Genomic DNA, 113,801 nt, shown 5'->3' with positions numbered 1-113,801 from the left:
GCCGACGGTGACGACCGTGCTTTCCAGCCCTTGCGCCTGCGACAGGCCCACTTCGTCGAGTCCCAGCGAATTGGCCAGCTTGCCCTGCAAGCCGCCGCCGGAGCCGCCGAAGAGGGCGCCTGCGGCCGTCGTCAGCAAGGCCATTTCATCGCCGGCCGCCGTTTCCGCGCCGTGGCCCAGGATCAGCCAGGCCAGCTTGTCGCTGTCCGACACGCTCGGGGTGGACACCAGCTTGGCCGTCGGCGCCTGGGCCGTGCCGCGCACTTCCACGCCCGCTTCCACATTCGTTTCCGACAAGGCTTCGCCTTCGGGACGCTTGCGCACGGCCAGGATGTTCAGCGACGGGTTGTCGTAGGCGCCCGTGAAGGCGATCAAGCCCCGTTCGATCGACAGCTTTTGTCCATAGGCGGCGTATTGACCTGTGACAACCTTGATGCTGCCCGTCACGCGCGGCGCGGCGCGGTTGATGACCCTGGCGCGCACATTGCCCGCCAGGTCCGCATCGATGCCCATGCCGCGCAGGTGGAAGGCATTGCCCAGGTCAAACTCGAGGTCGATATTCAATGGCAAGGATGGTGCTTCCTTGCTGCCCTTGACTTCCTTGCCCAGCACCACCACGTCGCTGCTTTGCGTGGGTGTATCTTGCGGCGCCAGTTCGATCAGCGCGCGGTTGGCCTTGAACTTGCCCTCGAAGCTGAAGCGCTTGTCGTTGCGCACCAGGGTGCTGTTGCCCGACAGGATCAAGGTGCGGTCGGGGCGCGACAGCGCTTGCAGGCGATCGGCCATCAATTTCAGTTCCAGGCTCGCTTCGCCATTCGCAAAGCGTACCCAGCCGTCTGCCTGTACCTTGCCATCGCCGCCGTCAAAGCTCAGGCGCTGCAATTGCAATTGATCGCCGGCCAGCTTGGCTTGCAGCACGCCATTGCGCAATTTCAAGCCCTGGTCGGCCCAGTTCACCAGCAGCTTGCTGCCGTTGATGTCGCCATTCAATTGCGGCGCGCCGATGGTGCCACTACCGGACAGCGCCACTTTCAAGGCGCCGCCCAGTTCCAGGCCCGGCTGGCCCGTCAGCGGCGCCAGCCAGGCCAGCGAATCGATGCTGGTCGTGCCCGTCAGGGAGAGGGCGCTGTCGTTGCTGATGCGCCCGCCCAGCATTTGCACGGTGGCATTGATATCGCTCTGCCCCGCGCGCGCGCCATCGAGTTTCACGGCCAGGCGTAGCTGCTGGTTGGCAACATCCACGCGGGCGTCGAGGGTGCGCAAACCCAGCGCCAGCGGCTGCTCCACGCCTACCGTCACGTCGCCTTTTTCGCGGTAGATGTGCAACATGCCCGCCAGGGAGGGATCTTTCTGCTGCGCCGTCGGCACCTGCATGTCGAGCGACCATTGCGCGCCCAAGGTCAGGTCGCTGCGCGCATTGGCTTGCAGCGAGGGAATCACTTGCGCCAGATACGTCAGCGCCACGCCGGCCGCCTGGCCGGAACTGGTCCAGCGGGGGCCGTTCTTGATCAGGCTTTGCATGGTGATGCTGCCTGCTGGCAATTTGATGGCGGTGTTGCCCACGCTGATCTGTTCCGGCTGGCCCAGGCCCGCCACGCCGCTGCCGGCGGGGCCCGCCACTTTCACGGGCACGGGCGCTTGCAGCACGAGCGCATAGCGGCCCTTGTTTTGCAGGCCGTCGATCGTGCCCGTCCAGCTGGCGCCGCTCTGGCTGCCGCGGATTTGCACGGTGGCGTCGAAATCGTCGTTGCGCGCCGCCAGGCTCACGGTATGGCTGCCGCGCGTGCCCGTCGTGGCCAGGCGGGCGCTGCCCAGCTTGAAGGTGGGCGTGCTGTAGCCCGTGATGTCCAGGCTGCTGACCATGGGGTCGAGCGCGCCCTGGCCGGCGCCCACGCTGGCGCTGCCCTTGATGGATTTCAATTGCTGGTCGCCAAAGAAGGTCAGATCGCGGCCATCGAGCGTCAGCTGCGCGGCCGGCGCGTCCATCTTGCCGCTGACGGAACCGGACGCTTGCAGCACGCCGGCAAAGCGGGGCCCCAGGGTCGACAGTTGCGGCGCATCAAGTTTCCACGTCAGCTTGTCCGTGGCGCCGCCCAGCGCGCCCTTGGCCAGCAGGCTGTTCGGCCCCAGGCGCAGTTCCGTATCCACGCTGTCGATCCGTTTCGCATTGGCCGACAGCTTGGCATAGCCGGCCAGCGGGGCATTTTGCAAGGTCGATTCGCGCAGGGCCAGGTTGAGGGCCACTTGCCAGTCGCCGCTCAGGCGGCCGCTGCCGTTGAAATCCGCGTTGACGTTGCCGTTGGGCAGTGCAGCACCAAACGCGGCCGGGTTGATCTTTTGCAAGGAACCCGTCACTTTCAGTTCCGCTGCCTGCTTCGGCCCCGTCAAGCCCACGTCGCCGCTGGCATGGATGGCGCTGTCCGGCGCGGGACGCTTGCCGCTGGTCAAGCCAAGCCCTTTCGCATCGGCAACAAACGTCGTGCGCGGCTGCTGCATGGTGCCTTGCACCACGCCGCTGGCCAGCACGCTGCCCAGCAAGTCGGACTGCAGGGCGGACAGTTGCCGCGCATCGACATTCCAGTTGAGTTTTTCGCCGGCGCCGCCAAAGTTGCCCTTGGCCGTCACGTTGTTCTTGCCCAGCGCCAATTGCACGTCGATGCCGCTGAAATGGGCCGCATCGGCCGTCAGCTTGCCCTTGCCGGACAGGGGCTGGTCGAGCAGCTTGCTGGGGCGCACGGTGAAGTCCGCATTCGCCAGCCATTGCGGCGCCACGTGGCCGTTGGCGCGCACGTCGAGGTTCAGGTCGGCCACGGGGAAGGCGCCGAAGTCGGCGGGATTGAGACGGCTGGTGCTGGCCACGGCCTTGAACGGTTGCTCATCCTTCAGGCTGATCTGGCCTGTCGCGTTGACGCTGCTTTTGCCCGCTTGCAAGGTCGCCTTGCGCAATTGCACGAGGGAATCGGCCAAAGTGGCTTCCACGTCCAGGCGCAGCTTGGCTTCGCCCAGCTTGGCGCGCAGGGTTTGCGTCTTGCCGTCGCTGTCGAGCACGATATCGCCGACGATCTTGGTGCTGTTGATGCTGCTGTAAATGTGCTGCAAGTCGATCTTGTCTGTGTGCAAGGTCAGCTGCGCATTGCCGATGGGTGCATCGGCCGCGTCGCGGTTCAGCTTGCCGCTGCCCGTGAACTTGCCCGCGTTGCCGAAATCGATGAGGGCCGACTCCAGGGTGGTGGCCGTCAGGGTGCCGCCTAATCTCGCCTCGAACTGGCGCAGCGGCAGCTTTTGCTGGTCGATGGGGCCCGGTGTCGCGTGGTTGAGGATGGCCAGCTTGCCCGACACGGTTTGCGCGCTTGGGCGCGTATCGATGGCGGCGTCGAGTTCCAGGCTCAGGTCCGCCTGCGGCAAGGTCGCGTCAAACTTGCCCGGATTGATGTTGCGGCCTTTGATGCTGGCCGAGCGCAGGATGATGACGGGGTCGAACGGCGCCAGCGCCAATTGGGCGTCGGCCGTGGCCGCGCCCGCGCTGCCCTTGGCCGTGACGTTCAGCACATTCAGGTCGCCGCCCAGTTGCAGGGCCAGGGCGGCCGGTTTTTCGCCGGCGGCGGGGTTGATCTGCGTCAAGCCGGCTTTGCCTGACAGCTTGAACGGTTGTGTGGCGGCAATCGTTGCGCTGGCCGTGGCCTGGCCGAACGGCGTGAGCGCCGAGGCGTCTTCCAGCTGCCATTGGGTCTTGTCGCCCGACAAGGTGAAATGGATCTTTTCAAATACCGTGTTGCCGCCCGGACTCACCAGGGTCACCTTGTCCAGGCGCGCGTCGGCAATGCCGATCTTGAACGGCGAAGCCAGGCTGGCGGGCATCGTCGACGGTTCCTCGGAGGGCGCCGTGCTTTCCACGGACAGGCTGGCCACGTGCAGTTCGCTGATCGCGATGCCTTCCGAGAAGAACTGGAACGGCGACCAGTTGATGTCGATATTCTCGGCCGTAATGTGCTGCGTCTTGCTGCGGTAGCTGACGTGGCCCAGGTGCATGCGGTTGTACAGCGAGCCGGACACGCCCGACACGGCGATTTCGCCGCCGCTGGCGCTGGCCACTTTTTGCACCAGCATCTGCAGGGTCGATTCGCGGCCCAGGTACCAGAAGGCGCCGCCCAGCAGCACGGCCAGGCTGGCGACGGCGATCGCCACATAGCGGGGCCAGCGGCGGGCCTTTTTCGCCGACGGTGGCGGCGCGGCGCCGTTGGGGGACTCGGTAGTAATATCGGACATCAGAAAGTGAATCCCAGAGAGAAGTGCAAACGGTAAGCATGGACGGCGTGACCATACGCCACGTCGACATTGATGGGGCCGACGGGGCTCTTGTAGCGCCCGCCCAGGCCGTAGCCCGATTTCGGCGTCATGGCCGCCTTCACGGTGTCGGCCGCGTTGCCGGCATCATAGAAGGCGGCAATGGCCCACTTCGGCTTGAACCAGTACTGGTATTCGGCGCTGCCGGTGAGCATGTAGCGCCCGCCGATGGTGGCGTCGCCTTCCTTGACGCCCAGTTCCTGGTAGCCATAGCCGCGCACGGACTGGTCACCGCCCGCGCGGAACAGGTAGACGGCCGGCACGCCGCGTTTTTCCTTCGAGCCCAGCGCGCCCATTTCGCCGCGCACGATCAGCTCGCCTTTTTCACCGAGCGGACGGTAATACACGGCCTTGCCGGCCACGCGCACGAAGCGCTCGTCCGTCAGCACGGGCAGCAGGGCGCCGCCCACCTGGGCGTTGATGACATAGCCCTTGGTGGGGAACAGCAGGCTGTCGAGGCTGCGCTTGGTGATGGCATAGGTCAGCGGCAAGCTCTTGCTGCGCGTCTGTTCCAGGCCGACCACCGTCTTGTCCTCGCTGAGGAACTCGAACGTCAGGCTGCGCTCGAGGTTGGTGCCGCCCCAGTTGCGCTTGGCTGAGATGGTCGTGACGGCCGTGATTTCGTTGGAAATGTCGCTGCGCTCGAACGAGGCGCCCGCGCTGTCGTTGTAGCCGCGCTCGGTCGTCGGAAAGTAAAAATTGGCGTGCGCCGCCTGTTTCTTCGTTTCCATGGTGATCGCGCTCTTGAAGCGCGTGCCCCACACGTTCAGGTTGTCATAGTTGAGCTGGGCACGATTGCCCGTGTTCGTACTGAAACCGAGACCGGCGCTGACGTTCTGCTGCTTGTTTTCCGTCACGCGCACCACCAGCGGCAGCAGCGGCGCGGGGCCGCGGTTGACGGGCTTGGCTTCGGCGGCGGCGCTGGCACCTTCGGCCTCGGCTTGCTGGCTTTCCTGGCCGGCCTCGATCTGCTCGCTGAGGATGCTGCTCATGTCGGCGCTCACTTCCACGCTGGCAAAGTAGCCCGTGTCCTGCAGGCGCGCCTGCAACGATTGCAGCGCCGATTCGCTGTAGTACTCGCCCGGACGTATCTTGTCGAGGTTGCGGATGATGCTGGGATCGTAGCGTTTCAAGCCTTCGATGCGCAGCTCGCCGAAGCGCAGCTCGGGACCGCTGTCGAGCACCACCAGCAGCGAGACCTTGTGCGTTTCCGGGTCAACCACGGCTTGCGTGTCGACCAGCTGGGCGCGCGGGTAGCGCGTCTGCACCACTTCGCGCAGCAGGGCGCGCTTGGCCGATTCCCAGTCGGCCTGGCGAAACACGCTGCCCGTCTTCAGCGACCAGCTGCGCTTCAGGGCTTCCGTATCGTAGGGCTCGCTTGCGGCCAGCGGCGGCGTGGGATCGAAGCCGCGCAATTCCAGTTCGACCTTGTCGATGGTGACCGCCTGGCCCGGATCGACGTCGACGATGACGACGGGCTTGGCGCCCGACGTATCGACGCGCACCGTGACGACGGGCGTATAGTAGCCGGCCGTGGCGATAAGGTTCCTGGCTTGCTCCGGCGTATCACGGACGAGGCGCTGCAATTGCTCGCGGTCCATGCGCGGGTTGCCGCGGAAGCGTTCCAGGTCCAGGTTTTTTTCAAGCAACTCATCGAGGTCGCCCGGTGCATTGACCTTGACCTCGTACTGCAGCGGGGCGGGCGCCGCTTCCGTGGCGGCGCTGTCGGCGGGCGCATCTTGCGCGCTCTGTTGCGCCACCTCCTGCGCGGCGGCCTGGGCGATGGGGAACAGCAAGATGACACTGCCGGCGGCCGCCAGTGTCAGTTGACCCATTGCTTTTGTCACTACTTGTGCCAAAATTCGTGGTCGTATCGCCTTGCCGGCAGCCGTATGCCGTATGGGTCGTGCAGAAAACATGGTGCTCCAGATGAGTAAATGCTGACTGCATGTTACCGGAATAGGTAAACTGATGGCGGACGAATAAGTATTTTTTGCATGGGGAATCTCGTTTCCCCGCGCACTATTGGACAGAATAAAACTCAAAGAAAGAAATTATGCTAGCAACGGACTCCGCACTGGTGCTCTTTAGCGGTGGACAAGATTCCACCACCTGCCTGGCCTGGGCCTTGAAACACTATAGCCGCGTGGAAACTATCGGCTTTGACTATGGACAGCGCCATGCGATCGAACTGACCGTGCGTCCCGGCGTGCTGGAACAGATGCGCCGGCAATCGCCCGAGTGGGACAGCCGCCTGGGCCAGGATCACATGATCGACCTGTCCCTGATTTCCGCCATTTCCGATACGGCCATGACGCAGAACGTCGAAATCGTCATGCAGGAAAACGGCTTGCCGAACACATTTGTTCCTGGGCGCAACTTGCTGTTCATGACGGTGGCCGCCACCGTGGCCTACCGCCGCGGCTTGACGGTGCTGGTCGGCGGCATGTGCGAGACGGATTTTTCCGGCTATCCGGATTGCCGCGACGACACGATGAAGGCCCTGCAAGTGGCCCTGAACCTGGGCATGGATACGCGCCTGAAGCTGGAAACGCCGCTGATGTGGCTGGACAAGGCGCAAAGCTGGGACCTGGCGGAAGACCTGGGCGGCCAGCCGCTGGTCGACCTGATCCGCAGCGGCACGCATACGTGCTACCTGGGCGAGCGGGGAGAATTGCACGACTGGGGCTATGGCTGCGGCACCTGCCCCGCCTGCGCCCTGCGCGCGAATGGTTACCAGCAGTACGCGGCGCGCAAGGCTGCGAAACTGGCCGCCAAATAAGCAGTTTGCGCCGTTTCTTCAAGCGGCGGGGCGGGGGACAAGGCCATGCTGTGGTTTTTGCCACAGGAGCGTCTTGCCATGAAATCCCTCTTTGCCGCGCTGTACGGCCCCGTGTTCTGGGCCGGCTTCATCGGCGCCGCCACCGTGCTGGTGGCGCTGTGCCAACTCCCCCTCCGGGTCTTGCCGCCCTTGCTGCTGCTGGCCCTGCTCACATCCTTCCTGGCTGAGCGTTACCTGCCGTATGACGGCGCGTGGAACCACGAGCATGGCGACGGCTGGCGCGACATTGCGCACGCGCTCGTCAATGAAGCGCTGTACCTGCTGGGCCTGGCCATCTTCCCCCTGCTGGCCGGGCACCTGGCGCTGGGGCCGTTCTGGCCCGGCCAGTTGCCGTTCTGGGCGCAGCTGCTGCTGGCCATCCTCATCGCCGACTGCGGTATCACGCTCGTGCATTACCTGAGCCACCGCTATTATTTTCTATGGAAACTACATGCCGTGCACCACAGCGTGACGCGCCTGTACGGTTTCAACGGCTGGATGAAACACCCGCTGCACCTGCTGCTGGAAGCGGCGGGCGGCATGCTGCCCTTGTTGCTGTTGGGCATCCCGGAGAAGGTCATGGCCGTGCTGGCGTTTGCCGTGGCGATCCAGCTGCTGCTGCAGCACGCGAATGTCGACATGCGCATGGGGCCATTGCGCCACGTGTTTGCCTGGGCGCCATTGCACCGTTTTCACCACATGAAATACGGCACGGCGGGCGACGTGAATTTCGGCCTGTTCTTTACCTGCTGGGACCGCTTGCTGGACACGCGTTTCGACGCGCCCGGCTACCGCATGCGGGGCGAGGACCTGGGCATCGGCAGCCGTCCCGATTACCCGGCCGCGTACGGGGCGCAGCTGCTGGAACCGTTTCGCGCGGAAGAGGGCGTGCGCGCGCCCGCATTGCCGGCGGACTTGCGTAAAGCCATCAATCGAGCAGCTTGACGTTGAGCTGGCGCAAGCTGCGGTCGGCGCGCACGCCGAACAGGCTGCGCATGGTGCGCGAAAAATGCGCGGCATCGGCAAAGCCGGCGCCGTGGGCCGCTTCCGTCAGGGTGCTGCCGAGCACAATGAAACGGATGGCCAGGCGCAGGCGACGCCACAGCACCAGCCGCCGCACGGGCAAGCCCAGCTGGGCGCTGAACAGGCGTTCCAGCTGGCTCAGCGACAAATGCGCCGCCTCGGCCACGGCGGCGGCGCTGACCTTGCCTGACAACAACGCGTCGAGCTTCTCCAGCGCGCGCCGCAAGCGGGGATCGGGCAAGTGTTCGCGCGGCTGCGCCTGCAGCGCGGCGGCCAGACTGTCCAGGCTGGGCATGCCTGCGCTGCCGGCCGCTGCCAGCAGGGCCGGGCCGCCCAGGCGCTGCGGCTCCGCATAGATGGTCAGCATGGGCGCCGGGGCGGCCAGGATGGCGTGCGGACGCAGGCTATCGACCAGCAAGTGCCGCGCCGTGTGGACGATGCCGTCGAGCTCGGCCGTGAAAGGCGCCCCGGTGCTCAGCATCAACTGGTGCGCATAATGGGCGTGGCTGGCAGTGGCGCCCGCCGCGCCATGCAAGATGGCGAAGTCCGGCGCCAGCCAGAGTGTTCCCTGCCAGCTATCCTGTTGCAAACGCGACTCCCAGGTGATGGATTGCGGGGCGATCATATCAGCGAGTGGTGGATTGTTTTCACGGCATCGAATTTTCCTGGAGCACACATCATTGCATTGGCGCAATATGTGATTTTTTTAATACAATATTCAGCATTGCAAGGCCGCCCGCTGTAACGTACTATCATTCTCATCGACTACCGATGGTAGTCCTGCAGCCCGCCGCCAGCCACGTCGCTGGCCGTGAAGCGGTTTGATATCCGTTCTGCTTGTCATCCTGTCATGCCTACACGCGCGTCTACGTCGTGGTTTGCTGGGCCAGTGTCGCACTGGATGGGACCGCGCGTGCTGGCCGCCCTGGTGCTGGCGCTGTGCCTGGGGTTGACGTATGGCGCCTGGCGCAATGCCCACGATGCCAGCGAACAGCAGGTGCGGGCCGATTTCGATTTCCGCGTGCACGAGCTGGTCAACAACATCGCCGGCCGCATGCAGACCTATATCCAGGTGCTGCACGGGGTGCAGGGACTGTATGCCAGTTCGCAGGAAGTCACGCGCCGCGAATTCCATGCCTACTTGGCGGTGCAGCAGGTGGACCTCCACTTTCCCGGCATCCATGGCATCGGCTACCTGCCGCTGTTGTCCGGCGCCGCCCTGGCGCGGCATGAAGCGAGCGTGCGCGCGGAAGGCTATCCCGGCTATGCCGTGCGTCCGCACGGCCAGCGCGCCTGGCATGCGCCGATCACCTATCTGGAACCCTTGAGCGAGAGCAACCTGCTGGCCTTCGGCTACGACATCGGCTCCGAACCCGTGCGCCGTGCCGCGCTCGAACAGGCGCGCGACACGGGGCAAGCCGCCATGACGGGCAAGATCCACCTGGTGCAGGATGGCGGCAGCGCCCAGTCGCATGGTTTTCTCATCGTGCTGCCCGTGTATGAGAATAGCTTGCTGCATGGCAGCGTGGAGCAGCGGCGCGCCGCCTTGCGCGCCTGGGTCTTTGCGCCATTTCGCATGGGCGACCTGATGGCTGGCGTGGGCGGCGAGAGCGCGCGCCAGCTGGACCTGGAGATCTATGATGGCGCGCAACTGGCCGAGGCGGCCCTGATGTATGACAGCTTGCCGGGCGCCTTGTCGTCTGCCGCGTCGGACAGCCTGGTGGCGCAGGAAACGATCACCATCGCCGGCCATGCCTGGACCTTGCGCGTGCGCGCCATGCCCGGTTTCGATGGCGAACTGCTGGCGCGGCCCCGCCTTGTGGCCTTGACCGGCTTGCTGGCCAGCATCGTGCTGGCGCTGACCGCCTGGCTGCTGGCGGCGGGCCGCGCCCGCGCCCAGGCGGCGCTGGCGCGTTCGAGCGAACTGACGGGCCAGCTGGAGCAGGGGCAGGCGAGCGTGCTGGCGATGGCCGAGGCGGCGCAGCGCAGCCAGGCCATGCTGCGCAGCATCCTCGATTCGACCATCGACGGTATTCTGGTCGACAACATCGATGGCCGCATCTTCACGTCGAACCGGCGCTTCCGCGACCTGTGGCAAGTGCCCGATGCGCTCGACTGGCAAGCCGACGGCGCGGCGCTGGTGCGCCATGTGGAAAGCCAGCTGGAGCAGGCGGCGCCTTTCCTCGGAGCACGCGTCCATGCGCCGCACGGCCACCGCGAGCGGCGCGACGTGCTGCACCTGCGCGATGGGCGGGTGGTCGAGCAATATGTGCGCAGCATGCAACTGGGCAATGAACAGGCGCGCTTGTGGACGTTCCGCGATATCAGCGAGCGCAGCCAGATGGAGCGGCGCGAGCATACGCGGCGGCAAGTGCTGGAAATGCTGGCCACGGGCGCGCCGCTGGAACGGGTGCTGGAAAGCGTGGTGCTGAGCGTGCAAGCGGACCATCCCGCCATGCTGTGCAGCATCTTGCTGCTCGATGAAAGCCGCCACCGCCTGGTGCTGGGCGCGGCGCCGGGCTTGCCCGCATTCTTCAACCTGGCCAGCCATGGCCATGACCTCGACACCCTGCAGGGCGTGCATGGCATCGCCGCGCAAGCCCTGCGCGACGACTTGCGCGTGATCGTCGGCGACTTGCACGCCGTTGCCGATGCGCAGGAGACGATGGAACTGGCGTGGCGGGCCCAGCTGCAATCGTGCTGGGCCGAACCCGTGCGTGGCGGCTCGGGCAAGCTGCTGGGCGTGCTGATGGCGTATCACCGCCAGCCCACCTTGCCGGGCGCGGCGCACCTGGCGCGGCTGAGCGAGGCGGCGCACCTGGCCGGCATGGCCATTGAGCAGGCGCAAGTGGCGCTGGCCCTGCGCGCCGGCGAAGCGCGTTTCCGCAGCCTGTACGACCATGCGCCCGTGGCCCTCTGGGAACAGGACTGGTCGGCCGTGCGCGCCGCGCTCGATGTTCTTGAGCAAGCGGGCGTGCGCGACCTGGGCGCCCACTTCCAGGCCCATCCGGACGCGCTGCAGCGGCTGGCGGGGCTGGTGCGCATCATCGATGCGAACGGCGCCGCGCTGGCGCAGGTGCGCGCCAACGAGGACGACCAGCGCCGCGGCGCGCTGGGCCTGGCGCAGAATTTCGACGACAGCGCCTTGCCGCGCTTTGGCGATGCGCTGCTGGCGCTGGCTGGCGGCGCCCACCTGTACGAGTGCGAGAGCAGCTTCGTGCGTCTCGATGGTGCGGCGCGGCAAAATGAATTGAGCTTGCTGGTGATGCCGGGCCATGCGGACAGCCTCGATTTCGTCATGGTGTCCTCGCTCGATATCACCGAGCGCAAGCGCATGAACGCGGAACTGCTGCAACTGGCCACCACGGATTTTTTAACCGGTTTGCCGAACCGGCGCCACTTCATGGCGGCGCTGGAAAACGAGCATGCGCGGCTGCAGCGCGAGCTGGCCAGCTGCGCCAGCGTGCTGATGCTCGACATCGATCACTTCAAGCGCGTCAACGACGAGTACGGCCATGCGGTGGGCGATGCCGTGCTGCGCCACCTGGGCGCGCTGATGTGCCAGGCGCTGCGCAAGGTCGACGTGCCGGGCCGCGTGGGCGGCGAAGAATTCGCCATCTTGCTGCCTGGCACGGATCTGAGCGCCGCCGCCGTGTTTGCCGAACGGTTGCGCCGGCGCGTGGCGGAAAGTTCGCTGACCATCGATGGCGGCATTGTGATCACCATCACGGTGAGCATCGGCATGGCCGCCATGGCCGGTACCGATGCCGATTGCGACGCCGTGCTGGCGCGCGCAGACGAGGCGCTGTACCGGGCCAAGCGGGGCGGGCGCAACCGCATCGAACAGAACGACGGTGGCGGCGACGGCGTGCTCAGCAAGTTCATGGCGCAGTGATTACAGGCTGTGCTGACGCGCTTGCGCCTGCTTGCGGTTGCGGCTGACGATCAGCCAGACGATGGCGACGGGAATCAGCAGCGGCAGCAGCACGGGCGTGCTCAAGGCCAGCGCCAGCACCACGCAGAGCGCCACCACCGCGATCAGCACCACGCCCACGCCGGCCAGGACCACTCCCGTGATGACGGCTGCGCACACCACCGCGATGGCGGCGATCAGCAAGCCGCCGCCGGCAAACACCAGGCCGAACAGCCACTCCAGGGGACCGTCGACATCGTCGCCGTTGAACTGCATGTGCATGTCGCTGCCACTGCCGCTGATCTTGTCGAGGAACAGGCAGGCGAGCATGACGATGAGGACGAAGGTGAGCAATTTTTTCATGATAGGCCTCGGTGTGTGGGTGATGGGGTGTTGCATGCTCACACTGTAGGGATGCGCCCGGCTTGCCGCCAGCGGCGTGCGACAGGCTGTCATTTTCACGGTATGGAAGGCGCTGGGGGGCAGAAAAACACTGATCTGGAACAAGATTTCTTTTCTTGTAATGCGCGCAAGCCGTCCTATACTGAATACCTCAGTCTCGCAAGGAGGGCAACATGCTTTTGTTTGCAGATACCGGGGATCAATCGCTATCCCCCCCTGATCATCGCACCATGCGCCAGCGTAGCGCCACGCAGTCCTGCGCCGAGCCCGTCGGCGCGCCATCGGCGATACCGCCGATCATCATCAACCCCTTCAATTACCATGCGCCGCTGCCGGCCATCGACCCGCGCTGGGTACCGCCCGGCCCGCCGTTGACCTGGCCCAACCGGCCTGCCATGTCCATGTGCTGACAGCCGCCGTGGCGGCAGGCTGCCTCGTGTTGTATGACGTGCCGTCGCGCTTGCGGCAAGGCGGCACGGGTGGGCGTTTTCGACTATCATGCTAGCCCCGACCTTCCATCACGAGCACCGCCATGAGTACCGATTTCCCCGATTTTTCCGACGAAGCAGCCGAGCAGGACAACGACGCCCCGATCCAGGAGCCGCGCCTGTGGGTAGGCAATGGCTGGACGGCGCGCGTGATCAAGAACGAGGAAGATGAAGGCTGGGCCGTGGCCATGATCAAGGATGGCGAACCGGAGCCAGCGCTGGTAGGCCCGTGGACCATGGGCCGCGACAAGAAAAACCCGAAGCCGCTCGACGTCAACGCGTTCAACACGTTGGTCAAGACGGCCTCGGAAGTGCTGCGCCGCCACGAGCAGCAGCTGCATGCGCAATTGCACAAGAACCTGTTCGTCGCCACCGACGAGGGGCAGATCAAGGTGATGTTCGACATCGTGCCCGACGAAGACCACCCGTACGCGGAACTGAGCGCCTACGACGCCGACGGCGAACAGATCGCCAAGGTGCGCACCTCGGCCGCCTTCAAGTTCAACGCCACCGCAGCGGCGAACTGGATCGAAGGCGGCTACCGCCGGCCGGGTTAAGCCGATTGCGGTAGCGCTTCCCTCTATTTACTCAGCTGTACCGCCGCGCCTTCGGGCGCGGTGTGCATTTCCACCTCGTCTTCCTTGCGGTACGCCAGCCGGTACAGCAGCGGCAGCACCAGCAGGGTCAAGGCCGTCGACGACAGGATGCCGCCGATCACCACGGTGGCCAGCGGCCGCTGCACTTCGGCCCCCGTGCCCGTGGCAATGGCCATCGGCACGAAGCCCAGCGAGGCCACCAGCGCCGTCATCAAGACGGGCCGCAGGCGCGTGATGGCCCCTACGCGTATCGCCTCCTGCAAGGGCATGCCCTGTTCGCGCAGCTGGCGGATGTAGGCGATCATCACCAGGCCGTTCAGCACGGCCACGCCGGACAGGGCGATGAAGCCCACGGCCGCCGAGATCGACATGGGAATGTCGCGCAGCCACAGGGCGACGATGCCGCCCGTCAAGGCGAACGGGATGCCGCTGAACACGAGCAAGCCATCCTTCACGTTGCCGAACATGGCGAACAGCAAGACGAAGACGAGGGCCAGCGCCACGGGTACCACCAGCTCCAGGCGTTTCGTGGCCGACTGCAATTGCTCGAACTGGCCGCCCCAGCTGGTCCAGTAGCCGGCGGGAATGGCCACCTGCGCTTGCAGCTGCTGCGTGGCGTCGGCCACGAACGAGCCGATGTCGCGGCCGCGCACATTCGCGCTGATGACGATGCGGCGCTTGCCGTCTTCGCGGCTGATCTGGTTCGGCCCCGGCGCCACTTGCAGGCTGGCCACTTCGCCGAGCGGGATGAAGCGCGCGCGGCCTTCCGCCGCCGCGCCCAGGGGCAGGGCGATGGGCAGGCGTTTCAGTTGCTCCAGGTCGCTGCGCAGGCTGTCGGGCAGGCGCACGACGATGTCGAAGCGGCGGTCGCCCTGGAACAGGGTGCCCGCTTCCTGCCCGCCGATGGCCGTGGCAATCGCCGACTGCACGTCGGCAATGTTGAGGCCATAGCGGGCCGTCTGCTCGCGGTCGATCTGCACCGTCAGCATGGGCAGCCCCGTCGTCTGCTCGACCTTCACTTCCGTGGCGCCCGGAATCTTGCCCAGCACACCGGCGATCTTCGCCGCCGTGCCGTCGAGCACGGCCATGTCGTCGCCGAACAGTTTCACGGCCACGTCGCTGCGCACGCCGGAAATCAGTTCATTGAAGCGCAGCTGGATCGGTTGCGAAAACTCGTAATTGTTGCCGGGCAAGCTGCTGGCCGTCGCTTCGATTTCCGCCAGCAATTGCCCGCGCGATTTCTTCGGTTCCGGCCACTGGTCGCGGGGCTTGAGCATGATGTAGCCGTCGGAAATATTCGGCGGCATGGGGTCAGAAGCGATCTCGGCCGTTCCCGTGCGGGCGAACACGCGGGCGATTTCCTTGTGGTTACTCATCAGCTTGTTTTCCAGCTGTTGCTGCATGGCCAGCGATTGCGTCAGGCTGGTGCCGGGGATGCGCAGGGCCTGGATGGCGATGTCGCCCTCGTTCAGGCTGGGCACGAATTCGCTGCCCATGCGCGTAGTCAGCAAGCCCGACAGCACCACGGCCACCGCCGCGCCCGTCAGCACGACGGGCGTGTTGCGCATCACCTTGTCCAGCAGCGGCGCATACCAGCGCTTGGCGGCGCGCATGATGGCGTTTTCCTTCTCCGCCACCTTGTCGCCGATAAACAGCGCCACGGCGGCCGGGATGAAGGTGATCGACAGCAGCATGGCGCCCAGCAGGGCGATGACGACCGTCAGGGCCATCGGCGTAAACATGCGGCCTTCCACGCCCGTCAGCGCGAAGATGGGCAGGTACACGACCATGATGATCAGCTGACCATACAGCAAGGGCCGGCGCGCCTCTTGCGATGCCGCAAACACTTCGTGAAAACGTTCTTGCAAGGTCAACGGCCGTCCCAGTTTTTGCTGCGCATGGGCCAGGCGGCGCACGCAGTTTTCCACGATCACCACGGCGCCATCGATGATGATGCCGAAGTCCAGCGCTCCCAGGCTCATCAGGTTGGCGCTCACGTGGTATTGCACCATGCCCGTAAACGTGAACAGCATGGCCAGCGGAATCACCATGGCTGTGATGACGGCCGCGCGGATATTGCCGAGGAACAGGAACAAAATCGCGATCACCAGCACGGCGCCTTCCAGCAGGTTTTTCTTCACCGTATTGATGGCCTTGTCGACGAGCACCGTGCGGTCATACACGGTGACGGCGTGCACGCCTTTCGGCAGGCTGCGGTTGATCTCCACCATCTTCTTGTCGACGGCTTGCGAGACGGCGCGGCTGTTCTGGCCGATCAGCATGAACACCGTGCCCAGCACCACTTCGCGGCCGTTTTCCGTGGCCGCGCCCGTGCGCAGCTCGCGCCCCAGCACCACGTCGGCCACGTCGCGGATGCGGATGGCCACGCCCTGCACATTGGCGACGACGATGTTGCCGAGGTCGTCCTTGGACGCCACCTGGCCCGGCGCGCGTATCAGCAGTTGCTCGCCCTGCCGTTCGATGTAGCCGGCGCCCACGTTGCTGTTGTTGCGCTCGAGCGCCGTCACCACATCTTGCAGGCTGATGCCGTAGGCGGCCAGTTTTTCCGGGTAGGGCGCCACCTGGTATTGCTTGGCGTAGCCGCCGATGGCATTGATTTCCGTCACGCCCGTGACATTGCGCAACTGCGGCTTGATGATCCAGTCCTGGATTTCGCGCAAGTCCGTCGGCGTGTACGGCGTGCCGTCGGGCTTTTTCGCGCCGTCCTGCGTTTCCACCGTCCACAGGTAGATTTCGCCGAGGCCCGTGGAAACGGGGCCCATCTTCGGTGTGATGCCTGCTGGCAAGCTTTCCTTCGCCTCCTGTAAGCGCTCGTTGATCATCTGGCGCGCAAAATAGATGTCCGTGCCATCCTTGAAGATCACGGTCACTTGCGACAGGCCGTAGCGCGACAGCGAGCGCGTCTGCTCCAGGTTGGGCAAGCCGGCCATGGCCGTCTCGATGGGGAAGGTGACGCGCTGCTCGGTTTCCAGCGGCGAATAGCCGGCGGACTGGGTATTGATTTGCACCTGCACATTGGTGATGTCGGGCACGGCGTCGATGGGCAGCTTTTGATAGCTGTAGATGCCCAGGCCGGCCATGGCGGCCACGGCCAGCATCACCAGCCAGCGCTGGTCGATGGCAAAGCGGATCAAGCGTTCAAACATGATGGTTTCCTTAGCCTTGACGTGATCAGTGTTCGTGACCGGCGGAGTCCTTGCCCAGCTCGGACTTCAGGACAAAACTGCCTTGCGCCGCGTACGGCGTGCCGGCGGCCAGGCCCTGCTTGATGTGCGTCAAGCTGCCATCGCTGCGCCCCAACACCACGGGCGTGGCCTGGTAGCCATCTTTCACCTGCACGAAGACGACGGGCTTGTCTTCCACCGTCTGGATGGCCGTGCTCTGTACGGTGACGGGCGCGTCCGCTTCGCCGGACACGACTTCCACCGTGACGAAGAGGCCCGGGCGCCACGCCATGTCCGGGTTCAGCAAGCTGATGCGTGCCTTGGCCGTGCGCGTCTGCTCGCCCAGCAGCGCGCCCACGTAGGTGATCGTGCCTTGCGCACTGGCATCAAACGCGGACGCTTTCACCTCCGCCTTGCCTCCCATGCGCACGGTGGCCAGGTCTTTTGCCGGCACGGCGATTTCCGCCCACACGGTCGACAGGTCGGAAATGACGAAGATGTTCGCATCTTCCTTGACGGCTTCGCCCAGGGTGATGTGTTTTTCCAGCACCATGCCGTCGAACGGCGCGCGGATGTCGTAGCGGTTCAGCGGGCCCTTGCTGGTGGAGTTGGCACCCAGCGCGCTGAGCTTTTGCTGGGCGTTCTGCACGGCGATTTCCGCTTCGCGCCACGCTTGCTGCGCCTGCAGATAATCCTGTTCGGCCGAAATCTTCTCGCGCCACAGTTTTTCTTCGCGCTCATACGTGGAGCGGGCCAGCGACAGCCGCCGCTGCGCCGACAGCAGTGCGCTGCGCTGTTCCGACAGTTCTGTGCTGGCGATGACGGCCAGTACTTGCCCCTTCTTGACCAGCTGGCCCAGGTCGGCGTGCACGGCTTCCACCACGCCAGCCAGACGCGGCACGACGTGGGCCGTGCGGTCTTCATTGAAGCGGATTTCACCGGGCAGGGCCACCGTCGTCTTGATGCGGCCGGGCGCGGCCGTGGCGATGACGACGCCGGCTGCGCGGCTTTGCGCAGCCGTCAATTCCAGCTTGCCTTCCACTTCTTCGTGGCCGTGTTCGTCTTTCTTTTCCGCATGTGCCTCCGCCTTGGCGGCGGCGGGCGGCGGGGTCTTGGAATTTCCCGTGCCAAGGATGAGAACGGCCAGCACGATGCCGGCGGCGGCGATGGAAGCGATGGCGATCGTCTGCTTTTTGTTGCGTGTGATGTTCATGGAGGGTGTTCCTTACAGGGGAGCTGGTGTGCCCAGCAGGCGCTCGATGTCGGCGGCGGCGTGCTGCGCTTCCGTCAGCGCGCGCAGGTATTGGTTTTTGGCTTGCAGCAAGGTGCGTTGGGCGTCGAGCACGTCGAGGAAGGCGAACTTGCCGAACTCGAATCCCTTGCTGGCCGCGTCGTAGGCGCTTTGCGCGCCAGGCAAGATATCCTGGCGCAAGCTTTCCACGTCGAGCCGGGCCGTGGCCAGGCGTTCGCTGGCGGCGGCCACGGCCGTTTGCACGGCGATGCGGGCGGCAGCCAGCTCGTCGCTGGCCTTGTCGCTGCGGCGCAAGGCGTCGAGCTTGTTGCCCGCATTGCGGTCGAACAGGGGCAGCGGCAGAGCCAGGCCGATGATGGCCTGGTTGCGGCCCAGTTCTTCCGAGCGCTTCATGCCGATGCTGAGCGTGACGTCGGGCGTGGCACGCCGCTGTTCCACGTCCAGCATGGCTTGCCGCTGGGCCAGTGCGCTTTGCGCGTGGCGCACGGCAGGGGCCTGGGCCATTCTCTCCGCCAGTTCGCTGGCGGGGGGCAGCTCCGGCAAGGTTTCCAGGCGTCCCTCTGCCAGGGTGAAACGGGGCGTGGCGTTGCCCCACAGGGCGGCCAGGCGCTGACGGGCGCTGGCCAGGGTGCTGCGCGCCAGGTTCAGTTCCAGTCGCACGCTCGCTTCGGCGACCCTGGCGCGGGTTTCCTCGACAGGAGACGCCTTGCCGGCCGTCACCCTGCGCGCCGTGATGTCGCTGGCGCGCGCGGCCAGCGCCTGCGCGCTGTCGGCCAGGCGCAAGCCTTCCTGCGCGGCCAGCACGTCGACAAAGGCGGACGTGACGGCGGCGCGCGTGTCCGCCTGTTGCAGGGACAGGCCCGCCTGCGCCAGGTCTGCGCCGCGCTGGGCGACGGCGGCGCGGGCACCCCGCTTGCCGCCCAGCTCAATGAGCTGGTTGAGCTGTACGGTGGTGCTGCGCGTGGCGCGCCGCGTGTCTTCCAGCACGGTTTGCAATTCCGGATTGGGCAAGGCGCGCGCCTGTTGCAGGGCGCCCCCTTGCGCCGCCAGTTCGTGGCGGGCGGCCGACAGGGTGGCGTTGCCGCCCTCTGCCAGGGCCAGCGCGGCGGGCAGGGTCAGGGGTGCGGCGGGTTCCACGCCAGATTGTGCGTGGGCAAAGTTGCCGGCCAGCAGGCCAGCAGAGAGTAGCAATAGATACATGGATCGGTGCATCGAATTCTCCAAGGTATGGAAAAAGAATTCGACGGGACGCGCAGGCCTGCGCCCGGATTATCTCAGGGCGCGTATTGCGTTATGACAAAAGGGGACGTCCCGTCGGCCTAGATGGCCGACGACCAGTCGGGGCGCTTGGGAGCGTCCGGGATGTGGGAAGCGTAAAAGAAGGGGGAGGTGTCCGCGTTGACGGAGGCCATGTCGCCGACGGGCAGGCTGGAGCCGGCCGGCAGCCACGCGTGGCCGATGCCATGGCAGACGTTGCAATCGCTGTGCGGCTGGCCCTTGGACTGCTTGTCAGTCTTGTCGGCCACGGGTTTCTTGTCCGCATCCGCCTTGTGCTGGTGGCTGTGGTGGCCCAGGTGCTGCGCCGCCTTGCCTTCCTCGTGCAGGCAATACGCGCTCGCCGCAGCCCAGGACATCTGGAGCGGAAGCACGAACAGCAGCAAAATGAGGAAGAATTTACGCATGGTGACGGCTATTGTACAGAAAGGCGGGCGGGCGTGCCCATGTCAGCGCGGCTGGGCGCGCCACGCTTTCAATTGCGCGGCGATGGCCTTGCCCTGGAACAGTTGCGGCTCGGAATGCTCTTCCGCTTCCATGCCGCCTTCGCTGAAATCGGCCGCCTCGCGCGCCTGCACCAGCACTTTGGCCTTGTCGAAGGCTTCCGTGAAGCTGCTGCTTTTCGGCAAGGCTTCCTTGAAATACGCTTCGCTGAAATACGTAAAATCGTTCTGGTCGTCGCAGCCGAACGAGGTGCGGTCGCTGCGCGCGGCCGTGATGATGAGGGTGTTGTCATCTTTCAAGGGGGCAATGAAGCCGCCCGCATAGCAGGCCGAGATCACGATGACTTTCCAGCGGATGCCACTGTGCTTGAGCATGGACGCCAGCTCTTGCGCGGGCAGGCTGTGCAGGTCCATGCCGTTTTGCGCCAGCGCCAGTTCGTGCTCGGGCGAGCCGTGGCTGGTGAGGAACAGGAACAGGATGTCGTTGGCCTTGTCCATCTTCGCGCCCAGCGCGTCGAGGCTGGCGGCGATGCTGGTGCGCGTGGCCATCGGCTGCTGCGCCACCGTGTTGCGGCTGTTGACGAGCATCAGGGAGCGGCCCACGGTGCCGTAATCGCGGTCGAACTGGTGCTGCACGAAGGCCGTTTCGCGGTGAAACACTTCCTGTGCGCCATCGCCGGCCACGCCCAGCAGGTACAGATTGATCTTTTTCGCCGCATCGCGCGGCGCGATGCGCGCCAGGGCGCCGTCGAGCAAGGTGCGCTGGTTGTACAGGGCCAGCTCGAGATTGTCGCGCGTGAGCTTGTCGGCGGCCGGGTCGTCCAACTGGCCTTCCGTCCAGTTGCCGCTGTCTTCGCGCCGGCCGTCCGCCTGCGCCACGGCATAGCGCAGCACGCCCTTGCCGTCGAACTGGCCATTCTTGAAGCCGCCCCGGTATTCGTCGCCCTCGGCCGTGCGCAGCACGCCCTGGCCCTCGAATTTCCAGTCCTTCAGCTCGCCTTCGTAGTGGATGCCGTCGCTGGTGGTGACGGTGGCCTTGCCCTGCACCTGGCCCTGGACGAATTCGCCTTCGAAGACGGTGCCGTCCGTGTCGGTCAGCTTGCCGGCGCCGTGCGGGCGCCAGTGCTTGAAATGGCCTTCGAAGGTGGCGCCGTCGGCGCCCTGGAAGCGGCCCACGCCCTCGAAGCTGCCCTTGACGAAGTTGCCCGTGTAAATTTCGCCCTTGGGCGAGGTGTAGCGGCCGAGGCCATCGAAGGCGCCCTGACTGAACGCGCCCGTGTATTCGACGCCGGACGCCTGGCGCAGCTTGCCCTGGCCGGAAAACACGCCGCGCGCGAAGCCCCCTTCGTAAAACGCGCCGCTCGCATATTCGAGCCGGCCCTGGCCATGCATCTTGCCCGCGACGAGGGGGCCGAAATAGCGTCCGCCATCGGCCGTTTCCGCCGCCGGCGCCTTGGCTGGCGCGGCGCACAGGGGCGGCATGCCCAGCGCGGCAAAGGCCAGCAGGCCGGCGAGGGTGTAGGGGCGAAGCGAGGCGCGTAGCGTGGCAGTCATGAGGACGGTCTGGTCTGTAGGAAGGGGCCTAGTCTGCCACTGTATTGCCAGCGTGGCAAATGCGCGCGTGGCGTGTGTTGCTCTGCCTCAAGGCAAGATTCTCCGTTTTATGCCGTGCCAAGGCTGGGCTGAACTGATAATATTGATTTTCAGAACATATACTTGCACAAGGTACATAGTCACCCATGGAAAGCCGTCTCAGCCGCCTGGAAGCCGTTCAAACCGTGTTGCTGGAAATCGGGCAGCGCTCGAGCACCTGCAGCGATATCAGTGAATTCCTGCAGGCGGTGCATGCGGCGCTGGGACGCATCATGTATGCGGCGAACTTCTATGTCGCGCTCAGCGACCGCGACGACGGCCTCGTGCGCTTTCCCTATTTTGTCGACGAATTCGACGCCGCGCCCGACCCGGACGAGGGCGTGCGCCTGGCCAGCGCCGCGCAGTCGCCCACGGCGTGGGTCATCGTCAACCGCAAGCAGTTGGTGATGACGGCCGACGACGACGCCATGCGCGCCATCGGCGGCGGCGCCTGGGGCGGCGGCACGGCGGCCGAGCACTGGATCGGCTGTCCGCTGCTGGACCAGCAGCACCAGGTGCTGGGCGCCATCGTCATCCAGAGCTACGACGCTCAGCACCGCTTCAGCCTGGAAGACCAGGCCCTGTTCGCGCTGATCGCCACGCACGTGTCGAGCGCGCTGCAAGGCATGCAAAGCATGGACCGGCTGGAAAAGGCGGTGCAGGAGCGCACGGCCCTGCTGGCGCACGAGGTGGCCGAGCGGCGTCGCGCGGAAAACCTGCAGCATGCGCTGTATGAAATCGCCAACCTGTCGGCGCAGGCATCCGATGCGACGACCCTGTACGCGCGCCTGCACGCCATCATCAGCGAGCTGGTGACGGCGAAGAATTTCCTCATCGCCCTGTATCACCCGGACAACAAGGACATCACGATCCCGTATTTCGTCGACGAAAAGGATGCGCAGGCGCCCGTGAAACGCTTTCATTACGGCATCGGCATGAGTTCCTATGTGCTGGCGCGGCGCCAGGCTTGCCTGCTCGATGCGGACAGCTATGCGGCGCTGGTGGCCAGCGGCGAAATGGAAGAGCCGCTGGGCAATACCAGCATCGCCAGCTGGATGGGCGCGCCCATGCTGCTGGGCGACCGGAAATATGGCGTGATCATCGTGCAAAGCTATGACACGTCCGTCGTGTATGGCCAGGCGGAACTGGACGTGCTGGCCTTCATGGCCAGCCATGTGGCCGTGGCGATGGCCCGCATCCAGGCCGACAGCGCCATGCGCCGCGCCAAGGAAGCGCTGGAAGAGCAGAACGCGGCCCTGAATAGCGCCCTGAGCGCCTTGCAGGAAGCGCAGTCGGAACTGGTGCGCCAGGAAAAACTGGCTTCGCTGGGACGCCTGGTGGCGGGCGTGGCGCATGAAATCAATACGCCGCTGGGCATTTGCGTGACGGCCACGAGCCACCTGGTGCAGGAATTGAAGCTCACGCGCGAAGACCTGGAAGGCGGCCAGCTCGATGAAGATGGCTTGCGGCAATTTTTCGACATCATCGACCAGACCTTGCGCATCATGACGACGAACACGCAACGCGCCGCGGCGCTGGTGCGCAGCTTCAAGCAGGTGGCTGTGGACCAGTCGTCGGACGAATTGCGCAGCTTTAACTTGCGCAAATACCTCGATGAAATCCTGCTGTCCTTGCAGCCCAAGCTGAAGGGCAAGCCCGTCAAGGTGGAAATCGATTGCGCGCCCGAGGTGCAGCTGCGCAGCTATCCGGGCGCCGTCTCGCAGATCGTCACGAACATGGTGGTCAATTCACTCGTGCATGGCTTTGTCGAAGGCGAGCCGGGCAAGATCAGGATCAGTGTGCGCACGGCCGGCGAGATGCTGGAACTCGACTACAGCGACGACGGCATGGGCATGGACAGCGCCACCCTGGGCCAGTTGTTTGACCCTTTCTTCACGACCAAGCGGGGTTCCGGCGGCAGCGGCCTGGGCGCGCATATTCTGTATAACCTGGTGACGGGACCGCTGGGCGGCACGGTGAAGGTGGTCAGCGCGCCGGGGATGGGATTGCACTATAAAATCCGTTTCCCGCTCGGGTTCAATGATGTGTCCTTGAAAACCTAAAAGCGGTGGGCCGGAGACGCGGGCCTGAGAAAATGCCGATGGCGGCGTTGCAGCTCCTTGCCGTACATGCGTACTGTCTGCGTCGCTGCGCCTTGCCCTCGATATTTTTCAGGTCCGCTTGGCCCGGAATGCCCGTCTTGGAGACCTGGGCCGAAGCGTGTTTTGCCGGCGTGCGTATTGCTCAGGGGGCACTTGGTTCTTGGACGAACCGCGTAATCCGGTCTGCTAGTCTGGAAAACGTTGATTCAGCGCAAGCGCCTCATCCAGATTCGCAATCAGCAATTCCACATATTGCGGATCGAGGTGGCTGCCGCTGACTTCGCGCAGGTAGCTGACCACGCGCTCCAGGGGCCAGGCGTCCTTGTAGCAGCGCTTGTGCATGAGGGCGTCGAAGACGTCGGCGACGGCGGCGATGCGCGCGTATTTGTGGATGTGCTCGCCGACCAGGCCTTGCGGGTAGCCGCTGCCGTCGTATTTTTCGTGGTGCTGGTGGGCGATCACGGCGGCCGCCTTCAACAGCGGGCGCTGCGAGCCGTCGAGGATGGACATGCCCACCGTCGGATGCTGCTTCATGATTTCCCATTCGGCCGCGTCGAGCTTGCCAGGTTTGAGCAGCACGGCGTCGGGCGTGGAAATCTTGCCGATGTCATGCATGGGCGCCGCATGGCGCAGCACCATGGTTTCTTCTTCCGACATGCCGGACGCCTGCGCCAGCAGCTGGCACACTTCGGCCATGCGGCGCACGTGGTTGCCCCCTTCGTGCGAGCGCGATTCGACCACGTCGCCCAGGCGCAGGATCAGCTCGGCCTGGGTATCGGTGATTTCCTGCGTCAGCAGGATGTTGTCGAAGGCGATCGCCACGCCCGAGCAGAAGACTTCCAGCAATTGCGCATCGAGGTCGGAGATTTCTTCCACGCCCTTGAGTACCAGCAAGGAGGCCTTGCCGCTGCTGTTCGGGAAATAGCCGACATAGGTGTCGCCATGCAGGCGCGAGATCTTGTTGCTCTTGGCATCGTCCAGCTGCGACAGCAGGGAAGGGCTGAGGATGCCGTCATCCGTGTCGCCGATCTGCGCGAGGATTTCATAATCCTGTTCGCCCGAAATGGCGCTGGCGCCGCGCAGGCGCAGCAGCATGCTCGTTTCCAGGCGCAGCAGGGCGACGACTTGCTGCAGCAGGCCGCTGGCGAAGTCGCGCAGGTTGCGCTGCTTGAAGATGTGCGCCGAGGCGGCGATGACGCGCTCGAGTCCCTCGCGGTAATGGAGCTGGGCCTGGCGAGCCTCTTCCACCTTCATGATGTCGCGGTAGGCGCGCAGGGCGGCAAAGGTGGTGGTGAACAGCTTGGTGCGGTCCAGTTCCGTCTTTTCCTTGTAGTCGTTGATGTCGTAGTTGACGATCACCCGTTCTTCCGGCGCCTGTCCCGGCTGTCCCGTGCGCAGCACGATGCGCGTAAACTGGTTGCCCAGGTCTTCGCGCATCCAGCGCGCCACTTCCAGGCCGCTGTCTTCGCGCTCCATCACCACGTCGAGAAACACCAGCGCGATGCCTGCTTCGCGCGCCAGCACCTGCTTGGCTTCGGCGCCGCTGTACGCATGCACGAAGCTCAGCGCGCGGCCTTCCAGCCGGAAACGGCTCAGCGTCAGTTCCGTGATGTCGTGGATGTCGGGTTCATCGTCGACGAGCAGGACTTTCCAGGGGGGTAACTTGGGCGAGGCTGAAGACAAAAATGACATAAGGACGAGTTCCGCTAAAAGGCATAACTGACGCAATGCTGAGACGCCTGCGCCAGACTAAGCTGTGCGCCACCACTGGCGTTGCGCGTTTTTCGGGCGCATTTTGTCGATTGTAGACTGACAGCTAAGTATTAACAATAAGCAAGAACAATTGACTAAAATCATGCAACATCCATGCCAAAAAGGCACTTTAAATCCATGCTGCTGACACTATCTATACTTTATCGCTTAGGCAACTATATTTTCAAGACAATACTTTGTTTTAGTTAATATTGCCAATGAATCTGTAAAAAAATACGGCGTCTTGCTGTTCTGGCGGAAAAGCGGAAAAGTAACAAGGTATGAATTACGCGCCAGAATGGAAGGTAGCGCGTTATATTAAACAAGCATAAGAAAGTGGCGCCATGCCACGTACATTTCCTGAAAGGGTACATCATGCAAAAGCAAACGACGCGCGCCCTGATCGCCGGTCTGGCCTTGCTGGCCAGCAGCGCGGCCTGGGCAGGAACGGAAGTGCATTTCAGCAAGCCGGATCAATTCACGGATGTACCGTTCGACCCGCACGAGCGGGAAGAGGTGTTGAAAGAACTGAGCCGGCATTTCGAAAAGCTGGGCGCATTGCTGCCACCCGGGCAGACCTTGAAAATCGACGTGACGGACGTGGACCTGGCGGGACGTGAGAATCCCAACCTGCGTGCCGGCCAGGATATCCGCGTCATGAATGGCGGGGTCGACTGGCCGCGCATGCGCCTGCACTATGTGCTGGAACAGAATGGCAAGGTCATCAGCAGCGCCGATGCCGCGCTGTCCGACATGTCTTACCTGAGCCGTATCAATCCTTACTTCAGCAATGAAAAGTTGCGTTATGAAAAGCTGATGATCGACGAATGGTATGCCGATACCTTTGGCATCAAGGTCAAGCGCAAGGCCCGCAAGTAGGCTGCGCGGCTGGGCGCCGGGCCTGCGCTGCACGAAACGTATTGCGCTCCGGAAATTTTCACTTCAGGCTATAGTCAAACGGGAAACAGGCAGATGCCGGCATTGCGGCAGCTGCCTGCCCGTGAACTTTCTGAAAGGAATGCATATGCGTATTTCCAGCATGACGAAGGCATGGATAGCCGCCTTGGCGCTGGCTGCTGGCAGCAGCGCCTGGGCAGGCGTCCAGGTGACGTTCGACAAGCCCGACGACTATTCCGATGTACCGTTCAGTTCGCGAGACCGGGAGCAGGTCCTGGAGGGCCTGGCCAATCACTTTAGCTGGCTGGGCAAGGGCTTGCCGCATGGCCAGGAGCTCCGGATCGAGATCACCGATGTCGACCTGGCGGGGCGCGAAGACCCGGCGCGCCGCGGCGCCTTCGATGTGCGCGTGATGACGGGCCGCGCGGACTGGCCGCGGCTGCGCTTGCGCTATACGCTCGAGCAGCAGGGCAAGGTCATCGCCAGCGGCAATGCCTACCTGTCGGACATGTCCTATTTGCAGCATATCAATCGTTATCCCAGCAACGATGCCTTGCGCTATGAAAAGCGCATGATCGACGATTGGTTCAAGAATACCTTCGGCGTCCAGCCCCAGGGCCGCAGCCATCCCGTCATGACCTTGCAGCCGCGCGACGTTCAGCGCAAATAAGCGTGTTCGATGCGCGCCAGCTGGCCGCTATGCCGCAGGGCCAGCAGGGCGGCATTCATCTGCGCGACGAAGTCGGCCTTGTAGGCAGGGGTGTTGCGCGCGCTGTAGGCGATGTACGTGGCTTCGGACGACAATTCCAGCACTTCGTGCAAGGCAAAGCCGTAACGGGCCAGTTCGCCGCCCAGCCGGCGCGCCGTGTGGCGTGCCGCGCCACGGTCGCTGGCGTAGCAATCGATGCGCCGCAAGGCCAGTTTTTTCAGATTGGCTTCATTGCCCTTGGCCGCTTCCAGGCGCAGCAGTCCCTCGCGGGCCGGCGCCATCAATTTTTCCGAGAGTAAAAACCCCGTATTGACGCCGATGGTCAGGCCGGCAAAGTCGGCGGGAAACCGCGTGCGCGGCGTGCGCATGACGGCGTCATGGCAAAACAGCACCACCGATTCGCGGTACAGCATGGCCGAATACGGCTGCACGTAGGGCCGTTCCGTCTTGCGTCCGGGCGGAAACAGGCCGAACACCTGGCCCTTTTCCAGCGCGTCGAGGCCCCGCTTCCAGGGACGCGGCTGCAGTTCCAGCCGGTAGCCGGGCATCGTGCTGGCCGCCTGGCGCAGGATATCGACATACATGCCCTTGAAGACGCCGTTTTCCACATAGCTGTACGGCGCATAGTCGTCGTCGCCGTACAGGATGACGGTTTGCGGCGCGGCATGGCCGATGCCGGGTGCGGCCATCGCGCAGACGGCGGCCAGCAGGCAGGCGCCGGCGCGGCGCAGGTCAATTTTACATATCATCCTGACAAGCATACAGGATGATGGCCGGAATGTACCGCGCCTCAATCGATCCAGTTCACCTGCGGGAACTTGCTGCCGAAATCTTCCGGCATGGGCACGACCTGGCTGAGCTTATAGTTGAAAAACACAAAGCCGGACTTGGCCATCGCGATCAGGGTGCTGTCGCGCGGGCGCGTGATGCGGAAGGTGATGTCGCCGCCATACTTGTTGAAATCCATGACGCCCACTTCGAACAGCAACTGGTCGCGCGCATGGGCTTCGGCGCGGTAGGTGGTGGCCAGGTCGGTGACGATGATGCCGGTACCGTCCGCTTCGATGTCGCGCACGCCATATTCGAACAGGAAGCGGGCGCGGGCCTCGGAAATCATGGAAATCATGGAATCGTTGCCGAGATGGTTGCCGGCGTTGATGTCCGTCGTGCGTACCGTCAGTTGCGAGGAATAGCAGTACTGGTCTTCGGGAAATTCAAGTTTCAAACGGGCCATGGTGTTCTCTTGGGCTGGTGCGCAGGGCGCGGCGAAAATGCCAATTCTAGCCGGTTCCCCGCACCCCGTCGAAAAATGCCGCCCCAGGCGTGCGCCTCCATGACTGCTTGCGCGCGCTATTTACGGACGCTTATTTGCGTACGATCCGGTACACCTTGCCCGTGCCGCTCAGCATGTACAGCTCGTTTTGGCCATCCTGGCCGAACGACACGATGTTGCCCACGTTCGCGATACCCCAGTCCGTCACGGCGGAGGCCGTGCCATTGCCGTAGCTGAAACTTTTCAGCCAGCCGCTGCAGTAGTCGGAATACAGGTATTGCCCCGCCAGTTCCGGCAGGGCTGCGCCCCGGTACACATAGCCGCCCGTGATCGAACAGCCGCCGGCCGTATCGTGGCCGTAGGTGATGACGGGCAAGACCAGCCCCGTCTGGTTGCAGCTGGGGCTGTTGTAGCACTGCGCGCCTTCCATGATGTTCCAGCCGTAGTTGTTGCCCGCCTGGCTCACGGGCCGCACGTCGACCTCTTCCCAGCTGGCCTGGCCCACATCGGCGACATACAGCAGCTGGGCCGGCGCGTCGAAGGCGTAGCGCCACGGATTGCGCAAGCCGTAGGCCCAGATTTCAGGGCGTCCGCCCGCCGTGGCAAAGGGATTATCGGGTGGAATGGTGTACGGCTGGGCGACGCTGCTGGCGTTGACGTCCAGGCGCAGCAGTTTACCGAGCAGCACATTCGTGTTTTGCGCGTTGCCGGGCGGGTCGCCCCCGCTGCCGCCGTCGCCCGTGCCCGCATACAGATAGCCGTCCGGGCCAAAGCTGAGCAAGCCGCCATTGTGGTTGCTGAACGTGGGGTGGGCAATCGTGAGGATGCCCAGCGCCGACAGGGGATCGGCCACGTTGGCGTTGCCCGCTGACACTTGCCGCCGCTCGATGACGATGTCGCCGGCCAGGTTGGTGTAATAGATGAAGAAATAGCCATTGCTGGCGTATTGCGGATGAAAGGCCAGCGACAGCAAGCCCCGTTCGCCGCTGGTGGTGGTGAGCGTACTGATGTCGAGGAAGGGCGTGGCCAGCAGGCTGCCGTTCTGCATCACGCGGATGCGGCCGGCCCGTTCGACAATGAACAAACGGCTGTCGCCGGGCGGCGCCGTGAGGAAGAGGGGAGCATCCAGTCCGCTGGCCACTTCCTGCAGGCGCAGGGTCAGCGGCGTGGCTGCCGCATACGTGACGCTGGCGCTGGCCGTCGCCCCCGCAGTGACTTGCAGCTGCTGCGTGACGGGCGTGGGCGACAGCGTCCCCGTGCCTTGCGTCACGCTGGCGGCGCTCACCGCATAGGCGCCGGGCGCCAGGCCGGTGAGCGTGGTGCTGGCCGTCAGCGTCTTGCTGTACGACGCAGGCCCCGTGACCGTGACGGCGCCTGCCACGCCGGCCGGCAAGCCGCCGATGGTGACTGCCAGGTTCCCCGTGGTGGCGCCCGGCGCAGGGTGGTGATGGCCGCCGCCACAGGCAGCCAGCAGCGCCAGGCAGCATGCCAGCAGCAGGGCCAGCCAGGGCAGCGGCAAGCGGGAAAGGAAATGGCGCATGTCAGTCTCCTGCGGGAACGACGCAATGGCTGCTCAAGAGGGGATGGGCTTGTGCCAAGAATGCGCGTCTTTGCGGCGGGAAGTTTGAGCTGGCGCAAACGTACGGTGGCATCGGACAAATGCGCCGCGTTTTCAGACAAGCGCGCCGGCACTTGCGCCACCGCGCCCGCCGGCGCCCGATAATGGCGCATCTGAAACCGAGCAGGAATGACACACATGAAAACCAAAGCCGCGATTGCCTGGAAAGCGGGCGCCCCGCTGACCATCGAAGAAGTCGACCTGGCCGGCCCGCGCGCCGGCGAAGTGCTGGTCGAGCTGAAAGCCACGGGCATCTGCCATACCGATTACTACACCCTGTCCGGCGCCGACCCGGAAGGCATCTTCCCCGCCATTCTCGGCCATGAAGGCGCCGGCGTCGTCGTCGACGTGGGCCCGGGCGTGACGACCCTGAAAAAGGATGACCACGTCATTCCCCTGTACACGCCGGAATGCCGCCAGTGCAAATTCTGCCTGTCGCAAAAGACCAATCTGTGCCAAGCCATCCGCTCCACGCAGGGCCGCGGCCTGATGCCGGACGCCACCAGCCGCTTTTCGCTGAATGGCCAGCCGCTGTTCCATTACATGGGCACGTCCACCTTTTCCAATTACATCGTCGTGCCGGAAATCGCGCTGGCGAAAATCCGCTCCGACGCGCCGTTCGACAAGGTTTGCTACATCGGCTGCGGCGTGACGACGGGCGTGGGCGCCGTGCTGTTCTCGGCCAAGGTCGAGGCGGGCGCCAACGTGGCCGTGTTCGGCCTGGGCGGCATCGGCCTGAACGTGATCCAGGCGGCGAAGATGGTGGGCGCCGATAAAATCATCGGCATCGACATCAATCCGGCGCGCCAGGCCATCGCGCGCAAGTTCGGCATGACGCATTTTATCAATCCCAACGAAGTGGAAAACGTCGTCGATGCCATCGTGCAACTGACGGATGGCGGCGCCGATTATTCGTTTGAGTGCGTCGGCAACACGACCCTGATGCGCCAGGCGCTCGAGTGCACGCACAAGGGCTGGGGCAAGTCCTTCATCATCGGCGTGGCGGCGGCAGGCCAGGAAATTTCCACGCGTCCATTCCAGCTGGTGACGGGACGCGAATGGCGCGGTTCGGCCTTCGGCGGCGCGCGGGGCCGCACGGACGTGCCGAAGATCGTCGACTGGTATATGGAAGGCAAGCTCATCATTGACGACCTGATCACGCACCGCTTGCCGCTCGAACGCATCAACGAAGGTTTCGACCTGATGAAGAGCGGCGAATCGATCCGTTCCGTCGTGTTGTATTAATTTTATCTGACTGTACTCATTGCGCAACACTTGACGGACGGGGCAGGGCGGCGCGCTGTACTTCGTTGCTTGCCCCTGCTAGTGTGAAGACATCACCGCCTTGCTTCGGGAGCCGTCCATGTTTGCCACTGCCTACCTCGCGACCTTGCGCCGCATGCTGCCCGTCTTCCTCGGCGCGGCCCTGTCTTCCCTGCTGGCCTTGTGGTGGAGCAATGCCGCCAGCCTCGCCACGCCCGCCATCTGGCTGGCGCTGCTGGCCACGTATCTGCTGTGCGCACTCCTGTTTACGCCGCTGGCCCGGCAGAGCCGCCAACTGGCCACGCGCCACGTGCGTCACGGCAAGCCGCGCTGATTCCCGCTGCGCCTAGCGCGCCGTGCTGGAAAAGCGCTCGCGGTAATCGCGCGGCGTGATGGCGAGTTTCTTTTGAAACAGGCGGCGCAGCCTGTCCTCGCTGTGCAAGCCCGCCTGTACGGCCACCTGTTTTAAGGAAGACACATTGTCTTCCAGCAAGCGGCGCGCCACTTCAAAGCGGGCCGTGTCGATGAATTCCGTGGGGCTGGTGCCTGTTTCGCGCTGGAACACGCGCGTAAAATTGCGCTCGCTCATGGCCAGCCTGGCCGCCAGCAGCGGCACGGTAAGCTCTTCGGCAAGATGTTCCATGATCCAGCCCTGCAACTGGCGGATGGTCGGGTGCGTCGTCATCTGGCTCGACAGGTGCACGGAAAACTGCGACTGGCCGCCGGGCCGCTTCAGATACACGACCAGGTCGCGCGCCACTTCCAGCGCGATATCGCGGCTGAAATCGTCTTCCACCAGGGCCAGCGCCAGGTCGATGCCGGCCGTCACGCCGGCCGACGTCCAGAATTTCCCTTCCCGCACGAAAATCGCATCGGCATTGACCTGTATCAATGGATAGCGCTGGCGCAGGCTGTCCACGGCGCTCCAGTGCGTGGCGGCGCTCTTGCCGTCGAGCGCGCCGGCCTCGGCCAGGAAGAAGCAGCCCGTGCATAGGGCCGCCAGGGTATCGATGCGCGGCGCCGCCTCGGCCACCCAGGCGGCGAGGGCGGGAATGTCCTGCAAGACTTGCTCGACGTGGTGGCAGCCGACGATGACGGCCAGGTCGGGCAGGCGGTTCACATCGAGCGCCTTGCTGGCGTGCAGCGACATCAGGGTGTCCGACTCGACCGGGCCGATGGCTGTCGAGGCGATGCGCACGTCGTAGCCGCCGGGCAGATTGCGCAGGCGCAAATGGGTGTTGGCGTAATCAAACACTTTCATGGCGCCGATGGCTTCGAGCGCCTTGAAGCCGGGATAGACGATGATGTCGACCGTGCGCAGGGGGAATTCTTTGGGGCTTTGCTTGATCATGCGATATGCGCGAGGGGGATAAATACTGCCATAATGCAACAACAGCGATGGCGTAGGTTAGCATGAAATAATCCGCGCGCCCGCTGGCTCCCCACCCACCGGATTCCTCGATATCGTGCGCTTACTCCACATTTTTGCCGCCCTGACATTGCTGCTGGGCTCAACCCTTGCCCACGCGGCCACGCTCAACTTCAATGGCGGCGCCGTCAGCGGCTGCAACCTGCCGGCGTCCAGCACCCAATATACTTGCGCCTCGCTGGCGCTGAGCTCTACCGACGTCATCGTCATCGGCAGCGCGTATGCCGTGACGGTCAACAGTTCCCTGGCGATGAGTTATAACCAGGGCTTGACGATGAGCGGCGACGCTACGCTGACGGTCAAGGGCAACCTGGATATCAAGGATATCAATCCACCGAACCTGAAAGTAACGGGGGGCAACCTGACAGCCGAAGGCGGCACTTTCCTCATGGGCGCGCAGGAACAGACCGTCACGGCCAATATTTCGGCCACGACCATCAAGATGGGCTCGAACAACGTCAAGGTGACGGGCAAGATCAGCGCCAAGGGCCCGGTGGAAATTGCCTCGGGTTCCGTCATCAACGGGGCCATCAGCGGCACCGTCGTCAACATCCTGCCCGCCAGTACCCGCATCCAGGGCGATATCACGGCGACCACGTCGCTGACCATCGGTTCCGGCAGCCAGGTGACGGGCAACCTGAAATCGCCGACCATCGACTTGAAGGCCTCGGGCCTGCTCGTCACGGGCGACGTGGACGCGAGCAATTCTTTGACGATCGCCTCCGGCAATGGCATCAAGGGCAATGTGGACGCTGGCGAGGTGACCCTCGACTCGTCCAACGCCTATATCACGGGCAACGCCAAGGTCGACCACATCACTCTGGGCTGGCAGGGCCGGGTGCAGCAAACCATCACTTGCAAGGCGTATACGCCATCGAACCCGTGCAGTTGCGTGACGAACAACAGCGGCTGGGCCTTCAATGAACCGATGGGGCCGAAGTGCGGGCCCGGCACGCCGACCGGACTGCACCATTTCCAGATCGAGCACCCGCTGACGGCGCTCACTTGCCAGGTACCCACGGTGACGGTGACTGCCTGTGCCGATGCCAACTGCAGCGCGGTGTACAAGGGTAGTCCCAGCCCCAGCGTCACCGTCAGCCCGGGCGGCGTGCCGACGCAGATCGATACCAGCGGCGTCAATCCCAATGTCACGGTGCGCCAGACCACGGTGGGCATCGCCACCCTGAGCCTGGTCAGCACGCCCGCCACGACTGGCGCGCTGGTGTGCAAGAGCGGCGGCAACACGAGCAATTGCCAGATCAGCTTTCTTTCCAGCGGCTTCCAGGTAAGCGGCGTTCCGCGCTACGCGGAGGACGTGGCCGTACTGGAAATCAGCGCCTTGCAGACCTCGTCCGGCAACAGGGACGTGTGCGTGCCCATGTTCGCCAGCCAGACCAAGCAATTGAACCTGACTTGCGGGTACAGCAATCCGGACAAGGGAACATTGCCTGCGCGCATCTTTGACAGCGTCCAAAATAGCTATGTCGCCCTGGCTGGCAGCGACCAGAGCAGCTGCGCCGTGGCGAGCACCAAGGTGAATGTGACGTTTGGCGCCGACGGCGTGGCCAAGCCGAACATGCTGTATGCCGATGCGGGAGCGCTGATCCTGACGGCTGCCTACAAGCCGGACAGCGGCAGCGACAAAGGTTTGGACATGAAAGGCAACGGCACGGTCGTCGTGGCGCCGAAGAAATTTCTGTTCACGAAGCTGGCGCCGATTCAGCGCGCGGGCCTGGCGGCAGCGCCCCTCGTGGCGGGGACGACCATCACGTTATCGGCCGTCAACGCGCTCGATGCCGTGACGAAGAATTTCGGCAACGAAAGCGGTGTCGCCGTGCAAACAGTCGTGCTCGACCGTAATCTGCAGGCGCCGCTCTACACAGGCGTAGTCAATCCGCAGGTCAGCGGCGATCTCGATTTCGTGACGAAAGGGGGCATCATCACGGCGCCGCCGCTGGTCTGGCCCGAAGTGGGCAAGATCAATTTCACGGCCGCGCTGCAAAACGGTTATCTGGGCAGCAGCCTGACGTCACCGGGGACGAGCGATACCGTGCTCTTCTACCCGCACCACTTTGTGACGGAACTGGTCGTCAAGCAAGTGGACCTCCCGGGGGGGACGAAGACGGAGTTTCCTTTCCCGTGCAGCGCGCCGCTCGTGTGCGCCGGCAACCGCGCCGTGTATTCGCGCCAGCCCTTCGACCTGACCATCCGCGCCCAGACGGCCGCCGGCAACGAGACGAAGAACTTCGACGCCAGGAATGCCGACATCAACAAAACGCAGGTGCCGCTGGTCCCGTATGACGCGGCCACGGGGAACAACAAATATCCGCCCACGGCGCCATCGGGCAGCACGCTGACGGATGGGGCAACAGTACCTGCGGCCGTGACGGGCCTACCCGTCACCAGTTTTACCAATGGCGTTGCCACGCGCGCCATCGCCTACAGCTTCCCCGCCGCCTATGCCGTGCCCAAGGAGCCGACAGCGCTGGCATCGCCGACGGGGCTGCTGCTGCGCGCGACGTATGCCTATCCGGCAGCTGGCAATGTGAGCTCGGCGCCGGCCGATGGCAAGGAAGCGCAGCTGACCGTGTTCACGGGCCGCCTGATGGTGCCGCATGACTACGGTTCCGAGCGCTATCCCGTGCGCCTGGCCGTGCAGGCGCAGTACTGGGACGGCAAGACCTGGGTCACCAGTCTGCTGGACAGCATCAGCGCCTTCGGCAGCGCGCAGGTGGTGTTTGCCAATTGTAAGAAAACATTGGCGTGCAAGGACTTTGCATTCCCCGCTGGCACGACTGTTACTTATACGTTCGACAAGGGCATCTTGCCGTCGAATAGACGCCTGATTGTGGCGGCGCCCGGCGCCGGCAAGACCGGCAGCGTCGATGTGTCCGTGCCCGGCATCGCGTACTTGCCCAGCACCGTGGGCACAGTCGTCTTTGGCGTCTTCAAGTCGGGCCCGGTGATTTACCTGCGCGAGATGTATTGAGCCAGGACAAAGGGTGGGCGCAGAAAGAGGGAAAAACCAGTAACATGCCTGGCTGTGGCATTCCCCCCCAACCTCAGACTGGAGTTTCTATGAGCACAACATCGCAGTGGATCGATATCGCCGGCCCGGACGGCAGCTTCCAGGCTTACCTGGCCGTGCCGCACGTGGGCAAGGGCCCCGCCATCATCCTGTTGCAGGAAATTTTCGGCGTCAACGAGCACATCCGCGCCGTGGCCGACCAGTATGCGGCCGATGGCTATGTGGTGCTGGTGCCCGACCTGTTCTGGCGCGCCGGTGCGCACATCGAACTGGGCTATGACGCGGACGGCTGGAAGCGCGCCGTCGAACTGATGCAAGCTACCGACAATGCCCACGCCGACGCCGATATCAAGGCCACCATCGCCGTCCTGCGCGCACGTCCGGAAGTGACGGGCAAGCTGGCCTCCGTCGGCTACTGCTTCGGCGGCCGCTTGTCGTTCCAGACGGCCGCGGCTGGCCTGGTCGACGCGGCCATCGCCTATTACGGCGGCGGCATCCAGAACAAGCTGGACCTGGCCGACCGCATGCAGGTGCCGCTGCTCATGCATTTCGGCGGCCAGGACAGCCACATTCCGCCGGAAGCCGTGCAAAAGATCGCCGAACGCTTCGAAGACCGGCAAGACGTGGAAATCCATATCTACCCAGGCGCCGAGCACGGTTTCAACTGCACCCACCGCGACAGCTACCAGCAGCGCGCCGCCGCCCACGCGCACGGCAATTCCTTGATTTTCTTGGCGGAAAATCTGTAAGACGGGGACCGAAATCAGGATGGCCGAGGATGCCCGCTCAGCAGCAAAGCCGCGTGGGCGCTAAAATAGCGGCTGTGCCGGGCAACTCCGGCCGGCTGGGCGCGGCGCCCGGCAAACCTGGATGAGGAACCGAATTAAAGATGGCCCAAGTAATTGTTTCTGTAACATTGGCGGCAAGCGCCGAACGCGTGTGGGATTTTATCGGCGGCTTCCAGTCGCTGGCTGAATGGTCGAGCTCGATCAAGACCAGCCTGTCCGAGCACGGCGGCCGGGTGCGCCGCCTGAAAACCACGGACGGCGCCGTCATCGCCGAACGCCTGCAAAGCTACAGCGAGGCGGACAAGAGCTACAGCTACACCATCGTCTCGGGGCCGATCCCCGTCAAGAACTACCGCTCCACCCTGCGCGTCACGGGCGAGCCGGGCGGCGCTTCCTGCGTGGCGGAATGGGCCAGCGAGTTCGACGCGGCCGAAGGCGTGGAAGAAGTCATGATCGGCGCGTTCCAGCACCTGTATGAAACGGCCTTCGTCGACCTGAAACGCATCATGGCAATTTAGAGCGCCTGACAAAAAGTCCATGGCGTTGTTGCGTTGCCTCGCCGTACATTCGTACTGTCTTCGGCAACACGCCTAGCCCTGAACATTTTGTCCAGCACTCTTAAAAAACACCGGCACAGGCCGGTGTTTTTCATGGCGTCTAGCGTTTGACCTTGCCAAACGCTTCGCCTTTGTTCCATGTAGGCAAATTCTTGTCGTTCGCCACTTCATAGCCGAGGTTCAAGGTGAATTGCGCCTGCTGCACCATGCCCGATAAATCCCACGACGGGTGGTATTCATCCGTTACCTGGTGATAATCCTTCTTGAACGCCACCAGGCGCTCGCCGGACGCTTTCGGCTCCTTGACGAAGTCGAACGAGCCGTCGCCGGAAAACACGGCCGAGCCCACGTTGAAGGCGGGCACGCCAGCTTTGGCAAACGCAAAATGGTCGGCCCGGTAAAACGCGCCGGACAGGTCGGGAATGGTGGGCGCCAAACGCAAGCCCATGCGCTTGGCCACCTTGGCGGCGCTCGCGTACAGGCTGCTGCGCTCGGCGCCGGCCACGCCGATGTCGTGCGTCTTGCCGACGAAATTCATGCTGTCGAGGTTCAGGTCGGCGGCCGTTTTCGCCAGCGGCCACAGGGGCTTGCGCGTGTAGGCCGTGCTGCCCAGCATGCCCGTTTCCTCGCCGGCCGGCCACAGGAAGATCTGCGTGCGCCGTGCAGGTTGTTTTACCGCAACCTGCGCCATGGCCAGCAGGGCCGCCGCGCCCGAGGCATTGTCGATGGCGCCGTTGTAGATGTGGTCGCTTTGCCCTGAGCGGGCGCTGCCTTCGTCATCCTTGCCCAGGTGGTCCCAGTGCGCAGAGTAAATCACGGCTTCGTCCTTGAGTTTCGGATCCGTGCCCGGCACGATGCCGGCCACGTTGAATTGCTCGATGCTGCGGATCTGGCTGTTCAAGAGCACCTTGACAGTCGCGTTCAAGGCCACGGGACGGAATTCGCGCGTTTCCGCCTGCGCGCGCAAGGCATCGAGGTCTTGCCCGCCGGCCTGGAACAGGGCGCGCGCCATGTCTTCCTGCAGCCAGCCTTCCATCGCATTGCCCGCGCCGGCCAGGTTGAAGCGTTCATGGCCGAAACCGTTGGCCGGCACCGACCACGGATACGACGCGGACGCCGTCGTGTGGATCAGCAGCACGCCGGCGGCGCCCTGGCGCAGCGCTTCCTCGTACTTGTAGACCCAGCGGCCGTACCAGGTCAGCGACTTGCCGGCAAAGCGGTTCGGTTCGGCAACGGTCGGCTGCGGGTCGTTGACCATCAGGATGACCATTTTTCCTTTTAAATCAGCACCCTTGAAGTCGTCCCACTGCTCTTCGGGGGCGCGGATGCCGTAGCCGGCGAATACGATGGGCGCGTCGAACGCCACTTTCTGCTGGCCATTCGCCGCGCCAAAGACGATGTCCTGGCCGAAGGCGGGGGACAAGGTCTTGCCGCCCGCGCTGAAGGTCACTGTGCTCGATGGCAAGGCCTTGCTGCCGACGATGGTCAGCGCCTGACGATACGTGCCGTCCGGCAAGGGTTGCAAGCCGGCCACGGCCGCCTGCGTTTCCAGGTAGCGCACGGCCAGGTCGCCGCCGCGCTGGCCCGTGCCGCGTCCTTCCAGCAAGTCGTCGGCCAGGAAGGACAGGTGGGCGCGCAGGGGCGCCTCGGCAACGAGCGGTTGGGCGAGGGTAGCCGTGCTGAACAGGCTGGCGGCGAGGACGAAGGGAAAACGCATGACAACTCCAAAAGTGAATACGGGAAAGCAAAGCAGCGGTAATCTTACTCTACCGCAATGCTCTGGCGTAGCGCGCGGCGCGCGCCAGCCGATTGGGGCCACAATGGCTGCTGGTCCACCGACAAGGAGCGTTCCATGACTAGCCCTGACTTGCAATCGAGCAATACCCTGCGTACCGCCGACGGCACCTTGATCTACTACAAGGACTGGGGCAGCGGCCCGCCCGTCGTCTTCAGCCACGGCTGGCCCCTGTCGTCCGACGCCTGGGAAGACCAGATGTTCTATCTGGCCTCGCGCGGCTACCGCGTCATCGCGCACGACCGGCGCGGCCACGGCCGTTCCAGCCAGCCGTTCGGCGGCAACGACATGGATACCTATGCCGACGACCTGGCCGCCCTGATCGCCGCGCTGGACTTGACGGGCGCCACCCTCGTCGGCCATTCGACGGGCGGCGGCGAAGTGGCGCGCTACATCGGCCGCCATGGCACGCAGCGCCTGGCCGGCGCCGTGCTCGTGGGCGCCGTGCCGCCGCTGATGCTGCAAACGGCCGACAATCCGCTGGGTTTGCCGCTGTCCGCGTTCGACGCCATCCGCGCGGGCGTGCAGGCCGACCGCAGCCAGTTTTTCCGCGACTTGAGCGAGCCCTTCTATGGCTACAACCGGCCCGGTGCGGAGCCGTCGCAAGGCGTGCGAGACAGTTTCTGGCGACAAGGCATGCAGGCGGGCATGCCGGCCGCCTACCTGTGCATCAAGCAGTTTTCGGAAACGGATTTCACGGGCGACCTGGCCAGATTCGACGTGCCGACCCTGGTGATCCATGGCGACGACGACCAGATCGTGCCGATCGCCGCCTCGGCGCGCCGCACTGCCGAGCTCATCATCGATAGCACATTGCTCGTGTATGCGGGCGCGCCGCACGGCCTGGCGACGACGCACAAGGATAGGCTGAACGAGGACTTGCTGGAGTTCTTGCGCACCTGAAGCGGGGGCGGGCGCCGTGGCGGCGCGGCGCCCGCCGTAGCTGTTGCCACGCAGAACAGGCGCAGCCGGCATATTGTTGTGTATCGTTTAATGTTGGCAAAATCACGCGCCAAATGCGTGCGGATCGCCGATTTTTCTGGCTTTTTTACGTAGATATGGCGCAAAAAACGGCGTTCTGCGGCATGCAGCCACCCGGTAAGGTCCAGTAAAGAGTAAACTAGCAGATACACTCTTTCGCATTGGGCGATTCGAGCGAACTTGTGAGTGATTTCATGTCTGATACACCAATTTCCTTATTTTCCGACCTTAACCTGAGCGAGCCGCTGATTCGCGCGCTCAAGGATGTCGGTTACGAAACACCGTCGCCTATCCAGGCGGCGACGATTCCATTATTGCTCGCGAACCGCGACGTGCTGGGCCAGGCGCAAACAGGCACGGGTAAGACCGCCGCCTTCGCCTTGCCGATCCTGTCGCGCATCGATCTGAAACAAAGCTCACCCCAAGCCCTGGTCCTGGCACCGACGCGCGAACTGGCCATCCAGGTCGCCGAAGCGTTCCAGGTGTACGCCGCCCACATCCCCGGCTTCCACGTGCTGCCGATCTACGGCGGCCAAAGTTACGGCCCGCAACTGTCGGCCCTGCGCCGCGGCGTGCACGTCGTCGTCGGTACCCCTGGCCGCGTCATCGATCACCTGGACAAGGGTTCGCTCGACCTGTCCAAGCTGAAAACCCTGGTACTCGACGAAGCCGATGAAATGCTGCGCATGGGCTTTATCGACGACGTCGAACGCATCTTGCAAGAAACGCCGGAAGGCCATCAAACGGCCCTGTTCTCGGCCACCATGCCTTCCGTCATCAAGCGCATCGCCACCACCTACCTGGTGAACCCGGCCGAAGTGACGGTCGCCGCCAAGACGGGCACGGCCGACAACATCCGCCAGCGCTACTGGCTGGTGTCGGGCATGCACAAGCTCGACGCGCTGACCCGCATCCTGGAAGCGGAAGCGTTTGACGGCATGATCATCTTCGCCCGCACCAAGCTGGGCACGGAAGAGCTGGCCGGCAAGTTGCAAGCCCGCGGCTTCTCGGCTGCCGCCATCAATGGCGACATCCAGCAAGCCCAGCGCGAGCGCACGATCCAGCAGTTGAAAGACGGCAAGATCGACATTTTGGTCGCCACCGACGTGGCCGCCCGCGGCCTGGACGTCGAGCGCATCAGCCACGTCGTCAACTACGACGTGCCGCACGATCCGGAAAGCTACACCCACCGCATCGGCCGCACGGGCCGCGCCGGCCGCAGCGGCGAAGCGATCCTGTTCATCACCCCGCGTGAAAAGAACTTGCTCAAAGCCATCGAACGCTCGACCCGCCAGCCGATCGGCATGCTGGAACTGCCGACGATCCAGGCCGTCAATGACGTGCGTATCGCAAAGTTCAAGGAACAGATCAGCGAAACCCTGGCCCTGGGCGAACTGGAACAGTTCCAGTCGCTGATCGAAGATTTCGAACGTGAACAGAACATTCCCGCCATCGAAATCGCCGCCGCCCTGGCGAAGATGGCGCGTGGCAATGTGCCTTTGTTGCTGGACAAGAACAAGGCGCGCGAGCAAGCCACGTGGCAAGACGACCGTCCTGCGCGTCAAGACCGCTTTGACCGCCCTGAACGCAATGACCGTTTCGAACGCAATGACCGCTTCGACCGCAACGAGCGCAGCGAGCGCCCGGCCTTCCCGAAAAAGGAACGCATCCAGCGTCCAGCCGACGCCGGCATGCAAACCTTCCGCATTGAGGTAGGTCATCAGCATGGCGTGAAACCGGGCAATATCGTGGGCGCCATCGCCAACGAAGCGGGCATCGATTCGAAAAACATCGGCCGCATCGAAATCTATGACGACTACAGCGTCCTGGACTTGCCGGACAGCATGCCGAAAGAATTGCTGGACCAGCTGAAAACCGTGTGGGTGGCGGGCCAACAGCTGCGCATCAGCCGCGACGGCGACGCACCGGACCTGGCGCCACCAGCCGCGCCGCGCAAGCCGTTCGCCGCCAAGTCCGCGCCAGCGTTCAAGGATGCACCGGCGGACGCGGGCGAAGTTGCCCCGCGCGCGCCGAAGAAGGAACGTCCACGCCCGGGCGTGACGGCCTACCGCATCGAAGTGGGCCGTGAGCACGCCGTAACGCCAAGCAACATCGTCGGCGCCATCGCCAACGAAGCGAACCTGGAAGCCAAGCATATCGGCCGCATCGATATCTTTGACAACTACAGCGTGCTGGACTTGCCAGAAGGCATGCCGCCGGAAATCCTCGACCACCTGAAATCGGTCGTCGTTTCTGGCCAGAAACTGCGCATCAGCCTGGACGATGGAACGACGGAGCGCAAGCCTGCGCCGCCGCGTCCGAAGTCGCCGCCACGTAAAACGTACAAGTAAGCCATCCCCACGGGCGCTCCGGCGCCTGTGTCGCGGATTGGAGACACATCCCCCACTGGCGCATTCGCGCCAGTTTTTATTTTCCCTCAAGAAATAAACATGGTTGCCGCGTTATGGTTGGCGGCAGGTACTGCCATCTGCCGGCAATGGCCACGGCTCCTTTGCATATTTTTATCGGTGCAAACGCCATATTTATTGCCTGCTGCATCGATACATAATTTTTTATTAATTATTGTATATGCACGCAATTTAAATTTTGCATTTCAATAAAATCAATCAAGTTGAATCAAAGTAAATCCTAAAACATAAATGAATTGACTTTTATTAAATTGTTTGACTGGCGTCACTGTCGTCGAGGCGATATATCATGGGTGCTTGATGTGGTATATTGTTTTTATGTTTTTGTTATGCTAGTTGAAAAAAAATAGAGGAGCGACGATGCGGGTCAATACGCCTATCACGCAAAATGAATACGTATTAAATGAAGGCATGACGATTGTTTCCACCACGGATTTACAGGGAAACATCAATTACGCCAATCAGTATTTCATTGAAGTCAGCGGTTTTTCAGAAATGGAACTGCTGGGTGCGCCACAGAATATCCTGCGCCATCCCGATATGCCGGCCGAAGCGTTTGCCGACCTGTGGGACACCATCAAGACGGGCATGCCCTGGACCGGCATGGTCAAGAACCGCTGCAAGAATGGCGATTTCTATTGGGTCTTCGCCAATATCACGCCCGTCATCGAAAGCGGCCGCCCGATCGGCTATATGTCCGTGCGCACCAAGCCCACGCGCGAGCAGATCAACGAAGCGGCAGCCCTGTATAAAAGTTTCAAAGACGGCAATTCTGCCAACCTGGCGATCCGCAATGGCCGTGTCGTGCGCCAGGGCTGGGCCGCCAAGCTGGCCGAGTGGCGCAAGCTGAGCCTGTCGCAAGACCTGGCCCTGCATTGCATCGTCTTCGGCGTGGTGCTGGCCATCCTCGGTTGCGCCGTGTGGAATATCGACGGCGACACGAGCACGGCCACGCGCAGCTGGCTCAGCGGTGCCGCCGCCGCAGCCGTGGCGCTGATGCTGTATTTCTGGGCCCATCTGCACAATTCCCTCGTCGCCCCGCTGGGCGACGCCATCACGGTGGCGCGCAAGATGGCCGGCGGCGACTTGACGGGCGTCATCGACAAGGTGCGCGACGATGACATGGGTCAATTGATGGCGGCCTTGCGCCAGACCAACATCAACTTGCACAGCATCATCGGCGACGTGCGCGCCAACTTCGAGGATATCCGCATCACCACGGCGGAAATTGCCACGGGCAATATGGACTTGTCCAGCCGCACGGAATCGCAGGCGTCCAGCCTGGAGCAGACGGCGGCCAGCATGGAAGAACTGACGTCGACCGTGCAAAACAGCGCCGACCACGTGGCCACGGCCAACGACCTGGCGGCGCAGGCGTCCACCGTGGCGGCCAAGGGCGGCACCATCGTCAGCGAAGTGGTCACCACGATGGATGAGATCAGCTCGTCGTCGCGCAAGATTCTCGACATTATCGGCTTGATCGACGGCATCGCCTTCCAGACGAATATCCTGGCCTTGAACGCGGCCGTGGAAGCGGCCCGCGCGGGCGAGCACGGTCGCGGCTTCGCCGTCGTGGCCGGCGAAGTGCGCAGCCTGGCGCAGCGTTCGGCAACGGCCGCGAAAGAAGTGAAAAACCTGATCGACCATTCGATCGCCACCGTGAACGCGGGCAGCGTGCTGACCAGCAACGCGGGTGCCACCATGGCGGAAGTGATCGCCTCGGTAGCCCGCGTGACGGAAGTGATGGACGAGATTTCCTCGACCACGCGCGAGCAGAACCAGGGCATCGGGCAAGTCAACCAGGCCGTCATCCACATGGATGGCATCACGCAGCAGAATGCGGCGCTGGTGGAGCAGGCGGCCGCGGCCGCCACCAACCTGGCGCAGCGCACCGACAGCGTGGCCCAGTCGATCGGCATCTTCAAATTGAAGGCGTCGCCCAAGCGCAAGGTTGCCGGCGTGGGCCGCAGCGTGGGCGCGGGCGTCGCGTCGCGGGCCTTGCTGAAGGCACGATAAGCATGCCACTCCCGCCAGCGCCATGCTGGCGGGAATCACTTCCGTACCCGGTACACCTCGCCGCTGCGCACCTGCTTCACCACCCCATCCCCGCCAAACAGAATCACATATTCCCCCTGCGCGCCCGAGGCCGCCGGATAGGTGTACATCCACACTTCCTTGCCGCTGTCGAAACGGATGGACGTGCTGTCGCCCAGCGCGGCGCGCACCTGTTCGCGCGTGCTGCTGCCCACTTGCACCGTCTGTTCCAGGGTGGTGTAGGGCACATTCTTGCTTGCTTGCAAGGCGCGCGTGCCGGAGCAGGCGGCCAGCAGCGTCAACAAGATCAGCGACAGCCACTTCATGGCGCCACCTCGTCCATGTAAATAAATTCCAGCAGGGTGTCGTCCGGCCAGTTGCTATCCCACAAGGGCGCGTAATACGTGCGGTCAAGCAAGACCTGGCAATCGCAATAGGGCAGCGAGGCGGGCGTTTGCTCGCCGCCCGCGTACAGCATGGTGAACGGCAGCGCCAGGCGGCGCTCGCCATGCACGAGGGTCACGCCGAACAGGGGACGGTCCGTGAAGAACAGATAATTGCCGTCCGGCTCGGAACACACTTTATCTGTGCTGTAGAGCATGCTGGACAGCCAGGCGATGATTTGCGGGTCGTTCGAGATCAGGCCGGAATCCATGCCGGCGCGGCATTCCAGGCGCAAGTCGCCCAGGCGCCGCGTGCCGGGCGGCAAGCCGGGCGTGATGACTTGCGCGCGCCAGCTCATGGTGGTGGCCTTGCGGTTGGCCAGCAGCACGGCGTCTTCACGCGCCGCTTGCGCATTGCGCACGGGGGCAAAGCTGTTGTCTTCGGCCAGGGGCAAGGGGATGCTGACCGTGTCGCCGGCGATGCGCAGCTGCACACCGGCCATGTCCACGCCGGGCTGGCGCGGCAGCAAGCGGAAGCGCAGCACGGCCTGCGGCGCCAGCGCATGGTCGCGCTCGAAGCGGTCCACGCCCTGCAGCATCTTGCGGTAGGACTTGTCGACGGGGTCGCGCGTGGCGTCCACCTTCACCTGCGGCACGGGGGCGGTTTGCGCCAGCGCAATAGGGCCATGGAGCAAGCCTATGATCAGCAGTAATCGATAAATACGCATGCCTGAATGCTACGCCTTTTTGCGCATCCGCCACGCACGGGTGGGCGTGTCTGTACTCGCTATCAGTACTCGCTGTATTTGCGTGCGTCGCCGCGCACCTGCTGTGCCGGGTATTTCTGTGCGTTCAGTTGCATCTTTTCCAGCACGGCCGCGTGCAGGTCGACGCCGCTCTTGTCGGCCAGGCGCACCAGGTACATCAGCACGTCGGCCAGTTCGTGGCGGATGCCCGTGCGCTTCGCCTCGTCCAGTTCGCTATCCGCGCCCGTGGCCAGCCACTGGTAATGTTCCACCAGTTCCGCCACTTCCACGGACAGGGCCATGGCCAGGTTTTTCGGCGTGTGGAACTGGTCCCAGTCGCGCTCGTCGGCAAAGGCGCGCAGGCGCGTGCGGATGTCGAGCAAGCTGTCGCTGGGCGCGCTCATGCGGCCGCCTGCAGCGGTTTTTCCATGAAGACACTGAATGGGTCGTCGGGATAGTCGCCATACGGTCCGCGCCGCTGGTAGCCGTGGCGCGCGTACAGGGCTATCGCCTCGGGCTGGTGGATGCCCGTTTCCAGGGTCAGCAAGCGGCAGCCGCGCGCCAGCGCCTGTTCTTCCAGCAAGGCCAGCAAACGTTTCGCCAGGCCCAGTCCCCGGCTGTCCGGGTGCACGTACATGCGCTTGAGCTCGCCGAAAGCGGGCGTGACGACGATGGCGCCGCAGGCCCGTGCCGTGCCCGCCGCATCGCGGGCGACGGCAAACAGCAGGGTATCGGACGGCACGGACGCCAGGTCCAGCGAGTAGACGCACTCGGCCGGATACAGGGTCTGTTGATATGCATCAAGCTCGGCGATCAGGGTTTGCACGTCGGCTTGCTGCGGCGATTCCAGGCGGATGGTCATGGGGAGGTCGTATGAATGGGACTTCCCCCATGGTATCACTGCGGCCGCGCCAGGCGCATCGTCAAGCCGATGGGCGACATCACAAAACCCATCAGTTCCTGCGCCTCGCCGCCATCGGGCGTGTCGACGCCGGCGATGTCGAAGCTGCCCAGCAGCATGGCCATGGCGATCTTGATTTCCAACAAGGCCAGGTAGCGGCCCGGACACGTGCGCAAGCCGGCGCCGAAGGGCATGGCGGCGCGCCTGTTGTTCGCCTCGCCCCCTTCGGCCAGCCAGCGCTCGGGCTGGAAGGCTTGCGCGTCGGGAAAGTGCGCATCGGACACCGTGTCGTGGCGCATCACGCACCACACGAGGGTGCCGGCCGGCACGGCGATATCGGCGATGACCGTGTCGCGCAGCGCCTCCACGGGCAGGAAGGGCGCCACCGGCTTCAGGCGCATGGCTTCGCTGGCGCAGGCGCCCAGGTAGTCGAGGCTATCCATCTGCTCGATCGTGAAGCGGGCCGCGTCGGGCGCCAGGCGCCGTACTTCCTCGCGCGCCCGCGCCAGGGTGTGCGGATGGCGTTGCAACAGGTAAATCATCCAGGACAGCGTATTGGCCGTCGTATCCTCGCCCGCCAGCAGCATGGTCAGCACATTGCCGGCCACGGCGCGGTCGTTCACGCCGCTGTCCTTTTCGTCGGCGGCGACGATCATCGCTTCGAGCAGGTTGGGCGGACGCTCGCGGCGTGCCGGGTCGCGCGCCATGCGCGTGCGCGCCTGCTGCACCAGGTCGGCCACGGCGGCGGACAGGGCCGCCACGTCGCGGTCCAGGCGGCGGTCGACGGGCAGCTTGACGTAGCGCCAGTACGGGAACATCGACAGGCTGCGCCGCGCCACAGCGGGCAGGATGGCGTCCATGTGGCGCTGGATCACGTCTTCGCCCGCTTCCAGCGTATTGACCTCGGTGCCGAAGGCGAGGCCGGCGATGATGTCGACCGTGTAGCGTTTCAGGTCGCCATCGAGGTCGATCGCTTGGCCTTGCGTGGCGGCAAGATGCCAGCGCCGCTGCAGGCGCTGCGCCACCGTCGCCAGCGCGGGGAAGTAGGCCTTGACGGCGCCGGGCGCCATGCCGGCCATGACCATGCGGCGCTGGTTGCGCCATTCCGTGCCCTCGGCCAGGAACAGGCCGGGGATGCCGCCCATTTCCTCGGAAACGATGGAACTGCTCAGGGGGCGGCGAAAGCCGTCGGGCCGGTCGCGCAGCACGGCGCCGACGGCCTCGCTGTCGGCCACCACCAGCACCAGGGTGCGGCCGAACCAGGCGCGCAGGTAGGGGCCGTAGCGCCGCACCCACTCTTCCACGTCGCGGTGGATGCGCGTGAGCTTGATCTGCAGGCTGTTGCCGACGATGGGCAGGGCGAATGGCCCCGGCAGGCGGCGAATCTGGCGCAGGGCCGTGGTGGCGGGCGCGGCGGCGTGATCGAGCGGGGGCATGGCGTACTCCTGGTGGATGGCGACAATGACTTCACTGTAGCGCGCTTGCGCGTCCGCGTCTTGAACGAATACGACATCGGGCGCGGCCGGAAATTGCCGGTACAATCGTCGCCATGCCTGTCGCCCCTACGCCCCTGACCCGCCTGATCGCGCCGCGCACGGCGCTCGCTTCCTGCGTGCGCGCCTTCCTCGTGCGCGACACCACGGGCTGCGCGCCGTTGCCGTCGGCGCAGCGCCTGAACCGCTTTCCCGCCGCGCCCATGTGCAGCATCGTCTGGACCGTCGCGGGCGACGTGGAAGCGGCAGCGCCGGGCCTGTCGCTGCGGGACGTGCGCATGCCGCCCGCGCTGTTCGGCGGCCCCCGTTCGTATCCGCTGGTCAGCTACAACCCCGGCCCCGTGCATACGTTTGTCGTGATGTTTTACCCGGCCGCCCTGCATGCGTTGTCGGGCGTCTCGATGGATGGCTTGCTGGACCAGTTCCGCCCGCTCGACGCGCTGTTCGATGGGGAATGGCTGGCCCTGTCGGACGCCGTGCTGGCGGCGCCCGACGACGCGGTCCGCGTCAGGCTGGTGGAGGATTTTCTCGCGCCGCGCTGGGCGCTGGCGCGCAAGAGCGGCGACCATCCGGCCGGCGCCGTGCAGGACTGGGTGCGCCGCCTGGCCGTGCAGGCGGCATCGACGGGCCTGGCCAGCAGCGCGCGCAATATCGAGCGCCGCATCAAGGCCTGGGCCGGCCAGCCCATGCGCACCTTGCGCCGCATGCGCCGCGCGGAACAGCTGTTTCTCGACGAGCGCGGCGCCATCCTGCAGGGCACGGCGTCCTGGTCCGACGTCGCCGCCAGCGGCGGTTACGCCGACCAGGCCCATTTTTGCCGCGAGACGCGCGAAATCACGGGCTTGAGCCCCACCGAGCTGGCGCGCGCCATGCGCGACGATGAAAGCTACTGGATATACAGGGTGTGGAGTTGAACGGGTTTTTTTACCCGGTGTAGACGACGCCTTTGCGCAAGGTCACTTCATGGTGCCCCGCGCCGGGCGCCATCATGGGGAAGCAGTTTTCCGCGCCATGCACGCGCACGTCGAGGAAGTACGGGCCCTCCGATGCGAGGCAGGCTGTCAATGCCGCGTCGAGTTCCTCGCGCCGGCTCACCGTGTGCGCCTGCCAGCCGAACGCGCGCGCCAGGGCGACGAAATCGGGCAGCGCTTCCGTGTAGCTGTGGCTGTAGCGCCCGCCATGGATGAGTTCCTGCCACTGGCGCACCATGCCCATGTAGCCATTGTTCGACAACACCACTTTCACGGGCAGGCGGTGCTGCACGGCCGTGGCCAGTTCCTGGATATTCATCAAGATCGACGCATCGCCGCTGACGCACACGACGCGCTTGCCCGGATGGGCGATCTGCGCGCCGATGGCGGCCGGCAAGCCATAGCCCATGGTGCCGGCGCCGCCCGAGGTGAGCCAGCGGCGCGGCTGCTCGAAGCGCAAGTGCTGCGCCGCCCACATCTGGTGCTGGCCCACGTCGGTGGAAACGATGGCATCGCCGCCGTCCATGCCGTCCAGCGCCGCTTGCAGGCGCCGCATCAGCGCCTGCGGCGCGATCACCTCCGGCGTATCGTCGAACGCCAGGCTGTCCTGGGCGCGCCAGCCGTCGATGCGTTGCCACCACGGCTGGCGGTCCGCCAGCAGGCGTCCGCGCAGCTGTGCCAGCAAGGCGGCCAATACGGGGGCGCAATCGCCGCGCAGGGCCACGTCGGCGCGCACCACCTTGTGTATGGAGGCCGGGTCGATGTCGATGTGGATGACCTTTGCGCCAGGACAAAACGCATCCAGGCGGCCCGTGACCCGGTCGTCGAAGCGGGCGCCGACGCAGACGATCAAATCCGCATGGTGCATGGCCAGGTTCGCTTCCAGGGTGCCGTGCATGCCCAGCATGCCGAGGAAGGCCGGGTGCGAGGCGGGAAAGGCGCCCAGGCCCAATAAGGTCAGGGTGCACGGCGCGGCGGCCAGTTTCACCAATTGCTGGAAGGCGGCGCAGGCATCCAGGCCGGAATTGACGAGGCCCCCGCCGCCATAGAACACGGGCTGGCGCGCGCCGGCGATCAGGCTGGCGGCCCGTTCCAGGTCTGCGGGCGGCGGCAGGGGCGCGGCCGCTGTGGCTGCGGGCGGCAGCGGCGCGTGTTGCGTGACGGGCGCCAGCTGCATATCCTTGGGAAAATCGACCAGCACGGGGCCGGGCCGGCCCTGCGTGGCTTGAACAAATGCTTCGTGCACGACGGCGGCCGTTTCCTCGGCCGCGCGGATTTGCCGGTTCCACTTGGTGACGGGGCGCGAGATGCCCAGCGCGTCGCATTCCTGGAAGGCGTTGGTGCCGATGCTGGTGCTGGCCACCTGGCCGCTGATGCAGATGACGGGCACCGAATCGCACAGGGCGTCGAGCAAGCCCGTGGTGGTGTTGCTCATGCCGGGGCCGGACGTGACGAAGACGACGCCGGGCCGGCCCGTGCTGCGCGCATAGCCTTCGGCCGCGTGCACGGCCGCCTGTTCGTGGCGCACCAGCACGTGGCGCAAGCGGGGCTGCGCGTGCAGCGCGTCGTACAGGGGCAGCACGGCGCCGCCCGGGTAGCCGAAGACGGTGTCGACGCCCAGGGCCAGCAGGGTGTCGATCAGGGTGCTGGCGCCGTTGCGCGGCGCAAGGTCGGCGGCGGGAGCGAGGAGGGGAGCGGGATCGGGTTTCATGGCCTTATTTTCTGCCTGATGCGGCAGAAAAGGCTGCTGGTTTTCTCGTATAGAATGCGATATTCAGTAAAATTTGCTGTGAAATAAGGATATGACAGAATGAAACTGGACAAATTCGACCTCGCCATCCTGACGGCCCTGCAGCAGGATGCCCGCATCAGCCTGCACGACCTGAGCGCCAAGGTGGGCCTGACCTCGTCGCCATGCTGGGCGCGCATCAAGCGCATGGAAGACGATGGCGTCATCGAAGGCTACACGGTGAACGTCAACGCGGCCAAGGTGGGGCTGGCCGACACCGTCATCGTGCAAGTGACCTTGGACGACCATTCCGACCAGGCCCTGTTCGAATTCGGCCACGCGCTGGCCATGATCCCGGAAGTGCTGGAAGCGTTTCTTGTGTCCGGCGACTACGATTACTACCTGCGCATCGCGGTGAGCGACACGCGCGACTATGAACGCCTGCTGCGCGAGCGTTTATATAAAATTCCCGGTATCCGCCACAGCAAATCCAGTTTCGTGTTGCGCCAGCTCAAACAGAGTTACCTGCCCTTGCAACGCTAGTTCCCCCGCACGGCGGGAGTTTTTCCCTGGTTCCCCGATGGTGGCTGTCCGATACTGGACGCAATAAAAACCACGATAAAACTGGGGATACGCATGAAACTGACTTTATTGGCTGCCGCCGCCATGGCGCTGTGCCAGGCGCAGGCCGCTGACCTTGCCGCTGACGCCAGCCTGGCCGCGAGCCTGGCCACCTCGGGTGACTTGCCCACCGTCATCATCACGGGCAGCATGCCGCTGCCCACCGTGGACCAGCCGCGCGACACCCTGGCCGCGCCCGTGCAGACGGCCAGCGCGCAGCAGATCGCCCGCAGCGGCGCGCTCGACATCTCCGCCTTCCTGCGCCGCAACCTGGGCAGCGTCTACGTGAACGAGGTACAGAACAATCCGTTCCAGCCCGACGTCAGCTACCGCGGCTATACGGCGTCGCCCTTGCTGGGCACGCCGCAAGGGTTGTCCGTGTACCTGGACGGCATGCGCCTGAACCAGCCGTTCGGCGACGTCGTCAGCTGGGACTTGATCCCGCGCATGGCCATCGCATCGCTGACCCTGATGCCCGGCTCGAATCCCCTGTTCGGCTTGAATACCCTGGGCGGCGCGCTGGCGCTGCAAACCAAGGATGGCCGCAGCAGCCCCGGCACCGCCATCGAAGCGCGCCTGGGTTCCGACAAACGGCGCGCCGTCGAGGTCGAGCATGGCGGCAGCAATGCGCAAGGCTGGCACTGGTATGTGACGGGCAACCGTTTCAAGGAAGACGGCTGGCGCGACGATTCGCCGTCCGACGTGCGCCAGCTGTTTGGCAAGCTGGGCTGGAGCGATGCGCGCACGGACATCGCCGTTACCGTAGCCCATGCGGACAATGCGCTGACGGGCAACGGCTTGCAGGAACAGCGCCTGCTGGCGCGCGATTACCGCAGCGTGTATACCAAGCCGGATTTGACGCAGAACAAATCGACCCTGTTGAACCTGACGGGCAAGCACCAGGCCGGCGCGGCCTTGCTGCTGTCCGGCAATGTGTACTACCGCAAGATCGACACGCACACGTTCAATGGCGACTTGAACGACGAGTCGCTCGACCAGTCCGTCTACCAGCCGGGAGCGGCCGAGCGGGCGGCCCTGGCGGCGGCCGGCTACACGGGCTTTCCCGCCAGCGGCGCGAACGCGGCCAATACGCCATTTCCGAAGTGGCGCTGCATCGCCAACGTGCTGCTGAACGACGAGCCGGCCGAAAAATGCAATGGCATGCTCAACCGTAGCCATACGCGGCAGGAAAACTATGGATTTTCGGGCCAGTTCACCGCGCTGGCCGACGTGGCCGCCATGCGCCACAGCGTCACGGCCGGTGCCGCCTTCGACGCCAGCCACGCCACGTTCCGCCAGACGAGCCAGTTCGGCTACCTGAATCCGGACCGCAGCATCACGCCTGTGAACTTCTTTGCCGACGGCACGGAAATCGATGACGATGGCATGCCCGTCGACAACCGGGTCGACTTGAGCGGGCGCATGCGCACGTGGAGCGTGTATGCGAGCGACAGCATTGCGTTGAATCAAGATATGACCTTGACCGTCTCCGGCCGCTACAACCGCAGCACCGTGCGCAACCGCGACGCCATCACGCCCGGCGGCGGCAGCGGTTCGCTCGATGGCAACCACCGTTTCAGCCGCTTCAATCCTGCCATCGGCCTGGCGTATGCGCCGGCCGCAGGCGTGAGCGCCTATCTCGGCTACAACGAAGGCAGCCGTACGCCGACGGCCATCGAGCTCGGTTGCGCCGACCCGGAAAACCCGTGCCGCCTGCCCAACGCCATGGCCGGCGACCCGCCATTAAAGCAGGTCATCACGAAGACGTGGGAAGCGGGCGTGCGCGGCCAGTGGGGCGAGGTGGCCCGCTGGAGCGCCGGCGTGTTCCGCGCGGAAAATCACGACGATATCCTGTTCGTGGCCGACAACCAGGCGGGGTTTGGCTATTTCAAGAATTTCGGCAAGACGCGCCACCAGGGCGTGGAGCTGGCGCTGGATGGCAAGGCGGGCATGCTGGACTTCGGCGTCAACTACACGTGGCTGCAGGCGACGTATCAAAGCCGGGAGTTCGTCAACGGCAGCGCCAACAGCAGCAGCGATGCGGACGCGCCCGGCCTGGAAGGCAATATCGTCATCACGCCCGGTAAGCGCATTCCCTTGACGCCGAGCCATATCCTGAAGGCGCATGTGGATATTCAGGGCGGACGCGACTGGACGGTGGGCCTGGCCATGACGGCCGTCTCCAGCGCCTATGCGCGCGGCAATGAAAACAATGCGCACCAGGCGGGAGGAACGTCGTACCTGGGCGCGGGCAAGAGCGGCGGCTATGCCGTGGTGGAATTGAACGGCAAGTACCAGTTGACGCCACGACTCAGCGTGTTTGCCCAGGTGAATAACCTGTTCGACCGGAAATATGCGACGGCGGCCCAGCTGGGCGCGACGGGTTTCGATGCCAACGGCAATTTCGCCGCCCGCCCGCTGCCCGCCGTGAACGGCGACTATCCGATGGTCAATGCGACGTTCTATGCGGCCGGCGCGCCGCGCAGCGTGAACGTGGGCGCGCGCTATGCGTTTTAAGGATGGACCTGCTCGATGATGCCGTTGCGCAGCGCCAGATGCACCAACGCGGCGGGGCCGGGCACGTCGAGCTTTTCCTTGATGCAAGTCTGGTGGTTGGCCACCGTCTTGCTGCTGACGTGCAGCAGGCGGGCGCAGTCGGCGGCGCTGCGGCCTTCGGCCAGCAGGCGGAAGATTTCGAATTCACGCTGGCTCAGGCTGCTCAAACGGTCTGCTTCCATGTTGGCCGTGCCTTGCAGCACGCCGGGCGCGCTGTGCGGGTCCAGGTAGCGCCGGCCCGCGTGGGCGGCGCGCACAGCGTCGACCAGGTGTTCCGGGTCGGCCTGCTTGCTGACGAAGCCGCAGGCGCCGCCGTCAAACGCGCGCGCGATGAGCTGGGGCGTGTCGTGCATGGTAAACACCAGCACGCGGGCGCCCGCGTCGCGCGCGAGCAGCTTGCGCAGCAATTCCAGGCCGCCGATGCCGGGCATGGACAAATCCGTCACGCAGACGTCGGGCGCATGCTCCTGGTACAAGCCATACGCCGTTTCGCCATTGCCCGCCTCGGCCACGACGGCGATGTCGCCGCCCTGTTCCAGCAGGCGCCGGTAGCCCGTGCGCACCACCGGATGGTCGTCCACCAGCATCACGCGGATCGGCCGCATGCCGCTGTGCATGGCGTTCATGGCGCTCATGCCGCGCACCGTGCCGCCAGGGCCACTTCGATGCGCAAGCCGTTGCCCAGCGCATTGATCCAGCGGATGTGGCCGCGCAAGCCTGCCACGCGCTCGCGCATGCCCAGCATGCCGAAACCGTCTGCTGGCGTCTTGTCCTGGCGCAAACCTCGGCCATTGTCTTCGATGGCCAGGTGCAGCAAGCCGTGCGCATCGGCGCGCAATTCCACCGTGGCCTGGTCGGCGCCCGCGTGGCGCGCCACGTTCGTCAAGCCTTCCTGCACCAGGCGGTAGATGGCGGTGGCGGTGCTGTCGTCGAGGCCGGCGGGGATGGCGTGCGCCGCGAAATGGCAGGCGATGCCGTGCTGCTGGGCCCAGCTGTCGCACAGCGCCTGCAGTGCCGGCGCCAATCCCAGGCTGTCGAGCACGGGCGGGCGCAGCCGGCGCAGCATCGTGCGCACCATCGCGTGCAGCGCTTCCGACGAGCGGGCGATGCTGGCGGCGCACGCCTGCACGTTTGCCTGGTCGCCCTCGCGCGCGCGCAGGATGTAGCTGGCGGCGGCGCGGATGGCCGTGCAGTCTTGTCCCACTTCATCGTGCAGCTCGCGCGCCAGCGCGCAGCGTTCCTCTTCCTGCGCGCGCAGCAGGCGCTGCGTGAGGGCGCGGTTTTGCGCCAGCAGCAGCGCCACCTGGCGGCCGCGCCGCGCGGCAAAGCCGGCCAGCGCCAGCACCAGGACCAGCAGGCTCAGGGCCAGTTCATCGAGTTGCCAATGTTCCTGGCGCCAGAGCGACTGCGTCAGCCGTTCGGCCAGGTCCAGCCTGGCGGCCAGCAGGAAAAAAGCCAGCGCCAGCGCGCAGCACAGCAGGACGGTCCGGCGCGGCCGGGCGTGCGCGCTTGCCTGGGCGCCAAATTGATGGTGTTCCATGATGCTGCTCCCTGAGCACGGTCGATCTTCTTGTTGTGCAAGCTTCATGCCATCGGCGCAAGGGCGCGAGGGGCCGCTCATGCGGGGCGGAGGGAACAGGCAAGTGTTCCAGGATGGAACAGGTGTACCGCGATGTGACGGAGGAGGATGACGCGGCAGGCGCGGTTTTCGAGCTTATCCGAAGTCGGGCCGGTCCGCTGGCGTACGCGTCTGCAGTGCGCGCTCTTGTTGTTCAAATGTAACGTTGAGATTCCTCAAACTTTCATAGATAAAACAAAACAAAGTTTCGCGGAGTTAGATAAAAAATAAATAAATGATATTAAAAATATGATATTTGTTTTATGCGATTTGCTATATTTGTTGACACTTTTGTGAAAAAGCTGAAAGCGGGCGCCAGACCTGCCGACCTATCTATCCACAACAATCAAGGGAATAGAATGAATCGTTTATCACATGCGCGGGTATCGCCCGCCACCGCCAATCCGCCCGCTACCCGCGGTCGCGTCGCCGTCCTTGCCGCGCTGGCCACCTTGTCCGTGCTGGGCTCGGCACCGGCCCTGGCCGGTGTCCTGACTTTCGACAACTTGCGTCCCGACGTGTATGAAAGCGGCCAGACGCTCAATACGTCGAGCTACAACCTGCTGTTCCTGGCCGACCCGACGACGGCGGCCGGCGGCGGCGTCAGCGGCGTGGGCGCCATCCTCGATGGCCGCGTGGGTTCGTCGTGCGATATCGCCGCTTGCCCGCAGGGCGCCAGCGGCAATTACCTGGCTATCCTCAACGATGGCGGCGTGAATTTCACGCGCGCCGACCACCAGGCATTCACCCTGGCCGGTTTCGATTATTCCTTTATCGCTCCCGTGTCCGGCTTGCCGAACCAGAATTGGGGCCAGCTGCAGCTGAGCGGCACCCTCAGCGACGGCCAGGTGATCAGCACCTCGCTGGCGTTTCCCGGCCAGGGCAGCGATGGCAATTACCATTTCCAGAGCGCTTCCCTGCTGGGCGGCTTCAGCAACTATGCGTTTACGGGCCTGAGCTTCAATGCGTGCATCTTCAACGATACGGGCGCGTGCAGCAATTCCCTCGATTTCCCCGCCTTCAACCAGGGCCAGTTTGCGCTCGACAATATCAATATCAGCGCCGTGCCGGAACCGTCGACCTACATGCTGATGCTGGCCGGACTGGGCGCCATCGGCATGCTGTCGCGCCGCCGCAGCGGCAAGTTCGCCGCCTCCACCGTGCAAGGAGCATGAGATGAAATTACGTCCCGTTTCACTCGGCATCCTCTTGCTGGCCGCCAGCCTGGCGCAAGCGGCGCAGGCGCAGGAACGCCGCTCCTACATCGTGCAACTGGTCGACAAGCCGGCCGCCACCTACACGGGCCAGGTCGACGGCCTGGCCGCCACCAAGCCGGCTCCGGGCGCGCGCATCAACGTGGGCGCCGCCGATGTGCAGGCCTATTTGAGCTACCTCGACACCAAACAGGCCGCCGTGGCCGGCACCGTCAGCGCGGCGGAAATCACGCACCAGTACAGCGTCGTCTTCAACGGCTTTTCCGCCTTGCTGACGGACGATGAAGTGCGCGCCCTGAAGAAAAACAGCGGCGTGGCCAGCATCAGCGCCGACTCCATCCTGCAGCTCGACACCAGCTACACGCCCAGCTTCCTGGGCCTGGACAAGCCGGGCGGCATCTGGGAGCAGCTGGGCGGCAAGGCGCACGCGGGCGAAGACATCATCATCGGCATCGTCGACAGCGGCATCTGGCCCGAGAACACGGCCTTTGCCGACCGCCTCGACGAGAATGGCGTGCCCAGCCACAGCGGCAACAATGTCGTGTATGGCGCGCCGCCGGCCAGCTGGCAGGGCACTTGCCAGACGGGCGAAGGCTTTAGCGCCGAGAATTGCAACAATAAGCTGATCGGCGCGCGCTACTACCGCGCCGCCACCTCGGCGCTGCACTGGACGGAATTCATGTCGCCGCGCGATTCCGTTGCCGGACTGACGGGGCACGGCGGCCATGGCACGCACACGGCTTCCACGGCGGGCGGCAACAATGGCGCCCTGGCCACTTCGAACGGCGTATCGCTGGGCAAGGCGTCCGGCATGGCGCCGCGCGCCCGCATCGCCGCCTATAAGGTGTGCTGGACGGCAGCCTCGACGGGCCGCAACGGCTGCGCCACGGCCGACAGCGTGGCCGCCATCGACCAGGCGGTCAAGGATGGCGTGAACGTCATCAACTTCTCCATCGGCCCGAATGCGGGCGGCGGCGCCTTCGACGAGCCGACGGAAGTCGCCTTCCTCGGCGCGGCGGCGGCCGGCGTCTTCGTTGCCACGTCCGGCGGCAATTCCGGCCCGGCCACGCCTGCGCCCGACGTGCCGGCGCCCGTCTCGCACATCAGCCCATGGCTGGCGACGGTGGCCAATTCCACCCACAACCGCCTGTACGCGGCCAACGTCACTCTCAGCAGCGGCACGAAACTGGAAGGCGCATCGAGCAACGCGAATACGCCGGCACTGCCGCTGATCCAGTCGCGCGACGCGGGCCTGGCCGGCGTGCTGCCGACGGATGTCAACTTGCTGCGCTGCTTCGGCGTGGCCGATGCCACGTCGGCGTATCTGGACCCGGCGAAAGTGGCGGGCAAGATACTCGTGTGCGACCGTGGCGGCAACGTGCTGGTCAACAAGAGCGCGAACGCCAAAACGGCGGGCGCGGCGGGCGTGATCATCGCCAACGTGGCCGGCGGCGCCAACACCGTCATCAACCAGGCGCATGCGCTGTCGACCGTGCACCTGGCGCAGGCGCAGGGCGACGCGCTGAAGGCCTTCATGGCGGCGACGCCCGACGGCACGGCGGCATTGGGCGAAATCCACACCACCGCCGACACGACGGTGCAGGCGCCGATCGTCAGCGACCGTTCCTCGCGCGGGCCGAACGTGGCCAACGCGAACATCCTGAAACCGGATCTCTCGGCGCCCGGCACCAACGTGCTGGCCGGCGTGACGGCCGACCTGACGCAGGCGCAGCGCGATGCCGTGGCGGCGGGCGGCGTGGCGCCGGCGGCCGAGTGGGATTTCTATTCCGGCACCTCGATGGCCAGCCCGCACGTGGCCGGCGTGGCGGCATTGCTCAAGCAGCAGCATCCTGACTGGTCGCCCGCGGCCATCAAGTCGGCGCTGATGACGACGGCCTTCAGCACCTATTCGGATGGCTTGAACGGTTCCGTGTCGTGGGATGCCACGGCGAAGACCTCGGGCCAGCTGCCGTGGGGCCAGGGCGCCGGCCACATCGCGCCGAACAGCGCGGCCGATCCGGGCCTCGTGTACGACATGTCGGAAATCGACTATGCGCGCTTCCTGTGCGGCCTGAACCTGAAGGTCTACAGCGCCGCCACATGCCAGGCCATCGGTACCATCGCGGCCTATAACCTGAACCTGGCGTCGCTGACGGCGGCCAACGTGCTGGGCACGCAAACCCTGACGCGCACGGTGACCAACGTGGGCGCCAGCAGCGCCGTCTACAACGTCTCGGCCAGCTTGCCCGGCTACACGGTGGCGGTGACGCCTACCAGCCTGAACCTGGCGCCGGGCGCCAAGGGCCAGTACCAGGTCAAGCTGACGCGCACCACGGCGCCGGCCAATACCTGGACCTACGGCGCCCTGAGCTGGACGGATGGCACGCACACGGTGCGCAGCCCCCTGACGGCGCGCGGCACGGCGCTGGTGGCCATTCCGCTGGTCAGCAGCGAAGCGGCCACGGGCAGCAAGGTGCTGACCCTGGGCACGGGCTTCTCGGGCGCGCTGGTGGGCGTCAAGTCGGGTCTCGTCGAAGCCGTGCGCCAGGCGCGCACGATCGGCCAGGCGACGACGGGCGCCGCCGCATCGGCCGCCTGCAAGGCGGGCGGCGCCACGGGTGTGAACGTGCACAATGTGGTGATCCCGGCCGGCACCCTGGCGGCGCGCTTTGCCACCTACGATGCCGAAACGACGGGCGGCGCGAATACCGACATGGACATGGAGGTCTACAACGCCGCCAATGTGCTGGTCGGCAGCAGCGGCAATGAAAGTTCCAATGAGCAAGTGGAACTGCGCCTGCCCGCCGCCGGTACCTACAAGGTGTGCGTGATCGGTTTTGCGCCGCAAAACGGCCAGGCCGACTACACCTTGTCGTCGTGGGTACTGGCGCCGGGCTTGTCGAATGGCGGCTTCAAGGCGCTGATGCCGGGCACGGCCTTCACGGGCGGCACGGCGACTGTCTCGCTGAGCTGGTCCAACCTGGCCGAAGGCAAGCGTCACCTGGGCGCCGTCGGCTACCAGGTGGCTGGCGTGGTGCAGGGCGTGACGGTGGTCGAGGTCAATACCAACGATCCCGTGCCGCTGTTCCAGAACGCGCGCGGCGCCAAGCCGGTGCTGGCTGAATAAACCGTTCTTTGCTTGAACGCAAGGCGTGCCTTCGGGCACGCTTTTTTTTATTCACCCACCCCCGTTCGGGAGGAATAGCACTTGCATGGCGGTAACGCCAACGGTATCTTGTCGGATAGCCATGGCTTTGTGCCCTGGCATTCTTGGGGAGTCGCGCGTGACCAGTTTCCGCACCAATACCGACCGCCTGCTGGAAGTGCGCCTGCAGGATGAAAAAGTGCTGGCGATTGCCGGCGCCATGGTCGCCTATACGGGCAGCATCAAATTTGAAAAATCCCTGCTCGGTGGCGAGGGCCTGTTCGGCGCGCTCAAGCGCAAGGTGACGAACGAAGGCATGCAGGTGATGCAGGCCGCCGGCACGGGCACCGTGTTTTTCGCGCAGAATGCGGCCGAGATCACCGTCATTCCGTTGACGGGTGAAAAGCTGACCATCGAAAGCAGCAGCCTGCTGGCCTACGACACGAGCCTGAAGACGGGCACCAGCTTTGCGGGTCTGCGCGGCGCCAGTTCGGGCCAGGGCCTGTTTTCCACCACCGTCGAAGGGCACGGCAACCTGGCCGTCATTTCGCGCGGCAACCTGATCATGCTGGAAGTGACGCCCGCGCACCCGCTGCGCGTGGACCCGGACGCCTTCGTCGGCTTCAAGGGCGATATCCGCCAGGAATTCGTTTTCGACGTCAACTGGCGCACGATGATCGGCCAGAGCTCGGGCGAATCGTACCAGCACAAATTCACAGGCCAGGGCGTGGTGTTCATCCAGCCCGCCGAACGTTAAGTCAGCGAGGACCCGCGATGCCTGTCTATCAGCAAATCAATGAAAAGATGCTTGAGGTCAAACTCGGCAATGAAGAAGTGTTCGCGCGCAAGGGCGCCATGGTGTCCTACCAGGGCGACGTGGCGTTCAGCCGCTCCTTCCTGGCCGGCCAGGGCGTGCAAAGCCTGGCCATGCGCGCCGTCACGAATGAAGGCTATGCCCTGATGTCGGCGCGCGGCACGGGCAGCGTGTTTTATGCGCAGGGCGGCCTGTTCGTCACCATCGTCCCCGTGCGCGGCGAAACGTTTTATGTGGAAAGCGATTCCCTGCTGGCCTTCGATGCGCGGCTGACGGCCGGCACCATGTTCCTCGGCAACCAGGGCGGCGTGCAGGGCGTGGTGCGCGGCATGGCCTCGGGCCAGGGCTTGTTTACCACCACCCTGCAAGGCACGGGCGAAGTGGCGATTTTGTCGGACGGCAATGCCATCGGCTTGCCCGTCACGCCGGACGTGCCCGTGTTTGTCGACCCGCAAGCGTATATCGGCCACACGGGGCAGCTGAGCTCGACCATCGTCACGGACTTGAACTGGAAAACCTTCGTCGGCCAGGCGTCCGGCGAATCGTACCAGGTGAAATTCACGGGCCAGGGCACGGTCTACATCCAAGCGAGCGAAAGGTAAGCCATGACGATTTACAATCCCGATACCTTGCCGAAGAACGATAACCTGAACCGTTTTTCGTATGTCATCGACGTCAAGGAACAGATATTCATTCGCAAGGGAAAGATGATCGCCTTCTATGGCGAACTGCGCTTCGAAGCCATGGGCAGCAGCGTGCTCGACTTGATCGTGCGCAATGCCTTCAATGCACCGAAATACGTGCACCACTTTGTCGTGGCGCAAGGGCAAGGCCAGTTGATCCTGGGCGACAACGGCAACGACCTGGCGTGCTACGACCTGGACAACGCCAACATGACCATCCGCGCGAAAAACCTGCTGGGTTTTACCAAGGACGTGATTTGCCAGGAATCGACCCTGCCCGGCTACCTGACCATGATCGGCACGGGCAAGGTCATCGCCTCGTCGAACGGCCCCGTGCATTTCCTGGAATTGCCGTGCCGCGTGGATGAGCAGGCCGTGCTGGGCTGGGCCGATTGCCCCAGCCCGTCGTATCACTACGACTATGCCCACGTGCAGGGCTGGGCCTCGGCCGCCGGCGCGCTCACCGGTTTCAGTTTGTCGGGCGAGGAAAAGCAGATCGACTTCACGGGCGCCGGCACGGTGCTGGTGCAGTCGTCCGAGCTGGACGTGACGGGCAGTTCCGCCCTGATGCAGCTGCTGGCGCAATTGCCGCTGCTGGGCAAGGAAGACCTCGGTACCTTGAGTCTTTCTGTGCAGCAGCAGATGAAGGAACAGCGCTAAGCTGCTTTACGGCCGCGCCCAGTTTGGCGGCCGTTTCTCGAGGAAGGCGGCAACGCCTTCTTCCGCATCCTCTTCCATCATGTTGCGCGCCATCACGTCGCCCGCATACGCATACGCGTCGTCCAGCGGCAGCTGGCGCTGTTTGTAAAACATTTGCTTGCCGTAGCGGATGGCCGTCGGGCTTTTCGCCATGATTTGCTGCGCCAGGCGCGCCACGGCGTCGTCGAGCGCCGCGTCGGCCACCGTTTCATTGATCAAGCCCCAGTCGGCGGCCGTGTCGGCGTCGATGAAGCGGCCCGTCACCAGCATGTCGAAGGCCCGCTTGGGCGACACATTGCGCGACAGGGCGACGGACGGCGTGGCGCAGAACAGGCCCACGTTGATGCCGGAGACGGCAAAGCGGGCGGATGCGCCCGCCACGGCCAGGTCGCAGCTGGCGACCAGCTGGCAGCCGGCCGCCGTGGCGATGCCGTGCACGCGGGCAATCACGGGCACGGGCAAGGTTTGAATGGCTTGCATCACGCGCGAGCATTGCGCAAACAGGGTTTGATAATACGCAAGCTGGCGCGTGGCTTGCATCTGGCGCAAGTCGTGTCCTGCGCAAAAAGCCTTGCCTGCGGCGGCCAGCACCACGCAGCGCACGTGCGGCTGCCCGGCAATAAGGTCGAGTTCAGCCTGCAGCGCGGCCAGCATGGCTTCCGACAGGGCATTGAATTGCAGCGGACGGTTCAGGCGCAGGGTGACCAGGCCACCCTCGTCTTCGCGCAGCACCAGCGACGCATCGTTATCCTGGGTTTCGGGTGTTGCGGTCATGCGGTCTCCCCTGGCCTGATGGCCTTGTTGTTTTAGGAAATTTTACTTGGCGGCATTGACGCTGCCGATGCCGGCGATCGACTTGTGCACGATCTTCGGCTTGCCGTAATACGTCAGTTCGCCCATGCCGCGCACCACGGCGTTCAGTTCGCCCGAGGAATACACCTTGACGGAGCCGATGCCTTCGAAATTGACGTCGACGTTTTTCGCCAGCAAGGCTTTCGTATCGACTTCGCCCACGCCCTGCGCCTTCAGGCGCAGCCAGTCGACCTGGCCATCGGCGGCCAGGCGGCCCGCACCCTTGTAGCTGATGTCGACTCTTGGGCCATTGAGCTTGGTCAATATCTTTTCGCCCGCGCCTTCCGCGATCATCTTGCGCAAGGTGGGCATGGTGATGATGATGCGCGGATCGCCTTCCGTTTTCTTGATGTCCTTGTCCTTCATGGAAATTTTCAGTTCGCCATCGACCACTTCCGTGATCACGCCGCTGAGGAATTTCTGGTCGCCGCGCAGCAGCAGGCTTTGCTCCTTGCCCGATTCGACTTCGATGCTGATGGGGCCGCGGATATCGATGGCGTTGAAGGCGCCGACCGTGCGGGTTTGCTCGTCGGCATGCGCGAGGGTGGAGAGGCAGGCAAGGGACAGGACTGACAACAGGAACAGAGGGCGCATGGCGGTATCCTTGAGTAGTTGATCAGTGTATTCTATTGTGCAACATCTCCATTGGGGAGAAATTTGCGACGAATGGCACAAATCGCGGCGCGGATGAGCGCGGCCAGCGGCCAGCCGCGCGCCCGGCAAGGCGCCGTTGGGCTATGCTGTGGCGTACCGCGTCCTGGAGACTGCATGAAAAATTACCACAAAGAAGATTATCCCGTCGCCGACATCCGGCGCTTCCTCGAACCGGGGCCGGTGGTGCTGGTCAGTTCAACGTGGCAGGGCGAAAGCGATGTCATGACCATGGCCTGGCACATGCTGATGGAATTTACGCCATCCTTGCTGGGCTGCTTCATTTCCGATGCGAACCACAGCTATGAAATGATCAAGCGCAGCATGGAATGCGTGATCAACCTGCCCACGGCCGACATGGTCGACCAGGTGGTCGCCATCGGCAATTGCAGCGGCGCAGACACGGACAAGTTCACGGCCTTCGGCCTGACGCCGCAGCCGGCCGAGCAGGTGGGCGCGCCCCTGATCGCCGAGTGCTATGCCAACTTCGAATGCAAGCTGGCCCAGGTGGCGGGCAACCCGAAGGGCGGCTTCTTCATTTTCGAGTGCGTGAAAGCCCACGTGGCCACGTCGCCCAAGCTGCCCGAAACCCTGCACTACCGCGGCAACGGCGAGTTCATGGTGTCGGGCCGCACCATCAGCCGCAAGAGCCTGATGAAACCTGAAATGCTTTAAATGACACCCTGCGCCAGCATCGCATCGGCCACTTTCACGAAGCCGGCGATATTGGCGCCATCCACATAGCTGACGGAACCGTCCGCGCGCGTGCCGTATTGCTTGCATGCGGCGTGGATGCCTTGCATGATCTGCAGCAAACGTGCATCGACTTCTTCGCGCGGCCACGATATGCGGGCCGCGTTCTGGCTCATTTCCAGGCCGGATGTCGCCACGCCGCCCGCATTGCTGGCCTTGCCCGGCGCGTACAGCACGCCGGCCGCTTCGAAGGCCTTGGCTGCCTCGATGGTGGTGGGCATGTTGGCGCCTTCGGCCACGCACTGCACGCCATTGGCGATCAGGGTGCGCGCAGCGTCGATGTCCAGTTCGTTTTGCGTGGCGCAGGGCAGGGCGATGTCGACCGGCACATGCCATGGCGACACGCCCGCCTCGAAGCGCACGCCCGTGCGCGCGGCGTAATCGCTGACCCGGCCATACAAATGATTCTTGATTTCCATCAGGATGGCCAGCTTTTCCGGCGTGAAACCTTCCTCGTCGATGACGGTGCCGCTCGAATCGGAGACGGTGATGACTTTCGCGCCCATGGCCATGGCCTTTTCCACCGCGTATTGCGCCACGTTGCCCGAGCCGGACACGGACACGCGCATGCCTTCGAACGAGCGGCCTCGCGTTTTCAACATTTCTTCGGCGAAATACACGGTGCCGTAGCCCGTCGCTTCCGGACGCATCAGCGAGCCGCCGAAGCTGGCGCCCTTGCCCGTGAACACGCAGTCGGCGCGGTTGCTGAGTTTTTTCATCATGCCGGCCATATAGCCCACTTCGCGCCCGCCCACGCCGATGTCGCCGGCCGGCACGTCCGTGTCCGAACCCACATGGCGGAACAGTTCGCTCACGAAGGCTTGGCAGAAACGCATCACTTCGCCCGGGCTCTTGCCCTTCGGATCGAAATCGGCGCCGCCCTTGCCGCCGCCCATCGGTAACGTGGTCAGTGCATTCTTGAACGTTTGCTCGAATGCAAGGAATTTCAGCACGGACAGGGTCACGGACGGGTGGAAGCGGATGCCGCCCTTGTACGGCCCGATGGCCATGCTGTGCTGGATGCGGTAGCCGCGATTGACTTGCACTTGCCCATGATCATCGACCCACGACACGCGGAACATCACCACGCGTTCCGGCTCGATCAAGCGTTCCAGCAAGCCTTGTTCCGCGTATTTCGGGTGCTGTTCCAGGAATGGCCACAAGCTCTCCATGACTTCGGTGACGGCTTGCAGAAACTCGGGTTGACCTGGATTGCGTGCGGCGACATGCTGGACATACTCGTGAGCAGATGCGTATTTCATCAGAATTCCATGGAGGTAATCGGTTATTTGGGCAACTATCATCGCAGATTTTGCACGAAAATGGTGCGGAAATTTGGTTTTGAGGGGTTTCTGCTACATTGTGGGGCGCGCTTTCCCATCAAGCGGCGAGGCCAAACAGAGAGTGGTCTGGTGGAAAAAGTGACCGAAAAACAAAAAACGCCAGCGTGAGTGCTGGCGTTGCGGACCTTTACGTCAGGTGTCCGGATCGTTTCGGGCACAGCCCGGGCAAGGGCGTTTCCTTGCCGATGAGCAGCTGCATGGCGCGCTGCCGCAGCGTGTGGCGAATCCGGTGCGGAGCCCGGCATGCAACAGTATCCAGCAAGAAATAGGAAAGAGTGCGCAGGCCGGGCACCGGGCAAGGGGCGCTGGCGCGCCAGTAACGTGTTGCTGCCGGTATACCGGTATGGTTCAGCAGGGAACGCAGATTGTTCAGCTTGCGTGCTGAGCGGATCCTGTTGGCCAGTGCTGGCGCCAGCCGCGCAAGGTGCGGCGTGAGCATGGCGTCGATATGCAGGAAATGCTCGAGCTTGCGCGACATTGCTGTCATTTGCGGATGATGTTGCCGATAGTGCAGCAGGACGTTGCTACTGTAGTGTATGGACATGCCGGCACTCAGGCAGCGTATCCAGTAATCGTAAGCGGCGCCTTCCTTCAGCTGTTCGCTGAATGGCCCGATACGGGAGAGCAGTCGTTTGCTGAGCAGCACGCCGGATGGCTGGATGGGAGAACCCAGCAGGCAGGCGGGCCAGGCGGCAAATTGCCGTGGCGTTGCCCAGGCCACGGGATTGCCGCCATGGCTGTTAAGCGTGGCAACTTGCGATGCATACACAATTGCATCTGGCGTGTCGGATGCTTCTGCCTGTGCCAGTTGTTCGGCCAGTTTTTCAGGCAGCCAGATGTCATCGTCGTCGATGAAGGCCACCCATGGACAACGGGCGGCGGCCACTCCCGTGTTCCTGGCGGCCGCCAGGCCGGTGCCCGCATTGTGCACGATGGTCACGTGCGGGTAGGCAGCGTGGACGCAAGCGGCAGTGCCGTCGCTGCTGGCATCGTCGATCAGCAAGATTTCCTGCGCCGGCCGGGACTGGGCCAGCAGCGATTGCAAGGTGTCCTCGAGAAAGCCCCGTGACCAGCCGTTCCTGGTGCAAATGATGACGCTGACGGGGGCGACGCTCATGGCGCCACGGCTTCTGGCGGCGCAACACGGATGCGGATGGCTGCGCCGTCTTGCCGGATGTCATACGGTTGCAGTGTCAATGACGGGCAGGACGATTTTCCTGTTTGCAAGTCGAACGAGATGGCACAGGCCGGGCAATACACTTTGTCGCTATCGCAGCCGCCATCGGCCAGGTCCACGCCGTAATGCGGGCAGGCCGCATCGTAGGCGCGGGTGCCGTCGCTGGTGCGCACCAGCATGATGCGATACGGCGCGGCATCGACGATGATGCGCTGCGTGTCGGGCCCGTCAGCAGGAAGCTGGCCATGTATGACGCCGCTCGCCTGGTCGAGCTGGCCGGCAACGACGGGAACGGCTGCCGGCGTCTGCACGGGGGCGACGACGACGGGCGCGCCGAAATTGTCTTCGCGTCGCAGGTGCAGCACTTCATCGTGGCCCTGTTCGATATCGGCGGCCCGGCGCCAGAATTCGCGCGAGTAAAAACAGGCGGGATCGAAGGTCGGACGGGAAGCATTCAGGCGCATGGAGATGGCCACGCGCGTCGCGTCCGTCGTATTGAGGTGCGTGCCGTGCAGCACTTCTGGATCGAAGACCAGCATCTCGCCTGCCGCCAGCGGCAGATAAGTCGGCACCGGCAGGCGGTAGCCCGCTTGCAGGTACAGCGTGCGGCGCTCGCAGGGCAGCGAGGCGTTGGCCAGTTCCGGATACAGCACCATGCCCGCTTCCGCGGGCACTTCGCCAATGGCCCACCAGATATTGCGTCCGTCCCGCGAATGGCCGGCCCAGCTATCGATGTGTGGACCATGTGCCCAGGCGGCGGGCGGGTGGCCCCGGTGATAGTCTTTCGGCGCGTACACGGGGTCAATGACCTTACGGGCCTGAAACTGCTCGCGCACGGTCGCGCTGAGGCGGCCAATGCCGGGATTTTCGCTCGCCGGATTGGTCTTGCGCGCCACTTCGTAAGGGAAGTTGATGCGCAGGATCAAATAGTCATCCACATAGAAATCGCCATCCCAGCCCAGGACCTGGCGGCCGACGGCCGTCGCCATGGCCAGCAAGGGCTGGCGCAAGCGTTCCAGTACCTGGTTGCGCAAGGACGTCACATCGTCGGTGTCGATCACTTCGTGCAGCCGCTCGATGCCATGCTGGCGCAGCACCTGGGCTGCCGCAGCGCCCTTCATTTGTTCGACCGTGGAAATAATTTCGCTGAGCACACGCTCGGTCATCGTTGCCCACGGGGCGAGTTCACGGACGTGGCACTTGAGCCACACGCCCTGTGTCGAGGATGGAGCGCTCATCTTCATTGCTCCGATGCCAGGGTGCGCAAGGTTTGCAAGCCGCGCACCGTGATTTGGCGCAACTCTTGTATCAGCGGCAGGGCGTCCTGGCGCGCGCGGCGATACTGCGCGACCGAGCGCGCGCGGTCCATGATGGCGCTCACGCAGTCGCCACTTTGCATCAGATCAACATCCCACGACGCCATGCCGATGGTCGACAGCATCGAGCGGCCCCGTTCGTCATACGACAGGTTGATGCTGTGCGAGCCCATGGCCAGGCAGGGCAGGAAACCATGCAGGCGGTAGCTGACGTGCAGCTTGCAGGTGCGCAGCGCTTCGATGTAGCGGCTGACTTCGTCAAAGTACAGGGGCGCCGCTTCCGGGAAGCCGGCGGCAAATTCGAGATCGATGTAGTCGTGGCAAGCCAGGTAGACGGGTTGCGCATATTCGGCACGCAGGGCGGCAATCAGGCGGCGCAAGTCTTCGGCGATGCGCCACTGCAAGGTGGCTGGAACGCTCATGCGCATGGGGTGACGGATGGAAATGATCACGCCGCCCTTGGCGGCATCGCCCTCGGCATTCGGCGGCAGGTACAGCGTGGGGCAGCCACCGACCGTCACCTTGGCGCCAAGGTCGGCGAGGATTTCCTGCGAACCCGTGTCGCGCACCATGGCCACCTTGGCATGCTCGACCAGGTGCCGTATCGCAGTCGGGCTGAGCGCATCGGTGCGGTCTTCCATTTGCCCGTCGCGCCCCGTGATGCGGCCGTGGGATAGCCCCATCAGCATCATCGGCCGGCGCAAGGCATTGACGGCCTGGGCATCATAGGACAGCTGGCCGTTTTCAAACAGATTCCCGCCGCCCACGATGACGGCGTCGGCGAGGCGATTCATATCGTAAATCTGGCGTGGCACCAGGCCGCCAAATTGCGGTCCCTTCAAGGCAGGAATGCTGACGACATTGGTGGCCGCTCCGAACACCTCATAGAGGAGCTCTGCCGTAGCGTAGCCGATGAGATCGTTGCCGATATTGCGAGTGGTGGGGCGCACCATGAAAATATTCACTGCTTGTTCCTTGTTAGGTTTTATTTGCTTAGCAAAAAATGTTGCCGGCTGCTTTTGAACGCACGGTGTCAATTCCTGTCCTGAGGGGCTCTGGCAGCGTCCGCGTCAGGCAGCGGACGCCGCTGCCACGCTTGGAGATGGCGCAAGAATCAGCGATTTCATGGCGCCGCAAGAGCGTGGCGTTCGAGAACGTACTTTCAATGAGGGCGAACAGGCCGGGCGCGTTTCGAACTTTGTTGCGTGCAATTGACTGTTTTTCAATCAGAAAAAATTACTTTATAGAAAATATGTTGCTTCAAAATACTATCTTACTTCCTGTCATTTGTGACACGATGTTGTCTTTTATTTATGTTTGTGTCGCTCCATAGCAACTGTCGCTAGCTTCCTGCAGGCAGTGCCTATACTGCGCAGCAATGACAACGCCAGCCCGAAGGCTGGCGTTGTCGTTACCGTGCTGCCAGGAGTGTCACCCCGCCATGCTGCGCAAGATCAAGCCCGTGATGTAGGCGCCGTAGGTGCCCAGCGCGTAGCCGAGCACGGCCAGCAGCACGCCGACGGGCGCCAGGGCCGGGTGGAAGGCGCTGGCGATGACGGGGGCCGACGCGGCGCCGCCGATGTTCGCCTGCGAGCCCACGGCCATGAAGAACAGGGGGGCGCGGATCAGCTTGGCGACGAGCAGCATCAAGCCGCCATGCACGGCGATCCAGATCAGGCCCAGCAGGAACAAGAACGGCTTGTCGAGCAGGGCGCCGAGGTCCATGTGCATGCCGATGGTGGCCACCAGCACGTACAGCATGGCCGAGCCGATGGTCGATGCCCCCGCGCCTTCCAGGCTGCGCGCCCGGGTAAAGCTGAGCAGCAAGCCGAAGGTGGTGGCCAGCACGACGATCCAGAAGAAATTCGACGTCAGGCTGTAATCCTGCAGGCGCCATGCGGCGGGCAAGGTATTGATCCAGCTGATGATGGGGCCGGCCAGGAAGTGCGACAGGCCCGTCACGCCCAGGCCCACGCCGAGGATGATCATGATGTCCGTCAGGGTGGCCACGCGCGCGTGCTGGGCGCGGTAACTTTCGATGCTGTCCTTGAGCGCATTGATGGCCGTCAAATCGGCACCCGTCCAGCGGTCGAAGGCGCCCGCGCGGCCTGCCAGGAACAGCAGCACTGCCGTCCAGACGTTGGCCACCAGCACGTCGACGGCGACGAACTGGCCGAACAGGGTGGCGTCCACTTCGAACACTTCCTTCATGGCCGCCTGGTTGGCGCCGCCGCCTATCCACGAGCCGGCGACAGTCGTCATGCCGCGCCACGTGTCGCCCGCCACCGTTTCCGGGTGGATCAGGCGCAAGGCTTCGAACGACACGAGGGCGCCCAGCATCACGCCGAGTGTGCCGGTGAGAAACATGATGATGGCCTTGGGGCCGAGGCGGATGATGCCGCCGAAATCGATGGCCACGCACAGCAGCACGAGCGCGCTGGGCAGCAGGTAGTCGCGCGCCACGGCGTACAGGCCGGACGTGTTGCCGTCGATGATGCCAAACGTGTTGAGCAACGCCGGGATCAGATAGCACATCAGCAGGGACGGGATATACGTGTAAAACTTTTTCCAGAAGCCATTTTGGCGGGAGGCGGTCCAGAAGACGGCTCCCAGGGTCATGGCGAGCAGGCCGAGGACGACGGCGTCATTGGCGATCAGGGCAGAGGTGGCAGGTGGCATCGGGGATTCCGGTGAACGTGTCAGGGACGCACGGGATGCCGATAAGGCCCCCGGGCGCAGGGTGGCCGTATCGTATAGCAATGTTGAAGCCTAAACAAATTATTCAGGCCGTGCCAGCGGGAATTTTTCTTGTCAAATCAAACACTTACATACTGGTTTGCCACCCCGCGCTCCAGACTGGCGGTTACAAATAGCGCGCCAGCAAGGCCTTGTCGAGGGACCCGTCGAGTTCGATGCGCACGAAGTGGCCGCTGCCGGGCGCCACCTGGATCTCGCTGCCATCGTCGGCCAGCATGCGGGTAATGGTGAAGTCGCGGTTGCCGCCCGGATGCACGGCTTCGATGCGGTCGCCCACGGCGAAGCGGTTTTTCACGTCCACCCTGGCCCAGCCGTCCGTCACGCCCAGCACGTCGCCCACGTACTGGCTGCGGTCCGCCTCGGACGCGCCGCGCATGTAGTTCTGGTGCGCCTGCGTATGGTGGCGCTGGTAGAAGCCGTCCGTGTAGCCGCGGTTGGCCAAGCCTTGCAGCTGGCCCAGCAAGCCGATGTCGAAGGGCCGGCCCGCGACGGCGTCATCGATGGCCTGGCGGTAGACTTGCGCCGTGCGCGCCGCGTAGTACAGCGACTTGGTGCGGCCCTCGACCTTCAGCGAATCGACGCCGATTTTCACCAGGCGCTCGATGTGTTCCACGGCGCGCAAGTCCTTCGAGTTCATGATGTAGGTGCCGTGCTCGTCTTCGAGGATCGGCATCAGCTGGCCCGGACGCTGGGCTTCTTCAATCAGATAGGGCTGGTCGGCCAGCGGGTGGCGCGGCTGCTGGTGCAGGGCGGAAAACGCGTTGTTGTCGGCCTCGGCCAGCGCCTGGTGGAATTCCAGCGGCACCACTTGCATGCCGCCCAGGTCGCCGCTGGCGTCTTCGGTGGCATTTTTCACCTTGTAATCCCAGCGGCAGGAATTCGTGCAGGTACCCTGGTTCGGGTCGCGGTGGTTGAAGTAGCCGGACAGCAGGCAGCGGCCCGAATAGGCGATGCACAGGGCGCCGTGGACGAATACTTCCAGTTCCATTTCCGGGCAGCGCTGGCGGATTTCCTCGATCTCGTCGAGCGACAGTTCGCGCGACAGGATCACGCGCGTCAAGCCCATGCGGTGCCAGAATTTCACATCGGCCCAGTTGACGGCGTTCGCCTGCACGGACAGGTGCACGGGAATCTCCGGCCACTTGTCGCGCACCATCATGATCAGGCCCGGATCGGCCATGATCAGGGCATCCGGGCGCATGGCAATCACCGGCTCCATGTCGCGCAAATACGTTTTCAGTTTGGCGTTGTGGGCGAAGATATTGCTGGCGACAAAGAATTGCTTGCCGCGCGCATGCGCGCCATCAATTCCCTCCTGCAAGGCTTGCAAGGTCGAAAAATCGTTATTGCGCACGCGCAAACTGTAGCGGGGCTGGCCCGCGTAGACTGCGTCGGCGCCATAGTCGAAGGCGGCATGCATCTTGGCCAGGGAACCGGCAGGCAGGAGAAGTTCGGGAGCGTGGCGCATGGAGGAGGGGCAAAGCCGGCGATTGTAAGCGGGCGGCGAGCGCATTGCATTGCCCTGGATCAAGGGATTGCAAGGCGCTGCGCCGTGGCAGCCTAGGCGGCCGGACAGATGTTCTGGTTGGCGCGGAACAGGTTGGCGGGATCGTATTGCTTCTTGATGCGCGCCAGGCGCGGATAGTTCACGCCATACGCGTCGGCCGTGCGCCCGCTTTCATCCTCGGTCAGGAAATTGACGTACACGCTGCCCGTCGCATACGGTGCCGCGTCGTTGAAGAAGTCGCGTGCCCAGGCGATGCAGCGCGCGTCATCGGCTGGCTCGTCCCAGCGCGTGTGCACGTTCATCACGTACAGGGCGTCGCGGTGCGGATAAGCCGTATCCTGCGGCGCCGGCCGGCTCGCCTGCGCGCCCAGCAGGCCGAGGAAGATTTCGCATTGCGGCGTCGGCAGCTTGCCGGCATGGCGGATGACGGTATCGATGGCCGCGTCGCTGAGCTGCGTGAAGTTGTGCGACTTCCAGTAATTGCGCGCGCCCGGCGTGAGCAGCGCATCGAAGGCCTGTTGCCAGGCCGTGTACGGCATGCTGCCCAGGTGCATGCCCAGCGGCTGGCCGAAGCTGCCGATGCGCTCGATCGTTTCCTGCATGGCGGCAGATTGCACGGGTGAAAAAACGGGCAGGACCAGCACGTCCTGGCCGTGCACTTCCGGCGGCAGGAAGGGCAGCGGCGGCGCCTTGCGCAAGACGGCCCAGACGGTCAATTCATCGGGCATGCCGTCGACGAAATCGCGGTATTTCGTCAGCACCGCCTTGGCTTGCGCATAGGAAAACACGATGAGGCCGGCCGTCACTTGCGGCCCCACCGGATGCAGCTGGAATTCGAAGCGCGTGACCACGCCGAAGTTGCCGCCGCCGCCGCGCAAGGCCCAGAACAGGTCGGGATGCTCCGTCGCGCTCGCATGCCGGAATTGGCCGTCGGCCGTGACGACGTCGGCCGCCAGCAGGTTGTCGGCCGCCAGGCCCAGCGTGCGGCTGAGCCAGCCAAAGCCGCCGCCCAGGGCCAATCCTGCCACGCCCGTGGTGGAATTGATGCCCAGCGGCGTGGCCAGGCCGAACGCCTGCGCCTCGTGGTCGAAGTCGTGCAAGGTGGCCCCGCCTTCGACGTGGGCGCGGCGTTGTTGCGGATCGATATGCACCGAGCGCATGCCCGACAGGTCGATCACCAGGCCATCGTTGCACAAGGCGCTGCCGGCGATATTGTGGCCGCCGCCGCGCACGGCCAGGGGCAGGCCGTGGTCGCGCGCATATGCCAGCGCCGCGCGCACGTCGGCCGTGCCCGCGCAGCGCGCGATGAGGGCCGGATGCCGGTCGATCATCGCATTCCAGACGGCGCGCGCGCTGTCGTAGCCGGCGTCGTTTGTTTGTAACAGTTGCCCTCTCAATGAGGCTTGCAACTCATTGAGCTGGCCGTTCGTCAAGGTATTCATCGTGTACCTCCCAGCGGCTGCATGCGGTTATGGGTATGGTGACGGGAAGCAGGAGGACTGTCCCCGCGTGCCGGCCTGCATGCATCGTTTGCCAGCGCGTGGTTTCATGATAGGAAGGCGCCAGACGGTACGCAAGCCCAGGTGCTGGCAAATGAAACAAGGAAGTACGAAGGCTTGCGCTGCGACAGACGCTGGGCTGCCTGAACGACGGGGCTGCCGCTTCAGACGTAGGGCGTGCCCGCCATGGCGGCGTTCAAGCCCGTGTGTCCCCGGTCCACCAGGGACAGGAAGCCGGCCTTGGCCAGTTGCGCGTCGCCATGTTGCGCGAAGGCACGGTGCGCTTCGATGAGGGCGGTGCTCCAGGTGGCCAGCAGCAGGCTGGCCGCCAGGTGGGCGAGGGGATCGCTTGCATCGCGCCCCGTGGCGTCGCTCAGCGCTTGCGCCACCACGTGCGCCAGCTCGTCGCGGATCGCCCGCGCCCGCGCTTTCAAGGTAGCGCTGGCCTCGATGGTGGCAATGAAGCCCTGGCCGGCGGCGGAAAACGTGAGGTAGGGACTGTCCTCTGCCGCCAGGCGGTGCGCCAGCAGGCGCAGGGTTTCGATGGGAGCGATGGCGGGATCGCGCTGGCGCAGGGCGTCGCGCAGCAGTTCGCGTCCCTCTTCCTCGCGGTCGAAGAACATGTCTTCCTTGCGGGGAAAATGGTTGAACACCGTCATGCGTCCCACGCTGGCCGCGGCCGCGATCTCGTCCACCGTCACTTGCTCGAAGCCGTGGACGAAGAACAATCGCGTGGCGGCGTTCGAGATGGCTTGCCGGGTGGCAAGGCGTTTGCGGGAGCGGAGGTCGGCAGGAATCGTCATGTTGCCCCGATCATACACGAAGTGTACTGAGTACAGATAACGCTTGATGATGCGGCAAGATGAGGAATACTATTTATGTACTGAGTACATATTTAGATTGAGTATATGAAGAAATCCCTTCCCGTGGCGGCGCTGCCCGTCATTTTCGCCACTGTCGTGCTGGACGCCGTCGGCATCGGCCTGGTCTTCCCCATCCTGCCGGCGCTGCTGCGGGACGTCACGCATGCCGATAACGTGGCGCCGTATATCGGCATCATGACGGCCCTGTACGCGCTGATGCAGTTCATCTTTGCGCCGGTACTGGGCGCATTGAGCGACCGCCTGGGCCGGCGTCCCGTGCTGCTGCTGTCGCTGGCGGGCGCGGCCGTCAATTACCTGTTCCTCGCCTTCGCGCCCAGCCTGTGGATGCTGCTGCTGGGGCGCGCCATCGCGGGGTTGACCAGCGCCAACGTTTCCGTGGCCACCGCCTATCTCACCGATATTTCGGCCGAGAACCAGCGGGCGCGCCGCTTCGGCTTGCTCAACGCCATGTTCGGCGCAGGCTTCATCATCGGGCCCGTGCTGGGCGGCGCGCTGGGCGATTACGGGCTGCGCCTGCCGTTCATGGCGGCGGCCGTCTTGAATGCGGGCAATCTGTTGCTGGCGTGGTTGAGCTTGCCCGAATCACGAACGCCGACACGCGGAAAAATCGACCTGGCGGCATTGCATCCCTTGCGCCCCTTGCGCTGGGTTTTCTCGGAGAAAAGCTTGCTGCCGATCACCGTCATCTTCTTTACCTTCAGCGCGGCCGGGGAAGTGTATGGCGTGTGCTGGGCCTTGTGGGGACACGATGCGTTCGCGTGGAACGGGCTGTGGATCGGCCTGTCGCTGGGCGCTTTTGGCGTGTGCCAGGCGCTGGCCCAGGCCTTCTTGCCCGGTCCGGCCGTGAAACTGCTGGGCGAACGCGCCACCATCCTGACGGGCGTGGCTTGCGCCTGCGTGGCGCTGCTCGTCATGGCGTTTGCCACGCGCAGCTGGATGATCTTCGCCATCATGCCCGTGTTCGCCCTGGGCGGCATCGGCGCGCCGGCCTTGCAGTCGCTGGCGACGCGGCAAGTTGCCGAGGACCGGCAAGGCCAGTTCCAGGGTGTCCTGGCTTCGGCCGTGAGCCTGGCGTCCGTGCTGTGCCCGCTGGTGTTTTCCAGCATCTATTTTGGCGTCAGGGCGCACTGGCCCGGCGCCGTCTGGCTGTCCGTGATCGTCGTGTATGCGGCGCTGGTGCCGCTCGTGCTGGGCTTGCGCTTGCAGAAACCGGCGCAAGCCCTGGCAGGCTAGTGCGCGTGCGAGGCCCCGCTGCTGCCGGCCTGTCCCGTCATGGGCAAGTGTTCGGGCGGCATGCCGTCCTTGAACAGTTGACGCAGCTGCTGGCGCAGCTCCGGCGTGTCGTGGTGATGGTGTACCGAGACCGCGTGTTCCACGGCAATACCCAATAGCTCTTCCTCGCTGTCGGCCGAGATGGCCACCGAGCAATGTGTGTCGCTTGGAAATTCCCGGCAATCGATGAATTTGCGCGTCATGATCGACTCCTTTCTGCAAAGAGCGGGCACCGCGCCCGCTCCATTCAGTATAGGTCGCAAATTCGCCTAGGCGGCGCGGCTGCCGGTATCGGCCTCGTGTACCGGCAAGTGTGCTGGCTGCGCCGCCTCGGCCGGAAAATCGTCGACCTGGATCACGCCATCGGCCAGGCGCGCATATTCCAGCAAGGTATTGTGTTCCTGGCAGCTGACGGCGCCTGCCGCCTTGGCTGCGGCCAGCCACTGTTGCATGGCGGACAGGCTTTGCGGCAAGTGCCGCAGGGCCGCGCCTGCGGGCGTGTCTTTCAGGCGTTTTTCGATGTGCAGCACGTCGGGCAGCAGGGCCAGTGCCCGCTCGGCGCAGGCCACGGGATCTGCGGCGTCGCTGGCGACATGGCCGTCGGCCAGCAGCCGTTCGCGGTCGGCGCCCGGCGTTTGCAGAGCCAGCGCCACTTCACTGCCCAGTTCGTCGGATGGCGGACGGTGTGGCAGGCCAAACGGAAACAGCAGGGTGCGCAGCAGCACGGCCAGCCCGCGCGCGGGGAAATTATCGAGCACGCCCGTCAAGCCTTGCTGCGCCTTGACCAGCGCATCTTGCAGCGACCAGTGCACATAGGGCAGGTCGGCGGCGAAACGGCCATCGTCCTCGTAGCGCTTCAGCACGGACGACGCCAGGTACAGCTGCGCCAGCACGTCGCCGAGGCGGGCGGACAGCCGTTCCCGGCGCTTGAGTTCGCCACCGAGCACGAACATCGACATATCCGTCATGACGGCAAACGCCGTCGACAGCCGCGTCAGGGCGCGGTAATAGGGCGCCAGTTCCGCGGCGCCGTCGTCGGGCACGGCTGCCAGGCGCGCGCCGCCCAGGCCGTACCACAGCCCCCGTGCCAGGTTGCCCAGGACAAAGCCCATGTGGCCAAAGAAGGCTGCATCGAAATCGCGCACGGCCTTGCGGCCGTCGCTTTCGCTGACGGCGGCCATTTCCCTGAGCACATACGGATGCGCGCGGATGGCGCCCTGGCCGAAGATGATCAGGCTGCGCGTGAGGATGTTGGCGCCTTCGACGGTGATGGCGATGGGGATTTGCTGGTAGGCGCTGGCGAGGAAATTGTTCGGTCCCACGCAGATGCCCTTGCCGCCGAGAATGTCCATGCCATCGTTGACGAGCGCGCGCCCCCGTTCCGTGACGTGGTATTTGACGATGGCGGAAATGACGGCCGGCTTTTCGCCCAGGTCGACGGCGTGCGCGGCCAGGGTGCGGGCCGCATCCATCAAGTACAGGTTCGCGCCCATGCGGGCCAGCGCTTCCTGCACCCCTTCGAACTTGCCGATGGGCATGTTGAACTGGCGCCGCACGGCCGCATACGCACCGGTGCCGCGCACGGCCATCTTGCCCATGCCGACGCTGGACGAGGGCAGAGAGATAGCGCGGCCGGCGGCCAGGCACTCCATCAGCATGCGCCATCCTTTCCCCACTTGCGCCTGGCCGCCGATGACCCAGTCGATGGGGATGAAGACATCTTGACCGGACGTGGGACCGTTCTGGAAGGCGGCGTTCAAGGGATGGTGGCGGCGGCCGATCACCACGCCGTCGTGGCTGGCGGGGATCAGGGCGCAAGTGATGCCGGGCGCATCGTTGTCGGAGAGTAAATGGTCGGGATCGCTGGTCTGGAATGCAAGGCCCAGCAAGGTTGCCACGGGCGCCAGGGTGATGTAGCGCTTGTTCCACGTAAGACGGAAACCGACAGTGGCGCGCCCTTCATGCATGCCCATGCACACGACGCCCAGGTCGGGAATGGCGGCCGCGTCGGAACCTGCATACGGGCTGGTCAGGGCAAAGCAGGGAATCTCCGTGCCGGCGGCCAGGCGCGGCAGGTAGTAATCCTTCTGTTCTTCGGTGCCGTAGTGCAACAGCAGTTCGGCCGGCCCCAGCGAATTGGGCACCATCACGGTCACGGCCAGGGCCGAGCAGCGGCTCGACAGCTTCATCACCACTTGCGAATGCATGTAGGCGGAGAATTGCTTGCCGCCGTATTGTTTCGGGATGATCATGCCGAGGAAACCCTGGCTTTTCATGTAGTCCCAGGCTTGCTGCGGCAAGTCGAGTTGCTGTTGCGTTTCCCAGTCGTTGACCAGTTCGCACAGCCGTTCGACGTCGTGCTCGAGAAAGTGGCGCTCCTCGGCGGTGAGCATGGCGCGGCCATACGCCAGCAGCTTGGGCCAGTCGGGCCGGCCGGAAAACAGGTCCGCATCCCACCACGTGGTGCCCGCCTCGAGCGCGTCGCGTTCCGTCTCGGACATGGTCGGCAAGATGCGCTTGAACAGCGCGAGCAGGTGCGGCGCAAGCAAGGCGCGGCGCACGGGGCCGGGCGCAAACAGTAAAGCCAGGCCCAGCAGGGCCAGCATCAGTATGATCGTCAGCATGCGATATCTCCCTGTGTCATGACAACAGAGTAGGCCGATGCGGCCGATGTTACTGTGCGGTACTGCGCATAGGGGCGAAGCCCGGCAGCGTGACAGTGCCGATGAAAAATGCCAGGCTGAAGGTTGGTTTTTTTGTCATGGCTTGCTGAGTGCTTGCTGGCCCGGGGTGGAATCGAAGCAGCGGCACGAGGATGTGCCAAACCAGGCCCGGCCTACTGCGCGCTTTCCATGGATGCCACGGTGTCGAAGAGATGCGCCAGCGCGCTTTCCATGGCGCCGGCGGTGGCGTCGCCGCTCTGGTTGGTGATGATGTAGACCCCGAGCTGATATTGGGGAACGATGTAGGCGTAGCCTTGCGCACGCGGCACGCCGCCATGGTGGACGTAATGCGTGCCCAGTTGGCGATTCGTGCCGATGTTCCAGAAATAGGCAATGCTGAAGTCATCCTGAAAGCGTAGCAGCGGCTTGTGCGATTCAACGACGGCGGGATGGTTGCCCAATTGCAGGCGCAGGTACTTCGCCATATCCGGCATGGTCGACTTCAGGTTGCCGGCGGCCCCCCAGGGCAGTTGCGGCATCGGTGTCGTGATGACGGGATTGTCGCTGTGGTAGCCGGGCGCCAGCCGGCCGGCATCCTTGGCTGCGATTCTCAGCCTGGTATCGTGGATGCCGGCTTCGCGCGCGAGAAATTGCGTGAGCAGCACTTCATAGGGCATGCCGTAGATGGTTTCGAGCGCGTGCGCAACGAGTTCGGTGCCGGCGCTGGAATAGGCGTAGTCCTTGCCCAGCGGACCGTTGATGTTGACTGTATGCAAGTCCTGCCAGAATTGGGGTTGTCCGTAGTTGGCATAGGCTGCGTTGAGCTTTGCCGGCGTGGCGTGTGCCGTGAAATCCTGCAATACGGTGTTCACCTGCAATGGCAGCATGCCCGGCATATTGCTGGTGTGCGTGATCAGATGGCGCAAGCGCACGGGCTGCCCCTGCGACTGCAGGTTCGGGTAGGCGGCGGGCAGGTATTTTTGTATGGGATCGTCGAGCGCCGCCTTCCCATCGAGCACCGCGTTCGCCAGCAGCAGGCCGGCAAAGGTTTTGCTGACTGAGCCGATTTCATACAGCGTTGTATCGTTCGGCGGATTGGCCTTGCCGGTCTCCAGCTCGCCTTGATGCAGGATGAACTCCTGGCCGCGATAAACGACGGCTATCGAGGTCGCGTGCAGCAGTTTCGACTGCAGCAGGGTGGTCGCGGTCTGGCGCATTGCCGCAGGAATGTCATGCGCGGGCGCCGTGGCCGCGGGCTTGCAAGCTGCCAGCAGCAGTGTCATTCCAGTTGTGATTGCGGCGAGTCTGATCATCATGCGCACCATCCAGTGGGGAGGGGCATTCTCGCACAATGGGTTCGGCGGCGACAGAAAAAAGTCACGCTTATGGTTTTGCCAGAGGGGGAACGGCGGTGCCGGACAAAAGAAAACGCCACCCGAAGGTGGCGTTTTTTTATTCTTGGTGGCCCGGGGCGGAATCGAACCACCGACACAAGGATTTTCAATCCTCTGCTCTACCGACTGAGCTACCAGGCCAAGGCGGCGAATTATAGCAGAAAGACTTTCCACCTGACCAGAGCTGGCTGTGTTCAAATGCAACAGATGGCCAAAACATGGTGTTTTGGCATCCTTGTATGACCGAAAGGGATGTGGCGATGCAGCGACGTATTGGAGTGCAAGGCCTGGCGGTGGCGGGTTTGTTCGGTTTGTTGTGCGGCGCGGCGCGGGCCGACGGGTTGGCCGAGCTGAACGCGGCGCTGGCGCGCTTGCAGGGGCAGATGCCGATCAAGGCGCAGGTCGAATCGAAAACCTGGCGCCGCGAAGGCGAGGGCAAGGCGGCGGAAGAGGATAGCGGCCAGGCCACGGTGGCGGTCGAGGGCGGGCCGTCGGGCTTGCAAGTGCTCTACAGTAAGGAGCTGCTGGCGAAAGTGGAGGCCGAGCAGCGCGCCAAGGTGAAGGATCCGAAGGCCAAGGCGCCGATCGGCTTTGCGCTGGGGGAAATGAAGGCGACGGAGCTGCGCTCCATGGTGTCGGCGGCGGACACCCTGTCGCGCGAAATCGAGGAAGCCGTGTTCAGCGGCGAAAAAATGGATAGCTACAAGGGCAAGCCGGCGCGCCTGCTCAGCTTTACCTTGTCGCTCGACAAGGTGCCTGAGAAAGACCGCAAGTATGTGAAGAAGTTCGAAGGCGGCCTCGATGTGTGGATCGCGGCGGACGGCACGCCGCTGGCCAGCCATTTCCACGTGGATGTGAGCGGGCGTGCCTTTGTCGTCATCAGCTTTACGCAAAAGACGGACGAGACGCGCCAGTATGGCGTCAGCGGCGACCATTTATTGCTCCTGCGCAAGGAAGGCAAGAATGCCATGTCGGGCGCGGGCGAGAAGGTGGAAAGCAAGATCGTCAAGACCTTGCAATTGCAGTCCTGACTGAACTGTTATAGAGCCTCATAAGCCGCTGAATCAGCGGCTTTTTTACATGGCCGAGCTGCCGCCCAGGCCGCTCTTTTGCAGCACGCAGCGTCCCGCCTGGCAAGTGGCGCCCGGGTCCGTGATGATGGAGCAGGTCGACATCATGCCGTCCGCCTGCTGCTGTTTGCGGCTTGCCTCGGCTTGCGCCTGGGCCAGTGCCTTGAGTTTCTTGCCGTCATTGCTTTTGCTGGACCACGCCAGATAGCGCTCGGGGCCGCCGCAAGCCTTGGCGCCGATGGCGATGGTCTGGCATTGCTGGGTGGAATCGCACGCGGCGGCGCCCACTTCCGCCTGGATCTGCGCCAGCAAGCCGGCATTGCCGGGGGCGGGCGGCGCATCATCTTGCGTGGGGGCGCTGCCGCAGGCGCTGGCGGCCAGCAGCAGGAAGCTGGCGCACGCGGCGCGCAGCAGGGCGGAGTAGGTTGGCGTTTGCATGCGCTCATCATGTGCCACGCTTGCGTAAATGGCAAGCGCGATTCGCACTTGGCCAGAACCTTGATCCCGGTCATTTTCCTTATTAACTAGTCAAAGTTAATATAAATCAACATCCAACCAGCGATGTACGGGTGGCAACCGGGCCGGTGCGCTGCATTCCCGCGCCGGCGCGCGCCGCCGATTCGGGAATGTTTCCAGGAGTTAGACTATGCGCCGCACCTTATCCCCCTTCCTCTTCATCGCCAGCCTGACTTTCGGCAACGTGCTGCACGCCGCCGACAAGGAACCGATCCAGCCGATCACCGCCGCCAAGGTGGCCAATCCGGCCATGGTCGAGCTGGGCAAGAAACTGTTTTTCGATCCACGCCTGTCGCGTTCGGGCTTTATTTCCTGCAATAGCTGCCATAACCTGAGCATGGGCGGCACGGACAATATCAAGACGTCGATCGGCCACAACTGGCAGCGCGGCCCCATCAATTCGCCTACCGTGCTCAATTCCAGCATGAACGTGGCGCAATTCTGGGATGGCCGCGCCAAGGATTTGCAGGAGCAGGCGGGCGGTCCCATCGCCAATCCCGGCGAGATGGCTTTTACGCACGAGCTTGCCATCGACGTGCTGGCCTCGATTCCCGCCTACCGCGCGGAGTTCAGGCAAGTGTTTGGCCAGGATAAGCTGACCATCGAGCAAGTCACGCGCGCCATCGCCGCCTTTGAAGAAGTGCTGGTGACGCCCGGTTCCCGCTTCGACCAATGGCTGTCGGGCAAGAAGAGCGCGCTGACGAAAGACGAGCTGGCCGGCTACCAGCTGTTCAAATCGAGCGGCTGCATCGCCTGTCATAACGGTCCCGCCGTGGGCGGCAACACCTTCCAGAAGATGGGCGTCGTCGAGCCGTACAAGACGGCGATGACGGCGGAGGGACGCTCGGCCGTGACGGGCAAGGATGCGGACCGCTTCAATTTCAAGGTGCCGACCCTGCGCAACGTGGAGCTGACGTATCCCTACTTCCACGATGGCGAGGCGGCAACCCTGACGCAAGCCGTCGACGTGATGGGCCGCCTGCAGCTGGGCCGCACCTTCACGCCCGATGAAAATGGCAAGCTGGTGGCCTTCCTGAAAACCCTGACGGGCAAGCAGCCGCATATCGTGCTGCCGATCCTGCCGCCATCGTCGGACACGACGCCGCGGCCCGTGCCGTTTGACTGAATGAGTCCATGAAAAATGCCCGCATCAAGCGGGCATCGGGGTTTATTTCAATGTTCTCTGGAACAACTGATAGATGCGGCGGTACTCGTCATACCACGCTTCCGGCTGCACGAAGCCGTGGCGCTCCATCGGGTAGCTGGCCATTTCCCAGTTATCCTTTTTGAGCTCGATCAAGCGCTGCGACAGGCGTACGGAATCCTGATAGAACACGTTGTCGTCGATCATGCCGTGGGCGATCAAGAGATTGCCCGTCAGTTTGTCGGCGTATTCGATCGGCGACGAGATTTTATACGCTTGAGGATCGACGTCCGGCGTGTTCAGGATATTCGCCGTGTACTCGTGGTTGTAGGTGGTCCAGTCCGTCACGGGACGCAGCGCGGCGCCGGATTTGAAGATTTCCGGCGCACGCATCAGGGCCATCAGGCTCATGAAGCCGCCATAGCTGCCGCCATAGATGCCCACGTTCTTGATGTCGCCCTGGTGCCGGGCTGCCAGCCAGTTGGCGCCGTCGATGAAATCTTCCAGTTCCGGATGGCCCATCTGGCGGTAGATGGCCGTGCGCCAGGCGCTGCCGTAGCCGAGCGAGGCGCGGTAATCGACGTCGAGCACGATGTAACCCTGCTCCACCAGCAGGTTGTGGAACATCTGTTCGCGGAAGTAGACGGGGTAGCGTTCGGTCACGTTCTGCAGGTAGCCGGCGCCGTGCGCGAACATGACGATGGGATATTTCTTGCCCGCTTCCAGCTGGGCCGGGCGGTACAGCTTGGCCCAGATCGGCGCCGCGCCATGCGTGGACGGCACTTGCACCAGTTCCGGCATGACCCAGCTGCGCGCCTTGAAGGCGTCGCTGCGCGTATCCGTCAGGATACTGGCCTTGCCGCCCGTAACGGCAACGGTTGCAAGCTGGGCCGGCATATAGCTGGTGGAATAGCGCAGCAGCAGCTTGCCGTTATCGGGCGACAGGCCGAAGTTTTCCACGCCTTTCAAGCCGGTGACTTCGCGCGCGCCGCCCTCCTTGGCCGTGCTGGCGCACACTTCATACGTGCCTGGCGCCTGCCGGTTGCACATGAAATACGCGGTTTTGCCGTCGCGGCTCCATTCGACGGCGCTCACTTCCCACTGGCCGCTGGTCAGGGCGCGCGCCGGGGCCGCGCCCGTTTTCGTGTACAGGTGGGCGTAGCCGCTTTCTTCGGACAGATACCACAGGGTGGCGTTGTCGGGCAGCCAGCCGAATTCGTCGGCGCGGCGGTTGACCCAGGCCGTGTCGCTGATGCGGTGCATGGGCACGAGGGCGGCCTTGGCCAGGTCGACGTTGGCGAGCCAGCCATCCTTGTTGTCGATGGCGCGGATGCGCACGGCTGCCTTGCCGCCGTCGTCGGTCCAGGCGATGCCGTCGCGCTGGGCGTCGATGCGCACGGCACGGTTGCCTTTCAGCGGCGGCAGCTTCTGTTCGGCGCGCATGGCGGCCAGCGGGTCGGCGGCGATGCCGGGCAGGTTATCGAAAGCGATGTCGCGCACCTGGCCCGTGCGCAGGTCGGCCAGTTTCAGGCTTTGCGCGATCGGCATGTTGCGGCCCACGCGCGTGCGCTCGTCGTCCGCTTCCGGATAGCCCGTTTCCGTGACATAGCGGGCCAGTTTGCCCAGCTTGCCCTTTTCGGCGGCCTTGTCCTGCGTGACGAACAGCAGCCAGCGGCCGTCCGGCGACAGGGCGCTGCCGGAAATGGTGATTTTGTCGCCCAGGTAGATCGGTTCCGGCGCGCGCGTGGCGTCCAGGCGGCGCTCTTCATGGCGGCGTTCGCGGCTGGCGTCGCGGTCTTCCTTCTGGCGCGCCAGGTTGACGATCAGGCGCAGCTGCAGTTCGCGCAGGGCGTCCGCTTCCGGCTTGGCGTCCGGGTCCTTGACGGCGCGCAACAGGGCCACGGGGGCGCTCAGGCGGTCAAGCCGGTTCCAGCTGAACCAGTCTGTGCCGCTGCGGTATTGCACGGCGCCGCCGTCGGCGGAGTATTGCGGGTCGCTGATGGCGGACACGCCGCGCGTGATCTGGATCAAGGCGCCGCTTTTCAGGTCGCGCTCGAACAAGTCGCCGTTGCGCAGCAGGATGGCGCGCGTGCCGGCCCGGTTGACCACCATGTGCTGGCCGTCGAGATTGGCCAGCTGCGCATCGTCGACCTTCTTGCCGCTATTGAATTTGGCGTTCGCGCCCGGTAATTGATAGGTGTCGCGCAGGGGCGAGCCGAGACGTTTCTGCTTGTAGTAGAGCTGGCCATTCCAGCCCCACCATGCCGCTTCGACGGGCGTGCCGATCCAGTCGGGATCGGCCATGGCCTGGTCCAGGGTGATGGGCGTGGGTGCGGTGGATGGGGCCGCATGGGCGGCGGGGAGCAGGGAGAGCAGCAGGAGCGGCAGCAGGGGAAGAACCAGACGCATCGGGGATCACTTTAATCAAAGGGGATGGTGAAGGTACAGGCTATGAGGCCGGTATTCTAGCGGAGGAGTTTCGTGCAGGAAATGTCGGAAAGCTAAGCCTGATACCGGGCCAGCCAGCCGGGAAAGTCGTTCAGCGGCATGGGCCGCGCATACAGGTAGCCTTGCAAGCCGTCGCAATCGTGGGCGAGCAGGAAGTCGGCCTGCTCCTGCGTTTCCACGCCTTCGGCCACCACGCGCAAGCCCAGGTGGCGCGCCATGGCCAGTATCGCTTGCACGATGGCCGTGTCGCGCGCATCGTGCGGCGTGTCGTCGATGAAGCGCTTGTCGATTTTGAGTTCGTACAGCGGCATCGAGGTCAGGTAGGCGAGGCTGGAATAGCCGGTACCGAAATCGTCGATGGAAAAGCGGATGCCCAGGGCCGCCAGTTCGCGCATGCGCGCCAGCGAGGCATCGCGCTGGTCGATCAGCAGGCCTTCCGTCAGTTCCAGGATCAGGGCGCCGGCCGGCGTGCCGTGTTCGGCCAGCGCCGCCTGCACGCGGGCGGCGAAATCGGGCTGGCGAAACTGGGCCGGACTGACATTCACGGACAGGGCGACGGGCTGCCCGGCCTGCGCCAGCATGGCGGCGGCGCGGCACGCCTCGCGCAGAGCCCAGTGCCCGAGCCTGACGATCAGCCCCGATTCCTCGGCGATGGGAATGAAGGTGCCGGGCGCGATATGGCTGCCGTCCGCCTGCGGCCAGCGCATCAGCAATTCGGCGCCCGTCACCCGGCCATGGCGGTCGACCTGCGGCTGCACGTGCATGCACAGTGCATGGGCATCAAGGGCGCGCGCCAGCGCCCGTTCCAGGGTCAGGCGGCGTTCCACGCCCGCCTGCATGGCCGCTTCAAAGAAGGCGATGCCGTTGCGTCCCTCCGCCTTGGCGCGGTACATGGCGATGTCCGCTTCGCGCAGCAGGTCGTGCGTCTGCTGGCCCGCTTTCGGCAGCAGGGTCACGCCGATGCTGGCGCTGCAATGATAGGACTGCCCGTCGATCTCGAAGTCGCGCGCGATGGCGGCGCGGATTTTCTCGGCCACCTGGGCCGCCGCGCGGGCGGCGCTGTCGAGGTCTTCGGCCAGGTGCGCCAGCAGCACGACGAATTCATCGCCGCCGATGCGCGCCACCGTGTCGGCCTTGCGCATCAGCTGCGCCAGCCGTCCGCCGGCCAGGCGCAGCAGCGCGTCGCCGGTGGCGTGGCCGCGCGCGTCGTTGATGTGTTTGAAGTGGTCGAGGTCGATGAACATCAGCGCGCTGATTGTATTCCCTCGCGGCGCGGCGGCCAGCAGGTGGCCGATGCGGTCCATCAGCAGGCGCCGGTTGGGCAGGCCCGTCAGCACGTCGTAGAAGGCCAGGCGGTGGATGTCCGCTTCCGATTTCTTGCGCTCGTCGATTTCGCGCTCGACGGCCACCCAGTGCGTCTGCTTGCCGTCCGCATCCGTGAACGGCGCCAGTTCCGCTTCGACCCAGTACGCCTTGCCGGCCTTGTTGTAATTGAGCAATTCCGCCCTGGCCGGCTGGGCATTGGCCATGGCGGCGGCGACGCGCGCCAGTTCGCCCGCATCGGTGGCGGGGCCCTGCTGGAACAGCAGGCTGCGGCCCAGCACTTCGGCGCGCGCATAGCCGCTGCTGCGCTCGAAGGCGTCGTTGACGAAGATGATGCGCGTGGCCGGCGCCGCGCCGCCGGGGGCATCGGTCACTTCGGCGAGCATCACCATGTCGTTCAGGCGGGCCAGCGCCGTGGCCGTCAAGCGCAGGTCGGCGTTCAGCTGCGACAGGGCCTGGCTGCTGCGTTCCAAGTGGCGCAGCAGGAAGGCGCAGGACAGGGTCAGCACGGCGGCGATGAACAGGAAGTTCAGGGCCACGATCAGCGCGCGCAGCACGGGGGAGTCGGGCACGCCCTGCACGTGCAGGGCGACGTCGGGATGCAAGCCGAGGAAAAAGATGGTCAGCGAAGTCAGGGCCAGGGTCGACAAGGCTGGCCGCATCCCCAGCAGCAGGGCCGCCAGCACGGGCATGAGCATCATGTAGATCTGGCTGACGGGGCCGATTTTCAACAGCAGGCCCACGCCCACCAGGTAGGCGACGATGAGGAATTGCCACACGCGCCAGCGGTAGGGCATGGCGCGCAGATGCCAGATGAGACCGACCCAGCCGATGGCCAGCACGTCGAGGGCGACTATGGACCAGATAGCTTCGCGCGCCGCCAGCAAGGCGCTGGGAATGGCGGTGATGATGCCAAGCAGCAATACCACCTGCAGCAGGCGCGAAAAAATCTGTCCGCGCCAGTGCGCGAGATCGTTTGACGCGGCCACGCTGCCGTCCTTTCCCCAGGAGCTGTGCTGCCGAGCTGAGCAGTATGGTAAAAATATTACGCGCTATCGTTCTGCATGTCATCTTGATCATTCGGCATGGTTGACTGCACGGCTACCTGCGGGGCGCGTCGGGCCGCCTACTCCGTCTGCGCCGCGGGCCAGTAGTGGCTGTCCGGCGTGTCCCGCGCGCCGAAGATGGCCTGGCCGACCCGCACGACGGTGGCGCCTTCTTCGATGGCGATTTCATAATCGCCGGACATGCCCATCGACAGCTCGTCGAGGCCGATGCCAGGCGGGGCGTCCTGGCGCAGGCGGTCGCGCAGTTCGCGCAGCAGCACGAAGCAGCGGCGCACGCGCACCGCTTCCGCCGATAACAGGGCCAATGTCATGAATCCGCGCACCCGCAGCGCCGGGAAGGCGGGCAGCTGGCGCAGGAAGGCAGCCACTTCGTCCGGCGGCAAGCCGTACTTGCTGGCTTCGCCCGACGTGTTCACTTGCACGAACACGTCGAGCCCGCGCCCTTCCGCCTGCAGGCGCCGTTCCAGCGCCTCGGCCACGCGCAGGCTGTCGAGGGCCTGGAACTCGCTGGCAAAGCGCGCCACCAGCTTGGCCTTGTTGGTCTGCAAATGGCCGATCACCGACCATTGCAGGTCGGCCAGGTCCGCCATCGCTTCCCACTTGCGGCCCGCTTCCTGCGGCTTGTTTTCCCCCAGCAGGCGGCAACCCGCGGCATAGGCCAGCCGCAGGCTCTCCTCGGGCTTGGTCTTGCTGACGGGCAACAGGCGCACGCCGGCCGGATCGCGCCCGACCCGCTGGCATGCGGCCGCCATGCGCGCATGCACCGCCGCCAGATTGCGGCGGAAGTCGTCCACGGAAACGGCCTGCGGCCAGCGCCCATGCTGCACGTGCATGGTGGGAGTGGGCAGGGGAGTGTCATTGTTCATGTGTCAGCCTTGTGTCAGCCTTATAAGCGGCAGGAGTCGCCGCAGTGATGTATGATTGTCCTATGCCAAAATATATCATGTCTGAGACCATCATGAAGATGAAGGGGAAAACCGCGGCGCAGCTGTTCGACAGCATCCGCGCGCTGACGCAGGCGGGCGAACTGCCGCCGGGCCAGGCGCTGCCGACCGTGCGCGAGCTGGCGGCGACCTTGGGCGTCAACCGCAATACCGTGTCGCTGGCGTACAAGCGCCTGGTGACGGCCGGGATCGCGGTCACGCAAGGGCGCCTGGGCACGGCCATCCGCGCGCAGCGCGATCCCGGCGAGCAGGAAGGCTTGCTGCCCGGCTCGCCGCTGGCCGACCTGGGCGGCGGCAATCCGAACCTGGCCTGGTTGCCCGATATCGGTGCGGCCCTGGCGCGCAAGCCCTACCGTCCGCGCCTGTATGGCGAGGCCACGCTGGATCCGGCGCTGGAAGCCCTGGCGCGGCGCTGGCTGGCCGGCGATTGCCCGGAAGGGCACGACATCACCCTGACGAATGGGGCGGTCGATGCGGTCGAGCGCCTGCTGGGCGCGTACCTGGTCGCGGGCGACAAGGTGGCCGTGGAAGACCCGTGCTTCGTCAGCAGCATCAACACCTTGCGCATCGCGGGGCTGCACGCGGTTGGCGTGGCGGTCGATGCCGAGGGGATGCAGGCCGGAGCGCTGGAACGGGCGCTGGCGCAAGGCGCGCAAGCCGTCATCGTGACGCCGCGCGCACACAACCCGACCGGCTGCAGCCTGAGCGCGGCGCGCGCGGACCAGCTGCGCGCGGTGCTGGCCGCCTATCCGCACGTGCTGGTCATCGTTGACGACCATTTTTCGCTGCTGTCCGTCGCCGGCTACCGGGACGTGATTCCCCCTGCCGCCCGGCGCTGGGCGCTGGTCCGTTCGGTGTCCAAGATCTTCGGCCCCGACCTGCGCCTGGCCGTCGTCGCCAGCGACGAACAGACCGCCCGGCGCCTGCGCCTGCGCCTGGCGCCCGGCACGAACTGGGTCAGCCATCTCTTGCAGGACGCCGTGAGCGCCTGCCTGTCGTCGCCGGACGTCCTGGCGCAGGTGGCCCTGGCCCGCGCAGACTATGCGCGCCGCCGCGGCATCCTGGCCGATGCGCTGGCGGCGCAAGGCCTGGTTTGCGCCAGTCCTGCCGATGGCTTGAACCTGTGGCTGCCGCTGCCGGGCAGCAGCCAGGCGGCCGTGCTGGCGCTGGCCAGGCATGGCTGGCTGGTGCGCGGTGGTGAAGCGTTTGGGGTGCAGGCGCCGGCGCAGGGATTGCGGATCACCGTGTCGAGCATGGATGAAGCGGGCGCGCAGGCGTTCGCCGGCGTGCTGGCTCAGGTGCTGGGCCGGCCATAGTTTTTTAATGCCTCGCCACAGAAAGGGAACATCATGAAAGTCCATTTCATCGTGCATGAAGCGTTCGAGGCGCCGGGCGCCTACGAGACATGGGTGCGCGAGCGCGGCTACGCGGCCACGTATTCCCGCGTCCATGCCCATGAGCCGCTGCCCCCGTCCATCGCGGACATCGACCTGCTGGTCGTCATGGGCGGACCGCAATCGCCGTCGACGACGCGCGAGGAATGCCCGCATTTCGACGCCGCGGCCGAACAGGCCCTGATTGCCGCATGTGCGGCGGCGGGCAAGGCGGTCGTCGGCGTCTGCCTGGGGGCGCAACTGATAGGCGCAGCCCTGGGCGCGCGCCAGGCGCACAGCCCTGAAAAGGAGATCGGCAAGTTCCCCGTCATGCTGACGGCGGAAGGGCGGGCGAACGACAAGTTTGCCCATTTCGGCGACGTGCTGGAAACCGGACATTGGCATAGCGACATGCCGGGCCTGACTGACAGCGCGACGGTCATCGCCTGTAGCGAAGGTTGCCCCCGCCAGATCATCGAATACGGCAGGCTGGTGTACGGCTTCCAGTGCCATATGGAGTTCACGCCGGAGGTGGTCGAATTGCTGATCGCCGCGTCGGAAGCCGAGCTGGCCATGCTGGAGCCGCACCGCTTCGTGCAGCCGCCAGCGGTCTTGCGCAGCCACGACTGGCACGCCATGAACGGCCAGCTGTTCGGTTTCCTTGACCGGCTCATGCAGGCGTACGCATCGCCGTAAAAAAAACGCCAGCGTCGACGCTGGCGTTGGGGGGGCAAACAGGCGAGGCGCTTATTTCTTCGGCGCGCTCAGGCATTCCTTCATGAAGGCTTTGCGGGCATCGCCCTTCATGTCCTTGGCGTCGACATTGCACGCTTTCATCTTGTTTTGCTGCGTCATGGCCGGTGCCGGCTTGGCGCTCAGGCATTCCTTCATGAAGGTCTTGCGTTCATCGCCTTTCTTGCCGGCGGCGTCCGCATTGCAGGTCGTCATCTTCGATTGTTGGGCCGTCTTGGCGACGGGCGCCGCTTCCGGTGCGGCGGCAAAGGCGGTGCTGGCAAACGCGGCGGCGATGCAGAGGGCGATTAATTGTTTCATGGCAAATCCTTGTAGACGCAGTCGGTGGAAGGGGGCGATGCAATCGGCAGACAATGCCGATATGCAAAACGTAACTAACTATATGACATTTATCAACAAAATTCCCACTCGAGTGTGTCTTTTTGTTACTGGCAGGCAGAAGGCGCCCGCCAGCTGGCCCGGGCAGCCATGTTGCGGCGGCAGCGCCCCTGTTTTTTGCTATGCTAGCGTCTTTCCACCGGCCGATGCCGCTGCCTTGGCCGGCGCACCCTCAATACGGAGTAGTTATGGTCTCGTTGCAAGAGCAGTTTTTAAAGGCCGGCCTGGTCGACAAGAAGAAGGTCAAGCTGGCCAACCAGGACAAGAGCAAGCAGAAAAAGGACGAGCGCAAGAGCGGCACGCAAAGCGTCGACGAAGTGCGCCTGGCCGCGCTCGAGACCCAGCGCAAGAATGCCGAGCGGGCGCGCGAACTGAACGCCCAGCGCGACGCGGCCGCCAACCAGAAGGCCATCGTGGCGCAGATCGCGCAAATGGTGCAAAAGAACCGCCAGAGCAAGGGCAACAACGGCGACGTGCCGTACAACTTTACATTTAATAACAAGATCGAGCGCATCTACGTGACGGCCGCCGTGCAAGCCCACCTGGTGGCGGGCCGCCTGGTCATCATCTGCCTGGGCGGCGCCGTGGAGCTGGTGCCGCGCATCATCGCCGACAAGATCGCCGAACGCGACCCCGCCATCGTCGTGCGCGTGAAACAGGCCAGCACGGAAGTGGACGAGGACGATCCGTATGCGGCGTTCCAGATTCCTGATGATTTGATGTGGTAAGAGGGATGTTTGCCCGGCGCTGACGGCGCCGGGGGAGTGGTTGCGGGCCGGAAACGGCCTGCGTGTTGTATAGACAGTCCACAAACAAAAACGCCACCCGAAGGTGGCGTTTGTGAATGTAAAACGAATTCTTGGTGGCCCGGGGCGGAATCGAACCACCGACACAAGGATTTTCAATCCTCTGCTCTACCGACTGAGCTACCAGGCCAAGGTGGCGAATTATAGCAGACCAAAACGGGAATGCAAGAGCCGGCTGCGACTTTTCCCCGATTTCCTGCATGGGCATGGTTTTACTTGCTTGTGGATCAAATATGATTTGATATCAGCGGTATTTTTCTCAACAAAGGATGGGCGCATAGTGTGGCCATCGACATTGACTTGAGAGGATTACCGCATGAACGCCACCACAAATCGCACCGCCATCCCTGAAATCGGCCTGGGCACCTTCCGCCTGCAGGGCCAGGTCGTCATCGATTCCGTCACCACGGGCCTCGACGTCGGCTACCGCCATATCGACACGGCGCAAATCTACGGCAACGAAGCCGAAGTGGGTCAGGCGATCGCCGCCAGCCCCGTCCCGCGCGACGAGCTGTTCGTCACCACCAAGATCTGGATCGAGAACCTGCAGCGCGACAAATTGATTCCCAGCCTGAAGGACAGTCTGCACAAGCTGCAGCTGGAGCAGCTGGACCTGACCCTGATCCACTGGCCGTCGCCGCAGGACGCCATTCCCGTCGCCGAGTACATGGCGGCGTTGGCGGACGCCAAGGCGCAGGGACTGACGAAAGCCATCGGCGTATCGAATTTCACGAATGCGCAGCTGCAGCAAGCCATCGACACGGTGGGAGCGGCGGAAATCGCCACGCAGCAGGTCGAAATCCACCCCTTCCTGCAAAACCGCACCGTCATCGATTTCGCACGCCGCCAGGGCATCCACATCACGGCCTACATGCCGCTCGCGTACGGCAAGGTGGTCGTCGATCCCGTCATCATGGCCATCGCGGTAAAACACGGCGTGACGCCGGCGCAAGTGGCCCTGAGCTGGTCGCTGCAGCAGGGCTTTGCCGTGATCCCGTCGTCCACCAAACGGGCCAACCTGGAAGCGAACCTGCATTTCCAGCGCATCACCCTGTCGCCGGACGAGATGGCGCAGATGGCGACCTTGGAGCGTGGCGAACGCCTGGCCAACCCGGACGGCCTGGCGCCGCAGTGGGATTGATATGGGCGCCATGACGAAGCTCGGGCAGGGCGGTTTCAGCATCGGGCTGGAACTGCCGCTCGATAATGACTGGTCGTCCACGGGACGCCAGGCGAATGCGGCGTCCGGCCGCGTGCCGGGCGAACCGGACCTGCAACAGCATGCGGCGCTGGCAAAGCTGGCCGACCGCCTCGGTTTCAGGGCCCTGTGGCTGCGCGACGTGCCTTTGTATGACCCGTCGTTCGGCGACGCGGCCCAGGTCTTCGAGGTGTTTACCTATCTTGGCTACCTGGCCGGCATCACGGAGAACATCTTGCTGGGCACGGCCGCCGTGGTGCTGCCCCTGCGCGAGCCTGTATTGACGTTAAAAGCGGCGGCCAGCGTGGACCAGTTGAGCGGCGGGCGATTGCTGCTGGGCGTGGCCAGCGGCGACCGTCCTGTCGAATATCCCGTCTTCGGCCGCGACTTCGAGCAGCGCGGCGCCGCGTTCCGCGAACAGGTGGCCATGCTGCGCGACTGGGGCGAGACGCATCTGCCGCCCGGCATCCGCCTGCTGCCCAAGCCGTCCGCGCCCTTGCCGCTGCTGGTGGCGGGGCTGGCGCAGCAGTCGCCCGCCTGGATCGGCGAGCAAATGGATGGCTGGCTCGCCTATCCGGGCACGCCGGACGACCATGCGCGGCGCTCGGCGCAATGGCGCGCCGTCGCCGGGGAAGATAAACCCTACGTCAGCTTCATCCACCTGGACCTGGGCGAGGCCCCGAACTTGCCGCTGCAGCGCTTCCGTTTTGGCGCACGCACGGGGCGCGACGGCCTGATCGCCGAGTTGACGGCCATGCGCGACGCCGGCGTGCGGCACATCGGCTTGCAGCTGCGGCAGAACCGCCGCCCGCTGGCCGAGACGATGCAGGAGATCGCGGACCACGTGCTGCCCGTCTTTCATGGCATCGCTTGATCTGGGACACGCGTCCTGTACTTCCGGACTATCTGAAAAGGGTGGGGCAAACGCTATAATGGTCCCATGAACAGTCCCACTCCCCCTACCATGCGGCGCTTCATGCATAGCCACAGCGACGTTTGCATCGTCGGCAATGGCGCCATCGCGAAAACCACGGCGCTGGCGTTTGCCCAGGCAGGACAAAGCGTCACCCTGTTATCCCCGGTGAGCCCGCCCGCGCCCACATCCCCTTCGGCCGCCAAGCCGGTCGAAGCCAGCTGGGATGTGCGCGTGTATGCGCTCAATCACACGGCGCACCAGCTGCTGTCGTCGCTGAAGGTATGGGGCGCCCTGGAGGCCGACAGGGTGGCGCCCGTCGACGCCATGCTGGTCAACGGCGACGGCGCGCAGGCGGGTGGACTCGGTTTCGACGCATATGGCGCCCATGTGGGCACGCTGGCGTGGATCATCGAAGACCGAAACCTGGGCCAGGCGCTGGACGCCGCCCTGAAATTTGCGCCGAACGTCAACGTGGTGCAGGGCCGCGCCAGCCGCCTGGAATGGACGAACGACTCGGCCATCGTGCATCTCGATGGCGGCGACACCATCACTTGCGCATTGGTAGTGGGCGCGGATGGCGCCCAGTCGTGGGTGCGGGGCCAGTGCGACATCGGCCTCGATTACCGCTCCTACGGTCAGCGCGGCGTGGTCAGCAACTTCGCCTGCGAAAAGCCGCACCATGGCGCGGCCCACCAGTGGTTCACGGGCAGCGAAGGCATCGTCGCGCTGCTGCCGCTGCCGGGCGACCGCGTCTCGCTGGTCTGGTCGGCGCCCGATGCGCTGGCCGACACCTTGATGGCCGAATCGGCCGACGCCCTGGCCGCGCGCCTGGCCGCCTACTGCCACGACAAACTGGGCAAGCTGACGCCGTTGCAGCCGGAGCTGGTGCGCGCCTTCCCATTGACCCTGATGCGCCCGCACGCCATGGTGGCGCCGCGCGTGGCCCTGGTGGGCGACGCCGCCCACGTGGTGCACCCGATGGCCGGCCACGGCATGAACCTGGGTTTTGCCGACGTGGCGCAGCTGGTCAAGACGATCGCCGAACGCGAAGCGCACCGCGGCATCGGCGACGAGCGCGTGCTGGCCCGCTATGCGCGCGCGCGCAAGGAAGACGTGCTGTTGATGCAGCTGGCCACCGATGGCCTGGCGCGATTATTTGGCGCCGACCTGGAGCCGTTGCGCGTGGTTCGCAATTTGGGATTAAACTTGCTGGATAAATTACCGGCCCTGAAGCGGAAAATGATCGCGCACGCATTGGGACATCAGTAAATATCAGCGAATCTTAAGATATCGCCGGATAATGGCAGGTGTGAAAATTCAAGGTCGCCGCAGCTGGTCTGCGGCGATCGTTTTGTCAAAGAGATAACGATGCCGGGCCAGAGGCGAGTCCCGCCAGGCGTTTCAAGTGGAGAAGTGATAGTGATAAAAATGAGCAGAATCGCATTGGTACTGGCCTCTGGCCTGATGATGTCGTGCGCCGGCGCGGAAACGCCAACGGAAGCGAACATCAAAAAGCTGATCGAGCCGCGCCTGGGCGAAGGCGCCAAGGTCGATTCGGTCAAGGAAACGCCGTACGGCGGCCTGTATGAAGTGCGCACGGGCGGCGACATCCTGTACACGGACAAGGCCGCGCAATACCTGTTCGTCGGCCACGTCTTCGACGCCAAGACGTCGCAAGACCTGACCAAGGTGCGCCTGGACGAAGTCAACCGCATCAAATTCTCCGACTTGCCGCTCGATTCCGCCATGAAGACCGTCAAGGGCAATGGCAAGCGCGTGATCGCCGTGTTCGAAGATCCGAACTGCGGCTATTGCAAGCGTTTCCGCCAGAACGCGCTGAAGGAAATCGACAACGTCACCGTCTATACCTTCATGTACAACATCCTGTCGCCGGATTCCATCGTCAAGTCGCGCAATGTCTGGTGCGCGCCGGACCGCAACAAGGCATGGGATGACTGGATGTTGAACGGCAAGGCGCCAGCCACGGTGGCCGCCACCTGCGCCAATCCGCATGAAAAAATCCTGGCCCTGGGCCAGCAATTGCGCGTGTCGGGCACGCCTGCCATCTTCTTTGCCGACGGCAGCCGCATTCCGGGCGCAGTCGATGCGAAAACGCTGGAACAGAAATTCTCGACCATTAAGTAATCCGGGCTGTCGCCAGGAAGGCTGGACGGCGCGCCCTCGCAAGGCGCGCTTTTTTTTGCACTTTTTTCCGCTGTCGTATCATCAAGTGTTGTTTGTAGACGCCATAACAATTCAAAAAAGGAGAAGCAGCAGATGATTACCCTGAATATCAACGGACGCGACACGCAGGTCGATGCCGATCCTTCCACGCCCATCCTGTGGGCGCTGCGCGATAACCTGAACATGACGGGCACCAAGTTCGGCTGCGGCATGGCGCTGTGCGGCGCCTGCACGGTGCACCTCGACGGCCAGGCCATCCGCTCGTGCATCACGCCGATTTCCTCCGTCGGCACGCAAAAGATCACCACCATCGAAGCGATGGAAAACGACCAGGTAGGCAAGGCCGTGCAGGCGGCGTGGGTGCAGCACGACGTGCCGCAATGCGGCTACTGTCAAAGCGGCCAGGTGATGAGTGCCACGGCGCTGCTGCGCACCAACAAGGCGCCCAGCGATGCCGACATCGACGGCGCCATGAGCGGCAATATCTGCCGCTGCGGCACCTATCAACGGATCCGCGCGGCCATCAAGGACGCGGCCAAGACCCTGGCCTGAGGAGAGCGACATGCGTATCGAATGGTTGAATCAGGAAGCATTGCAGCATGGCGGGGTGACCCTGGGCGCGGCGCTGGCATCGGCGCCTGTTACCGTGGCCGATGGCGTGTCGCGGCGCGGTTTCATGAAGGCGGGCGCGGTGGCCGGCGGCGGCTTGATGCTGGGCTTTTTCCTGCCAGGCGCAGGCAAGCTGGCGCAGGCGGCCGATGCCGCACCCGCCAAGCCCGTGTATGCGCCAAACGCCTTCTTGCACATCGCCCCCGATAACACGGTGACGGTGCAGGTGAACCGGCTGGAATTCGGCCAGGGCGTGCAAACGAGCTTGCCCATGCTGATCGCCGAGGAGCTCGACGCCGACTGGAGTATGGTGCGCGGCGCGCTGGCGCCGGCCGGCGAACAGTACAAGGATGCTGCCTACGGCATGCAGATGACGGGCGGTTCGGGCAGCATCGCCCATTCGTTTACGCAGTACCGCGAAATCGGCGCCAAGGCGCGTGCCATGCTGGTGGGCGCCGCCGCTGCGCAATGGAAAGTCAGCCCTGACCAGGTGCGCGCCGCCAAGGGCGTGCTGTATGGCCCAGGCGGACAAAAGGCCACGTATGGCGAGTTTGCCGATGCGGCCATGCGCCAGCCGGTGCCCGCCACCGTCAAGCTGAAGGACCCGCGCGACTTTGCCATCATCGGCAAGCCCGTGAAACGCCTGGACGCGGCAGCCAAGTCCACCGGCAAGCAGCAGTTCGGCATCGACTTCAAGCCGCCTGGCGCGAAGGTGGCCATGGTGGCGCGCCCGCCCGTGTTTGGCGCGAAAGTGGCGAAGTTCGACGCCAGCAAGGCAAAAGCCATCAAGGGCGTACTCGAGGTGCTGGAAGTGAAGACCGACCGTGGCGGCAGCGGCGTGGCCGTCATCGCCGAAGGCTACTGGCCGGCCAAACAGGGGCGCGACGCGCTGGTGATCGAATGGGACACGAGCGCGGTGGAAAAGGTCAGCAGCGACAAGCAGCTGGCAGCCTTCAAGGCGCTGGCGAAAACGCCGGGCACGGTCGCCAGACCTGCCGACATGGCCAAGCTGGCCTCGGCGCCGAAAAAGATCGAAGCCGTCTACGAATTTCCCTACCTGGCGCACGCGCCGATGGAGCCGCTCAATTGCGTCGTCGACCTGCAGGCAGACAAATGCACGATGTGGGTCGGTTCGCAATTCCAGACGGGCGACCAGGCGGCCATCGCTGCCACGTCCGGCCTGAAACCCGAGCAGGTGACCTTGCACACGATGATGGCGGGCGGCGGCTTCGGCCGGCGTGCCGTGCCCTCGTCCGACTACGTGGTCGAAGCCGTCAACGTTGCCAAGGCCTGGCGGGCGGCGGGCAAGGGCGGACCATTAAAACTGATGTGGAGCCGCGAGGACGACATCAAGGGCGGCTACTACCGGCCGTCGCATGTGCACCGCGCGCAGATTGGCCTGAACGCCAAAGGGAAAATCCTCGCCTGGGACCATACCATCGTGGGCCAGTCCATCATGGCCGGCACGCCGTTCGAAGCCTTCATGGTGAAAAATGGCGTCGACGGCACCATGGTCGAAGGCATGGGCGAACCGTACACCTTGCCGATGAAGCTGTCCGTGCACACGGCCAAGGCGAACGTGCCCGTGCTGTGGTGGCGTTCCGTCGGCTCGACGCATACGGCCTTCGTCATGGAAACCCTGATCGACGAGGCGGCGCACGTGGCGAAGATGGACCCCGTCGCCTATCGCAAGCAGCTGATCGACGCCAAGCATACGCGCCACATCGCCGCGCTGGACCTGGCCGTGGCCAAGTCCGGCTATGGCAAGAAGAAGCTGCCGAAAGGGCAGGCCTGGGGCGTGGCCATGCATGAATCGTTCAATTCCGTGGTGGCCTACGTGGTGACGGCGTCGGTGGTGCAAGGCGCGCCCAAGCTGCACCAGGTATGGGCGGGCGTGCATTGCAACCTGGCCGTCAATCCCCTGACGATCGAGGCGCAAGTGCAGGGCGCCGCGCTGATGGCGCTGGGCATGACGATTCCTGGCGCAGCCATCACGCTCAAGGATGGCGTGGTGGAGCAGCAGAACTTCGGCGATTACCCCGTGCCGCGCATGCCCGACATGCCGGTAATCGAGGTGCACCTGGTGCCGTCTGGCGATGCGCCGACGGGCATGGGCGAGCCAGGCGTGCCGCCGCTGGCGCCCGCCTTCGCCAACGCGCTGTTCGCGCTGACGGGCAAGCGCCTGCGCAAGTTGCCTTTTGATTTGGCGGCCGCATGACGGTAGCGGTTTTTTGAGCACGGTCGGCATCTTGCTGGCAGCCGGAAGGGGACGCAGGTTCGACCCTTCCGGCGTGCAGAACAAATTATTGCAGCCATTGGCGGAAGGACCGCACGCGGGTCTGCCGGTGGTGGTGGCGGCAGCGAGGAACATGCTGGCTGCCTTGCCGCGCGTGCTGGCCGTGGTGCGCCCCGACGATGCCGAGGTCGCGCGCCAGCTCGGTGCGCTGGGCTGCGAGGTACGCGTCTGCCATGATGCCGACACGGGCATGGCCGCCTCGCTCACCTGCGCCATCGGTCACGTGCGCGGCGCGCCGGGCTGGCTGATCGCCCTGGGCGACATGCCTAGTGTGGAAGCGGCTACAATCGCCGCCTTGTCGCACGCCATCGGCGATGGCGCGCGCATCGCCGTGCCCGTGTTCCAGGGACGGCGCGGCAATCCTGTCGCGTTCAGCGCCTTTCACTTGCCGCTGCTGCTGGCACTCGATGGCGACCAGGGCGCGCGCAGCATCGTCAACAGCCATGCCGTGTGCGAAGTAGCAGTGGACGACAGCGGCATCTTGCGCGATATTGATACACCTGACGATTTGTCGCCGGCGCCTGGCGCGCCTGGGCGATTGTAGAACATCCATGCCAGACACGAGGAAAACATGAAGAAAGCACCGATTCAAAAAATCACCGCCAAGGCGGGAGCCAAGGCAAGCGGCAAAGCCACAAGCAAAGCCGCGGCAAAAACCGCAGTGAAAACCGCACCGGCCGCCGGCATCATCTACAGCATTGCCGCAGCCGACCTGGCCGGTCACATGTTCAAGGTGACGTTGACCGTCAAGTCGCCGGCCGCCATCGGCCAGGTATTTGCCTTGCCGGCCTGGATTCCGGGCAGCTACATGATCCGCGAATTTTCGCGCAATATCGTCAGCATCCGCGCCGAGTCCGAGGGCAAGGCCGTGGCGCTGACCAAGCTGGACAAGCATTCGTGGCAAGCCGCCCCGTGCAAGGGCCCGTTGACCGTCGAGTATGACGTGTATGCCTGGGACTTGTCCGTGCGCGCCGCCCACCTGGACCAAAATCACGGCTTCTTCAACGGCACCAGCGTGTTCCTGCGCGTGCTGGGCCAGGAGGCCGAGCCGCACGAAGTGCACATCGTGCAGCCGAAGGATGCGGCCTGCAAGACGTGGAAAGTGGCCACCACCCTGCCGGAACTGAAAGCGAAACGCTATGGCTTCGGCAGCTACCAGGCGGCCAACTACGACGAGCTGATCGACCACCCGGTGGAGATGGGCGACTTCGCGCTGGCCACCTTCAGCGCGCATGGCGTGCCGCACGATATCGTCGTCACGGGCAAGGTGCCGAACCTGGACCTGGACCGCCTGTGCCGCGACCTGAAAGCCATCTGCGAAACGCAGATCGCCTTCTTCGAGCCGAAGACAAAAAAAGCGCCGATGGACCGCTATGTGTTCATGACCATGGCCGTCGGCGACGGATACGGCGGCCTGGAACACCGCGCCTCGACGGCATTGATCTGCGCGCGTGCCGACCTGCCGACGACGGCTTCAAACAGCACGGAAATCGGCGATGGCTACCTGAAATTCCTGGGCTTGTGCAGCCACGAGTACTTCCACACCTGGAACGTCAAGCGCATCAAGCCGGCCGCCTTCGCGCCGTACAACCTGCAGGCGGAAAGCTATTCGCCGCTGCTGTGGCTATTCGAGGGCTTCACCAGCTATTACGACGACCTGATGCTGGTGCGCGCGGGCCTGATCGACGAGGCAGCCTATTTCAAATTGCTGGGGAAAACCGTCAACAGCGTGCTGCGCGGCAGCGGCCGCACGAAGCAAAGCGTGGCCGATTCCAGCTTCGACGCCTGGGGCAAGTACTACCGCCAGGATGAAAACGCGCCGAACGCCATCGTCAGCTACTACACCAAGGGTTCGCTGATCGCGCTGGCCTTCGACCTGACGATCCGCGCCAAGACGAATGGCGAAAAGTCGCTGGACGACGTGATGCAGGCCTTGTGGCAGCGCTATGGCCGCGATTTCTACAAGGGCAAGGGAGAAGGCAAGGGCCGCGGCGTGACGCCGGCCGAAGTCGAAGCCCTGTTCGATGAAATTGCCGGCACGCGCCTGAAACCGTTCTTCGAGCGCTACATCCGCGGCACGGACGATGTGCCGCTGGCGCGCCTGCTGGCGCCGTTCGGTGTGAAATACAGCGATGCGCGCAAGGCGGAAAAGGCCAGCCTGGACGTCAACCTGGGCCGCGACGGCAACGATGCCAAGCTGGCGCAGGTGCACCAGGGCGGCGCGGCGCACGTGGCCGGCCTGTCGGCGGGCGACGTGCTGGTGGCCATCGATGGCTTGCGCGTGACGGGTAACCCGGCCAACCTGGACACCTTGCTGGGCCGCTACGCCGTCGGCGCCAAGGTGGCCATCCACGCCTTCCGCCGCGACGAGCTGATGACGTTCGCGGCCGTGCTGCAAGGCGACCGCGTGCCCGGCGTCAGCCTGGCGCTGCTGCCGGCGCCGAAGAAAGCCACGGGGCCGAAGCGTCCTAGCGCGGCATGATGCTGTTTCTCATGCGGTAAAACAGAAAACCGGCCGTCACTGGCCGGTTTTTTATTTCAAGCAGCAATTTCCCAAATGCAACTTATCCGGTGAAACTGGCGGCTTGCCATCATATTTACTGCAAATGAACTAATTTTTCTTTAACTAAACTAAAATTGCCGAACCGCTTCTTTTAGATCGCGCCCAACGTGCAAACCCTCGATCCTCGAACGATTATGCTGATGACCACGCTGATGTGCGGGGCGATGAGCATCGTCATGTTCTCGGTGTACCGCAGTTTCCGGCGCGAGGTGCATGGCCTGGGGCATTGGGCGGCCGGCTTGCTGTTGCTGGTGTGCGCGTCCCTGCTGTTCGGCACCCGCGAAGTGCTGCCGCCGGCATTGTCCATGATCGCGGCCAATGCGGCGCTGGTGGCCGGCATCGGCCTGTCGATGCTGGGCACGGAGAAATTCTTTGGCCTGGCGCCCAGCCGCCGCGCCTATCTGCTGATACTTGCCCTGGCCATCGCCGGCAATAGCTGGTGGTTGCTGGCGCAGCCCGATTTTTCGGCGCGCGTGGCGGTCTTTTCCCTGCTGGTCTTCCTGTTTTATGCGCGCCAGGTGCAACTGGTGTGGCGCCATGGCGAGCGCCATTTCTCGAGTTTTTTCTTTGCCGCGCTGATGCTGATGCAAGCCGTCGTGGTGTTGGCGCGCGGCGTGTCTGCCTTGCTGCATGGCGGCGCCAGCGTGAACCTGACGGTGGCCGGCACGCCGGCCGGCATCTATCTGGCGGTCGCCAATTTCATGGCGCTGCTGCTGACGGTGGGCTTCATGACGATGGCGACGCGCCGCCTGCAGCAGATACTGGAGCGCCGCTCGACCCACGATCCGCTGACCCAGGTGCTGAACCGGCGCGGCTTTGGCGACGCCTATGCGCGCGAGATAGACAATCTGCGCCGCCGCCGCTTGCCGTTGACATTGCTCAGCATCGACCTCGATTACTTCAAATTGATCAATGACCGCCACGGTCACGCGGTGGGTGACCGGGTGCTGGCGCACGTGGCCACCGTTATCAAGGGCGCCTTGCGCGAATCGGATTGCGTGGCGCGTTTCGGCGGCGAGGAGTTCGTCGTGCTGATGCCGGACATGCCGGCGCATAATGCATTGGGCGTGGCCGAACGCATCCGCGCCTTGCTGCGCGAGCCCAGTCATGCGGGGCTGCCGCCGTGTACGGTCAGCATCGGCGTCGCTTGCCAGGCGTCGGTGGTGGAAGGGCTGGAACAGCTGTTGTCGCGCGCCGATGCGGCCCTGTACCTGGCCAAGGAACGGGGACGCGACCGCATCGAACTCGATACCGCCGCGTTTACTGTGGACCGGACAAGGTCCGCAGCTGGAATTGGTACCGGTCGTTGAACAGGAAGGTTTCGGAGAAATCGAAGGTCCGGGCGTGGCGGTGCATCAGGTGTGCCGCTGGCGGAAAGAGGGTGGGCACGCGCCGCACGGCGGCCAGCGCCGCGGCCGATGCTTCGCTGTCGCGCGAACGGTGCACGTGCACGCTTTTCAGCTCGCCGTCTGGGCCCACGCTCAGGTCGAGCACGACGATGGCAGGGAGCATGGGCGGCAGGCGCCCGCTGAACGTGTAGGCACTGTTGGCGGCCATGATCTGCTGCGCCACCAGCGACTTGTAGGCGTCGATGCTGTCCGCGAGCTGTATCGCGGCCGGCGTGCGAGGGGGCGTGGACGTGGGCGTGGACGTGCTCACCGCCGGCGGGGCCGCGGTCTGGCAGGCCGACAGCAGGCTGGCGGCGGCAAGGACGATAATTCCGTATCTCATGCTACCAGCCTACCATGGTTTAACTGAACAGGCGTTCCAGCTCCACGCCGGGGTCGGGCGCGCGCATGAACGCTTCGCCCACGAGGAAGCTGTGGATGTGCGCATCGCGCATGCGTTGCACGTCGGCCGTGTCGTGGATGCCCGATTCCGTGATGATCAATTTGTCTTGCGGGATGCGCGGTAACAGCTTGATGGTCGTGTCGAGCGACGTTTCGAAGGTGCGCAGGTTGCGGTTGTTGATGCCGATCAATGCGCTCTTGAGTTTCAGGGCCGCTGTCAGTTCGTCGCCGTCGTGGCTTTCGATCAGCACGCCCATGCCCAGTTCGTGGGCGCACGCTTCCATTTCGGCCATCAGGCCATGGTCGAGCGCCGCGACGATCAACAGGATGCAGTCGGCGCCCATGGCGCGCGCTTCATAGATCTGGTACATGTCGACCATGAAATCCTTGCGCAGCACGGGGATGGCGCAGGCGGCGCGCGCCTGCTGCAGGTACTCCACGGATCCCTGGAAGAACTGTTCATCCGTCAGCACGGACAGGCAGGCCGCGCCATGCGCGGCATAGCTGGCGGCGATATCAGACGGGCGGAAGTCGGCGCGAATGACCCCTTTCGATGGCGACGCCTTTTTCACTTCGGCGATGATGCCGGGCTTGCCGGCGGCGATGTGCTGGCGCAGGCTCGCTTCGAAGCCGCGCAGGCCGGCGCGCAGGGCGCTGTCGTTTTCCACGTCGCCGCGCAGGCTGGCCAGGCTGCGGCGGGCCTTGGCCCTGGCCACTTCATCGGCTTTCACGGCCAGGATTTTATCGAGTATGTCGGACATGATGGTCGCTATTCTATAAAGGAGGGCGGCAGCTTACGCTTGTGCCGGGGTGCCCAGCTGTTGCGTGACCTGCACGAATTGCGCGAGTTTCGCCAGGGCCGCGCCCGAACTGACGGCGGTGCGCGCGCGCGCCAGGCCGTCTTCGATCGAACTGGCCACGCCGGCCGCGTACAGCGCCGTGCCCGCGTTCAGGGCGACGATGTCGGCGGCCGCACCGGGCTCGCCGCGCAGCGCTTCCATCATCTTGGCTTTCGATTCCACGGAATCGGCCACCTTCAGGTTGCGGCTGGCGATCATCGACATGCCGAAGTCTTCGGGATGGATTTCATATTCACGGATTTCGCCGTTGACCAGTTCACCGACCATGGTGGCCGCGCCCAGCGACACTTCATCCATGTTGTCGCGGCCATACACGACGATGGCGTGCTGCGCGCCCAGGCGCTGCAGCACGCGCACCTGGATGCCGACCAGGTCGGCGTGGAACACGCCCATCAAAATATTCGGCGCGCCGGCGGGATTGGTCAAGGGGCCCAGGATATTGAAGATGGTGCGCACGCCCAGCTCGCGGCGCACGGGCGCCGCATGCTTCATGGCCGCGTGGTGATTCGGCGCGTACATGAAGCCGATGCCCGTTTGCGCGATCGACTGGGCGATCTGCTCGGGCTGCAGGTTGATGTTGACGCCCAGCGAGTCCAGCACGTCGGCGCTGCCGGACGAGGAAGACACGCTGCGCCCGCCATGCTTGGCCACGCGCGCGCCGGCGGCGGCGGCCACGAACATCGAGGCGGTGGAAATATTGAACGTGTGCGCGCCGTCACCGCCCGTGCCGACGATGTCGAGCAGGTTGGTGGTGTCGGCCATGGGCACCTTGGTGGAAAACTCGCGCATCACTTGCGCGGCCGCGGCGATTTCGCCGATGGTTTCCTTTTTGACGCGCAAGCCCATGGTGAGGGCGGCGATCATGGTGGGCGACATTTCGCCGGACATGATCTGGCGGAACAGGTACAGCATTTCGTCGTGAAAGATTTCGCGGTGTTCTATGCAGCGCAGCAGGGCTTCTTGTGGTGTGATCGGCATGATGCTTCCTTCTTCAATGATGGCGCAGGAGGACACTGATGGCACGCCGTGGCGTGCGCGGAAAATCAGCGCTCGAGAAAGTTCTTCAGCAGGGCGTGGCCGTGCTCCGAGAGGATCGATTCGGGGTGGAACTGCACGCCCTCGATATCGTATTCCCGGTGGCGCACGCCCATGATTTCGCCGTCGTCCGTCCACGCCGTCACTTCCAGGCAGGAAGGCAGCGAGGCGCGTTCGATCGCCAAAGAGTGGTAGCGGATCACTGTGAAGGGGCTGGGCAAGTCTTTGAAAACGCCCACGCCCGTATGCGCGATGAAGGAAGTCTTGCCATGCATGACTTGCTTGGCGCGGATGACGTTGCCGCCAAACGCTTCGCCGATGGCCTGGTGGCCCAGGCACACGCCCAGTATCGGTTTCTTGCCGGCGAAGTGCTTGAGCACTTCCACGGAAATGCCCGCCTGTGCCGGCGCTTTCGGACCGGGCGAGATGCAGATGCGGTCCGGGTTCAGCGCCTCGATCTGTGCGATCGTGATTTCATCGTTGCGGTAGACCCGCACGTCTTCGCCCAACTCGCCGAAATACTGCACGATGTTGTAGGTGAAGGAGTCGTAGTTGTCGATCATCAGCAGCATCTTAAAACCCTCCATCCAGGCCATCTTGCACTTGTTCGGCGGCGCGCAGTACGGCACGCGCCTTGTTTTCCGTTTCCTGCCATTCCATTTCGGGGATGGAGTCGGCCACGATGCCGGCCGCGGCCTGCACGTACAGCATGCCGTCCTTGACCACGCCCGTGCGGATGGCGATTGCCACATCCATTTCGCCGCCAAACGACAGGTAGCCGCAGGCGCCGCCGTAGATGCCGCGCTTGGTGATTTCCAGTTCGTCGATCACTTCCATGGCGCGCACTTTCGGCGCGCCCGTCAGGGTGCCGGCGGGGAAGGTCGCGCGCAGCACGTCCAGGTTCGACAGGCCATCCTTCAGCTTGCCTTCCACGTTCGAAACGATGTGCTGCACGTGCGAGTATTTTTCGATGACCATGCGGTCGGTGACTTGCACGCTGCCCGTCTCGGCGATGCGGCCGATGTCGTTGCGCGCCAGGTCGATCAGCATCACGTGCTCGGCGATCTCTTTCGGGTCGGCCAGCAGCTCGGCCGACAATTCGGCGTCGCGCTCTGGCGTGGCGCCGCGTGGACGGGTACCGGCGATCGGGCGCAGGGTGACTTTCTTGCCGCCGTCCGCCGTCTTTTCGTTGCGCACCAGAATTTCCGGCGAGGCGCCGATGATCTGCATGTCACCGAAATTATAGAAGTACATATACGGCGACGGGTTGAGCGAACGCAAGGCGCGGTACAACGTCAGCGGCGAATCGACGTAAGGTTTGCGAATGCGCTGGCCGATCTGCACCTGCATCAGGTCGCCCGCCATCACGTATTCATGCGCCTTGGCAACGGCCTTCAGGTAATCTTCCTTGGAAAAGTCGCGGATGGTTTCCGTGCGCACGGAAGCGCTGGTGACGGGCGCATCGACGCCGCGGCGCAGCATCATGCGCAAGTCCTTCAGGCGCTGCTGCGCTTTCGAAAACGATTCGGGCTGCGTCGTGTCGGCGTAGACGATCAGGTAGAGCTTGCCGGACAGGTTGTCGATGACGGCCAGTTCTTCCGTCACCATCAGCTGGATGTCGGGCAGCTTCAAGTCGTCTTTCGGTGCGCCGCCAGCGAGTTTTTTCTCGATGTGGCGCACGGTGTCGTAGCCGAAGTAGCCGGCCAGGCCGCCGCAGAAGCGCGGCATGCCGGGGCGCAGGGCCACCTTGAAGCGCGACTGGAATTGTTCGATGAAGTCGAGCGGATTGCCTTCGTGTTCTTCGATCACGCTGCCGTTCTTGACGATTTCGGTGCGTTTGCCATAGCTGCGCAGCACGGTCGTGGCGGGCAAGCCGATGAAGGAATAGCGGCCGAAGCGTTCGCCGCCGACGACGGATTCGAGCAGGAAGGTGTTCTTGCCGCCTTGTTGGGACTGTGCCAGTTTCAGGTACAGGGTGAGCGGGGTTTCCAGGTCGGCGAACGCTTCCGCGATCAGGGGGATGCGGTTGTAGCCTTGCTGGGCCAGCGATTTGAATTCGAGTTCGGTCATGTTTCTCTCCATGCCGTCAGGGTATGAGTGTGCATAGTGCACAAACCCTGCGGTGGGTTATCAAAAAACTTGCCGGGACACGCAACGTGCGCAACATGCGCAAACGACGTGTGTACAACCGGCAGCAATCGTAACGGCTCGGCCCTTAAGCCTGCCAGGATTGCCAGCGTCGCCAAAGCCAGGCCTCAATCGAGCCGGTTTGGGTGACATTGTGTTTTTTGATGAGAAACGTGTTCACGATATGGTGTTGGGTTTGGTCAGTATGCCGGTTAGTTTTGCATGCCAATAAAACGGGCTGCTTCGAGCAGTGTCTTTACTATACCATCGGAATCGGTATCGTGTATAGAGTGTCCGTGATTGTAGCCATACGGTACCGTCAGTACGGGGCAAGCCGCAGCCCTGGCCGCTTGCGCGTCATTCGAGGAGTCGCCGATGGCCACCACTTTGGATGGCGGCAGGTCGAAGTCCGCACACACTTGCAGCAGCGGCATGGGGTGCGGTTTTTTCTGCGGCAGCGAATCGCCGCCATAGACGATCTCGAAATACTGATCCAGGTTTTTCAGTTTCAGCAGGGGCAGGGCGAAGGCGATCGGCTTGTTGGTGACGCAGGCCAGGCGCAGGCCCGCCGCCTTCATCGCCGCCAGTCCCGCTTCGACCTCCGGATACAGGGTGCTGAACTGGCCGTTGATGGCCAGGTAGTGACGCTGGTAGCCCTCCATCGCCTGCTCGAAACGCTGTTCCACGCCGGCGTCATCGAAGTCGAGCGCCAGCACGGTGCGGATCAGGTTTTCCGAACCCTTGCCCACCATCAACTTGATGGCGTCGGCGCTGATGGGTGCCAGGTCCAGTTCGGCGCGCATGCCATTGATGGCGACATGAAAATCGGGCACGGTGTCGAGCATCGTGCCATCGAGGTCGATGATGGCGGCGCGCACGCCAGCCAGTACGTGGTCTTTCACCGTGCCCGCCTGCATCAGTTGCCCACCGTTTTGGCCAGTTCGGCGCGCATGGCGTCGATGACGGCCTTGTAGTCCGGCTTGCCGAAGATGGCCGAGCCGGCGACAAAGGTGTCGGCGCCGGCGGCGGCGGCAGCGGCGATGTTGTCGATCTTGATGCCGCCATCGACTTCCAGCATGATGTCACGGCCCGATTCGTCGATCATGCGGCGCGCTTCGGCGATTTTCTTCAGCGCTTGCGGAATGAAGGACTGGCCGCCGAAGCCCGGGTTGACGGACATGATCAGGATGATGTCGATCTTGTCCATCACGTGTTCCAGGTAATGCAGCGGCGTGCCCGGGTTGAAAACCAGGCCCGATTTGCAGCCATTGTCGCGGATCAACTGCAAGGAACGATCGACGTGATCCGACGCTTCCGGATGAAAGGTGATGATGTTCGCGCCAGCCTTGGCGAAATCCGGGATAATGCGATCGACAGGCTTGACCATCAGATGCACATCGATGGGTACTTGCACGTGCGGGCGAATCGCTTCGCACACCAGCGGGCCGATGGTCAGGTTCGGCACGTAATGGTTATCCATCACGTCGAAGTGGATGATGTCGGCGCCGGCGGTAACGACGTTGCGCACTTCCTCGCCCAGGCGGGCAAAGTCGGCGGACAGGATGCTGGGAGCGATACGGAATGTTGTCATGGTGAAGTAGCCAAAGGATAGAAAATGCGATTTGCGCTATTTTACGCCTGACGCCGTTACCATGCCTCATGAAGTACGGTGAAACACAGAATACGCATCGCGCAATGGCCAATGCGTCGCGCGCGACACACAATATGACTGGCAATGTCTGAAGAGGAATGACGATGGCGACTTATGAATTTACGGTAACGGTCAAAACGCAATATCTGCCCGATCAATCGGCACCGGACCAGGGGCGGCACGTGTTCAGCTACACGATCCGCGTCGTCAACACGGGCACGGCTGGCGCGCAACTGATTTCGCGCCACTGGGTCATCACGGATGCGAACAACAAGGTGGAAGAAGTGCGCGGCCTGGGCGCCGTCGGTCACCAGCCGTTGTTGCAGCCGGGCGAGCAGTTCGAATACACGAGCGGCACCATGCTGGGCACGCCGCAAGGATCGATGCACGGCGAATACTTCTGCGTGGCCGAAGACGGCCATCAGTTCGAAGCGCCGATTCCCGAGTTCGTGCTGTCGGTGCCGCGTACCCTGCATTAAGGAAACGCCGGGGGCTTGCCCCCTTATTTCAGTTTTTCGGTGGCGTCCTGTTCTTCACTGAGCTGCTTGCGTGCCGGCGGTGCGGGCTTTTTGCCCGAATACATTGTCCACCAGACTATAAATGCCAGCAAGAAGAACGCCACCAGCGCCTCTATCATCAAGATCCACATACGCATCCCTATGTTATTTACCCGCAGCCCATTTACCAGCCGTCTGTTTACACGCGGTAGTCTACCTGTTTCAATCGGCGCCGTCGCGCTTGTCTTGTCCGCCTGCACCACGCCGCCCGTCGCGCCGCCCGCGGCTTCCAGCGGCAAGGCGCCCGCCATTGCGCCGACCGTCGTCAAGCCTGTGCCTGCCAAGCCGGCCGATGCCAAGGATGCCACGGATGTGGCGGCGCCCACGTTCGTGCCCGCCAAGTTTGCCGCCTTGCCAGGCTGGGCCCGCGACGACATGCGCGCCGCCTGGCCCGCCTTCATGGCTTCGTGCGGCGTGCTGGTGAAACGGCCGGACTGGAAGGAATCGTGCACGATTGCGCGCCAGGTCAATGCCGACAGCGACAAGGCCATCCGCCTGTTTTTCGAGACCTTCTTTGTGCCAAATCAAGTCGTCACCGCCGATGGCGCCAATACTGGACTGGTGACCGGTTATTACGAGCCATTGCTGCACGGCGCGCGCAAGCGCGGTGGCCCATACCAGACACCGCTGTACAAGGTGCCTGACGATCTGGTCTCGGTGGACTTGTCCGGCGTGTATCCGGAACTGAAAAACATGCGCTTGCGGGGCAAGCTGGTCGGCAAGAAGGTGATACCGTACGCAACCCGCGCCGACATCGAGCGCGCCACGTCCGTCACGGGCAAGGAATTGCTGTGGGTGGATGACGAAGTCGAGGCGTTCTTCCTGCAAGTGCAGGGTTCCGGGCGCGTGCAGCTGACCGATACGCAGGAAACCGTGCGCGTGGCGTATGCGGATCAAAACGGCCATCCGTACAAATCGATCGGCCGCTACCTGGTCGACAAGGGCGAGCTGACCCTAAGCCAGGCGTCCGCGCAAGGCATCAAGGCGTGGATCGCGGGCCATCCCACGCGCAAGGATGAATTGTTCAACGCCAACCCGAGCTATGTCTTCTTCAAGGAAGAGCGCTTGCCCGATCCGAAAGTGGGGCCGAAGGGCGCGTTGGGCGTGCCGCTGACGCCGCAGCGCTCGGTGGCCATCGATTCGCGTTTCCTGCCGCTGGGTGCGCCCGTATTCTTGTCCACCACGCAAGCCAATAGCGAGATTCCCATGCAGCGCCTGGTGATGGCGCAGGATACGGGCGGTGCCATTCGCGGGCCGATCCGGGTCGATTATTTCTTTGGCTTTGGCGCGGAAGCGGCCGAGAATGCGGGCCGCATGAAGCAGAGCGGCGCCGTGTGGGTGTTGTTGCCGAAGCAGGCACCGGCGCGCTGAGTTTCTCGCGGCGCCGGGCGGGGATTGCGCTAGCGCAAGGTTAGCGCAGGACCATGACGGGTAAATGGGTGTGGGCCAGCACTTTTTGCGTTTCGCTGCCCACGAACAACTTGTTCAAGCCCTTGCGGCCATGCGAGGCCATCAGGATGATGTCGCAATGGTAGGTTTGCGCCGCATTGACGATTTCATCGTGCGGGCTCGGCGATACGGCCACCACGCCTTCGAAAGGCACGCCGGCGTCACGCGCCGCTGCGCCGATCTTGTCGATGGCGCGTTGTGACGCTTCCTGCATCTGCTGTTCATACAGACTTGCGTCGAGCACGATGCCGCCGTCGGCCATCGGCGAGAACGGGAAGGGCTGCACCACGCTGATGGCGACCAGCTTGGCTTTGTTCAGCTGGGCGAAGGCGAGGGCGGTCTCGGCGGCTTTGTCGGACAACGGCGAGCCGTCGGTGGGAAATAAGATGGTGTTAAACATGGCGTGCTCCTCAAGTGATGTAAGACAGCTTATGGATTTACATCAATTAAAACCTTGATATAAATCAAACCTCGCAGGCTTTGGCGCGAATAGTGTCGCCAAGGCAATCTTTTAGCAGTGTATGCCCGTTCATCGCTTCAGGTGCGCACGCTACGCAGCGGCGTGCCCCACACCATGGCCACCGTCAACAGGATGCTGCCGGCCGCGATACAGGCCAGGCCATTGCGCACGCCAAAGTGTTCCGCGATCCAGCCGGCGGCCAGCGCGCCCAGCGGCGCCGTCGCCACCGTCAGGAAGCGCATGGTCGACGTCATGCGGCCCAGCATGGGGTCGGGCGTCACCTTCTGGCGCAGGCCCAGGTAGGGAATAAAGAACAGCATCACGCCGCAATCGAAAAAGAACATCAATATGGCATACGCCACGGCGCTGGCGGCCGCGCTGCCGAACAGTGCTGCCGGAATCGTCGGCGTCAGGGCAAAGCACACGGAGGTGGATGCCAGGCCGATCAGGATGGTGCGGCCGGCGCCGTAGCGCTTTGTCAATGGCTTGACGATGAAGGCGCTGAGTAGCACGCCGGCGCCGCCCAGCATCTGCGTCATGCCCAGCACGCCAGGACTCATGCCCAGATCGCGCGTGGCGAACAGCACCGTCAAGGCCATGCTGGCGTAAAACAGGAAGTGCCAGATGCCGGCGCCCCAGGCCAGCGCGCGCAGCAGCGGCTCGCGCCACACGAACAACAAGCCGTCGGCGATGTCGCGCAAAGCGTGCTTGTCGGATGGCGCCGGGCGTGGGTCGCGCACGCTCATGGCACGCAAATTGAAGACGGAAATCAGATAACCGCACGCCGTGCACAGGATGGCGACGGGCGCGGACAAGACCTGCACCAGCACGCCGGCCAGGCCGGGACCGATCAGGCGCGAAGCCGATTCGGTGGCGGCAAATTTCGACTGCGCATCGATCAAGCCATCGCGGCCCACTAGGAAAGTCAGAAACACCTGCTCGGCGCCGCCGCCCACGACGAAGCCCGTGCCGATGATGAACCCTACTATATATAACCACGGCATCGACAGCACGCCGCACCAGTAAGCCACTGCCACGCTGGCCAGGGCCAGGCCGGACATGCTTTCGCTGAACAGCATGATCGGGTGCTTGCTGCGCCGGTCCAGCAGCACGCCGACGGGCAAACCGAACAGGGCGAACGGCAGCGCCTGCAAGGCAACCAGCACGCCCATCTGTTCCGGCGTCGCATGCAGTAACAGCACCGCGCACAGGGGCAGGGCCAGTGAGGTGATCTGGGCGCCGAAGCAATTGAGGCCGTTGCTGAACCACAGGCGGCGGAAATCGACGCTGGCGGCGCTGCCGTCGCCGCGCAGGTAATGGGCGCAGTACTGGAAGAGGGAGGAGAAAATATCTTGCTCGATATGAAAATGATCAGGCTCACAATAATAGCAGCGCACCTGCCGCGCCGCTGCCGTTAGCCGCTACAATCGTTGTCACCGTGTTCATCCAGAGGAGACTATATGCAATACGAAGACTTGATCATCGATATCCAGGACAAAGTGGCGGTCATCCGCCTGAATCGCCCGAAGGCCTTGAATGCCTTGAACGACAACATGATGAATGAGCTGGGCAACGCCTTGCTGAAATTCGATGCGGATGACAATATCGGTTGCATCGTGCTCACGGGCAGCGAAAAAGCGTTTGCCGCCGGCGCCGACATCGCCGCCATGGCCGATTACACCTACCCGGACACCTTTACCCAGGGCTACATCAGCCGCAACTGGGAACATATCTTGCGCGTGCGCAAACCTGTGGTGGGTGCGGTGGCCGGCTATGCGCTCGGTGGCGGTTGCGAACTGGCCATGATGTGCGATTTCCTGATCGCCGCCGACAGCGCCAAATTTGGCCAGCCGGAAATCAAGGTCGGCGTCACGCCGGGCGCGGGCGGCACGCAGCGTTTGCCGCGCGCCATCGGCAAGGCCAAGGCCATGGATCTGCTGTTGACGGCGCGCACCATCGACGCCACCGAGGCGGAGCGCATCGGCCTGGTGTCGCGCGTCGTGCCGGCCGATAAGTTGCTGGAAGAAACCCTGTCTGCCGCCAAGACTATCGCCGCCATGCCGACCTCGGTGGCCATGATGATCAAGGATTGCGTCAACCGCGCCTTTGAAACCACCTTGACTGATGGTGTCGCCTACGAGCGCCGCTTGTTCCAGGCCGCCTTCGGTACGCCTGCACAAAAAGAAGGCATGCACGCTTTTCTGGAAAAGCGCTTGCCAAACTTCGACGGTCTTTGATATGATTCGCCTCCCCGATGAGACGCACTAGTTTGCGGCACAAAAGGGACAGCCTTCAGGGGCTGGGTAGTAAAAAAGAAGGTTGACGAAATGGCCGAAACGCTTCATACTCTTCCTTCTTCGCAGCTGACAAACACAACGCTTTGTCGATAGCGCGAAAGCAGTAACCGAATACAGTTCTTTAACAATTAACAGTCGATAAGTGTGGGCATTTGATGTAAGTGCAGCGCTGCGTAAGCAGCGTCAAACTTAAAATATCAAATGTTCACAAGAAATAATGAAATAGGCGCTACGAAAGTAGTGGCCTGTCAGTTTTTTGAGTGAGCGACCCATCAGCAATGATGGTGCCGGTAAAACGGCAAAGTAACAGAGATTAA

At 64.0% G+C, this 113,801-nt stretch carries 94 protein-coding genes and 2 tRNA genes (1 of these 96 running past the window's edge); 43 read left to right on the top strand and 53 right to left on the bottom strand.

The features are described from left to right. Positions 1–4,266 carry the 5' portion of a translocation/assembly module TamB domain-containing protein gene (locus O0879_RS24935; protein ID WP_289919329.1) on the bottom strand. The gene continues 162 nt to the left of window position 1, outside the view, so the window shows 4,266 of its 4,428 coding nt (coding positions 1–4,266); its start codon is at positions 4,264–4,266; the stop codon falls past the left edge of the window. Then, positions 4,266–6,179, bottom strand: coding sequence for an autotransporter assembly complex family protein (locus O0879_RS24930; RefSeq protein WP_289919328.1), 1,914 nt, complete (start codon positions 6,177–6,179; stop codon positions 4,266–4,268). The genes O0879_RS24935 and O0879_RS24930 overlap by 1 nt, the downstream gene beginning before the upstream one ends. Before the next feature lie 221 nt (positions 6,180–6,400). Here O0879_RS24930 and queC point away from each other — a divergent pair, with 221 nt between their 5' ends. Together queC and O0879_RS24920 are read left to right on the top strand one after the other, a co-directional pair. After that, a complete protein-coding gene (gene queC / locus O0879_RS24925) occupies positions 6,401–7,126 on the top strand; it encodes a 7-cyano-7-deazaguanine synthase QueC (protein WP_289912302.1) in 726 nt (241 codons plus the stop codon). Positions 7,127–7,204: 78 nt separating this feature from the next. Further along, positions 7,205–8,110 carry a sterol desaturase family protein gene (locus O0879_RS24920; RefSeq protein ID WP_289919325.1) on the top strand — a complete coding sequence of 302 codons (906 nt, stop codon included), beginning with the start codon at positions 7,205–7,207 and terminating at the stop codon, positions 8,108–8,110. On the opposite strand, the gene O0879_RS24915 is transcribed toward O0879_RS24920, so the two are convergent. Continuing rightward, positions 8,094–8,813: an AraC family transcriptional regulator gene (locus O0879_RS24915; protein WP_289919324.1), complete on the bottom strand. Its 720-nt coding sequence runs from the start codon at positions 8,811–8,813 to the stop codon at positions 8,094–8,096. The genes O0879_RS24920 and O0879_RS24915 overlap by 17 nt on opposite strands. Before the next feature lie 288 nt (positions 8,814–9,101). Between O0879_RS24915 and O0879_RS24910 the strand changes: the two genes are divergently transcribed. Next, positions 9,102–12,083, top strand: a complete 2,982-nt coding sequence (locus O0879_RS24910) for a CHASE domain-containing protein (protein ID WP_289919323.1) — start codon at positions 9,102–9,104, stop codon at positions 12,081–12,083. Here the strand turns inward: O0879_RS24910 and O0879_RS24905 are convergent, their stop codons facing one another. Beyond that, entirely contained in the window at positions 12,084–12,464 is a 381-nt protein-coding gene (locus O0879_RS24905; RefSeq protein ID WP_099665628.1) for a hypothetical protein, read from the bottom strand. A 212-nt stretch (positions 12,465–12,676) separates the two neighbouring features. Between O0879_RS24905 and O0879_RS24900 the strand changes: the two genes are divergently transcribed. Together O0879_RS24900 and O0879_RS24895 are read left to right on the top strand one after the other, a co-directional pair. After that, positions 12,677–12,913 (top strand): hypothetical protein, encoded by a 237-nt coding sequence (locus O0879_RS24900; protein WP_143451398.1) that lies wholly within the window; start codon positions 12,677–12,679, stop codon positions 12,911–12,913. 122 nt (positions 12,914–13,035) lie between these two features. Next, entirely contained in the window at positions 13,036–13,548 is a 513-nt protein-coding gene (locus tag O0879_RS24895; protein WP_099665627.1) for a hypothetical protein, read from the top strand. 23 nt (positions 13,549–13,571) lie between these two features. Here O0879_RS24895 and O0879_RS24890 read toward each other — a convergent pair whose 3' ends face one another. From O0879_RS24890 to O0879_RS24870, 5 genes are all read right to left on the bottom strand, one after another. After that, positions 13,572–16,754 (bottom strand): CusA/CzcA family heavy metal efflux RND transporter, encoded by a 3,183-nt coding sequence (locus tag O0879_RS24890; RefSeq protein ID WP_289919321.1) that lies wholly within the window; start codon positions 16,752–16,754, stop codon positions 13,572–13,574. Between the two features lie 25 nt (positions 16,755–16,779). Continuing rightward, positions 16,780–17,985: an efflux RND transporter periplasmic adaptor subunit gene (locus O0879_RS24885; protein WP_289919319.1), complete on the bottom strand. Its 1,206-nt coding sequence runs from the start codon at positions 17,983–17,985 to the stop codon at positions 16,780–16,782. 12 nt (positions 17,986–17,997) lie between these two features. Continuing rightward, entirely contained in the window at positions 17,998–19,236 is a 1,239-nt protein-coding gene (locus O0879_RS24880) for a TolC family protein (RefSeq protein ID WP_289919317.1), read from the bottom strand. A 107-nt stretch (positions 19,237–19,343) separates the two neighbouring features. Next, on the bottom strand, positions 19,344–19,706 hold the full coding sequence (czcI, locus tag O0879_RS24875) for a cation efflux protein, CzcI family (RefSeq protein ID WP_289905660.1): 363 nt from the start codon (positions 19,704–19,706) through the stop codon (positions 19,344–19,346). A 42-nt stretch (positions 19,707–19,748) separates the two neighbouring features. Then, positions 19,749–21,296 (bottom strand): C13 family peptidase, encoded by a 1,548-nt coding sequence (locus tag O0879_RS24870; RefSeq protein WP_289919316.1) that lies wholly within the window; start codon positions 21,294–21,296, stop codon positions 19,749–19,751. Between the two features lie 185 nt (positions 21,297–21,481). Here O0879_RS24870 and O0879_RS24865 point away from each other — a divergent pair, with 185 nt between their 5' ends. Further along, positions 21,482–23,437 (top strand): GAF domain-containing sensor histidine kinase, encoded by a 1,956-nt coding sequence (locus O0879_RS24865; RefSeq protein ID WP_289919314.1) that lies wholly within the window; start codon positions 21,482–21,484, stop codon positions 23,435–23,437. A 225-nt stretch (positions 23,438–23,662) separates the two neighbouring features. Here the strand turns inward: O0879_RS24865 and O0879_RS24860 are convergent, their stop codons facing one another. Beyond that, positions 23,663–25,168, bottom strand: a complete 1,506-nt coding sequence (locus O0879_RS24860) for a DUF3369 domain-containing protein (RefSeq protein ID WP_289919309.1) — start codon at positions 25,166–25,168, stop codon at positions 23,663–23,665. 435 nt (positions 25,169–25,603) lie between these two features. On the opposite strand from O0879_RS24860, the gene O0879_RS24855 reads away from it, so the two are divergent. Both O0879_RS24855 and O0879_RS24850 read left to right on the top strand, forming a co-directional pair. Then, positions 25,604–26,107 (top strand): DUF3016 domain-containing protein, encoded by a 504-nt coding sequence (locus O0879_RS24855; RefSeq protein WP_289919308.1) that lies wholly within the window; start codon positions 25,604–25,606, stop codon positions 26,105–26,107. A 145-nt stretch (positions 26,108–26,252) separates the two neighbouring features. Then, on the top strand, positions 26,253–26,795 hold the full coding sequence (locus O0879_RS24850; protein ID WP_289919306.1) for a DUF3016 domain-containing protein: 543 nt from the start codon (positions 26,253–26,255) through the stop codon (positions 26,793–26,795). Here the strand turns inward: O0879_RS24850 and O0879_RS24845 are convergent. The 3 genes from O0879_RS24845 to O0879_RS24835 all read right to left on the bottom strand — a co-directional run bounded on the left by O0879_RS24845 (position 26,783) and on the right by O0879_RS24835 (position 29,647). Next, positions 26,783–27,583, bottom strand: a complete 801-nt coding sequence (locus O0879_RS24845; RefSeq protein ID WP_289919304.1) for a transporter substrate-binding domain-containing protein — start codon at positions 27,581–27,583, stop codon at positions 26,783–26,785. The genes O0879_RS24850 and O0879_RS24845 overlap by 13 nt on opposite strands. Positions 27,584–27,624: 41 nt before the next feature. Further along, positions 27,625–28,068, bottom strand: coding sequence for a thioesterase family protein (locus O0879_RS24840; RefSeq protein ID WP_077399141.1), 444 nt, complete (start codon positions 28,066–28,068; stop codon positions 27,625–27,627). Positions 28,069–28,198: 130 nt separating this feature from the next. Continuing rightward, positions 28,199–29,647: a PQQ-dependent sugar dehydrogenase gene (locus O0879_RS24835; protein ID WP_289919301.1), complete on the bottom strand. Its 1,449-nt coding sequence runs from the start codon at positions 29,645–29,647 to the stop codon at positions 28,199–28,201. A 216-nt stretch (positions 29,648–29,863) separates the two neighbouring features. On the opposite strand from O0879_RS24835, the gene O0879_RS24830 reads away from it, so the two are divergent. After that, positions 29,864–30,970 (top strand): S-(hydroxymethyl)glutathione dehydrogenase/class III alcohol dehydrogenase, encoded by a 1,107-nt coding sequence (locus O0879_RS24830; protein WP_289919300.1) that lies wholly within the window; start codon positions 29,864–29,866, stop codon positions 30,968–30,970. A 118-nt stretch (positions 30,971–31,088) separates the two neighbouring features. After that, positions 31,089–31,322 (top strand): hypothetical protein, encoded by a 234-nt coding sequence (locus O0879_RS24825; protein WP_034784311.1) that lies wholly within the window; start codon positions 31,089–31,091, stop codon positions 31,320–31,322. A 12-nt stretch (positions 31,323–31,334) separates the two neighbouring features. Here O0879_RS24825 and O0879_RS24820 read toward each other — a convergent pair whose 3' ends face one another. Next, complete coding sequence (locus O0879_RS24820) at positions 31,335–32,339, bottom strand: helix-turn-helix domain-containing protein (RefSeq protein WP_289919299.1); 1,005 nt, start codon at positions 32,337–32,339, stop codon at positions 31,335–31,337. Between the two features lie 115 nt (positions 32,340–32,454). Here O0879_RS24820 and O0879_RS24815 point away from each other — a divergent pair, with 115 nt between their 5' ends. From O0879_RS24815 to O0879_RS24805, 3 genes are all read left to right on the top strand, one after another. Continuing rightward, complete coding sequence (locus O0879_RS24815) at positions 32,455–35,406, top strand: DUF6701 domain-containing protein (RefSeq protein ID WP_289919298.1); 2,952 nt, start codon at positions 32,455–32,457, stop codon at positions 35,404–35,406. Between the two features lie 89 nt (positions 35,407–35,495). Further along, on the top strand, positions 35,496–36,194 hold the full coding sequence (locus O0879_RS24810) for a dienelactone hydrolase family protein (RefSeq protein WP_289919297.1): 699 nt from the start codon (positions 35,496–35,498) through the stop codon (positions 36,192–36,194). Positions 36,195–36,334: 140 nt separating this feature from the next. Beyond that, the gene (locus O0879_RS24805) at positions 36,335–36,751 is read left to right on the top strand and encodes an SRPBCC family protein (protein WP_289919296.1); all 417 of its coding nucleotides are present in this window, start codon (positions 36,335–36,337) and stop codon (positions 36,749–36,751) included. A gap of 139 nt (positions 36,752–36,890) precedes the next feature. Here the strand turns inward: O0879_RS24805 and O0879_RS24800 are convergent, their stop codons facing one another. After that, positions 36,891–38,507, bottom strand: coding sequence for a M28 family peptidase (locus O0879_RS24800; RefSeq protein ID WP_289919295.1), 1,617 nt, complete (start codon positions 38,505–38,507; stop codon positions 36,891–36,893). 135 nt (positions 38,508–38,642) lie between these two features. On the opposite strand from O0879_RS24800, the gene O0879_RS24795 reads away from it, so the two are divergent. The 3 genes from O0879_RS24795 (at position 38,643) to O0879_RS24785 (ending at position 44,011) form a co-directional block, all read left to right on the top strand. Further along, complete coding sequence (locus O0879_RS24795) at positions 38,643–39,488, top strand: alpha/beta hydrolase (protein ID WP_289919292.1); 846 nt, start codon at positions 38,643–38,645, stop codon at positions 39,486–39,488. Positions 39,489–39,760: 272 nt separating this feature from the next. Beyond that, a complete protein-coding gene (locus O0879_RS24790) occupies positions 39,761–41,917 on the top strand; it encodes a DEAD/DEAH box helicase (RefSeq protein ID WP_251349280.1) in 2,157 nt (718 codons plus the stop codon). 438 nt (positions 41,918–42,355) lie between these two features. Further along, positions 42,356–44,011 carry a PAS domain-containing methyl-accepting chemotaxis protein gene (locus tag O0879_RS24785; protein WP_099665611.1) on the top strand — a complete coding sequence of 552 codons (1,656 nt, stop codon included), beginning with the start codon at positions 42,356–42,358 and terminating at the stop codon, positions 44,009–44,011. 35 nt (positions 44,012–44,046) lie between these two features. Here O0879_RS24785 and bamE read toward each other — a convergent pair whose 3' ends face one another. The 5 genes from bamE to O0879_RS24760 form a co-directional block, all read right to left on the bottom strand. After that, positions 44,047–44,355, bottom strand: a complete 309-nt coding sequence (bamE, locus tag O0879_RS24780; protein WP_289905647.1) for an outer membrane protein assembly factor BamE — start codon at positions 44,353–44,355, stop codon at positions 44,047–44,049. Then, positions 44,352–45,140, bottom strand: coding sequence for a hypothetical protein (locus O0879_RS24775; RefSeq protein ID WP_289919290.1), 789 nt, complete (start codon positions 45,138–45,140; stop codon positions 44,352–44,354). Before O0879_RS24775 ends, bamE begins: the two co-directional genes overlap by 4 nt. A 62-nt stretch (positions 45,141–45,202) precedes the next feature. After that, positions 45,203–45,562: a nucleotide pyrophosphohydrolase gene (locus tag O0879_RS24770; RefSeq protein ID WP_289905645.1), complete on the bottom strand. Its 360-nt coding sequence runs from the start codon at positions 45,560–45,562 to the stop codon at positions 45,203–45,205. Next, positions 45,559–46,020 carry a GNAT family N-acetyltransferase gene (locus tag O0879_RS24765; RefSeq protein WP_289905644.1) on the bottom strand — a complete coding sequence of 154 codons (462 nt, stop codon included), beginning with the start codon at positions 46,018–46,020 and terminating at the stop codon, positions 45,559–45,561. The genes O0879_RS24770 and O0879_RS24765 overlap by 4 nt, the downstream gene beginning before the upstream one ends. Positions 46,021–46,055: 35 nt before the next feature. Further along, positions 46,056–47,495 carry a cytochrome P450 gene (locus O0879_RS24760; RefSeq protein ID WP_289919288.1) on the bottom strand — a complete coding sequence of 480 codons (1,440 nt, stop codon included), beginning with the start codon at positions 47,493–47,495 and terminating at the stop codon, positions 46,056–46,058. 113 nt (positions 47,496–47,608) lie between these two features. Here O0879_RS24760 and O0879_RS24755 point away from each other — a divergent pair, with 113 nt between their 5' ends. Continuing rightward, entirely contained in the window at positions 47,609–48,466 is an 858-nt protein-coding gene (locus O0879_RS24755) for a helix-turn-helix domain-containing protein (RefSeq protein WP_289919286.1), read from the top strand. Between the two features lie 10 nt (positions 48,467–48,476). Here the strand turns inward: O0879_RS24755 and ilvB are convergent, their stop codons facing one another. Next, positions 48,477–50,234 (bottom strand): biosynthetic-type acetolactate synthase large subunit, encoded by a 1,758-nt coding sequence (gene ilvB / locus O0879_RS24750; protein ID WP_289919285.1) that lies wholly within the window; start codon positions 50,232–50,234, stop codon positions 48,477–48,479. Between the two features lie 99 nt (positions 50,235–50,333). Here ilvB and O0879_RS24745 point away from each other — a divergent pair, with 99 nt between their 5' ends. Both O0879_RS24745 and O0879_RS24740 read left to right on the top strand, forming a co-directional pair. After that, positions 50,334–50,795 carry an Lrp/AsnC family transcriptional regulator gene (locus tag O0879_RS24745; protein WP_070217690.1) on the top strand — a complete coding sequence of 154 codons (462 nt, stop codon included), beginning with the start codon at positions 50,334–50,336 and terminating at the stop codon, positions 50,793–50,795. Positions 50,796–50,888: 93 nt separating this feature from the next. Further along, positions 50,889–53,390: a TonB-dependent receptor gene (locus tag O0879_RS24740; RefSeq protein WP_289919283.1), complete on the top strand. Its 2,502-nt coding sequence runs from the start codon at positions 50,889–50,891 to the stop codon at positions 53,388–53,390. Here O0879_RS24740 and O0879_RS24735 read toward each other — a convergent pair. Together O0879_RS24735 and O0879_RS24730 are read right to left on the bottom strand one after the other, a co-directional pair. After that, positions 53,387–54,064, bottom strand: a complete 678-nt coding sequence (locus O0879_RS24735) for a response regulator transcription factor (RefSeq protein ID WP_251349271.1) — start codon at positions 54,062–54,064, stop codon at positions 53,387–53,389. The genes O0879_RS24740 and O0879_RS24735 overlap by 4 nt on opposite strands. Next, positions 54,061–54,969: a histidine kinase gene (locus tag O0879_RS24730; RefSeq protein ID WP_289919279.1), complete on the bottom strand. Its 909-nt coding sequence runs from the start codon at positions 54,967–54,969 to the stop codon at positions 54,061–54,063. The genes O0879_RS24735 and O0879_RS24730 overlap by 4 nt, the downstream gene beginning before the upstream one ends. A gap of 437 nt (positions 54,970–55,406) precedes the next feature. Here O0879_RS24730 and O0879_RS24725 point away from each other — a divergent pair, with 437 nt between their 5' ends. The 5 genes from O0879_RS24725 (at position 55,407) to O0879_RS24705 (ending at position 61,563) form a co-directional block, all read left to right on the top strand. Continuing rightward, on the top strand, positions 55,407–56,222 hold the full coding sequence (locus tag O0879_RS24725) for an NF038120 family PEP-CTERM protein (protein ID WP_289912276.1): 816 nt from the start codon (positions 55,407–55,409) through the stop codon (positions 56,220–56,222). Between the two features lies 1 nt (position 56,223). Further along, positions 56,224–59,388, top strand: coding sequence for a S8 family serine peptidase (locus O0879_RS24720; RefSeq protein WP_289919277.1), 3,165 nt, complete (start codon positions 56,224–56,226; stop codon positions 59,386–59,388). 157 nt (positions 59,389–59,545) lie between these two features. Further along, entirely contained in the window at positions 59,546–60,163 is a 618-nt protein-coding gene (locus O0879_RS24715; protein WP_216350350.1) for an AIM24 family protein, read from the top strand. 17 nt (positions 60,164–60,180) lie between these two features. After that, a complete protein-coding gene (locus O0879_RS24710; RefSeq protein WP_034784288.1) occupies positions 60,181–60,822 on the top strand; it encodes an AIM24 family protein in 642 nt (213 codons plus the stop codon). Between the two features lie 3 nt (positions 60,823–60,825). Next, positions 60,826–61,563: an AIM24 family protein gene (locus O0879_RS24705; RefSeq protein WP_152252167.1), complete on the top strand. Its 738-nt coding sequence runs from the start codon at positions 60,826–60,828 to the stop codon at positions 61,561–61,563. 6 nt (positions 61,564–61,569) lie between these two features. On the opposite strand, the gene O0879_RS24700 is transcribed toward O0879_RS24705, so the two are convergent. Both O0879_RS24700 and O0879_RS24695 read right to left on the bottom strand, forming a co-directional pair. Next, a complete protein-coding gene (locus O0879_RS24700) occupies positions 61,570–62,376 on the bottom strand; it encodes an enoyl-CoA hydratase (protein WP_289919275.1) in 807 nt (268 codons plus the stop codon). Positions 62,377–62,418: 42 nt separating this feature from the next. Beyond that, on the bottom strand, positions 62,419–63,048 hold the full coding sequence (locus tag O0879_RS24695; protein WP_289919273.1) for a head GIN domain-containing protein: 630 nt from the start codon (positions 63,046–63,048) through the stop codon (positions 62,419–62,421). 174 nt (positions 63,049–63,222) lie between these two features. Here O0879_RS24695 and O0879_RS24690 point away from each other — a divergent pair, with 174 nt between their 5' ends. Next, positions 63,223–63,780 carry a flavin reductase family protein gene (locus O0879_RS24690; RefSeq protein ID WP_289905633.1) on the top strand — a complete coding sequence of 186 codons (558 nt, stop codon included), beginning with the start codon at positions 63,223–63,225 and terminating at the stop codon, positions 63,778–63,780. Here O0879_RS24690 and gdhA read toward each other — a convergent pair. The 8 genes from gdhA to O0879_RS24650 all read right to left on the bottom strand — a co-directional run bounded on the left by gdhA (position 63,777) and on the right by O0879_RS24650 (position 74,260). After that, positions 63,777–65,120 carry an NADP-specific glutamate dehydrogenase gene (gene gdhA, locus O0879_RS24685; RefSeq protein WP_099665596.1) on the bottom strand — a complete coding sequence of 448 codons (1,344 nt, stop codon included), beginning with the start codon at positions 65,118–65,120 and terminating at the stop codon, positions 63,777–63,779. The genes O0879_RS24690 and gdhA overlap by 4 nt on opposite strands. Before the next feature lie 208 nt (positions 65,121–65,328). Continuing rightward, complete coding sequence (locus tag O0879_RS24680; RefSeq protein WP_289919272.1) at positions 65,329–66,318, bottom strand: glycosyltransferase; 990 nt, start codon at positions 66,316–66,318, stop codon at positions 65,329–65,331. Beyond that, positions 66,315–67,616, bottom strand: coding sequence for a Rieske 2Fe-2S domain-containing protein (locus O0879_RS24675; protein WP_289919270.1), 1,302 nt, complete (start codon positions 67,614–67,616; stop codon positions 66,315–66,317). Before O0879_RS24675 ends, O0879_RS24680 begins: the two co-directional genes overlap by 4 nt. Positions 67,617–67,618: 2 nt before the next feature. Next, positions 67,619–68,659, bottom strand: coding sequence for a polysaccharide pyruvyl transferase family protein (locus tag O0879_RS24670; RefSeq protein ID WP_289899411.1), 1,041 nt, complete (start codon positions 68,657–68,659; stop codon positions 67,619–67,621). 466 nt (positions 68,660–69,125) lie between these two features. Next, entirely contained in the window at positions 69,126–70,373 is a 1,248-nt protein-coding gene (locus tag O0879_RS24665; RefSeq protein ID WP_289905632.1) for a DUF819 family protein, read from the bottom strand. A 184-nt stretch (positions 70,374–70,557) separates the two neighbouring features. Then, on the bottom strand, positions 70,558–71,919 hold the full coding sequence (gene yegQ, locus O0879_RS24660) for a tRNA 5-hydroxyuridine modification protein YegQ (RefSeq protein WP_289919269.1): 1,362 nt from the start codon (positions 71,917–71,919) through the stop codon (positions 70,558–70,560). Between the two features lie 92 nt (positions 71,920–72,011). Next, positions 72,012–73,400, bottom strand: coding sequence for an FAD-binding oxidoreductase (locus tag O0879_RS24655; protein WP_289919267.1), 1,389 nt, complete (start codon positions 73,398–73,400; stop codon positions 72,012–72,014). A gap of 221 nt (positions 73,401–73,621) precedes the next feature. Beyond that, positions 73,622–74,260: a TetR/AcrR family transcriptional regulator gene (locus O0879_RS24650; protein ID WP_289919265.1), complete on the bottom strand. Its 639-nt coding sequence runs from the start codon at positions 74,258–74,260 to the stop codon at positions 73,622–73,624. A gap of 105 nt (positions 74,261–74,365) precedes the next feature. Between O0879_RS24650 and O0879_RS24645 the strand changes: the two genes are divergently transcribed. Beyond that, the gene (locus O0879_RS24645) at positions 74,366–75,574 is read left to right on the top strand and encodes a TCR/Tet family MFS transporter (protein WP_289919263.1); all 1,209 of its coding nucleotides are present in this window, start codon (positions 74,366–74,368) and stop codon (positions 75,572–75,574) included. Here O0879_RS24645 and O0879_RS24640 read toward each other — a convergent pair. From O0879_RS24640 to O0879_RS24625, 4 genes are all read right to left on the bottom strand, one after another. Next, positions 75,571–75,816 (bottom strand): DUF1059 domain-containing protein, encoded by a 246-nt coding sequence (locus O0879_RS24640; RefSeq protein ID WP_099665586.1) that lies wholly within the window; start codon positions 75,814–75,816, stop codon positions 75,571–75,573. The genes O0879_RS24645 and O0879_RS24640 overlap by 4 nt on opposite strands. Positions 75,817–75,882: 66 nt before the next feature. Continuing rightward, positions 75,883–78,237: an acyl-CoA dehydrogenase gene (locus tag O0879_RS24635; protein WP_289919260.1), complete on the bottom strand. Its 2,355-nt coding sequence runs from the start codon at positions 78,235–78,237 to the stop codon at positions 75,883–75,885. A gap of 212 nt (positions 78,238–78,449) precedes the next feature. After that, positions 78,450–79,592, bottom strand: coding sequence for a serine hydrolase domain-containing protein (locus O0879_RS24630; protein ID WP_289919259.1), 1,143 nt, complete (start codon positions 79,590–79,592; stop codon positions 78,450–78,452). A 143-nt stretch (positions 79,593–79,735) separates the two neighbouring features. Next, a tRNA-Phe gene (locus O0879_RS24625) sits at positions 79,736–79,811 on the bottom strand. A gap of 119 nt (positions 79,812–79,930) precedes the next feature. On the opposite strand from O0879_RS24625, the gene O0879_RS24620 reads away from it, so the two are divergent. Next, a complete protein-coding gene (locus O0879_RS24620; protein WP_289919257.1) occupies positions 79,931–80,701 on the top strand; it encodes a hypothetical protein in 771 nt (256 codons plus the stop codon). 45 nt (positions 80,702–80,746) lie between these two features. On the opposite strand, the gene O0879_RS24615 is transcribed toward O0879_RS24620, so the two are convergent. Then, positions 80,747–81,178, bottom strand: a complete 432-nt coding sequence (locus tag O0879_RS24615; protein WP_099665581.1) for a hypothetical protein — start codon at positions 81,176–81,178, stop codon at positions 80,747–80,749. 208 nt (positions 81,179–81,386) lie between these two features. Between O0879_RS24615 and O0879_RS24610 the strand changes: the two genes are divergently transcribed. After that, positions 81,387–82,382 (top strand): cytochrome-c peroxidase, encoded by a 996-nt coding sequence (locus O0879_RS24610; protein WP_099665580.1) that lies wholly within the window; start codon positions 81,387–81,389, stop codon positions 82,380–82,382. 42 nt (positions 82,383–82,424) lie between these two features. Here O0879_RS24610 and O0879_RS24605 read toward each other — a convergent pair whose 3' ends face one another. The 3 genes from O0879_RS24605 to O0879_RS24595 form a co-directional block, all read right to left on the bottom strand. After that, positions 82,425–84,809 (bottom strand): S9 family peptidase, encoded by a 2,385-nt coding sequence (locus O0879_RS24605; RefSeq protein ID WP_289919254.1) that lies wholly within the window; start codon positions 84,807–84,809, stop codon positions 82,425–82,427. A gap of 92 nt (positions 84,810–84,901) precedes the next feature. Next, entirely contained in the window at positions 84,902–87,160 is a 2,259-nt protein-coding gene (locus O0879_RS24600) for an EAL domain-containing protein (protein WP_289919251.1), read from the bottom strand. Positions 87,161–87,297: 137 nt separating this feature from the next. Continuing rightward, positions 87,298–88,104: a YggS family pyridoxal phosphate-dependent enzyme gene (locus tag O0879_RS24595; RefSeq protein ID WP_289919248.1), complete on the bottom strand. Its 807-nt coding sequence runs from the start codon at positions 88,102–88,104 to the stop codon at positions 87,298–87,300. A 92-nt stretch (positions 88,105–88,196) separates the two neighbouring features. Between O0879_RS24595 and ptsJ the strand changes: the two genes are divergently transcribed. Further along, complete coding sequence (gene ptsJ, locus O0879_RS24590) at positions 88,197–89,498, top strand: transcriptional regulator PtsJ (protein ID WP_289919513.1); 1,302 nt, start codon at positions 88,197–88,199, stop codon at positions 89,496–89,498. Between the two features lie 33 nt (positions 89,499–89,531). Continuing rightward, positions 89,532–90,251 carry a hypothetical protein gene (locus O0879_RS24585; RefSeq protein ID WP_289919246.1) on the top strand — a complete coding sequence of 240 codons (720 nt, stop codon included), beginning with the start codon at positions 89,532–89,534 and terminating at the stop codon, positions 90,249–90,251. 51 nt (positions 90,252–90,302) lie between these two features. Here O0879_RS24585 and O0879_RS24580 read toward each other — a convergent pair whose 3' ends face one another. Continuing rightward, entirely contained in the window at positions 90,303–90,608 is a 306-nt protein-coding gene (locus O0879_RS24580; protein WP_046682222.1) for a PsiF family protein, read from the bottom strand. A gap of 266 nt (positions 90,609–90,874) precedes the next feature. Between O0879_RS24580 and O0879_RS24575 the strand changes: the two genes are divergently transcribed. Next, the gene (locus tag O0879_RS24575; RefSeq protein WP_034784389.1) at positions 90,875–91,414 is read left to right on the top strand and encodes a DUF2058 domain-containing protein; all 540 of its coding nucleotides are present in this window, start codon (positions 90,875–90,877) and stop codon (positions 91,412–91,414) included. 132 nt (positions 91,415–91,546) lie between these two features. Here the strand turns inward: O0879_RS24575 and O0879_RS24570 are convergent. Beyond that, positions 91,547–91,622: transfer RNA gene (locus tag O0879_RS24570), tRNA-Phe, on the bottom strand. A gap of 186 nt (positions 91,623–91,808) precedes the next feature. Here O0879_RS24570 and dkgB point away from each other — a divergent pair. The 9 genes from dkgB to O0879_RS24525 all read left to right on the top strand — a co-directional run bounded on the left by dkgB (position 91,809) and on the right by O0879_RS24525 (position 102,568). Next, positions 91,809–92,633, top strand: coding sequence for a 2,5-didehydrogluconate reductase DkgB (gene dkgB / locus O0879_RS24565; RefSeq protein ID WP_289919242.1), 825 nt, complete (start codon positions 91,809–91,811; stop codon positions 92,631–92,633). A 1-nt stretch (position 92,634) separates the two neighbouring features. After that, positions 92,635–93,564 carry an LLM class oxidoreductase gene (locus tag O0879_RS24560; protein ID WP_289919241.1) on the top strand — a complete coding sequence of 310 codons (930 nt, stop codon included), beginning with the start codon at positions 92,635–92,637 and terminating at the stop codon, positions 93,562–93,564. Positions 93,565–93,630: 66 nt separating this feature from the next. Beyond that, positions 93,631–94,875 (top strand): FAD-dependent monooxygenase, encoded by a 1,245-nt coding sequence (locus tag O0879_RS24555; protein WP_289919239.1) that lies wholly within the window; start codon positions 93,631–93,633, stop codon positions 94,873–94,875. Between the two features lie 159 nt (positions 94,876–95,034). Continuing rightward, a complete protein-coding gene (locus O0879_RS24550; RefSeq protein WP_034785648.1) occupies positions 95,035–95,751 on the top strand; it encodes a DsbC family protein in 717 nt (238 codons plus the stop codon). A gap of 132 nt (positions 95,752–95,883) precedes the next feature. Then, entirely contained in the window at positions 95,884–96,342 is a 459-nt protein-coding gene (locus O0879_RS24545; protein WP_289912256.1) for a (2Fe-2S)-binding protein, read from the top strand. Positions 96,343–96,352: 10 nt separating this feature from the next. Further along, on the top strand, positions 96,353–98,617 hold the full coding sequence (locus tag O0879_RS24540) for a xanthine dehydrogenase family protein molybdopterin-binding subunit (protein ID WP_289919237.1): 2,265 nt from the start codon (positions 96,353–96,355) through the stop codon (positions 98,615–98,617). Positions 98,618–98,630: 13 nt separating this feature from the next. Beyond that, positions 98,631–99,239 carry a nucleotidyltransferase family protein gene (locus O0879_RS24535; protein WP_289905613.1) on the top strand — a complete coding sequence of 203 codons (609 nt, stop codon included), beginning with the start codon at positions 98,631–98,633 and terminating at the stop codon, positions 99,237–99,239. Positions 99,240–99,356: 117 nt separating this feature from the next. Next, positions 99,357–101,177: a M61 family metallopeptidase gene (locus tag O0879_RS24530; RefSeq protein ID WP_289919236.1), complete on the top strand. Its 1,821-nt coding sequence runs from the start codon at positions 99,357–99,359 to the stop codon at positions 101,175–101,177. Between the two features lie 221 nt (positions 101,178–101,398). Then, the gene (locus O0879_RS24525) at positions 101,399–102,568 is read left to right on the top strand and encodes a GGDEF domain-containing protein (protein WP_289919235.1); all 1,170 of its coding nucleotides are present in this window, start codon (positions 101,399–101,401) and stop codon (positions 102,566–102,568) included. Here O0879_RS24525 and O0879_RS24520 read toward each other — a convergent pair. The 7 genes from O0879_RS24520 to rpe all read right to left on the bottom strand — a co-directional run bounded on the left by O0879_RS24520 (position 102,519) and on the right by rpe (position 108,661). Further along, positions 102,519–102,989 (bottom strand): hypothetical protein, encoded by a 471-nt coding sequence (locus O0879_RS24520; protein WP_289919233.1) that lies wholly within the window; start codon positions 102,987–102,989, stop codon positions 102,519–102,521. The two genes, O0879_RS24525 and O0879_RS24520, sit on opposite strands and share 50 nt — an antisense overlap. Positions 102,990–103,008: 19 nt before the next feature. After that, positions 103,009–103,809 (bottom strand): indole-3-glycerol phosphate synthase TrpC, encoded by an 801-nt coding sequence (trpC, locus tag O0879_RS24515; protein WP_289919230.1) that lies wholly within the window; start codon positions 103,807–103,809, stop codon positions 103,009–103,011. Positions 103,810–103,842: 33 nt separating this feature from the next. Then, the gene (gene trpD / locus O0879_RS24510; protein ID WP_289912251.1) at positions 103,843–104,886 is read right to left on the bottom strand and encodes an anthranilate phosphoribosyltransferase; all 1,044 of its coding nucleotides are present in this window, start codon (positions 104,884–104,886) and stop codon (positions 103,843–103,845) included. A gap of 65 nt (positions 104,887–104,951) precedes the next feature. Then, positions 104,952–105,515, bottom strand: a complete 564-nt coding sequence (locus tag O0879_RS24505) for an aminodeoxychorismate/anthranilate synthase component II (RefSeq protein ID WP_077399324.1) — start codon at positions 105,513–105,515, stop codon at positions 104,952–104,954. A gap of 1 nt (position 105,516) precedes the next feature. Then, positions 105,517–107,013, bottom strand: a complete 1,497-nt coding sequence (gene trpE / locus O0879_RS24500; RefSeq protein WP_289899384.1) for an anthranilate synthase component I — start codon at positions 107,011–107,013, stop codon at positions 105,517–105,519. Between the two features lie 269 nt (positions 107,014–107,282). Beyond that, positions 107,283–107,987, bottom strand: coding sequence for a phosphoglycolate phosphatase (locus tag O0879_RS24495; protein WP_289919228.1), 705 nt, complete (start codon positions 107,985–107,987; stop codon positions 107,283–107,285). Further along, positions 107,987–108,661 carry a ribulose-phosphate 3-epimerase gene (gene rpe / locus O0879_RS24490; protein ID WP_077399332.1) on the bottom strand — a complete coding sequence of 225 codons (675 nt, stop codon included), beginning with the start codon at positions 108,659–108,661 and terminating at the stop codon, positions 107,987–107,989. The genes O0879_RS24495 and rpe overlap by 1 nt, the downstream gene beginning before the upstream one ends. Positions 108,662–108,825: 164 nt before the next feature. On the opposite strand from rpe, the gene apaG reads away from it, so the two are divergent. Beyond that, on the top strand, positions 108,826–109,200 hold the full coding sequence (apaG, locus tag O0879_RS24485; protein ID WP_034785627.1) for a Co2+/Mg2+ efflux protein ApaG: 375 nt from the start codon (positions 108,826–108,828) through the stop codon (positions 109,198–109,200). 23 nt (positions 109,201–109,223) lie between these two features. Here the strand turns inward: apaG and O0879_RS24480 are convergent, their stop codons facing one another. Continuing rightward, complete coding sequence (locus O0879_RS24480) at positions 109,224–109,370, bottom strand: hypothetical protein (RefSeq protein WP_167468630.1); 147 nt, start codon at positions 109,368–109,370, stop codon at positions 109,224–109,226. Between the two features lie 94 nt (positions 109,371–109,464). Between O0879_RS24480 and O0879_RS24475 the strand changes: the two genes are divergently transcribed. Then, on the top strand, positions 109,465–110,649 hold the full coding sequence (locus tag O0879_RS24475; RefSeq protein WP_306558300.1) for a murein transglycosylase A: 1,185 nt from the start codon (positions 109,465–109,467) through the stop codon (positions 110,647–110,649). Between the two features lie 40 nt (positions 110,650–110,689). Here the strand turns inward: O0879_RS24475 and O0879_RS24470 are convergent, their stop codons facing one another. Beyond that, positions 110,690–111,127 carry a universal stress protein gene (locus tag O0879_RS24470; RefSeq protein ID WP_077399338.1) on the bottom strand — a complete coding sequence of 146 codons (438 nt, stop codon included), beginning with the start codon at positions 111,125–111,127 and terminating at the stop codon, positions 110,690–110,692. A gap of 137 nt (positions 111,128–111,264) precedes the next feature. Next, complete coding sequence (locus O0879_RS24465) at positions 111,265–112,584, bottom strand: MFS transporter (RefSeq protein ID WP_251349236.1); 1,320 nt, start codon at positions 112,582–112,584, stop codon at positions 111,265–111,267. A 63-nt stretch (positions 112,585–112,647) separates the two neighbouring features. On the opposite strand from O0879_RS24465, the gene O0879_RS24460 reads away from it, so the two are divergent. Beyond that, complete coding sequence (locus tag O0879_RS24460; protein ID WP_289919222.1) at positions 112,648–113,424, top strand: enoyl-CoA hydratase; 777 nt, start codon at positions 112,648–112,650, stop codon at positions 113,422–113,424. The last annotated feature ends 377 nt before the right edge of the window (positions 113,425–113,801 follow it).

The sequence above is a fragment of the Janthinobacterium sp. SUN120 genome, assembly GCF_030397735.1.
GTDB lineage: Bacteria > Pseudomonadota > Gammaproteobacteria > Burkholderiales > Burkholderiaceae_D > Janthinobacterium > Janthinobacterium kumbetense.
The sequence above is the reverse complement of the archived record's forward strand: the minus strand, read 5'-3'. Positions and strand labels throughout refer to the sequence as shown.

Excerpts from the sequence above, each read along its gene's own strand:
- O0879_RS24930 (WP_289919328.1), bottom strand. The coding sequence starts at position 6,179 with ATGGGTCAACTGACACTGGCGGCCGCCGGCAGTGTCATCTTGCTGTTC.
- queC (WP_289912302.1), top strand. The coding sequence starts at position 6,401 with ATGCTAGCAACGGACTCCGCACTGGTGCTCTTTAGCGGTGGACAAGAT.
- O0879_RS24920 (WP_289919325.1), top strand. The coding sequence starts at position 7,205 with ATGAAATCCCTCTTTGCCGCGCTGTACGGCCCCGTGTTCTGGGCCGGC.
- O0879_RS24915 (WP_289919324.1), bottom strand. The coding sequence starts at position 8,813 with ATGATCGCCCCGCAATCCATCACCTGGGAGTCGCGTTTGCAACAGGAT.
- O0879_RS24905 (WP_099665628.1), bottom strand. The coding sequence starts at position 12,464 with ATGAAAAAATTGCTCACCTTCGTCCTCATCGTCATGCTCGCCTGCCTG.
- O0879_RS24900 (WP_143451398.1), top strand. The coding sequence starts at position 12,677 with ATGCTTTTGTTTGCAGATACCGGGGATCAATCGCTATCCCCCCCTGAT.
- O0879_RS24895 (WP_099665627.1), top strand. The coding sequence starts at position 13,036 with ATGAGTACCGATTTCCCCGATTTTTCCGACGAAGCAGCCGAGCAGGAC.
- O0879_RS24890 (WP_289919321.1), bottom strand. The coding sequence starts at position 16,754 with ATGTTTGAACGCTTGATCCGCTTTGCCATCGACCAGCGCTGGCTGGTG.
- O0879_RS24885 (WP_289919319.1), bottom strand. The coding sequence starts at position 17,985 with ATGAACATCACACGCAACAAAAAGCAGACGATCGCCATCGCTTCCATC.
- O0879_RS24880 (WP_289919317.1), bottom strand. The coding sequence starts at position 19,236 with ATGCACCGATCCATGTATCTATTGCTACTCTCTGCTGGCCTGCTGGCC.
- czcI (WP_289905660.1), bottom strand. The coding sequence starts at position 19,706 with ATGCGTAAATTCTTCCTCATTTTGCTGCTGTTCGTGCTTCCGCTCCAG.
- O0879_RS24870 (WP_289919316.1), bottom strand. The coding sequence starts at position 21,296 with ATGACTGCCACGCTACGCGCCTCGCTTCGCCCCTACACCCTCGCCGGC.
- O0879_RS24865 (WP_289919314.1), top strand. The coding sequence starts at position 21,482 with ATGGAAAGCCGTCTCAGCCGCCTGGAAGCCGTTCAAACCGTGTTGCTG.
- O0879_RS24860 (WP_289919309.1), bottom strand. The coding sequence starts at position 25,168 with ATGTCATTTTTGTCTTCAGCCTCGCCCAAGTTACCCCCCTGGAAAGTC.
- O0879_RS24855 (WP_289919308.1), top strand. The coding sequence starts at position 25,604 with ATGCAAAAGCAAACGACGCGCGCCCTGATCGCCGGTCTGGCCTTGCTG.
- O0879_RS24850 (WP_289919306.1), top strand. The coding sequence starts at position 26,253 with ATGCGTATTTCCAGCATGACGAAGGCATGGATAGCCGCCTTGGCGCTG.
- O0879_RS24845 (WP_289919304.1), bottom strand. The coding sequence starts at position 27,583 with ATGATATGTAAAATTGACCTGCGCCGCGCCGGCGCCTGCCTGCTGGCC.
- O0879_RS24840 (WP_077399141.1), bottom strand. The coding sequence starts at position 28,068 with ATGGCCCGTTTGAAACTTGAATTTCCCGAAGACCAGTACTGCTATTCC.
- O0879_RS24835 (WP_289919301.1), bottom strand. The coding sequence starts at position 29,647 with ATGCGCCATTTCCTTTCCCGCTTGCCGCTGCCCTGGCTGGCCCTGCTG.
- O0879_RS24830 (WP_289919300.1), top strand. The coding sequence starts at position 29,864 with ATGAAAACCAAAGCCGCGATTGCCTGGAAAGCGGGCGCCCCGCTGACC.
- O0879_RS24825 (WP_034784311.1), top strand. The coding sequence starts at position 31,089 with ATGTTTGCCACTGCCTACCTCGCGACCTTGCGCCGCATGCTGCCCGTC.
- O0879_RS24820 (WP_289919299.1), bottom strand. The coding sequence starts at position 32,339 with ATGATCAAGCAAAGCCCCAAAGAATTCCCCCTGCGCACGGTCGACATC.
- O0879_RS24810 (WP_289919297.1), top strand. The coding sequence starts at position 35,496 with ATGAGCACAACATCGCAGTGGATCGATATCGCCGGCCCGGACGGCAGC.
- O0879_RS24805 (WP_289919296.1), top strand. The coding sequence starts at position 36,335 with ATGGCCCAAGTAATTGTTTCTGTAACATTGGCGGCAAGCGCCGAACGC.
- O0879_RS24800 (WP_289919295.1), bottom strand. The coding sequence starts at position 38,507 with ATGCGTTTTCCCTTCGTCCTCGCCGCCAGCCTGTTCAGCACGGCTACC.
- O0879_RS24795 (WP_289919292.1), top strand. The coding sequence starts at position 38,643 with ATGACTAGCCCTGACTTGCAATCGAGCAATACCCTGCGTACCGCCGAC.
- O0879_RS24790 (WP_251349280.1), top strand. The coding sequence starts at position 39,761 with ATGTCTGATACACCAATTTCCTTATTTTCCGACCTTAACCTGAGCGAG.
- O0879_RS24785 (WP_099665611.1), top strand. The coding sequence starts at position 42,356 with ATGCGGGTCAATACGCCTATCACGCAAAATGAATACGTATTAAATGAA.
- bamE (WP_289905647.1), bottom strand. The coding sequence starts at position 44,355 with ATGAAGTGGCTGTCGCTGATCTTGTTGACGCTGCTGGCCGCCTGCTCC.
- O0879_RS24775 (WP_289919290.1), bottom strand. The coding sequence starts at position 45,140 with ATGCGTATTTATCGATTACTGCTGATCATAGGCTTGCTCCATGGCCCT.
- O0879_RS24770 (WP_289905645.1), bottom strand. The coding sequence starts at position 45,562 with ATGAGCGCGCCCAGCGACAGCTTGCTCGACATCCGCACGCGCCTGCGC.
- O0879_RS24765 (WP_289905644.1), bottom strand. The coding sequence starts at position 46,020 with ATGACCATCCGCCTGGAATCGCCGCAGCAAGCCGACGTGCAAACCCTG.
- O0879_RS24760 (WP_289919288.1), bottom strand. The coding sequence starts at position 47,495 with ATGCCCCCGCTCGATCACGCCGCCGCGCCCGCCACCACGGCCCTGCGC.
- O0879_RS24755 (WP_289919286.1), top strand. The coding sequence starts at position 47,609 with ATGCCTGTCGCCCCTACGCCCCTGACCCGCCTGATCGCGCCGCGCACG.
- ilvB (WP_289919285.1), bottom strand. The coding sequence starts at position 50,234 with ATGAAACCCGATCCCGCTCCCCTCCTCGCTCCCGCCGCCGACCTTGCG.
- O0879_RS24745 (WP_070217690.1), top strand. The coding sequence starts at position 50,334 with ATGAAACTGGACAAATTCGACCTCGCCATCCTGACGGCCCTGCAGCAG.
- O0879_RS24740 (WP_289919283.1), top strand. The coding sequence starts at position 50,889 with ATGAAACTGACTTTATTGGCTGCCGCCGCCATGGCGCTGTGCCAGGCG.
- O0879_RS24735 (WP_251349271.1), bottom strand. The coding sequence starts at position 54,064 with ATGAGCGCCATGAACGCCATGCACAGCGGCATGCGGCCGATCCGCGTG.
- O0879_RS24730 (WP_289919279.1), bottom strand. The coding sequence starts at position 54,969 with ATGGAACACCATCAATTTGGCGCCCAGGCAAGCGCGCACGCCCGGCCG.
- O0879_RS24725 (WP_289912276.1), top strand. The coding sequence starts at position 55,407 with ATGAATCGTTTATCACATGCGCGGGTATCGCCCGCCACCGCCAATCCG.
- O0879_RS24720 (WP_289919277.1), top strand. The coding sequence starts at position 56,224 with ATGAAATTACGTCCCGTTTCACTCGGCATCCTCTTGCTGGCCGCCAGC.
- O0879_RS24710 (WP_034784288.1), top strand. The coding sequence starts at position 60,181 with ATGCCTGTCTATCAGCAAATCAATGAAAAGATGCTTGAGGTCAAACTC.
- O0879_RS24705 (WP_152252167.1), top strand. The coding sequence starts at position 60,826 with ATGACGATTTACAATCCCGATACCTTGCCGAAGAACGATAACCTGAAC.
- O0879_RS24700 (WP_289919275.1), bottom strand. The coding sequence starts at position 62,376 with ATGACCGCAACACCCGAAACCCAGGATAACGATGCGTCGCTGGTGCTG.
- O0879_RS24695 (WP_289919273.1), bottom strand. The coding sequence starts at position 63,048 with ATGCGCCCTCTGTTCCTGTTGTCAGTCCTGTCCCTTGCCTGCCTCTCC.
- O0879_RS24690 (WP_289905633.1), top strand. The coding sequence starts at position 63,223 with ATGAAAAATTACCACAAAGAAGATTATCCCGTCGCCGACATCCGGCGC.
- gdhA (WP_099665596.1), bottom strand. The coding sequence starts at position 65,120 with ATGAAATACGCATCTGCTCACGAGTATGTCCAGCATGTCGCCGCACGC.
- O0879_RS24680 (WP_289919272.1), bottom strand. The coding sequence starts at position 66,318 with ATGAGCGTCGCCCCCGTCAGCGTCATCATTTGCACCAGGAACGGCTGG.
- O0879_RS24675 (WP_289919270.1), bottom strand. The coding sequence starts at position 67,616 with ATGAGCGCTCCATCCTCGACACAGGGCGTGTGGCTCAAGTGCCACGTC.
- O0879_RS24665 (WP_289905632.1), bottom strand. The coding sequence starts at position 70,373 with ATGCCACCTGCCACCTCTGCCCTGATCGCCAATGACGCCGTCGTCCTC.
- yegQ (WP_289919269.1), bottom strand. The coding sequence starts at position 71,919 with ATGCGCCACGCTCCCGAACTTCTCCTGCCTGCCGGTTCCCTGGCCAAG.
- O0879_RS24655 (WP_289919267.1), bottom strand. The coding sequence starts at position 73,400 with ATGAATACCTTGACGAACGGCCAGCTCAATGAGTTGCAAGCCTCATTG.
- O0879_RS24650 (WP_289919265.1), bottom strand. The coding sequence starts at position 74,260 with ATGACGATTCCTGCCGACCTCCGCTCCCGCAAACGCCTTGCCACCCGG.
- O0879_RS24645 (WP_289919263.1), top strand. The coding sequence starts at position 74,366 with ATGAAGAAATCCCTTCCCGTGGCGGCGCTGCCCGTCATTTTCGCCACT.
- O0879_RS24640 (WP_099665586.1), bottom strand. The coding sequence starts at position 75,816 with ATGACGCGCAAATTCATCGATTGCCGGGAATTTCCAAGCGACACACAT.
- O0879_RS24635 (WP_289919260.1), bottom strand. The coding sequence starts at position 78,237 with ATGCTGACGATCATACTGATGCTGGCCCTGCTGGGCCTGGCTTTACTG.
- O0879_RS24630 (WP_289919259.1), bottom strand. The coding sequence starts at position 79,592 with ATGATGATCAGACTCGCCGCAATCACAACTGGAATGACACTGCTGCTG.
- O0879_RS24620 (WP_289919257.1), top strand. The coding sequence starts at position 79,931 with ATGCAGCGACGTATTGGAGTGCAAGGCCTGGCGGTGGCGGGTTTGTTC.
- O0879_RS24615 (WP_099665581.1), bottom strand. The coding sequence starts at position 81,178 with ATGCAAACGCCAACCTACTCCGCCCTGCTGCGCGCCGCGTGCGCCAGC.
- O0879_RS24610 (WP_099665580.1), top strand. The coding sequence starts at position 81,387 with ATGCGCCGCACCTTATCCCCCTTCCTCTTCATCGCCAGCCTGACTTTC.
- O0879_RS24605 (WP_289919254.1), bottom strand. The coding sequence starts at position 84,809 with ATGCGTCTGGTTCTTCCCCTGCTGCCGCTCCTGCTGCTCTCCCTGCTC.
- O0879_RS24595 (WP_289919248.1), bottom strand. The coding sequence starts at position 88,104 with ATGAACAATGACACTCCCCTGCCCACTCCCACCATGCACGTGCAGCAT.
- ptsJ (WP_289919513.1), top strand. The coding sequence starts at position 88,197 with ATGAAGATGAAGGGGAAAACCGCGGCGCAGCTGTTCGACAGCATCCGC.
- O0879_RS24585 (WP_289919246.1), top strand. The coding sequence starts at position 89,532 with ATGAAAGTCCATTTCATCGTGCATGAAGCGTTCGAGGCGCCGGGCGCC.
- O0879_RS24580 (WP_046682222.1), bottom strand. The coding sequence starts at position 90,608 with ATGAAACAATTAATCGCCCTCTGCATCGCCGCCGCGTTTGCCAGCACC.
- O0879_RS24575 (WP_034784389.1), top strand. The coding sequence starts at position 90,875 with ATGGTCTCGTTGCAAGAGCAGTTTTTAAAGGCCGGCCTGGTCGACAAG.
- dkgB (WP_289919242.1), top strand. The coding sequence starts at position 91,809 with ATGAACGCCACCACAAATCGCACCGCCATCCCTGAAATCGGCCTGGGC.
- O0879_RS24560 (WP_289919241.1), top strand. The coding sequence starts at position 92,635 with ATGGGCGCCATGACGAAGCTCGGGCAGGGCGGTTTCAGCATCGGGCTG.
- O0879_RS24555 (WP_289919239.1), top strand. The coding sequence starts at position 93,631 with ATGAACAGTCCCACTCCCCCTACCATGCGGCGCTTCATGCATAGCCAC.
- O0879_RS24550 (WP_034785648.1), top strand. The coding sequence starts at position 95,035 with ATGAGCAGAATCGCATTGGTACTGGCCTCTGGCCTGATGATGTCGTGC.
- O0879_RS24545 (WP_289912256.1), top strand. The coding sequence starts at position 95,884 with ATGATTACCCTGAATATCAACGGACGCGACACGCAGGTCGATGCCGAT.
- O0879_RS24540 (WP_289919237.1), top strand. The coding sequence starts at position 96,353 with ATGCGTATCGAATGGTTGAATCAGGAAGCATTGCAGCATGGCGGGGTG.
- O0879_RS24525 (WP_289919235.1), top strand. The coding sequence starts at position 101,399 with ATGACCACGCTGATGTGCGGGGCGATGAGCATCGTCATGTTCTCGGTG.
- O0879_RS24520 (WP_289919233.1), bottom strand. The coding sequence starts at position 102,989 with ATGAGATACGGAATTATCGTCCTTGCCGCCGCCAGCCTGCTGTCGGCC.
- trpC (WP_289919230.1), bottom strand. The coding sequence starts at position 103,809 with ATGTCCGACATACTCGATAAAATCCTGGCCGTGAAAGCCGATGAAGTG.
- trpD (WP_289912251.1), bottom strand. The coding sequence starts at position 104,886 with ATGCCGATCACACCACAAGAAGCCCTGCTGCGCTGCATAGAACACCGC.
- O0879_RS24505 (WP_077399324.1), bottom strand. The coding sequence starts at position 105,515 with ATGCTGCTGATGATCGACAACTACGACTCCTTCACCTACAACATCGTG.
- trpE (WP_289899384.1), bottom strand. The coding sequence starts at position 107,013 with ATGACCGAACTCGAATTCAAATCGCTGGCCCAGCAAGGCTACAACCGC.
- O0879_RS24495 (WP_289919228.1), bottom strand. The coding sequence starts at position 107,987 with ATGCAGGCGGGCACGGTGAAAGACCACGTACTGGCTGGCGTGCGCGCC.
- rpe (WP_077399332.1), bottom strand. The coding sequence starts at position 108,661 with ATGACAACATTCCGTATCGCTCCCAGCATCCTGTCCGCCGACTTTGCC.
- apaG (WP_034785627.1), top strand. The coding sequence starts at position 108,826 with ATGGCGACTTATGAATTTACGGTAACGGTCAAAACGCAATATCTGCCC.
- O0879_RS24480 (WP_167468630.1), bottom strand. The coding sequence starts at position 109,370 with ATGTGGATCTTGATGATAGAGGCGCTGGTGGCGTTCTTCTTGCTGGCA.
- O0879_RS24470 (WP_077399338.1), bottom strand. The coding sequence starts at position 111,127 with ATGTTTAACACCATCTTATTTCCCACCGACGGCTCGCCGTTGTCCGAC.
- O0879_RS24460 (WP_289919222.1), top strand. The coding sequence starts at position 112,648 with ATGCAATACGAAGACTTGATCATCGATATCCAGGACAAAGTGGCGGTC.